Raw genomic sequence first — 115,343 nt, forward strand, 5'->3', positions numbered from 1 at the left:
ACTCACCAACCTGCAATCCCTTGACCTCCGCCGAAATCAACTGAGCAGTCTGCCACCGGAAATAGTCCAACTCACCAACCTGCAATCCCTCGACCTCAACAACAATCAACTAAGCAGTCTGCCACCGGAAATAGTCCAACTCACCAACCTGCAATCCCTTGACCTCCGCCGAAATCAACTGAGCAGTCTGCCACCGGAAATAGTCCAACTCACCAACTTGCAATCCCTCAACCTCGACAGTAATCAACTGAGCAGTCTGCCACCGGAAATTGGCCAACTCACCAACCTGCAATCCCTCGACCTCTTCAACAATCAACTGAGCAATCTGCCACCGGAAATTGGAAAACTCACCAACCTACAATCCCTCAACCTCTTCAACAATCAACTGAGCAATCTGCCACTGGAAATTGGAAAACTCACCAACCTACAATCCCTCAACCTCAGCTTCAATCAACTGAGCAATCTGCCACTGGAAATTGGAAAACTCACCAACCTACAATCCCTCAACTTCTTCAACAATCAACTGAGCAGTCTGCCACTGGAAATTAGGCAACTGCCAAACCTGAGAAAACTGGATCTTCGTAGAAATCCAGTCCCCATACCACCAGAGATTTTGGGGCCGAAGGATTTATATGAAGAACCTGGCGATGTAAATGAAATTCTCGATTTCTATTTTAGGGTGCAAGATCCAAACGAAACAGAACCCTTCTATGAAGCAAAATTCTTGATTGTTGGCGAAGGAGGAGCCGGTAAAAGCTCTTTAGCCAAGAAAATCAAAGACGAAACCTATAAACTCCAGCCAGAAGAGAAATCAACCCAAGGCATTGAGGTGATCCGGTGGCACTTTACACAGCCCAATGACAAAGATTTTCGCGTCAACATCTGGGATTTTGGCGGTCAGGAAATCTACCACCAAACCCATCAGTTTTTCCTCAGCAAGCGTTCTCTCTATGCTTTAGTTGCCGACACTCGCAAAGAAAACACTGGTTTCTACTGGTGGCTGAAGGTTGTCGAACTCTTGAGCGACAAAAGTCCAGTTCTCATCATCAAAAACGAAAAACAAGACCGTCAGTGCGAAGTCGATGGGGGGCAATTACGAGGAGAATTTGACAACTTGAAGGAAATTCTGGCAACCAATTTAGATACTAATCGCGGTTTGCCAGAGATTAAAAAGGCTATTCAATTTTGCATCAGTAATCTTGACCATGTTGGTACACCTCTACCAAAACTCTGGGTAAGGGTCAGAACAGCGCTAGAGAATGATTCCCGAAATTACATCAGCTTTGAAGAATACCGTACCCTTTGCCAACATAATGAATTAATAGACCGTCAAGATATGCTGCGCTTAAGCAACTATCTCCATGACCTTGGCGTTTGCCTGCATTTTCAAGACGATTTTGCACTTAGACACTACGTCATCCTCAAACCCGAATGGGCAACTACTGCCGTATACAATGTTTTGGACAATGACAATGTTAAGAAAAAGTTGGGTTGTTTTACCAAGGACGACCTCGAAGATATTTGGAAAAGCGGCGAATATGCAGATATGCGCGATGAACTCCTGCAATTAATGATGCGGTTCAAGCTTTGCTACCAAATTCCCGATCGCCGTGACATTTATATTGCGCCGCAATTGCTTTCCATTGAAAAAGCTGATTATACCTGGGATGATCGCAACAATCTGATCCTGCGCTACACCTATACATTCATGCCCAAAGGCATCCTTACCCGTTTTATTGTCGAGACGCACCCTTGGATTGAAGAGCAAAAACTCGTTTGGAAAAACGGTGTTGTTCTTAACAAAGACCAAACTCGTGCTGAAATCATTGAAAACTACAATCAACGGGAAATTAAAATCCGTGTAGCCGGAAACCGCAAAAAAGAATTGATGGCTATCATCACCCATGAACTCGAAAAAATTCACAACTCTTATGAACGTTTGCAATATCAAACCCTAGTTCCTTGTAACTGCGAAACTTGTAAAAATCTGCCCACACCTTATTCCTATTCTTTAGACAAACTCAATAAGCGCTTGAACGATCGCCGTTACCAAATTGAGTGCGAAAACAGCTATGAAATGGTAGATGTCCGTAGGTTAATTGATGATGTCATGTTTCAAGGCATTAAAGCAGATGCGGAATTTAATTCCAAAGTTGCACAGTTGCAAAGCGAACTGGAGCAAGAGAGAAATGAATCGTTGACTATCAATAGTCAGGAAATTTTCATCTCTTATGCTTGGGGTGGAAAAAGTGAGAAATTTGTCAATAAACTGGATGAAACTTTCCAGGCAAAAGGAATCAAAATCATCCGCGATAAACGCGATTTGGGCTACAAAGAACTGATTCAAGCCTTCATGGAACGGATTGGACGTGGTAAATGTGTGATCGCAGTTATTAGTGACAAGTATTTAAAGTCTCCCAATTGCATGTTTGAGCTACTGCAAATTGCTAAAAATGGTGAATTTTCTGATCATATTTTCCCGATTGTGTTAGCGGATACCCAAATTTATGACCCTATTGCAAGACTTAAATATATTAATCATTGGGAGAAACAAATTCAAGAACTTGACGAAGCGATGAAAGGGGTTTCCGGAGCTAATTTACAGGGTATTCGTGAAAAAATTGACCAATACACCGAGATTCGCAACAGTATCGCAGAACTGACTAAACGGCTAGCAGATATGAACGCCCTCACCCCTAAGATTCACAGCAAATCAGACTTTGACAAATTGCTGAATGCGATCGCACACCGTTTAGATGAGTAAAACTAGACTATTAGTGACGCTTTGAGATAGAGCAATGTCTCCGACAGGCTATGCCTACGCCCTTTTAACTCGACAATTTGTGTTCTGAGGTGCAACTTCGAGGATAAAAGGTGCAACTGCAAGGATAAAAGGCTCAACTTCGAGGATAAAAGGTACAACTGCGAGGATAAAAGGCTCAACTTCGAGGATAAAAGGTACAACTGCGAGGATAAAAGGCTCAACTGCGAGGATAAAAGGTGCAACTTCGAGGCTCAAAGGCGCAACTTCGAGGCTTAAAGGTCAAGCGATCACCTTTTTAACTCGACAATTGCTATTTAAAGGTGCAAGTTTCGAGTTCAGAGGTGGAATGGTGAGGCTTTGAGGTGGAAGGAACAATCAGATGATTGGTTAATATCGTTTACCTGTCTGTCTTCTTCTAGCAGTGCAACTGGTTTATTAGCAGCTTCATGGCAATTATAAGGAGACCACACATGATAAGTCACTCCTGGCTGTAACGACAATGCTTCTTCTTCAGTCGCTAGTTCTTAAACTAAAAACTGCATGACCTTGAGTTTATCTGCACAAGATAGCTTGTGCAAGGTTGGGAATAAATCTGCTGCACTCATATCAAGTTGAAGATAACGACTAAATACTTTTTATATTTTCACAACTACAGACTTCATTAGAGGCATTGCGATACTGTCGCTGTTTTAAAATATAACTACAAAAGTTTTTGCTCGATTTCTTCAAGCTGCCGATCTAATCTATTTTGTTCTGTTTGGGCTTCCTGAATTTGCACTTCTAGTTTCCACTTTGTAGATACATCGGTTTCAATGGCGTATGCTTGGCGCAGCCGACCTAATTTTGTGCTAGCTAAGTCATACTGTTGTTGCAGTGAATCTCGTTCTTGCTCGAATCGGCGACGCTGGCGCTCAGTTAAACCCCCACTCGTTGCAGCAGGGTTGGAAGTTGCAGGTGTAGTAGTTGTAGAAGCAGTTGGGGAAGAAGATTTTGATTTAGCAATGTCTTCAACTACTCTGCGAATCCCTTGAGCGACATTTAAAAAAGCCTCATCTTGGTCTTGCCAAGTTGTGATCGGTTTGGCATTTTTGGGGAGTGCTTGCAGTTTACTAAAAGGTGCATCATTCCAGTCCGTCGGCTTCAGAATAATCGGAATTACACGAGCTTCCCGCGTTTCGTGTCGCTCCATAGCCCGTGTCATTTCTTTGTCGTAGCAGTAATCTGAAGCTAGAAAGTTAGCACTTACGAGCAGCAGAATGATATCTGCAACTTCCAGATTTTCATCGATCGCATTTGCCCATTCACTACCAGCAGTGATTTCGCGATCGTGCCAAGCTTCAATAACTCCCTGACGTTTCATCATGCTAAGATGAGTTGCCAATTCGTCACGTAACACTTCATCTTTGTGGGAATAGGAAAAAAATACTTTAACCGCATTAGACATATTCTTAAATTTACTTGATTAAATAGCTGTATTAGAGTAGATAAGTTAGTTTTACCAAAATACAAGCCAAAATAGAGAATATTTATTTAACGTGAGTTTGACAGATTATATAGTGTCCGTCTAATCTGCCTAATAAAAAGACCTCTCCCTGGTTTTACTACGCAAAACCTGTCCCTCTCCGATACGGAAGGGGACAGTTTTGAATAAAACTTCAAAGCTGGGAGAGGTTTGATAACTAATTACTTGATTTGCGGATGAGCATCTTGTCCATCCCAACAGACTAAGGTAGGTGTAGCTATGCTTTTAGTCTGGTAAGCATTTTTGACACCAATCCAGTTACTAGCAATTGGCATTCGCCAACCGGTTCCAAAAGCGCGATCGGTAATTTTTAAGCCGGGGGGTGCTTGTCGCCGTTTAAATTCAGCCCGCGCTACCATTTGGATTACTCTGTCTACAATCACCGCATCGTGACCGGCTGCAACAATTTGCGCTGCTGATTGGTGATTGTGAATCAGGCGTTGCAAAATATCGTCCAAAATTTCGTAGGGCGGTAGAGAGTCTTGATCCACTTGGCCTGGTTTGAGTTCGGCGCTGGGTGCTTTAGTCAAAACGTTTTGCGGGATGATTTCATTATTGCGATTTAACCAATGGCAAAGTGAATACACACGAGTTTTAGGAACATCTGCAATTACTGCTAACCCGCCGTTCATATCGCCGTAGAGAGTACAGTAACCAACTGCCATTTCTGACTTGTTACCGGTAGATAAAAGCAGATAGCCAAATTTATTAGCGATCGCCATTAATAAATTACCGCGAATCCGAGATTGGATATTCTCTTCAGCCAGTCCAAACTCAGTACCTGCAAACAAATCACCTAAAGTTTGATCGAAGCCTTGCATTAACTCGCCAATTGGTAAAAGATTAGTTTTAATCCCCAAATTTTCAGCTAATGCCAAAGCATCACTGATGGAATGCTCCGAACTGTAAGGGGAAGGCATTAGAACACCAAGGACATTTTCTTTACCAAGTGCAGCAGTTGCGATCGCAGCTACTATTGCAGAATCAATCCCGCCACTTAAACCCAAAACTACTTTAGCAAAGCGACACTTGCGGGCATAATCTCGCACTCCCAAAACCAAAGCTTGCCAAATTTCTTCATCTTCCGACTCATAGACAGGTGTTACAGAACCTAATTGAAAATCCCGTTGTGCCTCGTCAAATTCAACTATCATTAAATCGGTGTCAAAGCCACGAGCACGACACATAATTTCACCTTGACGACTCAAGGCAAAACTACGTCCATCAAAAATTAGGTCATCATTTCCACCAACCTGATTAGCATAAATCATCGGTTGTTGAAAACGTACTGCACTATGTCTGAGTATTGTTTCACGAAACTGCTGCTTGCCGACAGTGTAGGGAGAAGCAGACAAATTTACAACCAAATCTACACCCAAAATTGCTAAGTCAGCAATTGGATTTACTGCATAACTACGTTTGCCCCAAAATTCCTCATCGTTCCATAAGTCTTCACAAATAGTTACGCCAATATCTATATTATCTAAAGTGAAATAATTAGCTTGCAAGCCTGGTTCAAAATAGCGACGTTCATCAAATACATCGTAATTAGGCAAAAGTCGCTTGTGAAAAATTTGCTTGACTTCGCCATTTTCTAACAAAGCGATGCTGTTAAATAAACTTTTACCTCCACTAATAGATGCGTTGAGGTTCTGTTCAACAGTTCCTACCAACACAGCTAAATTTGGTGGTAAATCCTGGGCCAAATTTTGTAAAGTAATGCCCATCGCTTCCACAAAACTTGGATTTAGTAATAAATCCCTTGGTGGATAGCCACACAAAGAAAGTTCTGGTGTCAACAACAAACGCGCACCGCTAGATGCTGCTCGTTGTGCCGCTTCCAGTATTTTTTGGGCATTTAAAAGCAAATCACCGATAGTAGGATTAATTTGAGCGATCGCAATTTTCATTGTATTTAGTCATTAGTCATTGGTCATTGGTCAAGAGTCAAAATAAGTTACTCAGGACTTTGAACTCTGCAAAGTGATTAGCTAAATAAACACCAAAGGTTTATCTTTTAAGGGAGCAAAAGCTTCAGCGTCAAACTTATATAAACTAGCCGGACGGCCAGCACCCCGTGATACTTTAATTCCGGTATCGGATAAAAAACCTAACTTGAGTAGACGCGCCCGAAAATTAGAATAATCGGAAAAGTTATCACCTAAAACTGTGGCGTATAACTGATATAAATCATTCAACGTAAACATTTCTGGCAAAACTTCAAAAGCCACCGGGCTATACTCTAATTTATTACGCAACCGCCGATGCCCATAAGCCAGAATTTCATTATGGTCAAAAGCTAATTGTGGCACTTCCTTTACTGGATACCAAGCTATGCCAGTCATGCGATCGGCTATCAATTCGGCTTCCTCAAATCGCACTAGGGCAAAGTAACTAACTGATAGATAACGCACACCATAACTATCAGTTGCTTCCCGTGGATCGCGATTCGGCCCACCAAATGTATACAGTTGTTCTAAGTAGAGATTGTTGACCTTAATTTTCTCTGCCATAATGCGATAGGCGGCATCTTCTAAAGACTCTCCTGGACGAACTAAAGTACCAGGAAGACTCCAATGATTTAAAAATGGTTCTTGCTGTCGCATTACTAGTAGAACTAACAGCCGATTTTGTGCAGTATCTACAGAAAAAATTACATTATCAACACCAACCTTGAAATCGGCCAAAGGTTGTTGGTTTAGCGGAGTTGGTATCTTTTTTTGGGAACGTCCTGGCATTCGTACAAATGCTCTCGATTAATATAGGCAACTACAGGGGCTGTGAGGGCTTCAGAATCTCCATGTTCGCGGTACGCTGTTGAGGAAACATCTAGACCGGTCAGACTAGCGATCGCAATCTTCCCTCCCAGCTTTTGCACTACCTCTGAACTAGATTCATCTATTGCATATCCGGGTCGCGGTACAATCAGTAGCTGCACTTCCTGTAACAAATCTTCAATGCGATACCAGCGTGGTAGCTGACTCAGTAAATCTGAACCAATAATCAATGTCAATTCAGCGTCGTCACCCCAAGTAAGCTTCGCTTTTTCCACTGTTTCCAATGTTCTGAAGCTGCTTAATTCTTGTTCCAAAGCAATATTGTGCCGTGGCGCGTCTATATCCGCAATCAACAGTCGCAACATTGCTGCCCGATGTTCTAAGGGCGTTTGATGGGACTTAAATGGATTATCCGCTGCCCAAACCGCTACCCAATCATAACGCTCAGACAACCAACTCAGAATTTTTTGATGTCCAGCAGTTGGTGGATCGGCACTAGTACCAAACAAAGCAACTCTCATAGTAATTCGTAATTCGTAGTTCGTAATTCGTAATTAAGACAGACTGAAAGAGTACTTTTACTTATGTGTTCTCTGTGCCTCTGCGGTTCGTTTTTTAGTTTCCTCCGTCAACACCCGTAACCCCTCAGAAATCTCCACTTCTATAGCTACAGGACGATCCAAACGCCGTGTTTCCTGTGGCAAACTAGTAACTGAGGCGGCGGTACGCTGACGAATTGTTGCCAACGACTCTAACGGCTGCACCCGTTCACCTTCTTGCACTACTAACTGCAACAAAGGTTCTTCCTCCAGAAGACTTTCACCTAAGAGTCCTAACCTGTCTGCTTTTACCTTACCTCCCGTAAATGAGCGAAAAATCTGCTTGCGCCCTGGATAAGTAACCTTACCACTTGATTGCTTCATCACTGGGATACCATCAATGTCTACAAGTTTATAGACTCCATTTACAGGCGAACCTGTAACTAATCGTGTTCCCAGTCCGTAACCATCAATTTCGGCCCCAGCAGCTTTTAATCTGGCAATTTCCCACTCATCCAAGTCACCACTGGCAAAAATTGGCACACCGGGAAGGAGCGATCGCACCTGTTTTGATAAAGTAACTAAATCTCCTGAGTCCAATCTCACTCCTGTTAATTGCATTTCCCCGGAATTTACTTTTTCGGCCAAGCGCTGGGCAGCAGCAACGGTATCGTAAGTATCAATCAGCAATGGCGCACCCGGAAAATATCGATGAAATGCACTGAAAGCTTGTTCTTCAGTGCCTTCTATTGCTGATAGTGCCATCACTAAGGCGTGTGCCATAGTACCACTTGGCTTTTGTCCCAGTTGTAGCGCTGCTAACACATTGGAAGTGGAATCTAAACCACCCGCCAACGCCGCCCGTGCTGCCCACAAAGACCCTTGGGGACTAAATGCCCGTCTTGTGCCAAATTCTAAAAGTGTTGCTGATTCCCCCGCTACATCCCGCAACCGTGCTGCTTTTGTGGCAATCAAAGTCTGGTAATTAATAGTATTTAGGAGATATGTTTCCACTAATTGCGCTTGCCACAGGGGTGCTTCCACCCGCAACAGTGGCTGATTGGCAAAAACAGCCGTCCCTTCTGGTACTGCCCAAACATCACCCGTAAACTTTCCCTCAGCTAAAAGTGACCAAAAGCGATCGCCTGCGTAAGTAAAAATTCCCGTTGCCTGTAATGCTGCAATTTGGGCAGAACTAAAGCGGATTTTGGCTAAATATTCCAATGCCTGCGTTAGCCCCATTGCAATTAAATAACCAAAACCCTCTGGCAATCGCCTGACAGACAATTCAAAGCTTGCCCGTCGTTGTTCTATACCTTCGCCTGTGTAACAAGCTGCCATTGTTAACTGGTAAAGGTCGGTCAGTAAGCTGTAATCATCAGTAGAGAGGTTTAGTTCCTGGTTCTGCTGACTTTGTTGTTTATATACATAGTCCAAATCTGGCAAAGTTGTCATGCAAGAGTTTCCTTACAAGATGCTTCTGTTATTTATGGTAATATTTACCATAAATATTGTCAACTCCCGGCAAGTATATTTCAGAGATTGCCGTAGAACGGTAGATTTATAGGCAAATTAATACTAGCTTCATAAAATACTTAATATTTTTTAATAGTAATAGCTTGCAATAATGTTAATCAAATAAGGCAGCTAATGAAAAGAAACAATATCCTGTCAGAGAAAGTTTGTTTTGCTTCGCTCTTTTCCCAACAGGGGTTAGAGAAACAACTATGTTACGATTAGAATCAAAGGGAAAAGTTTGATTTTCTGACAAGCTAAAGTATTGCGAAGTTATCTGAATAAACATTGCATATATTCTCAATATATTGAGAATTGGAGCCAGTTTTGAATATCAGCATTAGAGTATAGGTAGCACAATTAAAGCGACTCGAAAAAAGGAGTCCAATATTATGGCTATTTACCAAATCATTGCTAACATAACCCAGTATATTTCTGAAGCTGCAATGCGTATTTTTGGCCCTACAGATGATGCTTATCCTACTATTGGGGTACAACCTTTTACAGGTGAGCCTTATGATAAACGTACAGCCGATACTTGGTAAATCCTAATACAGGAGTCAAAATTTAGAATTTTGGCTCCTAACGAATAGAGATATTGCAAAAATCATAGTTGCAATTAATATAAACTACATGGTAAAAGACCGCTCAACCGTAAAGATTTTTTGTACAGTAAGACGTGACGTTAAACGTCACGCCTTTTTATTTAGACTTTTTTCCCATCGGCTGCTAAGAGTTCCAGAATGACTCCATTTGTCCAGCCGAAGCCAACTTCGTTAGAACTATATCCAAAGCAGATTTCGTCGGAAACGTTGGCAGAACAACGCTCAACATCATATTTCTCAACTAGGGTATTGTGACGGCCGAATTCTTTAATTACCATAGCTAGGAATTTGTTGGCAATGCGATCGCCTTCTGTATGAAACCCATAGCGGTGAAGTCCTTGAACGGCAATTAATGTCAGTGGTGCCCAACCAAAGGGAGCATCCCACTGGTTTCCGGTGACACGAGTACTGGTAAAAATTCCGCCTGGGGCTTCAAACAAAGAGAGATTTTCCACGACGCGCTGGGCTTGGGCTTGAGAAGCAATTCCCAGCCATAGGGGATAGAACGTGGTGGCAAATTCGTAGCGACGGCGTTCTCCACTCTGGAAGTGATAATCCAGATAGAGTCCCTGTTCTTCATCCCAGAGACACTTATCGATACGATCGCGGCGGATATCTGCACGATCGCGCCATTGTTTTTGCAGTTCTGAGTTCCCAAAAATATTGTGGATTTGCCCCAAGTCTTGTTCTACCTGATACAGCAAACTGTTGAGGCACACAGGTGCATAGTGGAGGATATCAGCACTGAAGGGGCCAAATCGGTTGGTGATATCAAAACCGGACTCGCGCATGGTGCGATCGCCCTTGTAAAATAGGTGCGTCAGTTCGTCTTTTTCCCGGTTGTAGTAAAGACTAACGTCATAATCCTCAACCTCAAAAGTTTTGTAGTACTCCTTGACGCGATCATAATGGCTTCTTCCCTCCTCATCGCGCTCAGAGAACAAAACTTCTGGCGCAGGACCTTCCCCAAAAGCATAAAATCGGGATAAGCCTGTTGCCGGATTCAGGTGAGGCGGTACTACCCAGTAATAATAAAACTGTTCTAGGATCGGTATGGTTGACTTTAACCACTCTTCATCCTGGGTGTGCTGGAATAATGCCAAAACCATCATGCTGAGGACAGGGGGTTGCGATCGCGACAGCATATAAGTCCGGTTGGAATTGAGGATAGTGCCGTAATGCTGCACCTGGTACAACAACTGATCAACTTGGTTTTGCGCTAGCTCCCATTCTTCATCGCGCAAAAGTCCCAGTAATATAAAGTAGCTATCCCAGCCGTACATTTCGTTAAAGCGCCCACCAGGTACAATATAAGGGCCTGGTAGGTATAGTAACCCATGCTCTTTAATCGCTTCCGCTTCTGTTGGCAAAGTGCGAATTTGCAGACGTTGCATATCCTTGGCAGATAGCGATCGCTCTAACACACTTTGAATGTTGGGACAATCTTCTGAGGGTGAAATGTAGACTATCCAAGGAGTCTCGGTTTTGTGATCTAGCTTGGTATCCTTGGCAGATTGTAATAAGTGTTCGTGCGATCGCGTTAAGGTTTTCCACGTTTTTTTGATATGGGCCCGCACGGTGTCTATCTGCGCGGTGGTAAGTGCTGGGGGAGTGGTCATAATTCAGAATTATTTTTGAAACGCAAAGGAACGCAAAGGGAATCGCAGAGGTACGCAGAGGTTTTATGGGGTTCTCTCTGCGTAGGACAATTTATGTTTTTACTCGGCACTACTAACTAATAGAGCAACTGGAAAATGGGCGAGGGCAGATCCGATGGATAATGTTTCTGTCGCCTGTAAAGGTTGCTGAGTAAGGACGTTTTTCCAGGTGGGGGAAGTTCCGGGGGGTAATTCCAGGTGTGTATCTTGCCAAACTGACAAGCCGTTGGGGTTTTCTCCTGGCTGGATGAGGCTTGTTAAAAAGCGTGGTGCGATCGCGATCGCTGTTTGATTCCCTTCCCGCCGCGCAAAGGCGATTATATGATTGGCGTAGGTTCCTTGAACTTCTAAGGGGAGATAGTCGCCGTCTTGGAATAATGAAACATAGTTTGTTCTGGCTTGGAGTAATTGAGCCGTTAAAAACAGTTTGATTCTGCCGTCAGTTTTATCACTCAGCAACTCTTGAATCAAACCCAGAATGTCGGTTTTCACCTGTTCGCGGATGGCGCTTAAGTAGGTACGTCGCTGTTCAAAATCCACCGGGCGGCGGTTGTCTGGATCGACTAGGCTTAGTTCCCAAAGTTCTGTTCCCTGGTATAAATCGGGTACGCCGGGGGCGGTAATTTTTAGTAAAGTTTGGGAAAGGGAATTGAAGATACCATACTCTGCAATTCGCTGTTGAAAGGGACGAAAGGTTTCTAGAAATTCCCCGGAGAGGGAAGGATCGAGTACTTTCTCAATAAAGGATGTACAAGCTTCTTCATACTCGCTATCAGGTCGCAACCATGCTGTATGCACTTTCGCTTCTCGAATTGCTTTAATTATATAGTCCTTCACCCGTTCCACGAAGGATGCATGTTCATGTTGCGCAAAGGGAAACGCCCCTACCAGGGTTTGATAGAGAAAATACTCGTCGTTGCGATCGGGGATAGCGAACCCGTGGCGATGGCTACGATGTCCTCGATTAATGGCACTCCAGGTATTTACCTGCTGATCCCATTCATCGGGTATTTCTGAGAGGACATTCAATCTGGCCCGCACATCTTCGCCGCGTTTGGTATCGTGGGTAGCTGTGGTGTTCATTGTATGAGGCCAGGTTACTTGGTGCTGTTTGTTAAAGGCATGGAATTTGGTTAAATCAATCCCAAAATGACCGGGATTACCACCAACTTCATTTAGCGACAGTAAGCGATTGTAAACATATAATGTGGTGTCTTCTACGCCTTTTGCCATTAGCGGGCCGCTGTATTGCTGCATTCGCAAGACAAAATATATCCACTGTTCGCGTTCTGTTTGAGTCAAAGAATTATCAAACTCTAGCAGCATTAACTTTTCAATAAAGGTCAGTTCGTGCTGCAACAGAGGCGCTTGTTCTTTGGCTTGGTCAATTACTTCTTGAATGGTAGCGCGATCGCTATCTCCAATTCCATCGGGTGTAATATAGGTGCGGTAAATCGGGAACTGTGTTAAAACTTCGGCGATCGCTCTTTTTAATCCATTCAGTGTAAAATCATTACCATAGCGATATTTGCTGGAAATATTCTTTAATAAAAGAGCCAGATTGTCAATATCACCTGCAAGATTTTTTTCCAGAATCAGGTGTTTTTTATCCTTCACTACCGATGCATAATCTACTCTTGAGCTAATAAAGTTATGGTAAATTTTATCGAAGGATGATTCATTTTCTGTTTGGCAAAATACGCCATTTACATAATTTAAAAAGTCATATCCAGACGTACCTTCTATTTTCCAGTTTTCCGGCAACTCTTCGGTGAGTTCTAAAATCTTTTCGACCGTGATATAAACATCTCCTGTCTTTTCTCGCAGTCTTTCGAGATACTGGATTGGATTATAAAGTCCATCTATATGGTCAATGCGTAAACCTGTAAATTTGCCTTCTTCAACTAGCTTTTGAATTAGGCTGTGGGTATTATTAAAAACCCGCACTTCTTCAACTTTAACGGAAATCAGTTCATTGACAGTAAAGAAACGGCGGTAGTTCATTTCCTCCGCCCCAACTTTCCAGAAGGCGAGACGGTAAAACTGGTCATTCAGTAATTCATCTAGGAGATTAAAGCTTTCTGAATTACCGGGTTCTCCGTTGAAAATTTGGATATTTTCGTCAATGAATTCGCGGATAGCATCGTTTGTGGTGTAGAGTTCCCAAACCAATCCTTTAATAAATGCAATTTGGTCTTGTCGTTGTTTTCCTGCAACTTCTGAGGGCACACTTTTGAGAATGTAGAGAATCCCCAATAGCTTAATAAAATCGGGATGATTGCGCCCCAGTGTGCGGGTGAGTTTACCTAGATTATGGGTGATAAATTTTGTGTAAGATTCTAACCGCAGTGGCAGTTTTAAGCTGTAATAGTTGACAGTTAAACCGTTTTGTTCATATTGCAGTTGAATGTGTCCGTTTTCTAGGGATGCACCATAGAAATCTCCCAGCAACGGCGCGAGAATTCGTTGTTCGCGATCGCCAAAGGGAGCATTCCAAGAAAGGTCGAAGTAGTCGGTATAGCTGGAATCGGGGCCGTGTTCCAATACGTCCATCAAGTAATCGTTTTCGCTGCTATAGGCCATATGGTTGGGCACAATATCTTGTAACCAGCCCATACCAAGGGATTGAACTTCAGCAGCTAATGCATCAAAGGATTCATTAGTTCCCAGTTCTGGGTTAAGTTGAGTGGCATCTACTATATCGTAGCCGTGCGTACTCCCGGATCTTGCTTTGAAAATGGGGGAAGCATATAAATCGGAAATACCTAAATCTGCTAGATAAGCTGCGATCGCTTTAGCGTTGTCAAAGCCAAACTGAGGTGTAAACTGAATTCGATAAGTTGCGGTAGGAATTCGCATATTTTTTTAGTAGGGAGTGGGTACAGACGCGATTAATCGCGTCTTTGGGGAGAGACGCGATTAATCGCGTCTGTACAAAGTGGAGAGTTTGAGGCTTTTAGCTCGAACGTTGAGGCTTTTAGCATGAACGTTTAGCCTTTTTGCTCGAACGTTGAAGTTATAAGGCTGAAATTTTCAGTTCTAACTCTCCCCCTCATCCTTTTTCATAGAGTACTAAACTAGTAGGTTGCAATTTCACTTCTTGGCCCACAGACAAATGTTCAGCAGCTTCAGAACCATGCCCAAACCATGAGGTATCAGCAGAGTCCAACAATTTATTAGCATTTTGCTCAAACGGCAGAGTCACTGTCAGTGGAGACGAATTGAAATTCATCACAAATATTAGTTCATTTGATTCGCACCAACGACGCACGATGACCAGCTGCTTCTCTTCATCGCTAGTGGCTTGGATGAAATTGCGGTCTTGATTCAAAAGTGCTGGATGCGTCTTGCGTAAATTAATTAACTGACGATACCAATTCCATAAAACCTTGTGGTTACCGTCATTGCGTAATTGCCAATTCAGTTTAGAACGCAGGAAAGTTTCTGCCGATTCGGGATCTGGGGGATCATCTGCATAGTGAAATGCTTCAAATTCTTGTTTGCGTCCGGCTCGAACTGCTTGAATTAAATCTGGATCGGAGTGACTGACAAAGTAAATGAAGGGTGCAGTTTCGCCGTATTCTTCTCCCATGAACAACAGAGGTAAATTGGGCGACAGCAGTACAGCCCCAGCAGCTAACTTTAATCCCTCAAAAGAGATCCTCTGGCTGAGGCGTTCTCCTTTCATTTGATTGCCGATTTGATCGTGATTCTGAATGCAGACTGCAAACTGTGATAAAGGGCGATCGCGGCAAGATACGCCATGAAATCGCTTACGGTGTGGAGCATATTTCCAATCGTAGACAAAAGTATCTTCATAAGCTTTTGCCAACTGAGCGCATTGCCCAAAATCTTGATAATATCCTTGGCGATCGCCTGTCAATAGTGCGTGCAATGAATGGTGAAAATCATCACTCCACTGGGCATCAAGACCATATCCACCCAATTCTACCGGACGAATTATTTGCGGATTATTCTGGTCACTTTCGGCAATTAGATGGCGTTTCCATTTTTGCCCTTGTTGTGAAAAATGATGAACTGCTTCCGCTAGTTCCCAGAGAAAATGCTTCGCCCCTAAATCGTAAATTGCTTGAATAGCATCCAGCCGCAATGCATCTATGTGAAACTCGCGCAACCAGTAAAGCGCATTTTCGATAAAATAATTTCGCACACCCTGACTATAGGCATCGTCGAAATTCAGCGCTTCGCCCCAAGGTGTTTTATAGGTTTTTGTAAAGTAGGGCGCGAACTGACTCATATAGTTGCCTTCAGGCCCAAAGTGGTTATACACCACATCCAGCACTACGGCAATTCCGTGTTGGTGACAAGCATTTACCAGTTGCTTCAGATCGGCTGGGCTACCATAGGAATTTTGGACAGCATAAGGGTAAACGCCGTCATAACCCCAGTTGCGATATGCAAGAGTTGCTTCAATATGAGTGTCTCCCGGAAACTGGGAGATGGGCATAATTTCAATGGCATTAATTCCCAGTTCTTTTAAATCTGGTAAGCGGGGAATGATGGCGGTGAAAGTTCCTTCAGGCGTGAATGTCCCAACATGGAGTTCGTAGAAAATCATCGACTCCACAGGAATACCAGTCCACCCTTCATCAGTCCACTCAAAATGTTGGTCGACAATTTGAGACGGCCCATGCACCCCTTCAGGTTGATACTGCGATGCTGGATCGGCAAAGGTGTCTTGCCCATTTAAGACATACCGATAAAGCGTACCGGGATACACATCGTTGACTTTCGTGTGCCAGTATCCCTCAGACTGAGGCTTGAGCGGAATTAACTGCTGTTCTGGCGTCAAAATTTTTACTGTGACGCTATCTAATAGCGGAGACCAAACTGTAAATTCACACTCTCCGTTACCCAAGTAGTTAGCACCAATTCTCACGCAGTATCCTCCCATCAGATCATGTGTTGTGCCGAATTATGGCGCGATGGCGTACCCGCCCTAGGCGATCGCAAATGCCATTGATTGCAAAATGTTTACAAACACGCCAGATAGCATAATGGTTGGTCTAGGAGAGTTTTTGCTAGTACCTGGAGGCGGATTTTTGACCAGAACAAATTCTGTCTAATGACAAATTAGGAGGCTGGAGGCTGGAGTTTTGAAACCCACGCAGGTGGGTAAAGCCTCGTGTAGCTGCGGTTTCTAACGACCTATTTAACTTAAGTTGATTTGCAGCCACCATCCACACAGTATGCCGATTGATATGTATTAGAACGCTTACCAAAGAGTGCATAGCGATTATCGCGGATTTGTTCGTAAAAGCGATCGCCTGCCCATTTCATCCCCGGTAAGGCTCGATAAGCGTCTACAAATATATTTCCTACTGGCAATAACCGCCCAATCTCTTCAGCAGCGTTACTACCTTGCCAACGTCTCTGAGGTTCATTACCATCAATTAAAATTACCCCCTGTTCACAGTCTTGGGCTGTAATTCCCCACTGTAAAAGTGTTTGCTCATCTTGCATCGGACTGTAGCGAAACAGCTTTCCTTGGTCTAAGGTTTCTAGCAACTGCACCAGGGTAACGCAGAGATTACAATTCCCATCGTATATTACGTAGTAATTCATAAAAATAACGGCTCTTTAGCAATTGACTTGTCGAATGTGTCTAAACACAGCTTTGGTATTCTAGCTTAGAAAAAAGCCGCAAATTAGCAATCATTACTTCAACTACTTACTTTCCGATACCGTGGCGATCGTCAAATATGCATAATGTCGTCGAGTTTAAGTTGTAAATTTGGCAAGATATCAGAAGATAGGTCTTGTTTTGACTTGACGTAGGCTTATTGTAGCGAAGGCATTATCAAGCAAAATTACCACGAGGTGACAACGAATTGCGATCGCTCTTACCTCACCCAACCAGTGCGAAGTAAAAAAAACTGCATTGAAGTTGCAGGTCGATGCATTAGCAATGCAAGTCATCGCATTAGCAATGCAAGTCACCGCATTTACAATGCAAGTCATCGCATTCACAATGCAAGTCATCGCATTCACAATGCAAGTCATCGCATTCACAATGCAAGTCGTCGCATTCACAATGCAGGTCGATGCATTAACATTGCAGGGCGATGCGTTAAGTCAAACATCGCTCCCAGTTTCCAGTTATCATGCCTTTGGGATGGTATTTGCTTAGTTTTTTCATTAATGAGAAAATATTCATGAGATACAAACTCTTGGGCAAAAGCGGGTTAAGAGTCTCTGAACTCTCCTTGGGAACCATGACCTTTGGTGAAGATTGGGGTTGGGGTGCATCTGCTGACGAAAGTCGTAAAATCTTTGATACTTATGTAGAAGCAGGGGGAAATTTCATTGACACCGCCAACGGTTATACCGATGGTAGCAGTGAAAAAATTGTTGGTGAGTTGATCGCTAAAGAACGGGAACGCTTTGTAGTTGCAACAAAATATTCTTTTCCCTTGCAGATGAATGAGAAGAAAGGCGATCCTAACGCCAGTGGAAACCATCGCAAGAACTTAATCCAGTCTTTAGAAGGTAGCCTAAAACGGCTGAATACCGATTACATTGATTTATTCTGGTTGCACGCTTGGGATTTCACAACACCTATTGAAGAAGTCTTGCGATCGCTTGATGATGTAGTCCGTCAAGGTAAAGTACTTTACATCGGTATTTCTGATGCCCCTGCTTGGATCATTTCCCAAGCAAATACCATCGCCCAATTCCAAGGATGGACACAGTTTGTCGCCCTGCAAATTGAATATAGTTTAATTCAGCGAACACCAGAACGCGACTTGCTACCGATGGCAAAAGCCTTTGATTTGGCAGTAACACCGTGGTCGCCTTTAGGTGGTGGTGTGCTGACAGGCAAGTATAATCAGCCTCCTCAAGAGGGTAGCGAACAGGGGCGATTAGCAAATGCAGCGTTAGGAACTATTTCAGAACGGAATTTAGCGATCGCTCAAGTTGTCAGTGAAGTTGCAGCAGAAATTGGACACACACCATCACAGATAGCATTAGCTTGGTTACGCGCTCAAAGTGGTGTGATTATTCCGATTATTGGGGCACGTAAATTAACGCAATTTCAAGATAACTTAGCTTCTTTAGATGTCGTACTTTCGCCAGAACATTTGCAACGTTTAAATGACGTGAGTCAAATTGAACTGGGTTTTCCCCATGACTTTTTGCAGAATGATGTAATTCGCGATCGCCTTTTCGGTGGCACATTCAATACCATAGAAAACCATCGCATTTAACTAATAGTCATAAACAGTAACACATTCAGCCTTTAATACAATCCATCGTCAGAGAGTTTCGCACCGGAAAACAATTCTGTAGAGTTAAGTTTAAAAGGCATTAACAACGTAGAATCATGAGTGACAATAGCATTTCATCACGTTTGTACCCTACGCGTATTGACATTCCCGCCGAAGCCCGAGTGCAAATCGTGGTAATTCTCAACCAAACCTTGGCAGCTACTTTGGATCTGAAAACTCAGGCAAAGCAAGCGCACTGGAATGTTAAAGGAACTGACTTCTACCAGCTACACGAATTATTTGATGAACTGGCTGGTGAATTGGAAGAGTATGTCGATATGGTAGCTGAACGCGTCACAGCTTTAGGCGGATACGCTTTCGGAACAGCCCGCGCCGCAGCTAGTAATTCAATTTTGCCAGAATATCCCTTAGATATTTTGGATGGTAAAGACCATGTGACAGCCTTAGCAGATCGTTTTGCACTCTATGCTAAACATATCCGGGAAGCGATTGCTAAAACTGATGAATTAGGGGATGCTGATACCGCTGACCTTTACACCGAAATTTCCCGCACCATTGACAAACGACTCTGGTTCTTAGAAGCTCATCTGCAAGTAGCAGAAATTAAGGCAGAGAATGGCAAAGCAGGTACTACTAAAACTCAAAAGATCCCTGCTGGTGTCAAATAAGCACTTCTGATAAAAGTAGCTTTCGTAAATCTAATAGTATCTTTTTGGTAAGTACGTCACTTTTAAGTGCGTACTTTTCATTTATATGTATATACTTTACCATTGAAATAGTTCAAAACTAGTTCGCAAAATTCAACAATATATTTGACAAGTCATAAATCAAGATTAATTTTTCATCTTGAAGAAGTTATTAGGTTACCGAAAAAGTATGCTAATTCCATTCTGATTCCTAACTCTTGTACAGACGTGATTAATTGCGTCTCTACGGCATTAACAACGAGGTAAATCTATGTCTCAAAATACAATTAGCCATCTAATTCATGATAGAAACGCCCGCGGTCACGCTAAAATGGGCTGGCTCGATAGTTATCACACATTTTCCTTCGGTAGTTTTTACGATCCCAACCGCATGGGATTTCGCTCTCTGCGGGTAATTAACGACGATCGCATCGCCCCTGGTGCTGGATTCCCTACCCATGGTCATCGTGACATGGAAATCCTTACCTATGTCTTAGAAGGTGCTGTAGAGCATAAAGACAGCTTGGGTACAGGCTCAGTGATTCGCCCTGGTGATGCACAGATTATGAGTGCTGGTACTGGGATTAGCCACAGCGAATTCAATCCCTCACCAACCGAGCCACTGCACTTGCTACAAATCTGGATTCTTCCCGATCAAGAAGGGTTGACACCAAGATATGAACAAAAAGCTTTTCCTCTAGAAGAAAAGCGTGGCAAACTCCGCTTAATTGCTGCTAAAGATGGGCGCGATGGAGCCGTGACAATTCACCAAGATGTTGATTTATACACATCTGTTTTAGAGGAAGGTGATGTTGTTAATTATCAAGTCAAACCTGGTCGCTATGCCTGGTTACAAATAGCGCAAGGCATAGTTAACTTGAATGGCCAAGAACTCAGAGCAGGCGATGGCGTGCAAATCAACGGCGAAGAACAGCTAGAAATTAGCACCAATATCGGCGGCGAAATCTTGCTTTTCGATTTGGGTTAATATCTCAATTTATCTGCTAAAAGGCTCAATTAGACGAGCCTTTTATTCAGAATGTAGCATTTTCTTATTCATCAGCTGGAGATATAAATCTCTGGCTGATAGCGTAAGTCTAACTAAGTTTATTGCAAATTTTTTTAACTAAGAATTTCAGTCATGAAATTTTTCGTTTGCAGTTGAGATACCAAAATAAGGTATTACTACTTGTAGTATCACCACTAGACCACTGCGGTAGTTAGAGACGAATGGTTTTTGGGAATTCTAAGAAAAAGAAAAAGTGAAGTTTGTGTTCATAATAGATTCCAACACACTTTGTTCTATTTTCCTGCCTATTAGTTTCTTCTCCAGAGGTGATTGTGGTTACGACATCAACAGAGCAAACACTAAAACTTCCTGTTCAGTTAATTTGGATAATATGGCTAATTTGCTTATTGCCATCGGCGTTAAATCTGTTGGGAGTTAGTTTTGCTTCTAGTCTGTCACCCCGGAATTTAGAGGTTGTTTGTAATCCTGCTAGTTTGGGATTTATTGAAGAAGTTATTTACCAAAGATTGCAAGGAAGCTTCGTCCATACAATTTTAGAATGGAGTGCTGTCTGTACTGCCATATTTACTATTATTTTGGCTTTTGCTCACTTTTATATAAAAAGCGATATTATTACACCAATCATTGGTGTAACTTTGTTGTGTGCTGGACTAATAGATGCGTTCCACACCCTAGCTGCCGATAGGTTAATTGAAACCGTTGCTGATAACAGTAAGCTCATCCCTTTTACTTGGGCACTTTGTCGACTTTGCAATGCCTTAGTGACAATAATCGGTGTCAGCATTTTTCTGTTCAGTAAACCTAAAAGGTGGCAAGGCAGTTTAAAGTTTATAGTTGCAGTGACTTTGGGCTTTGGGTTAGTTTGTTACGGCATAATTGCTGTTTGCGCCACTAGTCACACCTTACCACAAACAATCTTTCCCAACTCAATTATTACTCGACCTTGGGATATCATACCCTTGATCCTTTTCTTGGTAGCTGGAATTCTAATTTATCCCCGCTTTTGGCGCAAGTATCCTAGTTTATTCTCTCACGCTCTAATTATTAGTACTATTCCTAATGTCGCTACCCAATTCCACATGGTTTTTGGTTCAACGGCTCTGTTCGATAATCATTTTAATATTGCTCACTTTTTGAAAATTGTTGCCTACTTAGTGCCCTTGGCTGGACTAATTTTGGATTACATCTACGCTCATCGTCAACTGCTAATAGCTCTCAAACAAGCACAACTTTATACCGAAGCTCGTGAGAATGCTCAACTTGCTCAACATACACTCTCACAACTGCAACAAACCCAAGCACAAATTATTCAAACAGCAAAAATGTCCAGCATGGGGCAACTGGTAGCAGGAGTAGCACACGAAATTAACAATCCTGTCAATTTCATCTATGGCAACCTTAACCATATAGATGAATATACCCAAAACTTACTGCAATTAGTGATGGCTTATCAACAGCATTATCCCCATCCACCCCCATCACTTCAACAACGACTTAACTCTATAGAACTCGACTTTCTTGTACAAGACCTTGGCAATATTCTTCAATCGATGCAAGTTGGTACAAAACGCATCCGGGATATTATTGTATCACTGCGAAATTTCTCTCGCTTGGATGAAGCTTCTTTTAAGGAAGCGGATATTCATTCTGGTATCGATAATACCTTGATAATTTTGCATCACCGCCTTCAGACAACAGCAGATGCTACTGGAATTAAAGTTATCAAAGAATATGGTCAATTGCCTTTGGTGCAGTGTTATGCTCGAGAACTGAATCAGGTTTTTATGAATATCCTAACGAATGCTATAGATGTTTTAGAAGAGTCGGTCGAAAAAACTAACCGACAACATAAAATACCCAGTATTTGGATTCAAACTCAGCTAACCTCAGACAATCTAGTGTCTATCTCAATTGCCGATAATGGCGGGGGTATTCCCGAAGAAATTCGCTTGAAGTTGTTTGACCCATTTTTTACCACCAAACCTGTAGGCAAAGGGACAGGACTAGGATTATTTATTAGTTATCAAATTGTTGTAGAAAAACACGGTGGCAATATTTGGTATAATTCGACATCAGATGGTGGAACAAAGTTTGTGATTGAGATTCCAATACAGCCTGGAAAGGATGTAGTTAAAAGTGCTGGTTACCGTTAAACACTCTGCTGATTTTGGAGAATTTGCGATCGCAGTCTTACCCAGAATAGCAAGCTAATCTTAGTACCTCGCCGCTACTCTGAAAATAAATTTTTATCTGGAAATTAGTTTTCAAGTTAGCTATTTTACAGTTACTGCTTGCACTTTGTCTACACTAAAATTGGACTGAAGTACTCAAAGAGCAACCTGATGTCCAAAAAGCCCGATTCGCAGTTCCAAAATCTCTTTACTTCACCCAAATCAACAAACTGGGACGAAAGATTAGCCCAAATAGCCTATCGCTTTAACCGTGAGTATCAAGGTGAAACCTTTGAACTACCAACAGAAGTACAAGCGATGCCGATATTCCGTGAGTGGATTGGAGGTAGTTTCTCAGGGAGAATTGCTTCCCCTTTTTGGGAAATTGCAAAACCTCAAAAGAACCAGCACTGTATAGATATTGGCTGTGGTATCAGCTTTTTAATTTATCCTTGGCGGGATTGGCAAGCATTTTTTCATGGGCAAGAAATCAGTAATGTGGCACGCGATACCCTTAATTCCCGTGGCCCGCAGTTAAATTCAAAACTGTTCAAAGGTGTTGAGTTGGGAGCAGCTCATCAGTTAAGCTACTCATCAGAACAGTTTGACCTTGCGATCGCAACAGGATTTAGCTGCTATTTTCCACTCGAATATTGGGATGCTGTACTGGCAGAAGTCAAGCGGGTGTTAAAACCAGGTGGACATTTTGTGTTTGACGTTCTCAACCCAGAACAGCCTTTAGCAGAAGATTGGGCAGTTCTGGAAACCTATTTGGCGGCTGAGGTGTTTTTAGAGCCTTTGACTAAGTGGGAAAAAACTATTAAAGCGGCTGGTGGTAAAGTAGTAACGCAGAAATCAGGGGAATTATTCGAGTTGTATAAGGTGCGGTTGTGAACTACCCCAGCCTATAGATGGACGTAGACCCAATTCATCGGGAATAACCTTCCAGGACTCTGTAGTTCTATTGGTCTGACATACTCCCCATTGGCAGAAGTCCTGGTTCCCATGACCCAAATCTTTTTCTTGCAACATATACCTAATCATTGATGTTGGTGGCAATGAATGCCCTTATCCCTATGGTAATTGCAGTTACTAAACCGCTCATTTGTGGAAGTCCTTATATTTCATGCTTGGGCATTGGCATGGGTCATTTACAAAGGATGCATAACCAATGACTAATAACTAGGTAGAAAGCCTTGGTTTATACTTTAGTCAAACTAATCGATAGAAACAAATGCTTTTGTTTGTCAAAATGATAAATGAAAGTGATTAAAGTTTTACACCAAGTTGTAGGGATACCATAAATGGCAGGAATGACGCTTGAGCAGCTAAAAATCTTTCTAGCTGTGGCGCAGCACTTACACTTTACTCGCGCAGCAGAGGAGCTTTATATTACCCAACCTGCCGTTAGTGCAGCAATCCACAACTTAGAGCAAGAATACGGAGTGAAACTATTCCATCGGATTGGTCGCCATATTGAGATTGCTGAGGCTGGTAAATTACTGCAAGTGGAAGCACGGAAAATTCTCGATCAAGTTTCCTTGACTGAAAGGGGATTGCGGGAATTGAACAATCTACAACGGGGTGAATTGAAATTAGGGTCAAGTCTGACAATTGCTAACTACTGGCTACCAAGCAAAATTAGTGAGTTTAAGAGCCAATATCCCGGTATCCAGATTAACTGTAGCCTTGCCAATACAGAAGAGATTTGTGTTGGAACGGCGACAGGACAGTTTGATTTGGGTTTGGTGGAAGGAGATGTAAAGCCAGCGCTTCAGAATACTCTAGAGTTCGAAATAGTGGGGAGCGATCGCTTGCAAATTGTGGTAGGTCAAAAACACCCTTGGTTTGAATGGGGAGAAATTGACTTAACCCAATTAACTCAAACCCTTTGGGTGATGCGAGAACCAGGTTCTGGAACCCAGCAAAGGTTTGAGGAAGCCCTACAAAATTGGGGAATCAATCTCAGTGAATTGGATGTAATTTTAGTGTTCAACAGTGGAGAGATGACAAAAGCAGCGATCGAAGATGGTGTCGGTGCTATTGGAATTTCTGAGTTGATGGTAAAAAAAGAAATACAGTTGGGAACTCTGCGGGCAATTCGAGTGATTGATAACAGAGAGGGTAATGGTGCGATGCCTACGGCGGGCTACGCCTATGCAGAAATAGTTCGACCTTTTTTCAAACTCAAACATCGTCAGCGTTTTCAAACTGCTCTTTCCAAAGTCTTTGAACAAATGTTGATATCATCTATGTAAATTAGCTGACATCAACATGTATCAAAATCAGTTATTTAAAGCAATACCTTGTCCTTTAGGACATGCTACGCGAACACCAATTTAACCAGAAATCGTCAAGGAGTAAGTCGTACAGAATTCATGCTGAATTCTGTACGACTTACGGTTGAATCGAAAAACGCTGTAATATAAAATCCGCTTGCAGGGAAATTACTCAGTCTCTAATCCCCTTCACACCTTTCGCATATTTTGACTGATGGGGTCAAAACCTCTAGAAAACCGCGTGCTTTCATCGTAGTAAGCGCCAGTCAGATTCGCTCCATACAACTTGGCATAGTTTAGTTTTGCTCCCCGGAGATTTGCTTCATTCAGTTTGACACCGCTCAAATTAGCTCTGGTCAAGTTCGCTTTGGCTAAATTCGCTCTACTCAAATCTGCTCCCCAGAGTTTAGCTTTAGCTAGGTTCGCTCCACTCAAGTCAGATCCCCATAAATTGATTCCAGGCAAATAGGCACCAATCAGCTTGTCCCTACTCAAGTTAACGGCTGGAAAATATCTTTCTCCTGCGGCAAAACGCCGTTTTAATTCCTCAGCATTCATGCGTCGCGTTCACCTTCCTTAGCAATACAGAAGTTATTTGTTCCCATTCCTGACTTAGTTCTCCTGAAAATTCTGGCTGACCACTGCGACGATACCAGAAATGGGCATTGTTCAAATCGCCTTCTTTGCGGTGCAGGTAAGCATGAACCCAGGCACTATCAGCATCGCTGGCATTTTGAACTATTTCATGAGCTTTGCTCCAATCATCTTTCTTGTCATACCACATTGCTTGCAGACTTTTTGGCAGTGTCTGAGGACATGGGCGCTGTTTTTCGATTAATCGCAAGAATTCCTCTGTATTCACGATCGCCACCCAACAAGAATCAAACTTCTATCTTTAAGATACTCCTCAGTTTAAGGTTAAGGGGAAGATGAGAGGGACAAGAGGACAAGAAAGAATTATTGAACAAGATTTATTTGTTGTCTTTCTTGTCTCTTCCCAATACCTTTTACATCTACTTGACTGGAATAATTTCAAACTCGAAAGTACTGATTAAACGGTCATCAATATAGACCTCTATTTCATGCTTACCAACCGGATCGCCAGGAGTGATCGTCCAAAAATTCTCAATCACACCCTCTGGAGCCGATTGTGTGCGCCGCGTCACAGATGTCATCCCATCTGCTGACATAGAGAAGTCTTCACCCTTATCTGTACCCCAAGTTTCTGGAGGTTTTGGTAAACGCAAGACTTCGCGCCATTTCACTTCACCTTGGTAGTCTTTGAGTTGAATCCGCCATCCGTAGGCGTTTCCTTGCTGAAGTGGCACTCTTTTGGTCTGGAAAATGGTAACGTTACCTCTAGAATCAACTCTCTTCAGCCCGAACTCGATGTTACTAACAGTAATCTGTTTTTTCTTCGTTGGCGCAGGAGATGCAGGAGATGATATAGCATTTTCTACCAAAACAGAAGTAGCGTTGATTGGCTCAGAACCTATGACCCCAGATATTAGCCAAGAAGAAGCTAGCACAGCAGTAGTAGCCCAAATTCTCATTAGTATAATTTTCCTGTCAGACTTTTGGTACTTATTCAAGTAATCTGACATGTTTTCCGGGCCAAGGTTACCGATGTTCCCTCTCCCCTAATCGGCGGCTTTGGACTCGGACTTGCGTAGGCTAGCAAAAACCGCAGGCATCGCTCCACAAATTGTATAAAGTTATGGGGGATAAATCACCGTAAAAAGTATACTTAGGTCTTGGCTCAACCTTTCAAATTCAGCTTCCCCTCAAACTTTGACCCATCTTGATGAGATAAAAGTTTTTCACTAGTGTGATAACTTCTTCGCCATTTTTCGAGATGGTCTATAGATATTGATTTAGATGTGACATTCACACCATTTCCTCGCCAAGCAACTTCTGGATCTGTTGTGAAAACCCCGCACTCTAATTGATCTAGCCTCATATTCCAATATTCACTAAATCGACCTTTTAAAGTAATAACTTGCTCAAATACTTTGTTTCTGTGTTTATTTCTTCTTTTTCTTTCTGTAGCTCCCGTTGCTTCTGTATCAATAAACTTAGTTTCAATTAAATACAGACTACCTTTAAAAGTCAGGTAGACAAAATCACACTTACCTAAATCTGTATAATCTGAAATTGGAGATTTTTCAAATAACAGCAATTCAGCACACGACGGAAACAAGTCTTTAATATTCAGAAATAAATAAGCTTGCAATAGAAGTTCCTTATCATAAGGAAACAAAATTACTCCTTCAAAAAATTTTTGAATGTCCTCGTGAGTTTGGGGTTGAATTTTTTTACAATATGAAACAAATTTCTGTAGCTCGTTTACGCTCATCAAGTTCTAACTCCTTCCCCCGGTCGCAGCCTTAAGGCTATTAGCATAAAAAGATACCATTACCTTGAGGAAATTATCATCCGCATAAGTAACTAAAAAAACGTTTAAAATCCTGAATACTTAAGGCGATTTACTGTTGACAGTTCAGCAGAACTAATTTTTAAGCTGCTTTTCAGTATTAATGGACTTTTCACTTCTGGTATCAGCTACCAGTCAGCAATTTTATATGAGCAGGAAAACTGGCATTTTGCAAAGCTTGAACGGTTATTCTAGAATCTTGTACGCAAAATTGCCAACCCAAGCGAACAAGTTTACGAGAATTTTCAGTTTGTATAATTCCGATCACTGGCATTTTTGCCTTTTCTTTGTCTCCTGATTGTTCTTGCAAAATTGTTTTCAAGCGATGCAGTTCTTCGATATTACCTGCTTGCTGCGGATTTAACTCCACCATTACCATTTGTACTGTTTCCACTGGTTCTGCATCTTCAAGAATAAATTGAGTTTGCTCGTCGCGTCGATCTACTTTTCCCCAAATAATCAATCTGGTGTCAACTTGGAGTAGGGAACTAATGCGTTCATAGGTTTTGGGAAAGACTACAGCTTCTGATTGTGTAGTTAGGTCTTCTATTTGCAAAATTGCCATCTGATCACCTTTTTTAGTAACCACTTTTTTGACATTATTCAACATGACAACTGCACAAAGCCTTGTTTCTTCCCTTTGCTCTGCCAGTTGCGAAAGGTTAATCGGGGTCAAAAGCGGTACTATTTGCCGTAAGGATTTCAGTGGATGATCTGATACATAAAAGCCTAATAATTCTTTCTCCATCTGCAACTTTTTCTGTGGGGGCAAATCCATCACAGGTTTAGATTTAGGAGCAGTTTCAAAGGCATTATTTGCTCTTTTATTCTGAGTAGAAGAAAATCCGTCGCCTAATAAATCCAAGAGATTCCCTTGACCACTAGCTCTGTCTTTAGCGCGAGATTGTGCCCAATCATACACTAATTCTAAGTCGTTAATTAACTGTTGACGGTTGGGTTCAATTTTGTCAAAGGCTCCACAGTAAATCAGCGATTCCAGAGTCCGGCGGTTAACAGCACGTAAATCCACGCGATCGCAAAAATCAGCGAGTGATTTAAACTCTCCTGTCTCATTTCTCGCCTCCAAAATACAGGCGATCGCATTCTGTCCCACATTACGCACTGCCGAAAATCCAAAAAGAATCTTTCCCGCTGTCGGCGTAAAATCAACACCAGAACGATTAATATCTGGTGGATCTATGGAAATACCCATATTTGTACAGTTAGTAATATATCTCTGTACTTTATCGGTATCTCCACTGTTAGCCGTTAACAGCGCCGCCATATATTCCAATGGGTAATTAGCTTTTAAATATGCTGTTTGATAAGTTACATAACCATAGGCAGTTGAATGGGATTTATTGAAGCAATTGGCAGCTATTAAGCCATTGTTGATCGCAAAATTGTGGTCACGCTCAACCCCAATGTCATAGACATTTTGTTTACCTAAAGATTTACGTGTGGCTATTTTTATCATCCTACCCTACCCCCGAAAAAATTTTTGCAAAATTAATTAATTGATAAAATGATGAAAATTGTAGATATAGTAATACCTGATAATACAAAATTATATCACTAGAAAACACTGCTATCCTCCTACACAAAAGTAACGAAAGTATATCAAAAGCTTGGTAAACTAATAGATAGACAGTTAATAGCCTTATAATTGCTGTTTTCAAAGCTGATTAAACATATTCCAATACATATTAATCCGTTTATTGAATAGCACTGAGTGCCAAGTTTCTCGGCTTAGAGGAGAATCTCATAACTAAAGTTAGGGAATTGAATAAGCAACTTGGTTATTATATTCCACGACTAAAGTCACTTCTTCCAGACCAAATTACCGAGCAATTAGTACTATGTGCAACCTTAAGACTCAGCACTGATCACTCATTGCTTTAGACTGTTTCGGTCAGATGTCTGGAAAGTGGGGAAGAAAAGTTTTCCTTTTTACCCTGCCTCTCTGCCTCTTTCCAATGCCCAATGCGTCAGTTACTATCGTTGAAAAGCAACTCAGTATAAGAGGGTGTGAGTAGGTGAAAGTGGCGTTGATCGTAATTTTAGCAGTGGTTTTGGGATTGTTTGTGGTAGTTGAGATCGGACTGCGATCGCTCTTTGGCTTTGGTAATCCCCTAATTTACATTGGTGATGAGCAGATTGGTTATTTATTGGCTCCTAACCAGCGTACCCGTCGTTTTGGTAATCGCATTGAAATTAATGAGTATTCTATGCGAGGTAGTCCGATCAAAAAGACGGTTGCGCCTTCTGGGCTGCGAGTTTTACTGTTAGGGGATTCTATTGCTAATGGTGGCTGGTGGACAGATCAGACTAATACAATATCCACAATGATGATGCATTCTCTAGCATCATCCACTAATAGTAATTATCAAGAAGTAGAAGTGCTGAATGCTTCAGCTAACTCTTGGGGGCCAAGAAACGAGTTAGCTTATTTACAAAAGTTTAGCAATTTCAACGCGCAAGCAGTAGTGTTATTAATTAATACCGATGATTTGTTTGCTACCCCTCCCACCTCTTTGCCAGTAGGACGCGATCGCAACTATCCTGATAGTAAACCTCCCCTAGCATTGGTGGAAGTGTGGCAACGTTATATCGTCAAGCAAAAGCCAATTGCCGAAATGAAAGCAGTGCAAAATGAAGCAGGCGATCGCGTGGGGTTTAATCTGGAGGCGATCGGTAAAATTCAAGCCCTAACTCGCCAAAGCAACAGCCAATTTCTACTAGTCATGACTCCCTTATTACGAGAAATTGGTGAACCAGGCCCCCGCGATTACGAAATTACAGCACGTCACCGCTTGAACGATTTTACCAGAGCAAAGCAAATCAACTATATAGACTTTTTACCGATATTCAATTCAACTACCAACCCACAAGGTATGTATCACGACCACATTCACCTCAACTTACAAGGTAATAAATTTGTCAGTGAAGTTATGGTGCGATCGCTTTTAGAAATATTGAGGGAGGTACCACTTCCTCAGAGCTACTAAATTCGTCAACTCTAACCCAAAAAAAGGTTCTTAGTAAGCGATTTTTTGCTCAACTTCAAGGATCAGAGCCACTAAACTTTCTCTCAAGGTGAGAAGACCACATTAACTTACTACGAACTTTCACAACCCCTCAAAAATAATGACCTGAACCACTAATTCTTAATTATTCTTAACTGAACAGTGTAGGTTTATGCCTCAAGCGATTGAATGATACTCAGTAGCTGCTCAGGCGTATATAGTTTAGGGAACTCCAAAAAATAAATTATCCTAATTTCTGGACTCAATACGACTGTTCCTCTCCCCTGCTCCCTGCTCCCCTGCCCTTAATGCGATGGGATATTTTTTTAGTTGGAAGTCCCTTAGTTATGTAGGCGTCAGCACCCTGCTTCTTTACCCACAAGCGGTGAATTGCCTGATTTTTACTACTACAAATTACAATAGTTACTTTTTCATTAATCAGATTTGTTTTGATGAAGCGATACAATTCAATCCACTCATTCCCAACATCACTACATCAGTAACAATAGCATCCGACTTTTCTTCTAATATTATTTCTAAATCTTCTTTCGCACTAGTCGCCTTAATGACATTAATGACTCACCAATTTAAACTCACTCAGACAATTTTAAATAACTAGAATGGTAACGAGCCAGGTAATACTGAACCTAAAACATCCAACAAACATATTGGGTTTTGTGGAGCTATTTTCTATATTACGGAATTAAACAATATGTTGAAAGATGACTTTTAGTAAATCTCCTTGTGTAAAAGGTTTAGTTAAATAGCCTGAAGCTCTGACCATTTTAGCTTTAGCCCTATCTAAAAATCCTACTTTTTCTGACACCATAATCACAGGTGTATTTTTAAAATGTGAGTGTTTACGCAGCAAAGAGCAAAGTTCATACCCGTCTAAATTAGGCATCGAAATATCCAACAAAATTATGTCGGGTTTTGTGCAGACAATCTGCATTAAAGCTTTTAAAGAATCGGTGACTCCGACAACAGAAAAGGTTTGATCATCTAAATAACTTTTAATAGTATTCAATACGGTAGGACTGTCATCAATACAAAAGATTGTGTAGATTTTTTTGTTAACGGGCGGTTGGATGATTCGCTGACCCTTATCCCTATGTTCATTAGTATTATAGGCTGGTGGTTTATAGGTGTTTGTTCTAGACGATTTGGATGTAGTTTTGGTTTGAGCTTGCGGCTGATTTATTTGGAACAATTGTGAGGGGTGCGATTGGGAAGTTGGCGATGTCTGATGAGAGTCTTCTCTTTCAGAGACGCTAACGCGAACGCCAACGCTGCGAGGCGTTTGACATCGTTCAACTAGTAAGCGGAGATTTAAATAACAAAACTTTGGCATGTCATCCAGAAAGCTTTCAGGAATAAATTCATAACTCCCCTCTTCTAAGTTCAGAAATGACTCAAGAACTTCTAGCGCCAATTGCTCTATCAGTATCGCCGCTTGAGAGGGACTGATATATTTCTGATTGACTAACCAGCAAATAGCCAAATAATCTGGGTTCGGTATTGCTTGATTTTCAATACCAGTCTCAAATATCGCCCGCAACTGTTCGTGAATTCCGCGAGGGAGAGTAGAAATTTGCTGACTCAAGCGTTGCAAATTCCTGTAAAGTGGCTCAAACATTTTCTCTGAGTAGCAGGCATAAATTAGTTTACCCTCGTCCATATATATTGACCAAGAGCCTGACGTGCTAAACACTTGCAAACAACCAGTAACCGACTTACCAGTGATTTTTTTTAACAGAGATAAAGGCTGGAGCTTTTGGAAAAATCTGTATCTACTAATCGGAAGTGTCTTCATTGGGATGGCTCTGGAATAAAATTAACATTTGCAGGCAAAATTAGTGAATTACCTTTTCGGAATTCACCGCGACTTTGTTGGGAGCACTGTCAAATAAATATAGCGGTCACATTTAAGTTAGTACAGAGATTCCACACCCCCCAACTCCTAATTCACCAATCTCTGTTAAGCTATAAAGCACAAATTACAACTAAACCAATCCATATTATTGCCCAATAGCAAAATGGCCCGACTGGTTGCCAGGATATAGTATTTCAAAAATTAGATTGGTTTTCTGTATCTTTCGCTAATCTAGCCAATCTAACAGTAACTCAAGTGCAACACACAGACCATTGGCTCTCGCCCATCAGTCACAAAAGCATCATTGGTATCCGTATTTAGCAGATTGAAATTGTAGATACTTTAGTTCTCTTGCAAAAGTTATTTTGCCTCTGATGCTAAAATCTGGAGCGACCAAAATCTACTGTAACGTAGATCTAAATAATTCTCCATCAAGGCTTTTAGCCATTCAGTTTGCGCTGACAAACTATGTTTTTGTAGGCGTAACGAAAGTCGCCGGGCACTTTTGCTAGAAGTTTATTCTTGAGGGGAACTTCTTCAAGAAAGAAGTATTATTAAAAACTAAGTATTCTAGAAGTTTTAGGTATACTTAGATTTGTGATTGTAGAGCAACTCTTAGTGTTGGGATTGGGCAAAATTATCACTTGCACAACAAGAATGGTAACCTCCGACCAAGGATGAGTTAGCTGGCTGGTAATTGCCGCCATGATGGTATGTGGTGAGATGCACAGGCAACCAAATCAGCAGAAGGAAGTCTCTTCATAAATACTGAACTGGAAATGGGTTCCAATATTGTGTGGGGCTAAATAGTCACCCGGCACAATTTGGAGTGACAAATTCAAGAACTTGCAGCGAAATTCTTGATTGGTAGTATATACCTGCGAAATAGCTCTTTTCAGCTAGATGGTAGATAACAAGTAAGTAACCACTAAAATTCAGATTACTATAATTTTCAAAAAAAGTTCGCAAAAATATATAAACTTCATGATAAATCAGTAAAGTAAAGATGAAAACTAATTAATATTATCTTTCAGTATTTATTTGATCGAATATCCGGAAAGGCTGAAAATGTACCGTAAAAGATAATTGTGTCTATTGATTGAATTACACTTATAAATGAGTGAATCATTTTATGGTAGCAATTTGCTCGAAAAATCTTAAATTTTAAAAGTTACAAATAATACAAAATTGTCCCCAATCGCATTCATTAACGCATTAAGTTATATTTAGCAAAAAGACGCAAATAATTTCTTTGCGTCTTTGGCGTGAGATTTAGAAGTGGACATTCTCACCGTTATACCTCGCCATGTACTTAAACTTGCTCCCGCCAGCACCAGCTTAAAAGTGTACCGCCAGCTACCAGCTTAACTACTTCCAATACCCAATAACTACCGTGTAGTAAGTTCATTGTCGATGGAATAGCAGTAGCAGCTTCAAATAGGTTGAGTTGAACACCTATCGCGCACATCTGCGGGGTTAAAAAATAGGTGTCAAGCATAGCTATAGTTAGCAGCAACACAGATAAAACAATACTGCCAATACGCCAATGATATCGGGTTTTGCTCAAAGCTAGTGCCCCAGTCAGGACTACAGCAGCAGATAATAATTCCATCCGATTGAAGTTCCAAAAAATCGTATAGCCTGCTGTCGTGAAACCAGCTTGGCTCATCATGCCAGAAAGATAGAGACTAGGCATAATTACCCAGTCTAAAACTAGACTAGCACTGAGCCAAAACCCCAAAGTCAATATGATAGCGGTTTGCCAAATTGGTCGTTTGAATTCAAGGCTAGAAATAGCAGTCATAAAATAATTGCGTGTGTTGTATATTTCTTAGTTTGTAACTTCACTAGCAGTTTGACAACAAATATCAACTAACCTTTACAAAGCGATTCCCTCTTCAATTCTTAATTCAATCTCAATATTTTTTAAATTTAGTTGAGAAATATGAAGATATTTTAAAAAGTAATTTAAATAGATTTTGCCTGTTAGAAATACTCAATTTTTTTATCGCAAGTCACTGGACAAACAATATCGGGTGTTAAAGCTGACACTTAAGTAATTGCGATAATCACACCAAATACACCTTTCTTAAGTAAATCAGAAGATTTGAGTGAATACTAATTACTAGTAAAAGATAATATGGAGTGGCGCTCAGTTGAGTAGCAGTAACAACTGAAATCTGATCCTACAACCCCGTTCAAAAGGCAGGTAAAATTTAACTGATCCCACGGCTTGAAGCCTTGGGATTTTGAGTCATTAGTCATTGGCACTAATGACTAAATCGGTGGGCGACTATCCCGGACACCTCTTGAAAGTATGGGATTCCCAACGATTTTTGTTGAATTCCCCTCATGATCCCATGTGCAGAGATGGACTATTTGATACAGATAAACATGACTTTCGAGCACTCCGGCAACAGTCTCAATCAATGCAGATATTCTTTTGATATGTCTAGAGAGCTATTTCAGCCCTGGATAACGGAACTTAAATGTGGTTCAGCTTATCTAGATTGTTATGCAGACTGAGATGGCAAAGTTCATTAAAACTTCAATAAGATCAAAACACAAAGAACTTGAATATTTTTTGATTATATGAAATAATCTTAACTTGTTGATTTAATTTCATTAACCTTAGCTTAATTTTAGACCCTTACAAATCAAGGATTTCACATTTGACAAGCTAATCAAGCGAGCGTTTAAGTAAAAAAAATACTCTTAGCTGCCTAAAGATTACTGAAGTATATTTGGTGAATATCTGGGCTGATGGGTAAACTTATTCCTATCAGTCAAGCACCGCATATGTCCATAAAGAGTAATCTTACGCAGGCAGGAAAATCATACTTTCACAGCAGATATTCAAGTTTAAAACAAGAATACTTAAATATCTGAAAATATCTGCGGTAAGTGGTCTAGATAATCAAGGTGGAAACTCATGACAAACTTAGTTTTTCAAAAATCAAACTATTTTCATCAATTGAAAGTTTTTTTATTAACATTTTTGGCAACAATTATTCCATTTTCTATACTGGTAATAGCTTTCAAATTAAAAACTAAACTACCTGCCGACTATTTGACGAGAGATCCATCTGCCATAATGAGTGTGCCTTTTTACTTGGGGTTTTTCTCAAATATTGGTATATTGTTTTGGTGTTCTTGTGCAAGCATATGTCTCTTTAGTTATGCACTACTCAGAAAAGATATCAGAGCTAAAGAATATTCCTCATTCTTTTTGTTTTCTGGACTCTTGACATCTTTGTTACTATTAGATGACTTTTTCTTAATTCATGAAAGTGTATTTCCTGATTATTTACATATTAATGAAAGTATCGTTTACGCAAGCTATGTTGCACTTGGGTTACTGTTTTTTATAAAGTTTAAAACTATTCTGAAGAAAACTGAATTGATGATTTTGTTATTTTCTCTAATATTTTTTGGATTATCAATTATTTGCGATAAAATATTTCCTAGTATACCTATTGCCGTAGAAGATACATTTAAACTAGTAGGAATTACTACTTGGTTTACATATTTCACAAGGATATGCCTAAAACGGATAAACAAGCTTCTAAGTTTGTCAGTTTTGGAGAAACAGTCTTTATCACGCTGAATATTAGACATTTAAAGAAGCAAAATGTCCAGAATAATTTATTGAAAATTCATAATTATGTAACATAAAGGGGATTTCAACCTACCTCAAACAAGACTGCTTGTTAGTTGTGGGAGAATCAAACCTTTTTTAATTAATAATTAATAATTAGCTTGAATTTAATTACTGGACGTTTATTTTTCTTGAAATGTCCATACTCCTTCATCCCAATCTGAATCTGTTGGGGGTGATTGTAACCAATGCTGACAACGTAGGAGATGCAACATAGCAGCTTTGTCTTGGTTGTCTGCTGCCAAAACTTTGGCAAACTCAGCTCTAGCAAAGGAAAACTGACGATTGAGGTAATACTCGCGCCCTTTGTGATAGTGCTCAATCACTTGCAATTTTTCGCTTTCAATAGGATTGGAACGCAAACCCAGTAATTCATATATCGCTACTGGCTCATTTCTGCCTTTGACACGAATGTAATCTAGCTCCCTAGCCCAAATATGATCTTGGCATGGTTTAAAAGTGTTATGGCTAATAATAATATCGCAACCATACTGTTTACTGACACTTTCTAATCGAGAGCCAAGATTAACACCATCGCCAATAGCAGTAAATTCCATCCGTTTACTAGAGCCAATATTCCCACTAATCACGGTATCGGAGTTAATACCAATGCCAATCTTGATTCTGGGCTTATCATCTGCGTAGCGACGTTGATTAAATTCGTGCAGACGAACGCGCATTTCTAAAGATGTTTGCACTGCCATCCAAGCGTGTTCTTCCAAAGGTAGGGGAGAACCAAACACAGCCATGATGGCATCGCCGATATATTTGTCAAGGGTGCCTTTATGTTTAAAGACTGCCTCCACCATTGATTCAAAATATTCATTGAGCATACTTACCACTTCTTCTGCTTCCAAGTTTTCTGTCAAAGTGGTGTAGCCGCGAATATCGGAAAATAAAATCGAAACTTCTTTGCGATCGCCTCCTAGTTTAGCATCATCCAATTTCAGCAATTCTTCGGCTAATTCCTGGGTCATGTAACGGTACATCGTACTCTTGAGCCGCTTTTCATCACTGATATCTTCCATCACCACCAGCGCCCCACGGACTTGCTCTTGGTCGCTAGCATCAGCAATTGTGTTAATGGATAAATTAATACTGTGCTGTTCTGTACCAGTAGTTAGGAGGGTGCGATCTGGGTAATATTGCTGGCGGCCTTTTAAGTCGGCTGCATGTAAAGCATCCTGATACCACTTACTAAAGTCACCTTCTTTGATACCGATCGCATCAGTAACTAATTTACCTTCTAAACGGTCTTCTGGCTCCAGTCCTAGCAAACGCTTGGCACTTTCATTAGCGGCGATAATTAACCCGGCTTTATCAGTGGAAACCACTCCATTGGAAAGACTACGCAGAATGTCCCGTTGCATTTGTTCTTGTTGCTTGACTGTGGCAAACAACTGGGCATTTTGCAGTGCTACTCCCGCTTGAATATTAAAAGCTTCCATGAACTCTTCATCGTTGCGGTCAAAGCTAGCTTGGAAGCAGTCGGGAGCTTTGGGCCAATCAGCTGGATTATAAGGTGGAAAATCCCCGGATTTCTTTTTATTTACGAGTTGGGTAACGCCAATCAGTTGTTGATCGGCGTTAAACACTGGCATACAAAGCAAGCTACAGGTGCGATACCCATTTTGCTGGTCTAATCGTTGGGCTGTCTCTGAGTCAGGATCGTAGTATAAATCAAAGGCAATATTCAGTTTCTTACCAGAAACCGCCACTAGACCAGCAAAACCTTTACCTACGGGGACTCGCAACTCCTTGGTTGAACCATCATCCTGGGTGATTTTCGTCCATAATTCATGGCGATCGCGGTCTATTAACCATAGTGTACTGCGATCAGCATTCATCAGTTCCTTGGCTTCATCCATCACCCGCTTGAGGGTGTCTTCTAAGTCGAGACTGCTTTGAGAGAGGGACTTGATCGCCTTCATCAGCGCCGCCACTGCTCTTTGTTTTTGGGTGGCTACATAAAAAGAGCGCGAGGATTCTAAAATTAGGCGAATCGAAGGGGCAAATTCTTGAAATAATTGTTCGTCAGCACAGATAAAACCTTTGGTATCAATGCGCTCTGCAAGCGGAGCATCGGGATTATTCCCAGATTTTAATTTATTCAGTAATTGCACTACTGCAACTAATTGCCCATGTTCATTTAACAACGGCAAAGCCAGCATAGTGTAGGTGCGATAGCCAGTTCTTTTTTCTTGTTCTTGGGCAAAATGCGATCGCGGGTCACTATAAAAATCAAAGGGAATATTAATAACTTGCTTGAAGGTGGCAACTTCCCCAGCAATGCCTTTATCGGCGGGGATGCGAATTTCTAAAGAGCGATCGCCCTCACCCTCAGCCAGAATTGACCAGAGTTCTTGTTTTTCTTCATCCAATAAAAATATTGTCGTCCGGTCTGCCCCCAGCAATTCCCCGGTTTTCAAGGTAATCGAATGCAACATTTCTTGCAGAAGAGTTTCAAACCCCTGAGAATCCAGCATTGATAGGGTTTGATGGACAATCTGTAATTTTTGCTCGACATCCTTAACGACCTGTTTAAAAGTATCTTGAGTCAGGGGAGCAAGAAACGTAGAAAAAGTTCCTTGTCTTGTGGCAAGAGCACCCACAGGAGCAGAATTTGCTTGTAATTCGCGGTTTTCTTGGTTGTGAACACCAATAATCAAATCGGCGGTCTCCCCACAACTTCCTTGATACACTGACATAACCGGTATTTTATATAGCAGGATGAGATTTTAGATTTAACAATGAAATTAAATTTATGTAAGTGGTGCTAAAAGCAACATATTTATCCATAGTTTAATCGCTTGTTTAGCTAGCGTCATCCTGTGGAGGAAGGTGGAAGTCAATTACCTATGACCAAAGTGCAAATACAGTCATACTCCGAACGCTCGCGGACTCGCTACCGCTGCGCTATCTTTTTAAGCTCATCCCACCCTTAAAAGGAGATGTCACGTTGGCTGATGAAGGTTGACGGTTGATAGTCAACAGTTAACGGCGGCAGGGCGGCTATCCCGGACACCCCAAAAAGCAAGTGGGCTTACCGCCGCCTTGGTAATAAGTCTAATAACGCGATCGCCTTTATCAATTCCTCTGGATCTACAGGCTTGGAAATATGCTGTTGAAATCCGACGGCGATCGCTTGCTGATAATCCATCTCGCCAGCATAGGCAGTTAAGGCGATCGCTGGAATTGTCCCGCCTTGCTCTGGTTCCAAACTCCTCACCTGTCGCATCAGCATGTAACCATCCATTTCTGGCATTCCGATATCGCTGATGATCAAATTTGGCTGGGATTGACTCAGTGCAGTTAAAGCTTCGATGGCTGAGGCTACAGCAGTTACAGTGGCGCCATATTGCTCCAACATGAAAGGCAAAAACTCTCGCATATCTGCGTCATCATCCACCACGAGAATCTCTAAGCCAGACAAGGGTGAAGGCTGATCTTCCACAAATGAGGAATTATCTTTTGCATCTTTGATTCCTTTGCTTTCATCCTGTAAGCATGGAAGTTTGACAGTGAAAGTTGCTCCTTGATTTTCGCCCAGGCTTTCTGCTTGAACAGCCCCCCCGTGAAGTTCTACAAGATGCCGGACGATCGCTAATCCTAAACCTAAACCGCCAAATTTTCGAGTTGTGGCACCATCTGCTTGACGGAAATAATCAAAGACATAGGGTAAGAACTCAGGTGCAATCCCTTTTCCTGTATCAGTTACACGAATTTGTACCTGTGAGCCAACTTGCTCTAATTTAATTTTTACCAGTCCTCCGGTAGGAGTAAATTTAATGGCATTGGAAAGGATATTCCAAAAGACTTGTTGCAATCGATTGGTATCACCTAGAACTTGCCCGACACCAGATTCAAGAATTGTCTGAATCTGGATAGACTTAGCCTCCGCCGATAAACGCACTGTCTCCATTGCAGATCGAATAGTTAATGCTAAATCAACAGAACCGAAGTTGAGGTTAAGTTTACCCTGAAGGATGCGGGAGACATCAAGCAAATCTTCAATCAATTGGGTTTGTAACTTGGCATTGCGCTCAATGGTTTCGAGGGCGCGATCGCTTGTTGCTTGATCAAGCTTGCGGGTTCGCATCAGTTTTGTCCAACCCAGAATTGGGTTAAGCGGTGTTCTCAGTTCATGGGACAGCACGGCTAGAAATTCATCTTTGATGCGGTTTGCTGATTCAGCAGCGCTTCGTGCCCTTCGTTCGGCTTCGTAGAGATGGGCACGAGCGATCGCTTGGGCGCATTGTTGAGCAAGAGCCAAAATAAAGGCTTGATCTTCCTCACTCAGTTGTTGAGGCTGGGCAAATCCCAAAGTTATACCTCCAACTGCCCAACCTTCTACCATCAACGGAATAGAAATCCAGGCATTAAAATCATATTGGGCGTAAATTTCTGCTAAATGCGGGTAACGAGCTACGCGATTTTCTGTTGGTTCAGCCCAAACAGGTTGCCCAGTCCGCACAGCTTCTGCTAAAGGAGAGGGTGAATTGATGGCAAAATTACGCCAAGTATCGACCAAATATTGGTTATAGCCAACCGCATGCACAATTTCCAGTTCAGTTTTACTTTCATTCACTAAGGCAACGAGGGCAGAATTGGCTCCCAAGGCAGCCATGCTCTGCTCTACAATCACTTCAGATACTTGGGCTGGTGTCAGCAATTCTGAAAGGGCAGCAGTGATGGATTGGAGACGGGCAATCCGCTCTAATGCTTGTTCTGCTGTTCTTTGTGCTTGCTGCGCTTCTTGGTAAAGGCGGGCATTATCGATGGCGATCGCAGCTCGATGGGCAACATCTTCCGCTAATGACAAGTCAGCCGTGCTGTAACGACGTTCTGATTCAGCAGTAATAAATGAAATGGCACCAAAAATCCGTTCGCGTGCCTTTAAGGGCAAAATCATACAGGATTTTAAACCAAGTTCACGCACAATCCTGAGATGTTCTGCGTCTAAGATGCCTTTTACTAAAGCTGCATCTGGAATTTCAGTTACTATTTCAGCATACCCTGTACGCAGCACTTTAGGCACACCTTGAGGTTCATCCAACTTTCTAGGATAACGCTGATGAAGTTCCCAACCGAGTTTAACTTTCTCTGGATCTCGGTGGGCAACTGCTACCCGATTAATTGATTGGTTATCTTGCAGCAGATCAACGCTGCACCAATCGGCGAAGTAAGGCACAACTAGGTTAGCCACAGTTGCTAGCGTGCTTTCGTAATCTAGAGAAGAGGCTAGTGTTGCGCTGACTTGAGCTAAAAACGCTGCTCGTTGCTGATCGGCTTCTGCTTCCAGACGGGCGGTTTGCTCTTGAATCAGTTGGATACGTTCGACTTCAGATTGTTTGCGATCTGTAATATCAAGCACAACACCACTCATGTGTGTAGCTTTACCTGCTTCGTTAAAAAAGGCTTTTCCTCGACAGGCTGCATAGTGGATACTGCCGTCATCTAGAATAATTCGATATTCTAAGTCATGCTCCACGCCTTCGTTAATCGCTCGACTCAACGATTGAGCCAGCAATCCTCGATCATCTGGATGTAGACGAGCTAAAATTGCTTCGGATGTGCCAGCAAAAGTTTCAGGTGTTAACCCAAATAGTTGATAAATTTGCTCATCCCAGTCAAAGCGATCGTTGGCAATATCCCAACTCCAAACACCGATTTGAGCAGATTTTAACGCCAGGTTGAGTTGTGCTTGGCTGTTTTCTAGACCTTGATAAAGACGAGCATTTTCTAGGGAAATGGCAATTTGAACTGTTAATATTTTCAGTACGGAAAGTTTTTCCTGTGTAAAGGCGCTGGAGATAAGATTGTTTTCTAAATATAAAATACCCAGTAATTTCGATTGACGGGCGATCGGCAAACAAAGTACAGATTTAGGTTGCTTTTGAATTACATACTCGTCTTTTGAAAACAGATTTTGCTCAGTGGCATTTTGCAAAATCACTGTTTCTTGAGTTCGCTGAACATAATTCAGGATTGATTGAGGAATAACTTGTGAAATTTCGCCCTTTAATACAGGTCGAGAAACATTGAGCTTTTCTGCTTGGGGATTAACCTTAGCTTCTACTTCGATCACCAGATTTTGCTCGTTTTCAAGCAACAAATAACCGATTTCTGCTCCTGCTTGCTCGATGACAATTTGCATTAATGTCTTTAACAATCGCGAAAGAACAATTTCACTAGATATGGTTTGAGAGGCTTTAACTACTGATAAAAAGTCTAAATGCTCACCTGTAGTGATAAACGTTCCGTTAGAGACAAGCTGTTGTTGTGGCAATAACTGAGGATAGGATTCTTGGAGGTGCTTGACTTTAGCAGATGCCTCCCAGCGTATATAGGCGTTTTTAGCTTCTTGCAAGTAGGTTTTGGCAATTAATTCAAACTTCCGCTCCGAATAAAACTTAGCGCCTAGCTCATTAGCCAAAGCTTCATATTGTACAAATCCCTGCTCACGGGCTGAAGCGATCGATTGCTCATACAAGCGCATTGCTTCCAAGTCCCTACCTTCAATTCGAGCTATTTCAGCAGCGACCAATTGAGACTTGTGTAAAAAGTTAGCATGACAGTGACTTGCCCAGTATTGCAATTGCTGCTGATGGGATTCTAGGGTTTGCAAAAACTGTTCTTGTTCTTGAAAAGAGACTGTTGAATAAAGAGTTGTTAGAGTCAGCGAGTAATATAAAATATAATCTGTTTCAATTGGTAGTGCTAATGTTTTAACTGGAAATATTGATAATTTTAAAGCGTATTTTAGTGCTTCTGTATATTGTCCGTAGGTAAAAAAGATAATTAATTTGATAATATTATAAAAAATAATTCCACTGACAAAGCCTGCATCGGTAATTACAGATAATGCGCGTGATTCATCAAATTCATCATTATTTAGAGTCAGGTTTTGGTGAGTGAGTCCGCGCAGATTCATCAGTAGCATCTGCTGTAGTCTGATTGTCTGATAAACAGCCTCATGTTTAGACTGGCGGGCAAAGGCAGTATATTTTTCTAGAGATTTGTATGTCTCTGCAAGTGGAGAACCTAACTGGATAATTTGCCATGAGCCTTGATAGCCGTTGTAATTCGCCATCGTGACATCACCTGCTTCTACACAGCCGATAAATCCCTGCTCTAAAAAGGGAATATCAGTAGCAATATGGTTACGCCAAACGTTGATATGACTTCCATGAATATGCAGAACAACTCCTCTAAGTTTCAAGTCATGCAACTTTTCATTCAATTGAATTGTCATCTCAGAAAATGCGTAGCCTGTGGGAATATCATGGAAGATGGAAACTAACAACATAGCGTACATGCTGTAAGCAAAACAGGAGTCTTCCGTATTACCAAACTTGAGTGAATAGTTAACTGCTTTAAGTACGACTAAAGGAAAGAGATGAGGTCTACCGAGATAAGTAGGCGGGCCTAAAGTAGTCAACAGACTAATCACTGTTTTAATATTGGAGTCTTGGATTACTAAAGCATTAATTAAATCGGATATTTGTCTATTACCTAGATTGGTTAATACCTGGTTTTTTTCAATTGCGATCGCAGCTTGCACTTGCTCATGTGTATCAGGGAATGTCACCCCAAAAAGTTTTAAAGCTTCTAATCCTAGTGTCAGCGCTTCTTCATATCTACCTGCAACTTGGTAGAGCCTGATTTGCAGCATATAAATATTAGATTTATCCACATGAGAAGCAGCTTTATTAAATAGTATTTCAAATAATTGTTCTGCTTGTTCTAAATTTCCTGTTAAAAATTCACACTCAGCTAGTTCTCTGAATAAAATAAATGTTTGTTCATATTGTTCAGTCCAGTTATTCTCAGTTAAAAGATTCATAGCTACGCTCAAAAATCTTTTAGCCGGAGTATAGGCTGTAGATGCTTTTGCCTTCTTACCAGCGATTAAATTCAATCGTACCAATTCATCTTTTTCTGTCTTTTCAACAATTAGATCCACAGCGAGATTGAGTTGATTGACTAAATCAAAAATTTGCTCGTTAACTTGTTCATGACTAGCATTCTTCAGCAAAAGCTGCCCAATCTTCAGGTGAACAGCCGACTTTGATTCATCGGCAATTAATGCATAAGCAGCTTGTTGAACTCGGTCATGGTAGAAACGATAGCTTTTCTGGGTAGTTTCATCTGACTCAATGGAGATAATTAATCCTCTTAAAATTGCATCAACAAGTGCATTTGCCGTTTCTTCAATAGATTGTTCACCAACAATTGCTAAAACTTCTAAATCAAAGCGATTACCAATACAGGAGGATAACTTCAGCACCTGTTGAGTTGCTAATGGCAGTTTTTGCATCTGCACAATCATCAAACTGACAATATTATCTGTAATACCTTGGGCTTCAATCTGAGCTAGATCCCATTGCCAAACACGATGTTGGCGATCAAAATTCAGCAGATTCTCTTGATGCAGTGTTTTCAGAAACTCATTGACAAAAAAAGGATTACCGTCAGTTTTTTGGATAATCAATTGAGCAAGAGTTTCTACTTGTTCTCCTGAACTATGCAAGGTATCAGCAATCAACTGATTTACATAAACAATATTCAAGGGAGTAACAAGAATATCGGTGGTTCTTGCTCCATATAGGCAAACCTTCTCCATCATCAAACTAAAGGGATGCACAACATCTACTTCATTATCTCGATAGGCCAAAATAAAGCAGAGATATTGGATACTAGACCCAGTAATGACAGTTTGAATTAAATTCAAAGTAGCACTATCTGCCCACTGCATATCATCTAAAAATACAGTGAGTGGATGCTCTTTTTGAGCAAAGACACTGATAAAATTCTCAAACACCAAATTGAATCTATTTTGAGATTCAGCAGGCCCCAACTCTGGTATAGGAGGTTGTTCTCCAACAATTAATTCAACTTCTGGAATTACATCTGTGATTAATCTACCATTATTCCCTAATGCTGTTTGTATTCGCTTTTTCCAAGAAGTAAGTTGATCTTCAGGCTGCGTTAAAATTTGTCTAACAAGTGTTTTAAAAGCTTGAACAATAGTGGAATAAGGAATATCTCGTTTGTACTGATCAAACTTACCACAGATAAAAACGCCGCGTTCTCTTACAATGGGCTTGTGAATCTCCTTCACTAGAGAAGATTTACCAACACCAGCATAGCCAGAGACGAACACAAGTTCTGGTTTACCTTGGTGAACAACTCGCTCAAATGCTTGTAAAAGCTTTGCAATCTCTTGTTCTCGCCCATACAGTTTTTGGGGAATTTGAAAGCGCTCTGAGATATCTTGCTCACCCAAAACAAAGGATTGGATTTCTCCAGTTGTCTCCAATTGCTTTAAGCACCGTTCCAGATCAAATTGCAAACCTAAAGCGCTCTGATACCTCTGTTCTGCAACCTTTGACAGCAATTTTATGATGATGTCACAAAGCATTTGAGGAATATCAGAGTTTAGCTTTTTCGGGGATGGCGGAGATTTGGCGATATGGCAATGTACCCACTCTAAGGGGTCTTTGCCTTGAAATGGTAGCTGACCTGTGAGCATCTCATAAAAGGTGACTCCCAGCGAATACAAATCGCTGCGATGGTCAATTCCTCGATTCATCCGCCCGCTTTGCTCAGGTGACAAATAAGGTAAACTGCCTTCAATGCGACTGGAACTGCTAATTATTTGTTGCTCATATGGAATGAAGGCAGCAATTCCAAAATCGGCGATTTTGACCTGACTGGTTTCGAGGTTAACTAAGATATTTTGCGGCTTAATATCCTTGTGAACAATATGATGAGTGTGAATTTGTGCAAGTTTGCTGGTGATTTCAATAGCAATTTTTAGGAACGAAACAGGTTCTTGAAATTGGTCTAGCAGCTGGTCGAGCGATCGCGCCTCAAAATCCTCCATAATTAAATAAGGAATTCCCTGGTGCATCTCTAAGGCGTAGGCTTTGACTGCGGCTGTGGTATTTAACCTTTGAGCGATCGCATACTCATGTTTGAGTTGTTCAGTATTATTGGGTGTACACTGTTCTGGACGTAGGCTTTTGATAATTACCGGACACTGATCTTTAACTTTGATTCCACGGTATATGACTGCTTTTACCCCTGCTTTTAACAAAGTGACAATTTTAAATCCGGGTAATGCAATCATCATGCCAAATACTCCAGCAGTGTTTCTTTAGGGATAATCCGAGATTAATTGTATTTTAGATACATTTCCTTGGGCAGATGAAATTTAGATGATATCAGTTTTGAATAATCACTTATGCTGACTCACAAACCAAAAATAAGCTAAAATTCAAGCAGAGTAAGCATTTCCCGCTCAAAAACTCCCATGCTTGATAACCTGCAAACCCAAATTTACCAACTAGAACAATTTGCCAACAGCCTAGTTTCTAACCAACTGACACACCTTAGCATGGTGAGTGTTGGTATCATCTTTGCCGCTGGCTTGCTCACCAGTCTTACACCCTGTATGCTTTCTATGCTGCCAATTACCATTGGTTACATCGGCGGTTATGAAGCCAAAAGCCGCCTACAAGCAGCTGCCCAATCAACCTGGTTTGCTTTAGGATTAGCTACTACATTGGCAGGGTTGGGCATCATAGCAGGTTTAGTGGGAAAAGTCTATGGTCAAGTGGGAATTGGTTTGCCGATTATCGTCAGCATTATTGCCATTCTCATGGGGCTGAACTTATTAGAAGCACTGCCTCTGCAATTTCCATCTTTGGGCGAAACGAATTGGATTTCGCAAGATTTACCAGCAGGATTGCGTTCTTATTTGCTGGGGCTGACTTTCGGCTTAGTGGCATCCCCTTGTAGCACTCCTGTTTTAGCGAGTTTGTTGGGTTGGATTGCCAATACACAAGACTTAATTTTAGGTGCTGTTTTGCTACTTTCTTACACAGCCGGTTATGTAGCACCGTTGATTTTGGCAGGTACTTTCACAGCTTCAATTAAAAAGTTACTAGAATTGCGTCGCTGGTCTGGTTGGATTAACCCAGTTAGCGGTGCACTATTGGTAGGATTCGGTGTATTTTCCTTGATTTCTCGGATTCCCCTTGGCAGTTTTTAATATCAATACCTTTGTTAGATTTTACACATAATGACTTTAGAAGATTCAGCGTCCAAAGAATTAAAATGGTGGGCACTACCTGGGAAGTTCTTACGCCAAGAGCTTTTGCCTATACTGACCAACTTACGACTAGCGATCGCACTATTGCTATTGATTGCAATCTTTAGCTCTACTGGTACTGTAATCGAACAAGGTCAATCACCCGCATTTTACCAAGCCAATTATCCAGAACATCCAGCTTTATTTGGTTTCCTAACTTGGAAGGTAATTCAGGTAGTTGGGTTAGACCACGTATATCGTACTTGGTGGTTTCTGGCATTACTCATTTTATTTGGCACTAGCTTAACTGCTTGTTCTTTTACCCGTCAGTTGCCAGCCTTAAAAGCTGCCCAGCGCTGGAAATATTACGAAGAACCACGGCAATTTCAAAAGTTAGCTTTGAGTGCAGAACTAGATACTGGTTCTCTAGATTCCTTAAACCAAATATTACAGAAACACCGCTATAAAATTTTTCAAGATCAAGAAAAAGAAAATCTCCTCTATGCCCGGAAGGGAATAGTTGGACGCATCGGCCCAATTATCGTTCATATTGGCATCGTCGCTATTCTGCTAGGGGGAATTTGGGGGGCGATGACTGGGTTTCTGGCTCAGGAAATGGTTGCTAGTGGCGATACATTTAAAGTGACAAATATCGTCGATGCTGGCCCTTTAGCAGCAGCCCAAGTCCCGAAAGATTGGTCTGTGCGTGTCAATCGTTTTTGGATTGACTACACTCCATCTGGCGGCATTGATCAATTTTATTCGGATATGTCTGTCTTAGATAATCAGGGAAAGGAAGTTGACCATAAGAAAATTTTTGTCAACGAGCCTTTGCGCTATCATGGCGTAACTTTCTATCAAACGGATTGGGGAATTGCAGGTGTTCGCGTTCAATTTAACAACAGCCCCATTTTTCAGCTACCGATGGCGCAATTGAACACCAACGGGAACGGGCGCATTTGGGGAACCTGGGTTCCGACCAAACCGGATTTGAGTGAGGGTGTCTCCCTGTTAGCCAAAGACTTGCAAGGGATGGTGTTAATTTATGATCCCACAGGCAAACTCGTTGATACTGTCCGCGCGGGAATGTCTACCCAAGTCAATGGTGTGAAGCTGAAAATTCTGGATGTTATTGGTAGCACTGGCTTACAAATTAAAGCCGATCCAGGTATACCAATTGTTTATTCAGGGTTTGGCTTGCTAATGCTGGGTGTGGTGATGAGTTACTTCTCCCATTCGCAAATATGGGCATTGCAAAAAGGCGATCGCTTGTATATTGGTGGCAAAACTAATCGCGCCCAAGTTGCTTTTGAACAAGAGGTTTTAGATATTTTAGATCGGCTGAGTTCACAGCCAAAAGGTGAGGAGAAAGAGGCGGCGATTGAAGTTTAAACGCATAGGTAGGCAAAGTAATCCTCTGCGTTTAAAATGTCTCCTACTTTTGGTGACGTACTTCAACAACGGTATGTACATTACCGCGAGGCGTGAAATCTGCTTTCACCGTGACTTCTAACGGATCACAAGCAGCCACAAAATCATCCAAAATTTGATTGGCAGATTCTTCGTGGGAAATGTAGCGATCGCGGTAACTGTTAATGTAAAGCTTAAGTGCCTTCAATTCCACTACCCGTTCATCAGGCACATAGGTAACGTAAATTGTCGCAAAGTCAGGATAACCAGAAAACGGACATTTACAAGTAAATTCCGGCAAAGTAATGTTAATGTCATATCGCCTTCCCACACGCGGATTTGGAAAGGTAATTAGTTTACCCTCCGCAATATCGCGTTCGCCATATTTCATTTCTTGGCTTGTCTGGGATAGATTTTCAGATATTTTGTCAGTTGTCATTTGTTATTTGTCATTAGTTATTTTATTTATTTTTACGTCCTTTTAGTAATTTTGTAGCTTCTTAACTCCTAACTCCCTAGAGGCGCGATTAATCGCGTCTCTACGCACTCAATACTCTTCCTTTTCCCAGTCTGGACAATTCTCATCTTCACAACCGTGGGGATGCATGGCACAAACTAACAAATTACCACTATAAACTTGACCGTGGTAGTGAGTACAACCGATACAGGCAGGATTTTTTTCGGCTGTGGGTTCAACTGAATAAGGAAAACCAGGATCTACATCTGCTACAATGTCTTCCAGTTCCCAGTAAGCTTCCAACATTGGTTCAGCTAAATCCTGTAAATACTGATCAACTTCAGTGACAATATTAGGAACTTGCTCGGTAATTTCTTCTGTTAGCTCAAAAAAAGCGTCTACCATTTCACTCATTCCCAGGAAGAAACGCTCTACTTCATCAGCCACTGTCTCAACGATTTCCACTAAATCTTTTTGCCACTGTTCCATAAACTTGACACCTTTGCAGGCTATAAACAGGACGCTTTGTGTTATCTGGCTCGAAGCACTCAAGTACACACTAGGCAATGTATCTTATCAAGTTTCTATCTGAAGTGCCATGTCAAAGTGCCACTTATGACTGATATTTCTATCAAAGAATGCTTTTTATTGATCGCGCTGCAATCGTTTTAACTCATCTTGCAGGTTTAGCACTTCTTGGCGTAATTTATCCACGTTCTCATCAGCTGATCCCTCTTTCACCGTTGGTTCTTCATCTTCCTCTAAAATTTCAATGCGGCGAGGTTCAGAATGGGGTGTTTTCTCAGAGGTTTCACCAGATGCTTGGGGCTGTTGGGCTTGCTTCATCATATCTTCAACGAAGCGGCGGGCTTCTTCAGTGTTCATTTCACCCTTTGCCACCATTTCATCTGCCAGTTTTTGGACTTGCGATCGCACTTCCGCTAATTTTCCCCCTGCTTTCTCACCCGCGTAAGAAGCTAATCCAACACCGAGGTAAAAAGCTTTTTGAACAATATCTCCAAAACCAGGCATTGTTGCTGAACGCTCCTAAAAATAGGGCGACCCGGAGACTACGCCTACCACAAGCCTCCCGTGTTGCTGCTACCTTCCGGTTCTGACAAGATTTGGGTGTTGCAGTCGCATAGATCCAGGTCTTCTAAAAGCATAGCATTAAAATTCAGTAAGTGTGTGTTATTCCATAACAATTCGCCATTCATAAAGCTGATAGTTGACGCAGCCGTTTTGCACCAATGGGTCATCAGCTACAATTGCTTCTGCTTCAGCCTTTGAGGCTGCCTCAAACAGCAACATCCCTCCTCTTTGCTCCGCCCAATAGCCTGTTCGTGCTTTGTGTCCTTTAGCAATCAAGTCCTGAATGTAGGCTTTGTGGGCAGGTACATATTGGTCAAAGGTCGGTTTATCGACTTTGCCTTCTTCAATCTTTACAAACCACGGCATTTGCTTCTTAACTCCAGCTACAACAGACATATTGCTTTAGTCATTGCTATTTTTGAGTAGCATTTAAGTAGCAATATACACGAGCTACAGCTATTTACTGAAGATTTAACTAAAACAGCAGAAGCGATACATCTGTGACTGTTAGACCTCTAGATGCGATCGCAGTTCAGAAGTTAGGATTCAAAAAAAATAATTAATATAGATAGATGAGCCGTTTTTTTGTCGCCCTTTTACCACCGCAAGACATTCAAGATTACGCCAACCAGATTAAGCAGTACTTTGCTGATCGCTATGCTAGTGGCGGGGCGCTAAAGTCTCCGCCTCATATTACCCTGCAACCGCCCTTTGAATGGGCAGATGCTAACTTGCCACAGCTAGAAGCATCCTTGAAGGAGTTTGCTAGTGGACAACTGCCAGTAGCAATTACACTCAAGGGGTTTGATGCCTTTGCACCTCGTGTCATATACATTAATGTAGACAGAAGTCAAGAACTTTTGACTTTGCAAGCTGATTTAATGGTTCATACAGAAAGCAACTTGGGAATTGTTGACAAGGTTTCTAAAACCCGCCCTTTTGCGCCCCATATGACGGTTGCTTTTCGGGATTTATCAAAGCAGAACTTTAGAACTGCTTGGCCAGAATTTGAAAAGCGTCAGTTGCATTTTGAGTTTACTGCCGACAAATTAACGCTACTACTTCACGACGGTAAGCGCTGGAATATTAAATCGGAGTTTGGTTTGTTTGCTTCTTATTGAAATGAGTTTAGAGACAGTTTGTGGCAAAATGCGATCGCAGTTCCTTTTTGCATGACTAATTTTCTCTGGCACCGATTATAATCTAGGGCTTAACTCTCAGTGAGTTTTAACCGCAACAGGAAGCATTATTGTAAACTCTGTTCCTTGTCCTACAACAGAATCTACCTTGAGCGTTCCCCCATGTCGCTCAACAAATTGTTGTTGAGCGATCGCTAATCCTAAACAAACCTGTTCCTTGACCCACGGGCTTGGTGGTGAATAAGTAATCAAATACCCGTTGCTTAGGGAACTCCAAAAAATAAATTATCCTAATTTCTGGACTCAACACGACTGTTCCTCCCCCCTGCTCCCTGCTCCCCGCTCCCCTGCCTCTTCTGACAACCGTGTGTCCCTAACGCATAGTATCATCATCAATAGTTTTGGTAAGCGATCGCGATCGCCTACCAAGACTTAAAACCATCTTTCTTTTTACCAGTCTATAGTCACCTACGTCTAATACTATTTCACTTTAATGATGATACAAATACGCTGGTAAGGGCATGGCAATGCCATGCCCTTACGAGAAATCTATATGTATCAGGATTTTTGTGAATTGGTATAACCTCTCAAAGAGTTGCACCTTGGTGTCACACATTGCTTAACTTTTGGAGTGCCTTGCAAACAAGACATGTTAGATTTATTTATTTCTACTTACTTAATTTTTGTAAAACAAGATACATTAAATGGTAGTTTAGTCGCAAAGGAATCAAAAAGTATGGCCGTTAGTAGTCCTGAAGTCATCCGTCATATATTGATTGGGCTGGGATATTTAGCTCCTGAGATTGATCCTAAGCCGGATCTGACTAAATTTGCTCCCTGGAAGCGGAATAACAACTCCTTGACAGATGATCCTACTGAAGAAGCGATTAAAAAGTTTCAGAAACAGTATTCACAAAAACTTGTGGTAAATGGCAACGCTGATGCCGAGACTCGAACCGTAATGGAAGATACAGTCAAAGGGCTTCAGAATAGATTGAAGTTTCACGGTTTCGCAACCAATGCCGAAATTCCTCCAAACAAGCCTTTTTATGGGCCAGCCACTTATACAGCAGTCAAGAAATTTCAGAAATCTCAGGGTTTAACTGAAAATGGCATTGCCACTATTGAACAGCGTCAAATTCTACAGCAACCTACTCTAACAAATAAGCCCCAACCGCAGCCCCAGACACAACTCAGACTGATAGATTTATGCTTCCAATTTAAAAAGAATCCTCAAAATCCTTCTTACATCGCAGCCCTAAATAACTTACAACAAAATTTACCCAAGGACGTTTTACACAAAGTTACTAACAAATGGAGGGGTACAAATGATCAAAATCCTGAGATTGTCAAGCTGACGAATGTCTTCACTTACTATGATGACAACAATCAAAACCATCGTGATGCACTAACTCACTTACAAAGTCAGATCACCCCAGCCATCTATAAAGAATTTATTAGTCTCTGGAATAAGAAATAACAAGAAGCTTTTATTTATTCAGAGTAATAAAACAGCGTTAACGTGCGCCTCCAACGGAGGCGCACGTTATCTTAAAAAAGGTGGCAGACCATCACGCCCTTGGTCAGAAAAGACCGCAATGACTGATGAATAACTCAAACTGTTCACGCCTAAACGTAGTGAGACAGCATTTATTTTCCTTAAACAGTCGATAATGTAAATAAATGTAATAAAATCTTCAGGCAGGACAGAAGTATCTATGCGTGTAATTTTGATGACCGGTAAAGGCGGCGTGGGCAAAACTTCCGTTGCTGCTGCAACTGGACTCCGTTGTGCGGAAATAGGCTATCAGACATTGGTTTTAAGTACAGATCCCGCTCATTCTCTGGCAGATAGTTTTGACATAGAAATGGGACATGTACCCCGAAAAATTCGTCCAAATCTTTGGGGTGCTGAACTGGATGCGCTGCAAGAACTAGAAGGAAACTGGGGTGCTGTAAAACGTTATATTACCCAAGTTTTACAGGCAAGGGGTTTAGACGGCGTACAGGCGGAAGAATTGGCAATTTTACCAGGCATGGATGAGATTTTTGGCTTGGTAAGGATGAAACGCCATTACGATGAAGGTGAGTTTGATGTTTTAATTATCGACTCAGCCCCTACTGGCACTGCACTGCGCTTACTGAGTTTACCTGAAGTCGGTGGCTGGTATATGCGCCGTTTTTACAAACCATTTCAAAACATCTCGGTAGCACTTCGGCCCCTGGTTGAACCTTTTTTTAGACCAATTGCTGGTTTTTCGCTACCAGATAAAGAGGTGATGGATGCACCTTATGAGTTTTATGAACAAATTGAAGCCCTGGAAAAAGTATTAACAGATAATACTCAAACTTCAGTGCGTCTGGTCACTAATCCCGAAAAGATGGTGATTAAAGAGTCTCTTCGTGCCCATGCTTATCTGAGTTTGTATAATGTTGCAACAGATTTAGTCGTGGCTAATCGGATTATTCCAAGTGAAGTTCAAGACCCATTTTTCCAACGTTGGAAGGAAAGTCAGGAGCAATATCGCCAGGAAATCCATGATAATTTCCACCCTTTACCTGTGAAAGAAGTTCCACTTTTTTCTGAGGAAATGTGCGGATTGGCTTCATTAGAACGCCTGAAGGAAACTCTCTATAAAGATGAAGATCCAACTCAGGTTTATTACAAAGAAACGACTATGAGAGTCGTGCAAGAGGAAAACCAATACAGCTTAGAAATTTATTTGCCTGGGATTCCTAAAAACCAAGTTCAACTGAGCAAGAATGGGGATGAATTAAACATTACCATTGGCAACCACCGTCGAAACTTAGTTTTGCCACAAGCCTTAGCAGCACTACAACCAGGGGGGGCAAAGATGGAAGATGACTATCTGAAAATACGCTTTGCCGACAACATAAGAGTTTAATTTTATTGATCGTTATTCTGTCAATGAAAATTTAAAACTTAAAAGCAAGAATTTTCTCTTGTAAATGATCAGACGCTATTAAAATTGCGTCTTTCTTTGTGATTTTTTTAGTGTATTTTTATAAAAGGTAAATAAATATTTTTATTAATGATTTGCCAGTAGTTTTACGGAAGACAAATATATTAAATAAATTTCAAAATGGCTTTAGCTTTAATTATGTCAGTTTGCTAATTATTAATTTATTTTCTTATCAGCAATGATCTCCAACCCTGAACAAGATTTGCCTTTATGTCGTCATGAAGAAAGTTTACTACGCCGCATTACAAACCGTATCCGACGAAGCTTAGAGTTGGAAGAAATTATCACAGTGACAACGGCAGAGGTGCGATCGCTACTAAAAACTGACCGAGTGATGATTTATAAATTTCATGGCGATGGTAGTGGTCAGGTCATTGCTGAGTCAATTTACGAAAATCGGTTGCCATCACTACTGGGGTTGAATTTCCCGGCTGAGGATATTCCACTCAGCGCCCGTGATCTATTTATCAAATCACGGGTGCATTCTGTTGTGAATGTTGATACTCAAAAGATTGGTCAAATTCATCTGCGTGACTTGGATAATGGAGAAACTATATCAGAGGAGATCCGTTACCGCACTGTAGACTCCTGCCATATTGAATATTTGACGGCAATGGGAGTAAAGTCTTCTGTGGTAGCGCCTATTATCTATCAAGATCAACTTTGGGGGCTGTTGGTATCTCATAATTCTGAACCACATTTGATTTCAGAATATGAACTAGAAGCAGTACAGATGGTAGTGGATCAGCTGTCAGTAGCGATCGCTCAAAGTACCCTGCTGACTCAAGTCCGCAAAACAGCCGAACGGCAAGGTATCATTAACCGCATTGCTACCCTACTACATGCACTGCCAACAATTGTATTACAACCAGCCCTAGAAGCGGCTGTTGCTGCCTTTAATGGTGTTGGTGGCAGGCTTTGCATTAGAAATGAAGCTTTTGATTTTCAAAATGGCAACGTCACCAGCTTAACAGAATGCTTAATACCAGGAAATACTTGTATCAAGCTTTATATCTGTGGACAGCAACCTGTGATGCCAGAACAAACTATATATCCGCTAATAGAGCAGTACAGTGTCTGGCACGAACACTATAAGTCTAGTAACTACGACGTTTGGGCGATTTTAGATATATATAACACTCCCGGCTTGCGAAGTTTGCAAGTTGCTTTTGAACCAACTAAAATTCGCAGCATGTTAATGATCCCACTTTTATATCGTCAGCAGTTGCTAGGCTACTTAAGCATTTTCCGCAACGAAGTAGATACAGAAACCTTATGGGCGGGGCAGTATGACAGCGATCAAAGGCAATTATACCCCCGGCGATCGTTTGAAGTTTGGCGCGAATCTAAAAAAGCACAAGCTCAAAAATGGACAGATGAAGAGATTGAACTGGCTAGAGACCTCGGTAAACACTTTGCTTCAGCAGTTCAGCAGTATGAACTATACCAACAAGTACAAGTCTTCAATGAAAATTTAGAAAAACAAGTTAAAAGACGCACAGTTGAGTTACAACGGACATCTGAACAAGAACAGGCTGTGTTTAAAGTGATTGCCGAGATTCGGGAATCTCTTGATACAGATACCATTTTTCAAACCACTACTAAAGAAGTTTGTCAATTAATTAAAGCCGATCGCGTTTCTGTTTATCGTTTCGATTCTAGTTGGGGTGGTGAATTTGTCGGCGATTTCGAGGCTGCTAGTCCATACTGGTCGAATGAGTCCGAACTAGGTATCAATACAATTTGGAATGATACCTATTTACAAGACACACAGGGAGGACGCTACCGTAACAATGAAACATTTGCAGTCGATGACATCTACAAGATGGGTTTTGCTAAGTGTCATATCGACAATCTAGAGCAGTTTCAAATTCACGCTTTTGTGCTTGCTCCGATCTTTGTTGGGCAAAAACTTTGGGGTTTGCTGGCAACTTATCAACACACTGGCCCCAGACAATGGAAAGCCTCTGAAGTTAATTTTCTCAGTCAGATTGCTGCCCAAATGGGGGTAGCACTCCAGCAAGCTGAATTACTCGCTCAGACACGACAACAGACGTTAAATTTGCAACAAGCAGCAGAACAACAACGGGTATTGTTTGAAGTTGTTGCGAAAGTTAGGGAATCTCTTGATTTAGATGCGATTTTTCAGACAACCACCCAAGAAATCTGTAAATCACTACAAGCAGATCGAGTTGCAGTTTATCGGTTTCAGGCTGATTGGAGTGGTGAATATATCGCTGAGTTTGTGGGTGATGGTTGGGTAAAGTTAGTAAATAATAATATCAATACAGTTTGGCAAGATAGTTATTTGCAGGAAACCCAAGGTGGGCGATATCGTCACAATGAAACCTTTGCAGTTAATGACATCTATCAAGCCGGTCACTCTGATTGCCACGTTGCGGCTCTGGAGCAATTACAAGCAAAGGCGTATGCGATCGCACCTATATTTATCGGGCAACAGCTATGGGGCTTATTAGCAGCTTACCAGAACTCTGCACCCCGCCAGTGGGAAGCCTCGGAAATTAAGTTTATCACTCAAATTGCCAATCAGCTTGGGGTTGCACTTCAACAAGCCCAATTGCATCATCAAACCAAAGAGCAAACAGAAAAGCTGACTCAAGCTTTGCATGATTTACAGCAAACTCAAACCCAACTGATCCAAACTGAGAAAATGTCCTCACTAGGTCAATTGGTAGCTGGTATTGCTCACGAAATTAATAACCCGGTGAACTTCATTTATGGCAACATCAATCATGTCAACAATTACGCCCAAGATTTACTCAGTATACTAGACCTCTATTTGCAAGACTCCCCTAACCCCAACCCTGAGATTCGCGATCGCGCTTTCGAGATAGACTTAGAATTTCTCATGGAAGATTTGCCCAAAACTTTATCTTCCATGAAAGTTGGAATTGATCGTATCCGTCAGATTGTCTTGGGTTTACGCAATTTCTCGCGCCTTGACGAGGCAGAGAAAAAGCCAGTTGATATTCACGAGGGCATTGATAGCACGTTGCTAATTTTGCAGCATCGCTTGAAAGCAAAACCGGAAAGTCCAGCGATTAAATTAGTCAAAGAATACAGTGACCTTCCATTAGTAGAGTGCTATGCCGGGCCACTAAATCAGGTATTTATGAATGTTTTAAGCAATGCGATCGATGCTTTAGAAGATTACAGGGAATCTGAATCAAAACCTCATAGCAGTCAAATTACCATTCATACTGCTGTTGGAGAGCTTGAAGGTAATATCAAGAGCGTAGTAATTCGCATTGCGGACAATGGCTCAGGAATACCGGAGGCTTTGAAGGCAAGAATCTGTGACCCATTTTTCACTACTAAGCCAGTAGGGAAAGGCACTGGCTTGGGGTTATCAATTAGTTATCAGATTGTCGTAGATAAACACGGTGGTGTATTTAAATGTGATTCTCAACCGGGATTAGGTACAGAATTTTGGATTGAAATTCCCGTTAGACAAATCACCAAATCATAGAAAGAAATTCGCGTCAGTTTTACCCCACCCTAACCCTCCCCTTGAAAAGGGGAGGGAACTAGATTCCTGTTTCCCACCTTTCCAAGGGGGGATTAAGGGGGTTGGGGGATCTAATATCTTTATCAACAAACGCTTTAACGTTAAGTTGACACAAATGCACACATGTAATCCCCTACAGATCGCCAACTACAATTATTTTTAACTTCTCAGTTGCACCGGCATAGCTAAATAGGTCATTTTCAAACCACCCAACGGCGTAAAAATCACCGGAGTTAGGCTTTGATTTAAATGCATTTGAATTTCGGAAGATGGTAACTCTTTCAAGCCTTCCATCAAGTATTTAATATTAAAGGCAATTTCTATGTTTTCTCCAGAAATTTGCGCCGGCATTGACTCTCTACCACTTCCTACATCCTGAGCTTCGCAAGATAAAGTAATTTCTTGGGCTTCACTGTCAATACTGAGCTTGACAATATTGTTTTTTTGATCTGCTAGCACAGCAATCCGTTCCAAAGTGCTGACGAATTGTCGCCGTTCAATTGTGACTTGTCGCTCAAATTGGCGGGGGATTAATTGTCGATAAGCAGGATATTGTCCTTCTAATGTGCGACTAGTCAAGCGTTGATTTTGCCATGCAAACACAACTTGACCTTGATCGAAATATAAAGCGACAGGTTCATCTGATGAGGCGCTATGAGCTAGCATTCGTTGGAGTTCGCGTAATGCTCTAGCTGGTACTGTTACTTCTAGTTGGGTAGTTCCACCTAGAGGGCGCTCGTTGCTGGTTTCTACCACTGCGAGGCGATGTCCGTCGGTAGCTGCAAATTCTAGGGTATCTTGTTTAACTGTTAAATGCACTCCCGTGAGTACTTGCTTGGTTTCATCACCACTTGTAGCAAATAATGAACCTCGTAATCCCTCAATTAATGCGGCGGTGGTGAGATGGATTACTTCGGTATTTTCAATTACAGGTAGTTCGGGAAATTCTTCAGGGCCCATTGCTCGGACTTGGTAATGTCCACTCTTGGGTGTGAGTGTAACTATTAAACCTTCTCCACCGGGTGTTGCACCTGTCAAGGCTGATTCATCGTCTAGAGTGATTTCGCCTTCTGGAAGACGAGAGGTGATATCTACAAGTAACTTAGCAGGAAGTGCGATCGCACCACTTTGCCATACCTCTGCGTTAAAGCTGGTGCGGATTCCCAAACTGAGATCAAAGGCTGTTAAGCTTACTTGGTTAGTTTCAGCATCCGCTTGCAGCAGCACATTGGCAAGTACTGGATGAGTTGGTCGTGAAGGGACTGCACGACTAACGAGTGAGAGGTTTGTACTGAGATCGCTTTGGGAGCAAACTAATTTCATAAGTCAGATGCAGCTGGTGAAAGATATCCTAACATTCTTATTGTTTATAGGCGATCGCTATTTGTTTGATTAGTGCGTAGGCGGTCTAATAAATTACCTACTGAGAGCAAATGCTGGGGAATTCCTCCCATGCGCTCTAGAATGCTTTGCTCACCGTGAGATGTGGGATTTTTCTGATCCTGTCTATCTTTTATGAATAGCAAGAAGTTGAGCACTTCTTCCACTAAAGAATCTGAAACCTGCTCAATTTCCTGAATAAGTTGCTCTCTGGCTGTCATAAATTATCTGTCTCAATACCAACAAAACTTCATTTATCACGTTAACAAGTGTTCAGGGGCTATTTCATCTCAGACAACAAGCAAAAGCGATGGCTTCTACTGTTCAAACTGTAAAAGTTTAAACCTTTGCAACAAATGCTCTTCCATGTATAAGAAAGGCTTAAGTATTTCTTACAAATATATAAGCCGTTGCAGCAAATGCTTAATACTTTGCAACAAATACTCTTCCATGTATAAGAAAGGCTTAAGTATTTCTTGCAAATGTATAAGCCGTTGCAACAATTGTTTAATACTTTGCAACAAATGCTCTTCCATGTATAAGAAACGCTTAAATCATTGCAGCAATTGTTGTAATGAACTTATAAAAGCATTTGCTACTTGAGGCTTAAAACAGTCTCAGTGAAATTAACTAAATTTTTGAAGATCGGATATTTACGACAAGCTACGCCTAAGCAACTGATTTTGCTATATTTTCCGATGCCAATCAAGCATTTTTTGTATAAAACAGTACTATCAACCTAGTGGCAGAGATGCATTATGGCACGTCGTAAAAGAAATTCAAACGTTTTAGAACGAGCCGATCGCCGAATTGAAAGTTTACAATCTATCAGCGTAGAACTTGACTTTGGCCAAGGACTGACTATAGAAGCTTATAATATGACAATTAACGATCTCCGGTCTAAGCTTGCTGCTTACAATACTGCGTTATCTACAATTGACAAACTCACTGATGATGTGAAGAATGCAGAACAGGTTGTAATAGCAATGTCAGAAAAAATGTTATTAGGAGTTGCCAGTCGTTACGGTAAAATCAGCCAGGAATACGAGATGGCGGGTGGTGCGCGACGAGGTAATACTAAGAAGAAGCGAAGCGTATTAGGCAATGCCAAAGTCACTAATCCTTTAGCAACCGATTCTGTTCAGCCTTCTTCTGTAAATGGATCTATGAATGGAGTGTCGGGTGCGATCGTAAGTTAGTACAACATATCGCAAGGTGTAAGGGCACGGCATGCCGTGCCCCTACGGATATACCTCATTAACAGAAAATCAAGATTTTTAACCCGCGTAGGCGGGTTTTGTATTTCGACTCCGCTCAACACAAGTCTGTGTAGCCACGACTTCCAGTCGCCCAGTGTAGTACGCAAACATACTATAATTTGTGAAAAGCGTAATTTATCCTACTCCTAAAGACGCAAGAGGTATCGTTGGTGTCGCTCAAAGTATTCATTTCCTACTCTCACGCCGACGAATCCCTAAAGAATGAACTAGTTAACCATCTCACTACGTCGATACGACAATGTATAATTTCAACCTGGGACGCTCGTGAGATACCACCTGGAGGAGAATGGGATCGGCAGATTAAGGAGAATTTGAACACAGCCGATATCATTTTATTGCTGGTAAGTTCAGACTTTATACGTTCTGAATACTGCTGGAGTATTGAAGTTACCAAAGCAGTAGAACGGCACGAAGCTAAAGAGGCTTGCGTCATTCCAATTATTCTGCGAAGCGTTGATTGGGAGAACGCGCCATTTGCTCAACTACAAGCTCTACCTCAAAATACCCTACCTGTGAGGTCTTGGAATAATCAAGACGATGCATTCAAAAATGTAGCTCAGGGAATTAGGTTTGCTGCTAATAAACTAATTGAGGAGCGTCAGCAACAACAGTTAAAGATAGAAGCCGCCATAGCTCAGTATCGCCAGAGGGCTGAATATTTTACATCTGATGGCAAGATTTCTCCTCTGGAATTGGACATGTTGAACGATTTACAGAAAAACTTAGGATTAACAGATTCAGAAGCCAGTACAATCCGAAAGAAAGCATTAGACTCTTACAGGATATATAGGGAAAAGATAGAGATATACAGGTTATCCTTGATAAATTTTATAAATGAACAAGGATATCCATTAGATGGAAACGCTGAACGTGAATTAAAGGAATTCCAACAACACTATAAGCTTAAGCATGAAGATATAGTTCGCTTAAGGGAAACAGAGCTTTTTACAGCTCTAGAAATAGTCGCAATTCCTGGTGGGAAATTCTTGATGGGTTCCCTAGAGAATGAGCCAGGAAGACTAGATAGGGAAAGTCCACAGCACCTTGTTACCATTCAACCCTTTTTCATGGGCAAATATCCAGTTACACAAAGCCAATGGGCTGTTGTAGCTGCGCTAAAAGAGGTAAATAATCCTTTAAATCCCGACCCCTCACGCTTCAAAGGCGCTAATCGACCTGTTGAGCGTGTTTCTTGGTATGATGCAATTGAATTTTGTGCCAGATTATCTAAGAAGACAGGGAAAACCTATCGCTTGCCTAGTGAGGCAGAGTGGGAATATGCCTGTCGTGCGGGAACTACTACCCCATTTTATTTTAGTGAGACAATTACGACAGACTTAGCAAATTATGACGGTAACTATACCTATAGTGCTGGAACAAAGGGTGAATATCGTCAGCAAACAACAGATGTCGGTAAATTCCCACCAAACTCCTTTGCTTTATTTGATATGCATGGTAATATATGGGAATGGTGTCAGGATGCTTGGCACGAAAATTATAACGGAGCGCCAACAGATGGCAGCGCTTGGATAAGTGAGAATGATGAGCGGCTACTGCGTGGTGGTTCGTGGAGCGGCTTTCCGAGGTTCTGCCGCTCGGCCAATCGCTACTGGCGTGCGCGCGGCGGTAGGTACGACTACGTGGGTTTTCGGGTTGTGGTTGCGGCTCCCTTTGGGACTTAGTATCCTTTTACACTCTTGCTCTTTTGCCCTGTTCGCTTTTTTCTTTTCCCTTCTTGATTTCTCTCGCGCTCTGCGCGATCAAATTTTTTTAGCTAAATTTTGAATGAGTGATTTACCGATAATACAGAAAACTTACTCGATACAGCACCCGTAATTTATTTTGTAGAACGCAATCCGCAGTTTGTGGATTTAGTCAATCCAATTTTTGATCGGTTAGAAGTTGACATTACAGCAGTAGTATCTGCAATCACGCGATGTGCAACTTATTCTTGGAACCCCTCTCCAAACCTCTCCCCGAAACGGAGAGAGGCTTTGATTCTTGCTCCCCTTCCCTTGTAGGGAAGGGGTTGGGGGTTAGGTTTGAGATAAAGTTGCACACGGCGTTGCAATCATAGCTAGTAGTAGCGCGGCAAACTTAATTTGTTCGGTTGAGTAATCATAGAATAGTTTTATTTGCGACTTTCTCGGTTTTTTGAACCCAATGTTTAAAGGTTGACGTGCTAGTAGATTGGGTTGAGGAACGTAGCAAGATCCCCCAGAGTAACCCAACATTTTCATATCAATCCTCAATTTCATACCAATTTCATTTTGAGATGAAAGACTGGGTATAAGGTGCAGAAAAATCCCCCAAAACAAAGCTAGCTTTGTTTACCAAAAATTACGATCGCAATTTCTTTGCACCCATACTTCAGGATTTCTGATAGCGATGCCCAACTCTCTGCGTTTCCAACCAATTCTAACCATGCGTTGTGTTTCTGGTACACTTGTCAGCTTACTATTATTGGCAAGCCCAGTAGCAGTTTTAGCCCACGCCGGACACGGAGATGAATTTCACCAAGAAAGTGAAACCACCCCAGCAACTAGCTCTATTCAAGTTGACGCTGAAACTGCCAAACGCCTGGGAATTAAAGTTGAGCCAGTAAAAAGCCAGCGTTTAGCTGTGGGTATAAAAACCACAGGACAGATTGAAACTTTACCCAGTAAACAAGTTGAAGTAACAACACCAATTGCAGGCGCAAAGGTCGTTGAGTTATTAGTGGAACCTGGTGCATTAGTTAAACAAGGTCAACCCGTGGCTATACTATCTAGTCCCGATTTGGTAGAACTACGGGTTAACTCCCAGGAAAAACTGGCTCAAGGACAGGCTGATTTGCAACAAGCCTTAGCTGATTTAAAGTTAGCGCAACAAAACCGCGATCGCTATCAACAAATTACCACAGCAGAGATTGCCCAAGCCCAAAGTCAAGTAGCATTTTCCCAAGAGAAGTATGATAAAGATCAACAATTAGTTGCTGAAGGTGCTTTACCACGGCGTAATGCTCTCGAATCTCAAACTCAACTAGCGCAAGCTAAAGCCGACCTCGCCAAAGCCAATAGCCGCCGAGAAGTTATTGAAGCTGAAAATCAACTTAAACGCGCTCAGGCATCTGTTGACGTAGCAAAATCCCGGATCACTCTCAGTAACAGCACTTATGAAACTCGGCTGCAACAACTAGGAATCCGTGGCAATGCTAAAGGATTGGTGACGGTAACATCTCCCATTTTTGGGAAGGTTGCAGATAGAGAAGTTACTCTTGGTCAAACCTTTGAGGATGCAGGTGGTAAGTTAATGACGATTGTCAATGACAATCAGGTTTTTGCCACAGCGAATATATATGAAAAAGATTTAGACAAAGTTAAAGCAGGACAACAAGTTAGGGTTAAAGTTGCTTCTGTCCCGAATCGTACTTTTACAGGACGAATTGCGGTAATTAATTCTGTAGTAACAGGCGAGACGCAGGTTGTACCTGTAAAAGCCGAAATCAATAACCCTGGTGGCGTACTCAAACCAGGAATGTTTGCAGACTTGGAAGTTTTGACAAACCAAAGCTCCTCAGCTATCTTGGCGATTAAGAGCGCGGCTGTGGTAGAAGCTAATAATAAAAAAGTTGTCTACATCCAAAATGGCAATGCTTATCAACCTGTTGAAGTTACCTTAGGCCAAACCTCTGGAGATATGGTTGAGGTAAAAACTGGTTTATTCGAGGGTGATTTGATAGTTACCCAGCGAGCGCCGCAACTTTACGCTCAATCTCTGCGCGGTGATACCAAGAAAAAAGCAGACGAACACACGGAAACTCTTGTACAAACAGCAGAGACTAAAACGCCTAGCTTGCCAGTACCCTGGTGGATTGCAGCCGGGGGAGGATCAGCACTAGCTACTGTAGCTTTTATGGCAGGTACTTTCTGGGCTGGTCGTCATGGCAAATATCAATATCAATTAGCCACAGAAAGCTACCTTACAGAAGAACCTTTAAACAGTGCCGTACCAGAATTCAATGATAACCATCGGGTGACAAGTAAAGATTCAGAGATTGAAAAATAACAATGCTGAGTGCCATTATTAAGTGGGCGATCGCTCGCCGTTGGTTAGTCATTCTAGGGACAATTATCCTTACTATTTGGATATTTCGGACGATTATCCAAATGCCTTTGGATGTTTTTCCTAGCTTTGCACCACCCCAAGTTGAAATTCAAACTGAAGCACCAGGACTCGCCCCCGAAGAATTAGAATCTTTAGTAACTTTACCCATTGAAAGTGCGATTAATGGTACTCCGGGAGTGACAGCAGTCCGCTCATCTTCAGCAGCAGGAATCTCTGTTGTTAAAGTCATTTTTAACTGGGATACTGATATTTATCAAGCTCGTCAGTTAGTAACAGAGCGATTGCAACAGAGCTTTAGTAAGCTACCGTCAGGGGTGGAAACTCCCCAAATTTCCCCTACAAGCTCTCCCATTGGGACTGTATTACAATATGCCTTTACCTCCCAAAGCACTCTTTTGATGGAAGTGCGGCGCATTGTTGATTGGCAAGTAACAAATCGTCTTTTAGCTGTGCCTGGAGTTAGTCAGGTAATAGCATACGGTGGCGATGTTCGCCAATATCAAGTATTAGTTGATCCAGAAAAATTAAAAGCCTTTAATGTCACTTTAGAAGAGGTAGAACAAGCTGCATCTGCTGCCAACGTCAATGCACCTGGTGGCTATTTAATTACACCTGATCGAGAAAAGCTAATTCGTGGAATTGGGCGGATTGAATCTATTGAAGAATTACAGCAATCAGTGATTACTGCCCGCAATGGTACACCTGTCAATCTCTCAGATATTGCTGATGTGCAAATTGGTGCGGCGATCAAACGGGGTGATGGTAGTTTTAACACTCAAAAGGCAATTGTTGTGATGATTAACAAACAGCCTCAAGCCGATACTCCTACTGTCACTCATCTTATAGAAAATGCGATGTTAGAGATTCAAGGAGGATTGCCCAAAGATATCAAAGTTACACCAACCTTTCGTCAAGAAAACTATATTGATTCTTCTATTGAAAATGTTAGAGAGGCTTTAATTGAAGGTAGTATTATTGTTGCTTTAATTCTGATTCCCTTCTTAATGAATTGGCGCAACTTAGCTATTTGTCTAACTGCCTTACCTTTATCTTTATTACTAGGAGTACTATTACTAAATTGGTTAGGGCAAGGTTTAAATACCATGACTTTGGGAGGGTTAGCCGTGGCCATTGGTTCAGCCGTTGATGATGCAATTGTTGATGCTGAAAATGTCTACCGTAATCTGCGAGAAAATAAATATTCTCCCAACCCCCGCCCGGTTTTAGATGTTGTATTTGATGGTTGTCAAGAGGTACGCGATTCGGTATTTGGAGCTACCATCATTACTATAGTTGTCTTCTCCCCAGTTTTTGCTTTAGCAGGTGTAGAAGGTAGCATTTTTATCCCGATGGGATTAGGCTATATGGCAGCAGTTATCGCTTCGAGTATCACAGCATTAACGGTGACTCCGGCTTTATGTGCAATTTTACTGCCTTATGGTCGCTTGCCAGAAACAGAACCTTGGGTAGCGAGATTTTTTAAACGGCTTTATTATCCTTTATTAACATTTTCTTTAAAGCGTGCGGAAATTGTTTTAAGTTTAGCGATCGCTAGTTTGATAGCTGCAACTATAATTTTCCCCTCCTTTGGCAGAATATTTTTACCAGAGTTTCAGGAGCAAACTTTAGTAAATACCCTAACTCTTTATCCGGGGGTTTCACTGGAAGCTACGAATGCAGCTGGTGAAGCACTTCAGCACGCACTCAAGGGAGACTCTAGATTTCCTTATGTGCAGTTGCGTTCTGGACGTGCGCCAGGAGACGGGGATGCAGCAGGGGTGAATTTAGGACACTTGGATATCGAGTTAAGCGATGCAGCGATGAAAGATCGGGAGGGGACAATTGAGAAGTTAAGGGAAGAATTTGCTAAGTTACCGGGGGTAGCACCAAATATTGGTGGTTTTATCTCCCACCGCATGGATGAGGTATTGTCTGGAGTCAGGAGTGCGATCGCTGTCAAAATCTTTGGGCCAGATTTAGAACAACTCCACAGCATTGGACAGCAAGTTAATGATGTCATGAAAACCGTTAATGGGATTGTAGATTTACAACTAGAACCCCAAATACCGATTGAACAAATACAAATAAAATTCAACCGACCTGCTGCTTCCCGGTATGGTTTGACAATAGGTAAACTTTCGGAAATTATTGAAACTGCTCTGAATGGACGAGTAGTATCTCAAATCTTAGAAAAACAACAAACTTTCGATTTAGCTGTGTGGTTAAAGCCAGATGCACGGAAAAATTTGGATACAATTCGCAATTTATTAATTGATACTCCTAGCGGTCAAAAAATTCCTTTATCACAGGTTGCCAATATTGAAAATGGTACTGGGCCTAATACTATAAATAGAGAGAATGTATCCCGATTAATTGTTGTTTCTGCTAACGCTAATGGTAGAGATTTACGCTCAATCGTCAATGAAATTAGAGACAAAGTTAATCAACAATTACATCCACCTTCTGGTTACTATATCCAGTATGCGGGACAATTTGAAGCAGAAGAAAGAGCAACCCAGAATATTTTCATATCGAGTGCGATCGCCTTTGTTGCAATTACAGTCATCATGTACATTTCTGTCAAATCTATCCCTTCTACTGCCATGATTATGATTAATTTACCTTTGGCTTTAGTAGGAGGAGTATTTTCAGTAGCTTTGACTGGCGGCGTTATTTCTATTGCCTCCTTGGTTGGCTTTATCACTCTATTTGGAGTTGCTACCCGCAACGGTTTGTTACTTGTGGATAATTACAACACCAAATTTGCTGAGGGTTTACCACTTAAAGATGTTCTGATTAAAGGGTCAATGGAACGTTTGAATGCCATTTTAATGACAGCTTTTACCTCTGCTTTGGGATTAGCACCTTTAGTAATTGAAAGTGGGCCAGGAAAGGAAATCTTACAACCACTTTCAATAGTAGTGTTAGGTGGGTTGTTTACTTCTACGGCATTAACCTTAGTAGTTCTCCCCGCACTGTATATAAAGTTTGGCAGGTTTTTGCTCCCTCAGCATACTAAAGCAATCTTATATGATTTGTGAAAATGAAAAGTTAAGATACCCGACTTCTTCAAGAACTGGAATATTTTACTTTTTCAATAAAAATTATCGGACTCCCAAAACTGCTAAAAGCATTGTGCCAAATTACCAATCAATTTCAAACAAGGCATAAATTAATGAAAAAGCTAAAATCTAGTTTCATTATTATCGGAAGTGTAGGTCTGCTTTTCTTAGGAGCTTGTAGTAACACTAATCAAAAAGTTAATACAGAAAATAGCTCAGTTTCTTCTACCTCAAGCGCCAAAGCTCCATCAGTTATACCTTCACCTGCGGCTAAAAAAACAAATAGTCCACATGGTGAATCTAAAGGTGGCCAAGTTGTAGAGACAGGAACTTATCACTTGGAGTTCTTAGCAGAGAAAGAAACCAATACAACTCACATGGATTTATATTTGCAAACAGGTGACAATCACGAAGCAGTACCTAATGCAAAGGTAATCGCTCAAGTCCAGCTACCGGATGGGAAACAAAAGTCAATTCCTTTAACCTATGACGTTAGTGGTAAACACTACACAGCAATGCTATCCGAAAATACATCTGGTCAGTATCAGGTGAAAATTACTGCGGATATTAAAGGTGAAAAAGTAGACGGTCGTTTTAATTTTAATCGGTAACTGTTAGCTCGACTGACTGAATTACGAATTAGTCTGACAAGTGAAATTTATGCGAGTGCTACTAGTAGAAGATGAAACAGATTTAGGTGATGCCATTAAGCGAACTCTTACCCAACACAAGTATTTAGTCGATTGGGTACTAAATGGTACAGATGCATGGGCATATTTAGAAAATAGCTGGACACAATATACACTAGCTATTTTCGATTGGATGCTACCAGGAATATCAGGATTAGAATTGTGCAAACGGCTACGCTCCCATAAAAATTCTCTACCTGTGTTAATGCTGACAGCCAAAGACAGCATGGAAGATAAAGTGGCTGGGCTAGATGCTGGCGCAGATGACTATTTAGTAAAGCCATTTGGCATGGCAGAATTATTAGCAAGATTGCGAGCATTGCAGAGGCGATCGCCCCAATTTCAGCCCCAAGAATTAACTGTTGGCAATCTAACTTTAGATTACGGCAATAATTTAGTTGTTGGTCAGAATGCTGCGGGAAATAAACACGAAATTACTCTAACAAATAAAGAATTCCAGTTACTAGAATATTTTATGAAGCACCCAAACCAAATTGTTACTACAGAACAAATTCGCAATCAGCTTTGGGAAGTAAGTGCAGAACCAGTTAGTAATGTCGTAGCTGCTCAAATGCGGTTGCTGCGTCGCAAACTAGCTAATAGTGGTTGCGAAAATATAATTGAAACTTTGCATGGGATGGGATATCGTCTGAATCTGACTTTTAATACTCTCCGTTCTCAAGAGCATAATTCGTAGCTGTAATTTACAGCTTGATTTATAATTTCGGAGTTTCAACCTAGCGCTAACACCAAAATACTTTCCAATTCGCTATTTCCAAACTGGATGATGGTGTCAAAATTTTCTCGTATAGTTGTCACAATTTTGGATGTTGGGCTATTGCCAATACGGAGATAGATAAATTTTGGTGGATGGCCATAGAGAAGACTACGTTGATGGAAATCAGAATATTTAGAAACAATCACAAAATCATTAGCTTTAGCATATTCCCAAATGACTAAATCATCGGTATTGGTAAGTGCTAATGCTTTAACATGAGAGGAATTGGGGTACAAATCCAAAATTTGGGGAATAATCCGATCAGAAAGGTTTTCGTCCAAAAGCAGTTTCACAGGGATGCTACAAATAATTTTTTCTCACGATCAGCAGCAAAGGCAAGACAGGCTTTTATATCTTCGGATGTGAGTTCTGAAAAATCCTCTAGAATTTCTTCTTCGGTCATACCACTTGCAAGATATTCTAAAATGTCATACACGGTAATCCTCATTCCCCGAATACAGGGTTTGCCACTACGTTTGCCAGGTTCGATTGTTACAATGTTGTCGTAGTTCATGGTATCAGTGAAATTTTATATTTAGGGGAGACATCTGAAAACAAGGTGTTGCCAACAACAAGATATTGACCCAAGCTAATCAAATCTATATAGAATCATTAGTATCATAAGTTTATAAATTTTGTTCGCTATCAGCGAATTATTTTTAAATAATTGCTATTTTTATGAATCAAAATAAACTATTTCAGCAAACCCGCCTGCGTTTAGCGCTGTGGTATGCGCTTGTCATGGCTTTGATTTTAAGCCTGTGCGGATTCGGCATCTACAGAGCAATTTCCCATGCCCATTGGATGACATTAGACCGAGAACTGGAATCTGTCGCTGGAACCTTACACGATACTATTGAACTGAAACTACAGCAACCTGGTCAATTGGAACCAGTAATACAGCAACTTTTACCTAATATTTGTGTGGTTGGCACTAGCTGCATTCAAGAGCAATTAAGTTCTAAACGCCATATTTTAAGCGCAATTAATCAAGGTAATTATTATGTCCGTTTTTTCGATAATTCAGGACGCTTAATTGCGATCGCAGGAACTTATCCAGAAGGATTTCCTATAGTCTTTAATAAAGAACTTTGGCAAACTCTTAAAGATAGCAAAGGCAACTTTTATCATCAAATTTCCTTTGTGCTACACACCCAAGAAAATCTCGATTGGGGTTACATCCAAGTAGGGCGAAGTCTCGCGGAATTTAATAGTTATCTCACTGCGGTAAAACTCACTTTAGCAGTGGGATTACCAATTGTAATGGGTTTGGTTGGTTTTGCTAGTTGGTGGTTAGCAGGATTGGCAATGCAGCCGATTTATCGCTCATATAAACAAGTCCAACAATTTACAGCAGATGCCGCACACGAATTACGAACACCTCTAGCAGCAACACAAGCGACAGTAGAATCCGCTCTGATGATGCCTCAATTAGATGAAACAGAAGCGCGAGACATTCTACAAACCCTACACCGTCAGAATCAGCGACTCACAACTATAGTTACAGATTTACTGCTGCTAACTCGCCTGGATCGTCAATCTGTGCCAATGCAACGTGACATTTGTTGCTTGGATGATATTGTTAATGACTTAATAGAGGAATTTGCAGCATTAGCGATCGCAGCCGATATTACACTAACATCTTCAACCCGGGTTTCAAATCCTCTAAATATTGTCGGCAATGAAGATCAGCTTTATCGCTTGTTTTCTAATTTAATTGTCAACGCAATTCAATACACCCCATCAGGAGGAAAGGTAACGGTTACCGTAGACCGCAGTGATCATTATGCCGTGATTCAGGTACAAGATACAGGCATTGGTATTCCCCAGCCAGAGCTAACGCGAATTTTTGACCGCTTCTATCGAGTGAATAGCGATCGCTCCCGTAGCACTGGCGGTTCTGGATTAGGATTAGCGATCGCACAAGCAATTGTTTTGGCACACCACGGCAGTATAGATGTGCAAAGTGAATTCGGCAAAGGTAGCACTTTTACTATTAAGTTACAAAGAAAGCCAGGAGGCAGGAAACACGATAGCGCAGCGTCTCGTAGAGAGCGTCGGCAGGAGGCAAAAATTATTCACAGAAACTACTTTACATCTGTGGAAAACTTGTGGAAAAACATGCGAGTTTTTCCACAAGGTAATTATACTTAATTAAGTTTTACCAGCAAAATATCAAGTTTTCCACAGATTTTTCCACAATCTAAGTTAAATTTAATCAATTTTTATACGTTACTTAATATTCTCGACTACTTATTCAGCCGTCAAGGCTAATGATCAGAGTGCTGGTTGTGGAAAACTTAAAATAAATCTTCACGATGGTTTTTGGGAGCGGCTAGTCATATTGATGCGATCGCTCAGTTGGCGTAGAGTTTGTGCTAAAGTGCGATCGCTTTCTTGAAGTTGAGTAATTTTATCGCAACTATAGATTACCGTTGTATGGTCTTTACCACCAAATTCCTCGCCAATTCTCGGCAAACTCAGAGATGTGTGTTGGCGCATGAGATACATTCCTATTTGACGCGCCCAGCTAATCTCTCTACGTCGTGAGTTACCTTTGAGATCGTCTATTAAAATATCAAAATTATCTGCCACAACCTTTAAAATTGCTTCTGGGGTAGCTGTCATTTTTTCGTTAGGCGGTTCTAAAACTGGTGTGATATTTTCCACCGTCATCGGTAAGCCCCAAATGGAAATATAAGCCACCGCCCGAATTAAAGCTCCTTCTAATTCTCTAATATTAGAAGTGTAGTTAGAAGCAATATACTCAATCACGTCGCGGGGAAGCCGAATATTTTCATCCTCAGCTTTTTTCTGCAAAATAGCCATTCTAGTTTCTAAATCCGGCTTTTGGATATCTGCGATTAACCCCATAGAGAACCGAGAACAAAGCCGCTCTTGTAAGCTAGGAATCTGGTTAGGAGGACGGTCGGAAGCAATGACAACTTGTTTGCCAGCTTCATGTAAAGTATTAAAAGTATAAAAAAATTCTTCTTGGGTGTATTCCTTCCCTTCAAGAAACTGAATATCATCAACTAATAAAACATCAGCGGCTCGGTAATGCTCTCGAAAACTTTGCATACTATCCTTACGAATCGCTGTAATTAAATCATTAGTAAACTGCTCAGTCGAAACATAAAATATTTTACAATTAGGCGAAATTTCCCAGCGATAGTGACCAATAGCTTGCATGAGATGAGTTTTACCCAAACCTACGCCACCGCATAAAAATAAAGGATTAAACTCTTTACCTGGAGATTCTGCAACTGCCAAAGAAGCAGCATGAGCCATCCGATTGTTAGCACCAACTACAAACCGGGAAAAGACATATTTAGAGTTTAAATCAGTAGTTTTATGATTGTGATTAGGAACAGCTTCCGAAATACTGCTAGGATTTGGTGATTCCCAAGAAACCTCTCGCTCACTAAAATGAGAAACTTCATCACCTTGAGCAACAGTAATGTAAATTCCTACGGGATGACCGAGAATATCTTGTACTACATGAGCAATGGTATTGATGTAATACTTCTGTAACCAATTACGAGCAAATGGGTTAGGAGTACGAATAACCAAGCAATTATTTTCTAATCGCTCTGCACTAGCAGTTTTGATCCAAGTTTCAAAGGTGGGTCGGGATAGTTCAAGCTGTAGGCGCTCTAGTACCTGACTCCACAGATTTTCTATGGGAATTTCCATTATCCACAACCTTTGCTGCTAATCGTCACAATAGAAGAGAAAGCACCAATTTAGCATCCAGACACGCTAGACCTAGAATAAGCTTTTAACTTGTAATCATTTTGGGACATACCCAGTAGGCAAGATCCTAACATCCACTGTCTGATACGGAGAAGCAACGACACATGAAGACAACAAACCATCACTTAGCGCCCAAAAAGATTGAAAAAGAGGCAAGGGAGCAGGGAGCAGGGAGCAAGGGGGATGGGGCCATTTCCTCAAGCGAAGTGCCCCTCTTCGGAAGGGGTTTACGCCATAGGTTGTCCATGCTCTCATATGGGTTAGCAGTGGTGTTATTGGGGAGCTGCTCTCTTTTACCTGCTAAGACCTTTGAGACTCGGCAAAACGAGACTCAAACCCAAACGACAACAGAACCTAATCCGGTAATTGTTCCCCCGCCGATTTTTTCTTCGTCTGGAGATCCTAATTTTGTGGTGAAGGTAGTGCAACAGGTGGGGCCTGCGGTAGTTCGCATTGATTCTTCCCGAACAATCACTTCTCGCATACCCAACGAATTTAATGATCCATCATTTCGGCGGTTTTTTGGAGGTGCAGTACCACAGCCTAGAGAACGAGTAGAGCGGGGTAGTGGCTCTGGATTTATCATTACTTCCTCAGGCCAAATTTTGACCAATTCTCATGTGGTAGATGGTGCTGATAGAGTGACTGTCACACTCAAAGATGGCCGAACTTTTGACGGTAAAGTTTTGGGTGAAGATCCGGTAACTGATGTGGCTGTGATCGAAATCGATGCTAATAATCTGCCAACCCTAGCAGTGGGTAATTCCGATGCTTTGCAACCAGGAGAAGCAGTAATTGCCATTGGCAACCCTTTAGGCTTGAATAATACCGTAACATCTGGGATTATTAGTGCTACAGGTCGTTCTGGTAGCGATATCGGTGCTAGTGACAAGCGGGTTGATTACATCCAAACTGATGCTGCGATTAACCCTGGTAATTCCGGTGGCCCATTGCTAAATGTTCGTGGCCAAGTAATTGCGATGAACACAGCTATTATTCGAGGTGCTCAAGGTTTGGGATTTGCTATCCCCATTAATACTGTGCAAAGAATTTCCCAGCAATTAATTGCTACAGGCAAGGTGGATCATCCTTATTTGGGCGTTCAGATGGTGACACTAACACCAGATATCAAAGAGAGAATAAAAAGTAGAGCAGGCGATCGCTTAAATCTTACAGCAGAAAAGGGAGTTTTGCTGGTTGAGATTGTGCCGCGATCGCCTGCATCTGTGGCTGGACTACGAGTTGGTGATGTGATTAAAAGCATTAATAACCAGCCTGTTACTAAAATTGAAGAAGTACAAAGGCTAGTAGAAAAGAGCAAAATCGGTACCAATCTACCAATAGAAGTGGAACGCAATGGGCAAACTGTCCAAATAGGAGTTCAACCTGCTCCTTTGCCTGTAAGACGTGAAGGATGATGTTAGGAGGCAGGAGGCAGGAGGCTGGAGTTATAAAAAAAAATTTCCCTAATGCCCAATACTTCTCTACGAGAGGCTACGCCCTAAGCGTAGCTATGCCGCAGGCTTTACGGCAAAGCTCAGTACAAGTGCCCAATGCCCCACTAACCATTGCTTAAAGGAGTTTTATCATGACTGAGTTAGCGCCAATAATTCAATTAGGCAATCCAACATTACGCCAAAAAGCTGCTTGGGTTGAGAATATTCAAGATGAGCATATCCAAAAATTAATTAAAGACTTAATTGCCACTGTTGCCAAAGCTAACGGTGTGGGAATTGCTGCGCCTCAAGTAGCACAATCCTATCGTTTATTTATTGTGGCTTCCCGTCCTAATGCCAGGTATCCCAACGCCCCAGAAATGGAACCTACTGCCATGATTAATCCCAAAATCATTGCTCATTCAACTGAAGTTGTCAAAGATTGGGAAGGTTGTTTAAGTGTTCCAGGAATTAGGGGGTTAGTTCCTCGGTATAAAGCTATTGAAGTGGAATACACTGACTATCAAGGCAAGTTACAAAAGCAAGAATTAACCGATTTTATCGCTCGGATTTTTCAACACGAGTATGATCATCTCAACGGTATCGTATTTGTAGATCGCCTAGAAAGCACTCTTGATATGATTACTGAGCAGGAATATCAACAACGAGTCGTTAACAAATAGATGTGAGTGGAGAGTGGTGTACACCAATATTGAATCATTTTTAAGCTCATCCCACCCCTAAAAGGGGATAGGATAACACGTGCATACTGATGACGGTTGACGGTTAACAGTCATCAGTCAACAGTTAATAGTTAACAGTTAACGGCGGGGCGGCTATCCCGGACACCCCACAAAGCAAGTGGGCTTCCCGCCGCCTTAGTGAGAAGCTTACGCAAAAATCACCAAAAAGCTTAATTTATTAAATCGCCTTTTCTGCGAGAGGCTTCCGCCAAAGCGAAGCGTCTCGTAGAGAAGAGAAGAATCGTAGAGCGTGCGTAAGTCCTATTAATTTCGAATTACGAATTACGAATTACGAATTACGAATTATTTAAGCGTGTGCTTCACAAACTTGTTCGTCCCGCCACAATTGATATAGCCGCGTTGCTGGCATCGTCATATATAAAACATCACCCGCACTGAGGTTAGTTTCTAATAAATCCCAGCCGTGAAGGGTTTGGTGGTTTGTTTCTACATACAAAGGTACACAGTCAGCTGACATCGCTACATCTTTCACCCACTGGCCACAAAAGACATGTGAAGGTGTAATCACAGTTGCAAAAGCCACCCAAAGACTATCTGCTGTGATGCCATTGCCAAGAATGCGTCCCCCTAGTGCAGCGGCGGCAAAAGCTGGGGCTGCTAGTTCAGCCGGACTCAGTACGGCCTCGAAGCCAAATAGCTGTTGGGCTATGCCAGCAAAATCGGGATCGGCATAATGAACAATCACCGGAATGCTGGGTGTCAAACCTTTGGCTTTAAGAGCAATTTCCAGATTGGTAGCATCATTGCTAGTAACAGCAAGCACTGCGGCGGCACAGTCTATATTGCTGGCTTTGAGTATTGTGCGGAAGCTGGCATCTCCCTGAATAACAGGAATACCTAGTTCGCGGGCGGTATTAATATATTTGTTGTTGGAGTCGGGTTCAACTACTACAACTTCATGTCCGCTGGCGTGGAGTTGCTGGACAATTCTCACCCCAATACCACTCAATCCACAAACAATGTAGTGATATCGCTGGGGAATTCGGGCTGCATCCCAAAATTGCTTAAAGCGGCTTCCTAAGACAAAATCGGTGAGCATTGCATACCAAATACCAATTACCACTGCTCCAACCAGCATCATCACAACAGTAAATAACTTAATAGTGTTAGGAGCATTTTCTACTACTTTGTCATTACCACCGGCTCCCGTAATCATCCCTACAGAAAAATATAGAGCATCGACAGGAGATAAACTCAACTCTGCCGACATGTAGGTTAGTGTAGCAATCAGAATAACTGCCAAGAGTACAATAGCGCCCACCACTACCGATCGCCCATGTTGCTGAAACTGCTTAAGATTAGTCATAACTTTCAGCAGTTTTTTTATCAATGATCTCCGGGGAGAACGGATGCGGGGTTGGGTGCCAATAATTAAGCGATCGCCTACTTTTATCTCTTGTCCAGATATTACACCTGACACCAAATCCATCTCACCTTCTGCTGGCAAGTAATAAATTAACATCCGCGATCGGTCTTCCCACAATTCACTCAGCTTTAGACCCCTCCAGAAGTGGTTTTCATCAATGAATTCTTCGTGAATTGGCCAAGTTTGCTGAAATAATTTGATTTGTCCGATCGCTCGGTTTCCCAGTGCTGCAAAGGTGAATACGGGTGCTGCTAATCCCACAACACTCATACTCAAATGGTCTGGCAAACTTTGATCTAGGCGCTCCCCCAAATTTGTATTATAAAAACGGTTGATAATCCGAATCTGGGGATTCAGCACCCGCGCTTGCATCATAATAGACAAATTCAGAGCATCTTTAGATCCAGCGATGACTAAAGTGTGTGCCTGTTGAATTCCTGCTGCTGTTAGGGTAGAAGCTGCTTGTAAATCGCCAACAATCACATCTCCTGCTGTTTCGCCAGGGATAGATTGGTGATGAATGCCAACAACGAAGGCTCCCTGGTGTCTCAGCAAACGAAAGGTTTTATATCCGGTACGTCCTAAGCCACAAACAATAATTCGAGGTTTCATGAAACGGCAGCATCTTTTACAGGTAGGGCTGCATTTCTAGTTATTTATCAATATTGTTGCCCACTTTCCGGGAATATAACTGTAGCTGACAACACGATTGCTTTAAATAATGCGAAAAATTGATGCACCCCTTAGCCTAATCACTTACAAAAGTGTAGTGGCTTCCCGCCCTTATGTCAGATGGGCGATCGCTGACTAACTCCTTACTAACTCCTTAAATAGGAGAGTTTTTCTAGGCAGGGCTTCAACAGCTAATAAAAACAGCCAATAAAATAATATAGAAAAATATGGCAATTTTTGTAGGTTGTGATACGCTATCTGCTTGAGGAGTGTGGAGGAACCGAAAATGGCAAAGCTGCGCGTGGGGTTACTGTTTGGCGGTCGTTCGGGAGAACATGAAGTTTCGATCAAATCAGCACGGGCGATCGCTAAAGCCTTGAGTGCAGAGCAAAATGCTAGTAAGTACGAAATACTGCCTTTTTACATCCAAAAAGATGGACGCTGGCTAGCCGGAGAAGCACCCCAAAAGGTTTTAGAAACTGGCACTCCGCTACTGGAATCTGAACAATCAACTTCCCAAGGAAATCTGACATCCAACCCTCAAGCCAAAATCCTCAGCAAGTGGCAATCTCCTTCTCAAGTTGCCCAAGTGGATGTTTGGTTTCCCATTCTCCACGGCCCCAACGGTGAAGACGGAACAATCCAAGGGTTACTCACTTTGATGCAAGTTCCCTTTGTCGGTTCTGGGGTGTTAGGTTCGGCAGTGGGGATGGATAAAATCGCCATGAAAATGGCCTTTGAGCAAGCGGGACTAGCACAGGTAAAATACAAGGCGATAACTAGAGCGCAGGTTTGGTCTAATCCTTGCGTATTTCCGAAATTGTGTGATGAAATTGAGGCAGCATTAGGTTATCCCGCTTTTGTTAAGCCTGCTAATTTGGGTTCATCAGTGGGTATTGCCAAAGTGCGATCGCGCCAAGAATTAGAAGCCGCCTTAGATAATGCTGCCAGTTATGATCGAAGACTGGTTGTGGAAGCCGGTGTCGTAGCCAGGGAAGTTGAGTGTGCTGTTTTAGGAAACGATCAACCTCAAGCCTCTGTCATTGGAGAGATTACTTATGACAGCGATTTTTATGATTATGAAACTAAATATACTGAGGGTCGCGCAGATTTACTGATCCCAGCACCGCTTCCAGATGCGATCGCCCGTCAAATTCAGGACATGGCTTTACAAGCTTTTGCAGCGGTTGACGCTGCGGGGTTAGCAAGGGTAGATTTTTTCTACGTGGAAGCAACAAAAGAAGTTTTGATTAATGAAATAAATACGTTGCCAGGCTTTACTGCGACTAGTATGTATCCCCAACTCTGGGCCCATAGTGGAGTCTCCTTTCCAGAATTAGTTGATCGGTTAATTCAACTTGCTCTTGAAAGGTATTCTCCTAGCTAACGGAGAAAACAAGCGAACTGATTTTTAAATTTTTACAGTAAAAAGTCACAATAAATACAGAATTTTGGCAAAAGTTAGCCAGATTTGGTAGCCTATATTTTACAAAAAAGCTACTTAAATCTGAACTTTTGTTACGGATACCTGATGCTTAACTCCTCCAGTACAATTTATTGACTAGAGGGGTACAAATCTGAAAGTAATCATGGAAAAAAGTCAGAGTGTACAGCGCGAGCGAACCCAACTAAGAGGGGCTACTCCAGAGCTGACAAACAGGAAATCGAGATTAAAACAAAGCTCGAACGTTCTGATATATCTGGTTGCACATCATCCTTGGCTATTGTTAACTGGGTGTTTAGCCATGTTTTTAGGAGGTGGTGCCTTTGCCCTGTACAGCTTAGGTAATGCTGGACAGGTAACACAAGAAGAACCAGAAAAAATCCCAGTTATAGTTGAAGAACCAATCAATGCGCCTTCTGAGAATAGTAATCCTACACCTTTATGGATGGTGGCTGCGATCGTCCTCAGCTGTGGTAGTGGTTCCTTGCTCATTTTCCGAATGCTCAACCGGACAACCCAACCGCAAAAAGTCCAAAAACAGATTAACCGTCATCAGGCACGCTTGGCACAGAACCATTACCAAAGATTGGAGCCACGCCTTCCCAAGAACCAGCCAATCTTTGTGCCACAGCCACAACTGATGCCTATGATGCAGATGCGACCTAAAACAAAACATTTGGTGACGGTTCTGCCAGCAGAACACAAGCACCACTTGGATATGCGCACAGACTCTTTGGCAGACTTGATGGATCTTCGTAAAGATAGTTCATTGTCTGCAATTTTACGCCAGTATTAAAGTTCCTGTAAAGCAAAAACCTTTCAAAATAATATTTTTTGCGAATTAAGGCACGGTTATACCGTGCCTTTACTAGTATCTAGAGGATATATAGCTGTTCTCACTTCGGTGCAACCCCACCCCGTATTTGCTGAGGCAAACACTCCCTTCTCTTTGCTAAGGAGAAGGGTTGCGGTGAACGCGCTTAAAAAATGATCTTGCCGAAAAAAAAAGCAGCAGTCTGTCCAGTTAAACTGATAAGGTTGAAAATAGCAGATCAAGCAGTGAATAACATAGTGCGGTTAGTTTTGACAGCAATATTGCTGGTGCTAGTGACAGCTTGTGGCAGTATTGGACTGCTACCGACTAGCGAGTTAGTGCAAAAAGCGATCGCACTTGGGCTAGAGCAAACTCAACAAAAACTTAGCCAACAGTTGGATCTAGATTTTCAAGGATTTGAAATCAAGCGGCTATCAATTACCCAAGAACAACCTCTAACGATTGAAAATTTACCAGCTTTCCGCGTTCGGGGAACCTACGACTTGATTGTAAAACTACCAAAACGGCGCTTGACGCAACCAAAAAAACCTTTTGACGTTTACCTGCAAATTCAGCAAGAAGGCAAAACCTGGCGATTGCTGCTTCCAGAAAAAGGTAGTAAAGAGACTCAATCAATTTGGCGTAGCTATCTCATCGAATAACTGGAATGTGCAACTAGAAAAACCATCACAATCTATTTATGCTGATACTTTCGCTAAAAGGATAGCAAAGATACTCAACCTAATTGGCGTAGCTATTTCATCGAAAAACTGGTGTGTGCAAATAGAAAAACCATCACAATGATTCCCGTATAACTGCTGGGCTATAATCATGATCGAGGTGATAGTTTCACCGGAGACAGGGCAAAATGTATATCAACTTTTTCATCAGTTCCATTATTGGAATTGTGGTTTCGGTGCTGGTGGCTTTTGGCTTACTGCAATGGTTGCATATCCCTGCTGGTAACTTTCTTGATTGGGTGATTGGTGGTGCAAGTTTTTGGTGGCTGTTGGTAATTGTTACAGTACCGTGGAATGTGCATTTTCAAGCGAAAGAAGTCTTAGCAGAAGCAGCACAATCAACTGAGAAAGGCATTCCAGTTGATGAGAAACAAGTAAAATATGTGACAGTGTTGGCAAAGCGATCGCTATGGGTTGCCATTGCTTTACACTTATTCTCAGCCGTTGGTCTTTATACTCTTGCTGCCACTGGTATTAGTACGGTTGGATATATAAGTTCTGGTGCTGCTTTGTTATTAACAATTCTGCGTCCAGCAATTCGGGCGTATGAGTATTTATATACACGGTTAGCGATGATTCGCCAAGAATGGAAGTATCCGCGCGAAGATATTTTTGAACTGCGCGATCGCTTCTCTATATTGGAACAAAAAATCCAGTTATTGGAGGAGCAACTCAACCCAGAACAATCTTATTCATTACCCGCAACTCAACAACGCTTTGCCGAAGAGACTCGTAAAGATTTAGCCCGGATTGCGGCTAACTTAGAAGAACTACGGGCGACAAATCAAACTGAACATGAGCGTTTGGGGAGAGAGGCCAGAAATGCGATCGCGCAACTTTCTAGTGATGGACAATTTCTCGATCATGTCCGCGAAATCATTCGATTTTTTAAGACAGCTTAATTATTGCTTTCATGGTTATAGCAGTTCTCGTTTACATGAAGTAAGTTTTTCAACTTCACCTCCAACCCCTCTCCTTGGTAAGGAGAGGGGAATTTTTGCGCCAGCAAATACGGGGGTAAGGTTTCGACTGTATATGTTATAACTTTGTACGGTTAATGTTTGGTGAAGCTCACATAACTTCAGGAGTACTTACGGTGAATCAGATACAACTGACTTTAACTATTGGTTACTTATTAATGACATGCTATTTTTTAAGCAATTGGTTAATATTTTCTCTACGTCATCCTGCTTCCAGTCCAGAAGATAAATTTTTATCGGTTGTGATATTTTTGGTAACAACTATCTTCTGGCCTCTAATGATTCCAATATCTTGTTTAGAAATGGTTCAAAAAAGGCAAATAGACTTTAGTAAAATGATTCCTATTCTCTTAGCAATATTTGTATTTAGTATTTCATATTATTTAACCGAATAATTAATAATTCCTCCTCACAAATTGCATCGATATAAAGAGAAGCCGGAAGATTGACTTGTTAACTTCCGGCTTCGTTATACACAACTACCTTTACTTGTTAGGCAGTCTATTTATTGAATTTGGAATTGATTAACGGCGTCTGCTGCCAAAACCAGTTGAGCGGCGAGGTGCTGTACTACGCCCACTACCAAAACCACTACCAGAGTTGCGTCTAGGTGAAGTAGCTCTGCCAGAGGGCCGCAACGTACTACCACCAAAACCAGAACCAGAAGGACGATTATTACCTGTAGTACTACGCGGTGTATTGCGTACAGTTGAATTTCCAGGATATGACCTTCTAATTGTTCCTGTATTGCGGAACGCAGTGCGATTTCTCACGGCTGCGGGTTGCGCGTTGTACCGAGTTTGGTAGCTTTGAACTGCTTGGCCATAGCTTCCGCCATATCCACCAAAGCCAGTTAATCCTTGTCCTGATTGATAGACAGGGGGTACATAATACTGGGGTCTAAACAACATACTACCAATTGCCTGACCGGCCAAGCTACCAGCCACAGACCCAGCAAAGGGTGCCCAGAAGCTATTTTCTCGACGGACTACAACTGTCTCTTGTTGTCCTGTTTGAGGATTGGTTTTATTCTCGGTAACGTTGTGGACGTACTCAATTTTAAAGTCTTCCGTTAGATATAAAACTGGTTGTCCTTTATCTACCTTTAGATATGTCTTTTTACCCTGCTTAATTTCATCATCAGTTAACCGTGCCATTTGCAAATTTTCGGTTGCAAAGGTTGGGGGCTTATTGTTAAGTAAAAACAGGTTATACTCACCAGTTGCATCGTCGTATGTAGCTTGTTGTATTTGATACTCTCCGTCACTCAACTTTGTGTTAGTGGAGGTTTGGCTAACGTTCTTAGCCGGAGGGGTAGTTTCGTTTCCCCCACCGCAAGCAACAGTTGTCATACACAAACTCAGAGCTAAAAAAACGGCTGTAAATTTACGTACTATGGTCATGATCATTGGATTATTGTCCTATCTCTGAGCTTAACAATTTCTCGATGTGAGTAGTAAGTACGGACTACCCAACAGATTACAAAGGAATCAATTCTGGGTAATATTGCAATAGTTGATCGCTAGTGAGTTCATCGCCTAACTGTGCTGGCGAGAAATGTACTTGGATTGCCTTCAATCTATGTTTATAATGCAAATTTATCAATGCTTTCAATCCTTCCTTGAGTGCCTGAACGTTAGAAAGATCAGTTTCTAACTCTGGTACTTCTCCTTCATAAGCTACTGTAAGCATCACAATGACGTTGCGGGTTACAGGTATAGATAAAGGTTCATTCAATCCAGAGTCAGAACTGTAATCTGGTTCACTCAGATATCTTTGGGCAGAGTCAGTAAATAATTCATTCACGTAATCTCCTGCCTCGCCTTCATCAAAAAATACATCGCCTTCGTTGGCAGCAGACAACCAATATTCATCATATTGCAATAAGGTTTGGCTAATTTCTACCAATCCTTCTCCCAAAACTTCTAAGTCGCCATCGGCATCGATCGCATCCCGTCCAGCACTATTTAATACTCCCAAAATTGGTGCTACCTCACCTCCCCCTAAGTGCAGAAATAGGCGAAAGACTACATAGCGAGTTCGACCGATCATTTTATTAAAGGTATCGCGCATTCTTTCCTCCAAATTTTATTTTTTCATTAGTTATGAGTTTAATAACTAATGACTAATATAGTGAAATCCCTTGACAAATTCCATAACCATATTTAACGAAGGTAATATATCATATTTTGTTGATTCAGTGGCTATATCATCATAAATTAAAGCATTGAGTGCAGAACGATTAATAAATCTTTTCCCAAAGTTGGGATGGTCATAAATAATCAAAGTGTGGGCGCTGGAATTCGTTAAAACTATTTGGGTTGGGGATTTGCAAAAATTTAACTTTGCGGCTACTTCGATATTTTTTTTCATCTGTTTAATTGTTGTAGCCTGACTCATGGCTTGATCTAGAAGAATATTTAATTGTTTCAGCATCTGGGGCGATTTTAAATCTTGGTTTGTAACAATTTCACCGTTAATAATTTCCATCAAACTGGAAATATTCTTTTGGGTAGATGCTGCATCTAGAAAGGGAAGAATCACAATGTAAGCAGTAGGAAATAATGCTTCGTCGCTATCTACATGAAATGTGAAAACAGTTCGACGACGACTAATTTCGATGCTTGGAGGTTGTTTTAGTCCCCGGTATTCCTGAGCAATTTGGTAGTAAGCGCCAGCGATCGCAAAATTAGCTTCGTGTTCTATGGGTGCATCAACAATAATTCGGATTGTTGGCGGTGTTTCGTTAAAAAAGTCTCGTGAGTCTTCCGAATGAAACTTTTGGATAATGGAGCGATCGCCTGCGGGGCTAAGATCAACCCATTCACAAATCATGCCTTCAGTTTTTAAACCAAACCTGGAGGTGGCATAAAGCTTTGCTCCTGTTAATGTTGCTCCTGTTAAGTCAGCACCAATCCATTCCGCCCTTATTAATTTTGCCTGAGTTAAATCGGCGTGGATGAAAATTGTATTTGTTAAATTGGCATTGCTTAAATCTGCGCCAATTAAAGTAGCTCCGCTCAATTTTGCACCGCTCAAATCTGCCCACCGGAGATTTGCGCCGCTCAAATCTGCCCATCGGAGGTTCGCCCCGCTCAAATCTGCTCCGCTCAAGTTAGCATGACTGAGATTCGCTTGTCTGAGTTCGGCATCTCGTAAATTTGCGCCGCTAATGTCAGAACGACTAAGATCACTAGCATTTAAGTTAGCCATCTCTAAGTTTGCTCCTGTCAAGAAAGCGCCTCTTAAGACAGCTTCACTCAAGTTCGCGTGACGGAGATTCGCTTGGCGGAGTGTCGCCTCTCGCAAATCGGCACTGGTGAGGTCAGCCTCCGACAAGTCGGCGCGACTGAGGTCAGCGCGAATTAACTCGGCACGGATCAATGTGGCTCCTCTAAGTTGAGCGCGACCCAGATCCGCTCGAATCAAATTAGCGACGTTGAGGCTGGCGTTGTTTAGGATGGCGCTACATAGATTCGCCCCACTCAATCTTGCTACATTCAGCTTGGCATTGCTCAAGTTAGCTTCACTCAGATTCGCGCCACTTAGGTTGACTATACTCAAATTAGCATCGCTAAGATTCACGCCAGTGAGTTTGGCCCCACTCAGGTTAGCTTCCGCGAGGTCAACACCACTAAAGTTTAAGACTCCTGCTGCGTATTGTTCCAGTAATTCCTCTACAGTCATTGATGCTACCCCTTGGATGCCAACTTTAATAGTTGGTAAAGTCATAAAAAACGGAATGTCAAAATCAAAAATGAATATTGGGATTTTAGGACTGGGACTGATAGGCGGATCTTTGGGTTTTGATTTGCGATCGCAAGGACATCATATCTTAGGAGTCAGTCGCCGTGAATCCACCTGTCAAAAGGCAGTTGCTCTCGGCAGTGTTGATGAAGCATCCGTTGATCTGAGTCTATTGACAGCCGCAGAGGTTGTATTTATTTGTACACCTCTAGCGCTTATTGTGCCCCAATTTGAACAGTTGATCGCTCATTTATCTACCACTACCGTCGTAACTGATGTGGGTTCGGCGAAAGCACAGATAGTCAAGGCGATTTCTCCCCTGTGGGATAATTTTATCGGCGGTCACCCAATGGCGGGAAGGACAGACAGTGGAATAGAAGCTGCACAGCGACATTTATTTGTTGATAAGCCTTATGTACTAACACCGATAGCGACAACACCAACTAGTGCAATTACGGTTGTGGAAGAAATTGTGCGATCGCTTGGGGCTAATATCTACCATTGTCAACCTGAGCAACATGACCGCGCTGTTAGTTGGATTTCCCATTTACCTGTAATGGTCAGTTCCTCCTTGATTGCTGCTTGTTTGAGTGAAACTGACCCCGATGTGTTGGAATTAGCCCAAAAGTTAGCTAGTTCAGGTTTTCGGGATACCAGCCGTGTAGGTGGTGGAAATTCAGAATTGGGTGTGATGATGGCGCGGTATAATCGTCAAGCATTGCTGCGATCGCTGCAACAGTATCGCCAAAATCTCGATGAGTTGACTAACTTAATTGAGCAAGAAAATTGGGCAGTTTTAGAGCAAAAGTTGAAATCAACTGGTAAGGCACGACCTAATTTTGTTGATTAGTTTAAGGGTGCGTTATGTTATTGATAACGCACCCGTTTCAACATTTTGTGAGTTAATTGTTTATTGGTTGTGAATGCTTTTTGAGGTAGTTAATCAAGCCGCGTAGCTGCTTTCTTCGCAAATCAATAAATATAGCCATTTAATAATTGTAACAGCAAAATCTTTACAAAATGCTACTCGCCAGTTTTATCGTCACCAAACTGATGTACTATACAGATAAATTTACAAAAATAAACAATGATAGAACGCCCAATCAAGAAATCGGAACGTCAGTCCCAAGCAAGCACTGACAACAACTCCGAAAATACGGATTCTATAGCTCCTATTGAATCCAACCCCAAAAGCTCCAAACCGAGCCGTAATCGCTCGTCTGGCACTGGGAAAAAAGCATCCTATGGAGATGAAAACAGACAGCAGGGGAATCCTGCCCTAGCGCGTGGACCAAAACCCGTTAAACCTCCAGTAAAAGTCCAAACAGAAGAACTTGAAACCGAATCGGAAACTACCTCTGAGGAGTCTCAAGACTAACATTAATGCTGCGTGTGATGTGGGAGGCTATAAGCGTATGAAGACTGGAATCTCTGGCTTTGAAAACAGTTATCATGCCCCACATCACCATTGAGTTATTCTTATGTTTAATGCTTTTACATTAAACTTTAGGTGCATAAAATCAATCAATCTCATTAACTAGCCATTGCCACTCAGTGACTACAGTGTTGGATATGTTGAGAATTAGTTGCTGTCCACCAGAGAGTGGCACATAGAGTTTGAGTGCTTCAGTTTTTGGTAATTTCGGTAAGATATCAGTTAGGTTATATTCGCCCACATTAGAGACGGGTGTAGCTAAAGCGTATGCATCCGATGCATTCAGTAATCTTCCTGCTGCTGTCTCAATCAATAATGGTTGGTGGTGAGCAATTTCAACAATATTAGGAAAAGCAACCAAGCGCAATCGTAAGTCTTTTACTGCACTAGTGTAATTCTGTTTGAACAGCAGTACTTGCCAAGCATATCCTTTTTCATCTTTGATGGATACTTGTGAGTGGTAGCGTAAGACACCCGGAGAGTCATGGTGTTGACGTAGCAGTGCTTGTGCTGATTGCACACTCCATCCACATCCAGTTAATACTAGAAACACTACTAGGGCACAACACCAGAAATATTGTTGAAATTTTCGCTTCATGTGACACATTTTACAGCAAAATTCAGGAACAGAGCCAAAGATGCTCCGCCAAGATGCCCTATTGGTCAACTACGCCCTAGCATCTCTCCTGCTTACAGCTATACTGCCATCATTGCTGATTTTACTTGCCAGTTAAATACATTGAGTATTATTTTATCCAGCTTACTATAATGGCACTTTTGTATGTAGGCGGCGAGTTAGTGCAAATTAAATGGGGACTCCTATTAGCTTTATCTAGAATGTTTCAAGGTCTTTTATTCTTTTTTCTTTTGGCAGCAGAGATATTAATTTACAACAGAGTACGAGTGATGTAATAGGGAAGTGGGGGGATGAGGGAGTAAATAATAGGGGCTAAATTCTTCCCAATGCCTAATGACTAATATTTAAGGAGATTTAATGTGTCTAATCTTAAATTATCACAGTTATTAAAGGTAGTAGTTATTACATTGCTTGCTGGTGTAGGTAGTGGGGGTCTCAGTCTGCTTGTAGGCACAACTAAACTTGACCATCTGTTCGAAATTCAAAAGCCAAAAGCCGAGAGTGCTAAAACGAGTTTAGGTAGGGAAATGAGTGCAGATGCAGAGTCTATCACCCCAGCTAAAGACCAGATGAATGAAGTACCAAAGCCTTTTCAGGGAACAATCATTTATCAGGTGAAACTAAAAGCAAATGAGAAAGTCATCGCCTTGACCTTTGATGATGGCCCTGACCCCAAAAATACGGTACAGATTTTAGAAATTTTGAAGAAAAATAATATTAAAGCGACATTCTTTATGCTTGGGCAAATGGTAAAGTCTTTTCCCCAAGTTGCCAAGCAAGTGGCTGCTGATGGTCATGTAATTGGGAATCATACATGGCATCATTGGTATCGTCACATGGACGCAGCTACTGCGGCTAATGAAATAAATCACACAGCAGACATCATCTACAAGACTACAGGAGTGAAAACTACTTTGTTTCGTCCTCCTGGCGGCTTTTTGAATAATGGATTAGCCAACTACGCCAAAAATCAGAATTACGCTGTCATGATGTGGTCAGAAGAGTCAGGAGACGCTAAACGTCCTTCGCCTCAAGTGCCAACATTGGTCAAAAATGTGCTAAACAACGCCAAACCAGGGGCAATTGTCCTGATGCATGATGGTGGTGGCAATCGTTCTCGGACTGTCCAAGCTTTACCACAAATTATCAATGCTTTGAAGGCGCAAGGTTATAGATTTGTGACAATTATCCAACTACTGGAAATCCAAGCCCAAGAAAAAAACTTGGTAACGGCAGCATCACCTGTCGTCACAAATCATGAACATCCAAATCATCAGCTTAATCATCAGTGATATGCTACGGGCAGCTACACCTCAAATTTTGGCGACACTAGGTAAATTAGTGACTACCCTTTTGTCCTACTCATTAGGAGTTTTGAATTTGGAGTAATCAGTATCAACTGTACCTACTTGCTTGCGAAAAGAATAAATTTTTAATTTTTAATTTTTAATTGTTCATGATGCAGCCTCCATTTTTTCAACCAATTACGCAACGTCCCGGATTAAAATTGCCGAATAATGCCAGAGTTGCTGTGTGGGTGGTGATGAATGTAGAACATTTCAGTTTTGGCACACTAGGAACAGCAATTCAACCTCATTTAAATAGTTATCCAGAAATTGCTAACTATGGTTGGCGAGACTATGGTAATCGTGTTGGTATTTGGCGTTTATTTGAACTATTTGCCGAGTTAGAAATTCCGGTAACAGCCGCAGTTAACGGCGAAATTTGTACATTTTACCCCGAAATTATGGCAGCCATACATAAATATGGCTGGGAAGTAATGGCACATGGCATTAATAATTCTACTGGTCATAGTGGCATGGTTCGGGAAACAGAAATAGATCTAATTGATAGAACTCTAATTTTGCTACGTCAAGCTACTGGAAAAACACCTAAAGGCTGGTTAACTCCAGGATTTTCGATTACCGAATCAACTTTTGAATTATTGTATTCAGCCGGAATTGTTTACACCGCTGACTGGGCAAACGATGACCAACCTTATTGGTATCCATTACCCAATGGTCGTTTATTGGCTATTCCTTATACGATAGAAGCAAATGATATTAGCTTATGTTTGAGTAACCGATTTTCTGGTGTAGAATTTGCCCAAGCAATAACAGACCAATTTGACCAACTCTGGCAAGATGGAGAATCCCAAGGACGAGTAATGGCAATTGGCTTGCATCCATTTATTGTTGGTCAACCACTACGGTTAAAATATTTGAAACAATGTTTACTACATATTAAAAATAAACCTGATACTTGGCTAGCTACAGGCGAAGGTATTTACAATTGGAGAAATCAATCACAATAAAATCATTCCTCTCTCTGCATCCTCTACGGTAGCCTGCGGCAAGCCACTACGTGTCTACGTTAAAACTATGACTATTTCACAAAACCAAATTCTAAAAATCCCTGTAATCGAAGCCGACACAGAAAACATCAAACCCTATGGACATCTATTAGGCGATGAAGTCAGCAAACCTGGATTAGGAATTCCCTTTTATCAAGAAAGAGTAATAGAAGGCGAAAATATTGACTTTAGCTATCGGGGAACAGCAACCTTCAGAACAGCAAAAATTATGCCAGGATATCCACCGATAATCTGGCTAGAACGCCATATGCACATGACCCAAATGTTTATCGGTTTGGGACAATCACCATTTATTATGGTGTTAGCATCGCCTAATCACGATAATGGCGAAACCTTGCCAGACTTAAATCAAGTGAAAGCATTGCGGTTCTCCCCTGGCTACGGATTATTGCTACATATTGGCACCTGGCATGATTTTCCCATAGCTTGCGATCGCTCCGTCATCATTCTCACGGCAAATTCTGATGAAGTCGTCACTGCCTTAAATCAAATGCAGACACCAGACGAGATGAATCAAGGCGATGTTTATAAGATTTCCCTACCCAAAAGATTAGGCTATACAATTCAGCTAGATATTTAATACAATCCTGAAAAACCTCTGCGTTTCCCTCAACGTTCCTCTGCGTTTAAATAAAAGATGGATTTGCCAAACGTCGAAACTTATTTAAATCCTGAAAATATTCAAACTATCACCAATTGGGATGAAAGTTGTGCTTGGTTAGCTGGTGGAACGTGGCTATTTTCCGAACCACAACCATATCTAAAAGTATTGGTAGATATTCAGCGTTTAGGATGGTCAGAAATTGAGGTTGAAGAAAATTATTTAGCTATTGGTGCGACTTGTCCATTAATTAAATTATTAGAATATCCCTGGTTAACAGAATGGACAGCAGTCGAGGGATTAAAAAGTGCGATTGCTGGACTAGCAGCATCATTAAAAATAATTAATGTAGCAACAGTGGGAGGTAATATTTGTCTTGCTTTATCAGTGGGAACCTTAGCACCATTAATGGTGGCTTTGAGTGCAACTTATGAAATTTACAATATTAAAGGAGAGTCGCATCAAGTTGCCGCAAAAGATTTTCAACTTGGTTTTAAATCCACAATTTTGCAACCAGGAGAAATATTAAGGCGGGTTTTGATTCCACTATCCCATTTAAAATGGAAAACTGATTATCAACGCTTTGGAATTACAGCAACTGACCCAGCTTTAGCAATTGTGGTAAGCACTAGCAATTATCAACAAGTGCGCTGTGTTATTGGTGCTAGTGTTGCTGCACCCCAACTGCTAGAATTTGACGATGTAGAGATGAAAGATTTCGCGTTTTTACAGAAGGTAAATTTTATTGAAGATGCCAAGGCGAGTGCAATTTATCGCCGAGAATTAACGGCAATTTTAATCAAGCGATCGCTATCAGCTTTATTATGCCAGAAAACTTAAAATTTGAAGTTAATAATCAATCTTATACACAAACTTGTCACCCTGGAACTAGCCTTTTAAGTTTATTACGTCAATTAGGCTGCTTTAGTGTTCATCGTGTTTGCGATTCTGGCGATTGTGGTGCTTGTACAGTTTGGGTAAATAATACACCTATCCATAGTTGCATTTATCCGGCAATGCGAATTAAAAATCAATCGGTAACTACTATTGAAGGACTTTCCCAGGATGGTAAACTTGCGCCGATGCAGCAAGCATTTCTGGAAGCACAGGGTTTTCAATGTGGTTTTTGCACTCCTGGAATGATTATGAGTGCAATAAAATTGCCGGAATTATCAGAAGATGAATTGCGTTTAGCTTTAAAAGGAAATCTCTGTCGCTGTACTGGATACCAAGCGATTATTGACAGTATTCGACTTTCTCAAAACTCCTCACTCCCTACTCAAAACTCCCCACTCCCCACTCCCCACTCAGTAGGAGAAAGCATTCCCAAACAGGATGGTGCAGCAATTGTCAGCGGAAAAGCGTCCTATACAGGAGATATTTCACCATCTGAATTATTACATCTTAAAGTACTGCGATCGCCTCATCCCCACGCCCGTATCTGCAAAATTGACACCCAAGAAGCCAAAGCACTCCCCGGCGTTGTTGCGATTTTCACCCACGAAGATGTACCCAGAATACCTTATACCACCGCCGGACACGCCGAACCAGTTCCCGATCCGTTAGATCATTACCTATTAGATAATAAAGTAAGATTTGTAGGCGATCGCATTGCTGCTGTAGTTGCAGAATCAGCAACTATTGCCGAACAAGCTTGTCAACTAATTACCGTCGATTACGAAATACTACCATATATTATCGACCCCATGCAAGCAATGAATGATAGCGGCGTTGTAATTCATGATGAACCAGAATCATCACAAATTACTGATAGGAACCGCAACATTGCTGGACAAATTTTTCTTGAATCTGGTGATTTAGAAAAGGGCTTTTCCGAATCAGATTTAATTGTCGAAAACACTTACAAATTACCAGCAGTACAACACGTTCACCTAGAACCCCATATTACTATTAGTTGGCTAGAATCAGATGGTACTCTAGTTGTGCGTACCAGTACCCAAGTTCCATTTCACTGTCAGCGGTTACTCTCACAAATTTTCAACTTTCCTCAAGATAAAATCCGTGTTTATAAAGCCCAACTTGGCGGTGGATTTGGTAACAAACAAGAAATTTTATCAGAAGACCTCTGTGTTTTAGCAACCCTCCGCACAGGTAAACCTGTACAGTGGGAATTTACCAGAAAAGAGGAATTTACTGCTACAAATAGCCGCCATGCTATGACAATCAAAATTAAAAGTGGTGTCAAAGCAGATGGTACACTTGTTGCCCAAGATATGGAAATAGTTGGTAACACAGGTGCTTATGGGAATCATGGACAGACAGTAGTATTTTTATCAGGTTACATCCCTCTAGGTTTGTATCGTTGCCCAAATAAAAGATTGCGGGGTTTTGCAGTCTATACAAATACAATGCCAGCAGGTGCATTTCGCGGTTATGGTGCAACTCAAGGCACTTTTGCAATGGAAAGTCAAATCGATGAAATTGCTCACAAGCTCAATATTGACCCTATAGAAATGCGTTTGAAAAATCTGATTCGTCCGGGAGATGTAATTAATTTAGGGAAGTCTGAAGACCATTTTAACTTAATTGGTAGTTACGGCGTTCTTGAATGCTGTAAAAAAGTTACGCAGTCACTTGGTTACGTTCCTGGTACACCACCAAGCGTAGAAGGTTCTCACCGCCGTGGTGTGGGATTTGCCGTTTCTATGCAAGGTAGTGGATTATCTAAAATCCACATTGCCAAAGTTAAAATATCACTTTTAGCTAATGGTAAATATGAATTAAGAACTGGTTCCGTAGATGTTGGGACTGGTTCAGATACTACCTTACGGCAAATAGCAGCAGAAGTTTTAGGTGTGAGTGTTGCGGATATTAATATTATCTCTGGAGATACCCAACAAACACCTTTTGATGCTGGTTCTTATGCTTCTGCAACAGTTTATATTTCTGGACAAGCAGTCAAATTAGCATCTGAAAAATTACGGGGAAGATTAGAAAACGAACCGCTAAGGTGCGGAGAACGCAGAGAAGAAATAAGTGAAGAGGTAACTTATGCAGCAGATGAATCAACTTTAACTTTTGCTGTTCAAGGTGTGGAAGTAGAAGTTGATATAGAAACAGGTAAAATTCAAGTTTTACGATGTGTGCAAGCAATTGATTTAGGTAAAGCAATTAATCCGCGAATTTGTCACGGACAAGCAATCGGTGGAATAGCAATGGGAATTGGCTATGCTTTAAGTGAAGAACTATTATTTGATGAACAAGGATGTATTTTAAACTCAACATTGCGAGAATATCGCATCCCCACAGCGGCAGATATGCCACCAATAGAAGTAATTTTAATAGAACAAGCCGACCCCCACGGCCCATTTGGTGCTAAAGGTGTCGGGGAAATTACCACCAATTGTACAGCGCCAGCTATTGCAAATGCGATTCACGCTGCGCTTGCGATCGCTTCGCATAACGCTAACGCCACAGGTTGTAGACTATACCAACTCCCCATGACACCCGAAAGAGTTTGGCGACAACTAAATAACTCTTCACCTTAAACTCTTTTCTTCCTCTGTGTACTCTGCGCCTCTGCGGTTTGTTCTCATCATGCTTAACTTCTATCAACAACTAGCAAAAACTTTAAAAAAAAGTGCTGTAGTTTTAGCCACCGTCACCAGTATCAAAGGTTCCACACCCAGAGAAGTAGGTGCGAAAATGTTCATTAGCGCCGATGGTAAAACAGTGGGAACAATTGGCGGTGGCGCTGGGGAAGCAAAAGTTTATCAGCAAGCTTTGCAAGTACTAAAAACAGGTAAAAAACAATTTGTAGAAATTGATTTATCTGGTGCACTACAACGAGAAACTCAAGGCGTTTGTGGTGGCACAATGCAGGTATTATTAGAGTTATGGTCAGGTAGTGAAAGCTTAAACTTAGTTAATCAAATTCTAGATAGTTTAACATCTGGGCAATCTGGAACAATTATTACGCCCTTTAATATAGATGAAAAACCTTACCTACTCCTAGAAATAGAAGTAATTGCATCTTTACACACCACAGCATTAATTGAACCTTTACTACCACCACCAACATTATTGATTATTGGTGCAGGACATATTGCCGTTTTCCTCGCGCAGGTTGCCCATATAGCAGGTTTTCAAGTTATTGTACAAGATGATCGCTCAGACTTTGCCACAAAAGAAAGATTTCCTGAAGCCTCGCGGGTGCTAGCACAACCTATCACCTCAATTCAAGAAATATTAAATAAAAATACTAATTTATATGTCGCTTTAGTTACCAGAGGTTATCTACAAGACTTAGCAGTTTTACGTCTGCTATGCAAGTATAAAGTAAAATATATTGGCATGGTTGGCAGCAATAAACGAGTCAGCACTGTGTACAAAATGCTGCAAAATGAAGGTTACGAGCCGGAATTTTTAGATCAAATATATGCACCAATTGGTTTAGATATTGGTGCTTTAACGCCAGAGGAAATCGCTGTTAGTATCTGTGCTGAGTTAATTAAAGTTCGTCGTGGTGGTACTGGAACTTCTTTATCTGAAAAAAATTTAAGTCTCGATAATTAGTTATGATTCCTACAGTCATTGCACCTTAATCCTTAATCCTCTCCACGCTTGCAGCTCGGCAAAAGTTTCTATCTTACCATAAAAAAATTTTGCGCCTAATAATAGTTGGTAAACATCTCCTACTTTAGTTGCTGATTATCGCTTACAAATTCGCCTGATAGTTTACTTACCCTAAAAAGTATATTAGTAATTGAACAGCTAGAGACCGATAAACTATTAACTCCGATACAAAAAAAGTCGTGTTGCATAATTAATGGATGAACTGTTCATATTGTACATCCATATAATAACCGTAATAGGATCGTTATTTTTACTAATAGATTATCCTGCTTATGCCAATTAATAATAGTCGTCTTGTAACCTATAGTCCTGCTTATACAATTGTTCCTACTTACGAGTGTTTTAATCGCTGTAGTTACTGCAATTTTCGCAATGAACCGGGTAAAAGTGCCTGGATGAGTCTCTCAGATGCAGAAAGTATTTTAAAACCACTTCAAAGCGAAAAAGTCTGTGAAATCCTTATCCTTAGCGGGGAAGTGCATCCCCAATCGCCAAAACGTCAAGCGTGGTTTCAACGGATTTATGATTTGTGTGAGTTAGCGCTTGCAATGGGTTTTTTACCACACACCAATGCAGGACCATTGAGTTTTAAAGAGATGGAAAAGCTCAAGTGTGTGAATGTTTCGATGGGGCTGATGTTAGAACAGTTAACACTAACATTATTAAATACTGTGCATCGGCACGCACCGAGTAAATTACCAGAAGTTCGTTTACAACAATTGCAATGGGCGGGAGAGTTGCAGATTCCTTTTACAACTGGGTTACTGTTAGGAATTGGAGAAACCGCTGATGATTGGTGGGAAACTTTAGAAGCTATATCTGACTTTCACCAACGTTATCATCACATTCAAGAAGTCATCCTGCAACCTCATAGTCCTGGACATCAGCAAACTTTTGATGCACCACCTTTTGATCCCCATCAATTGCCAGAAGTAATTTTTAGGGCACGTCAAATTTTACCACCAGATATTACTATTCAAATTCCCCCGAATTTAGTTAAGGATGAGCGATGGTTACTTGCTTGTATTGAAGCTGGTGCGCGAGATTTAGGTGGAATTGGGCCAAAAGATGAAGTGAATCCTGATTATCCCCATGTTCAGGAACAGGCTTTGAGAGAAATTTTACAGCCTGCTGGGTGGGAATTGGTGCCGCGATCGCCAATTTATCCGCAATTTGATAGCTGGTTGTCGGGAGAATTACAAACAGCGGTGAAGCGATCACGGAATACTATGTTATTGGTTTAACATGGCTCGCCGAGGTGCAGACAAACACCACCAAAATAGCGTCAAATCAATAGCCGCCGTGAACTAATTCACAATGCATCCCTCAAAGGAGAGAGATAGGAGCCTAAACCCTGTTGTAAAATAGACATATAAGGATTCGGGGGGCCATTTAACTGGTCATAAACGCCTATAGAGACTATTTTTGGAAATCTCCAAGGTTTGAAGTCCAGCCAGCTGAAGCAACTACAGCGGCTGTATCACCAGCGTATACCAGGCGATCGCATCACCACGCCTGAGTTTTCCCAGCGTCTGGCAGCAATTAGCACAGAAGTCAATCAGCCTGTGTGCGCCTACATCAACCGTCGCGGACAAGTGATTCGCGTCGGGGTAGGCACACCGCGTCAAACGCAAATACCACCGATGGAATTACCCCGTTACGGTGCAGAACGACTCAGTGGTATTCGTTGTATTGCCACCCATCTGAAGCCAGAACCGCCCAACGAAGCGGCGCTCACGGCTATGGCACTACAACGCTTAGATGCCCTTGTTGTCCTAAATATTACCGGAACGGGATTTACACGGCGGGGAGGCGGTGCAACTGGGTATGTCAAAGAAGCTTATCTAGCTCATCTGACACCCCAAGACTCTCGCACCCTGATTCCTAGTCCTGCTGCTGTCAAAGTAGAAGAAAGCCAATTCGGCTTCGCTCACTCTAAACAAATCCAAACCCCAAGTTGGAATATATCGCCACCTCTGAGCTTGGATGATCTAGCAGACCAGGATTTAATAGACTTGGTAGAAAATCTGGAAGCAGAATTCCAGCGCGAATTTGTCGCCCAGGAAGTAGATGCTGACCACGATCGTGTGCTAATTGTGGGGCTGATGACCAGTGAGATAACTCCCCTACAATTCCAAGACACCCTAGCAGAATTGGCACGTTTAGTTGATACTGCTGGGGGAGATGTATTACAGACAATACAACAAAAGCGATCGCGCATTCATCCCCAGACGGTAGTTGGCGAAGGTAAGGTGCAAGAAATTGCCCTAACTGCCCAAACACTAGGAGTTAATCTCGTCGTCTTTGACCGCGATCTCTCCCCCTCCCAAGTTCGCAACTTAGAAATGCAAATTGGTATCCGCGTAGTTGACCGCACCGAAGTAATTTTGGATATCTTTGCCCAACGCGCTCAATCTCGTGCCGGTAAGTTGCAAGTAGAATTAGCACAGCTAGAATACATGCAACCGCGACTAGCTGGTAGAGGTCGCACCATGTCCCGCTTGGGTGGTGGTATTGGGACTCGTGGTCCTGGTGAAACCAAACTAGAAACTGAACGCCGTGCCATTGGGCAGCGCATTTCTCGACTGCAAAAAGAAGTGAACCAGTTGCAGTCCCATCGTTCGCGGTTACGGCAGCGACGACAGCATAGAGAAGTTCCCTCAGTGGCTTTGGTTGGATATACCAACGCTGGTAAGTCCACTTTGCTGAATGCTCTTACCAATGCAGAAGTTTATACAGCCGACCAGTTATTTGCCACTCTCGATCCTACCACCCGCCGCCTAGTGATTCCTTATGGCGAAACAAATGAACATCAAGAAATTCTCATTACAGATACGGTAGGGTTCATACACGAACTGCCTGCATCGTTAATGGATGCCTTCCGCGCCACCTTGGAGGAAGTCACAGAAGCCGATGCCCTACTACATTTGGTGGATTTGTCTCATCCGGCTTGGTTGCGTCATATTCGCTCAGTCAGAGAAATCCTGGCACAAATGCCAATAACTCCCGGGCCGGCGCTGGTTGTTTTTAACAAGATTGATCAAGCTGATAGTGAGACACTAGCTTTAGCTAGAGAAGAATTCCCCCTAGCGGTGTTTATTTCTGCAAGTCAGCGCTTGGGATTAGAAACCCTACGTCAGCGCCTTGCCAAGCTAATTGAATATGCCGTTGATTCCCGGTAAACACTGAATTCCAATCTATTTTTAGTTTTCATCAAACTCAGTATTAATACTGAGTTTTTTGTTATATAAAGCCAAAAATAAAGTCTTTTTGAACTAGGACTGGTATTATAGACAACTTCTAATTGAATCTCTAGAGTAGTAAAAGAGCGTCAATGGGTGCATCTGATTTTACATGCATAGCAAACAGCAAATTCCCATCATTAGCAACTGAATTTTACCATTCTGTTTTCAAAAGATTGATTAACATGAAACATCTATTTTCCACCGCAGCAATACCTTCTTTCTTAGCTGCTACTGCCGTTGTGATATCGTCTTCTGCTTTTGCTCCTGCTAATGCCGCTTCGATGAATTTCACTATCAATGACTTCACAGGTGCGGATACTCAGGTGAAGTTTACCTTAGATGACGCAATAGCAGGGTCTGGCAAAGTTCAGTTTAAAGTAGATTATTTATCCACTGGCAGCAACACAATTGCTGATATACGAGGTGTTTTCTTCAACATTTTTGATGACTCACTTCTCAGTGGCCTCCAAGTAGTAGGCACAGATGTAACAGCTAGCAAATTTGGCCCTGCTGGAACAATTAACTCTGTTGGTAGCGGTAGTAATAATCTGAACGGTGGTGGCGGCTCCTTTGATGCTGGGGTAGAAATTGGCCAAGAAGGTATAGGTCAAGGAAAAGGCGACATTCAATCTACCATCTTTACCTTATCTCATAGTTCCCAAGCTTTAACGTTGGCTCAGTTTTCTCAGCAAAACTTTGGAGTGCGCCTAATGAGTGTCGGTTCTGGAAACAATCGTAACGGAAGCAGTAAACTCAAAGGACAAGCCCCTTACTACACACCCCCACCACCACCACCTAAAAAGGTGCCTGAGCCTACTACAGTAGTTGCCCTTGGTCTATTTGCTGTGGGTGCACTGAGAGTAGCAAAGAAAAAGCCTTTAGTGTCAGCTTCAATAACAGTCGCCTAGAAGCTCTTAAGGGAGACACCAGATCCACCCCCTTATAGAATATACAGTTAGGTCACCATATTCTTAATTCGCATCATGTGTGTCTCCCTTATTACTATAAAATTTGCTTATTAACTACGCATTTAAACATCATATTACTGATTTATGTAAATCCAGTTAGCCACTTTTGAAGATCAAGTCAAAACGGGATAGAGCAGCTATGGTCAGTGGCAAAGTTCTAAAATTAAGAAGTATTAAATCAATTTGAGGACTTTATGGCTGCAAAAGTAGAAATCTACACTTGGAGAACTTGCCCGTTTTGTATCCGTGCCAAAAGTTTGCTGAAGAACAAGGGCGTTGAATTTATCGAATACAGTATTGATGGAGATGAGGCAGCCAGAAATAAAATGGCTCAAAGAGCAAATGGACGGCGCTCTTTACCGCAAATTTTCATCAATGATGATCATGTTGGTGGTTGTGATGATATCCACGCTTTAGATAGTCAAGGCAAGCTGGATGAGCTACTAACTTCTAGCAATAGCGTGTAGGTTGCGATCGCTAGCGACAAGCCGCTGCAAATTACACGGCAGTCGCTACAACTTTAGAAGAGAGAGTACGAACTTTTTTATCACAAAAGTGATATCTATCCACAAGACTTTACCCTCCAGGTTCCACTCAACAGTACATATATACGTCAATTGGTGAGAGCATCAAGAGATAATGGTTGAATAACCATTTAATTTCTTGGTGATTGAGGTACAAAGGGTGAAACTGGCTTTTATCATTGATCCCATCCATCTGCTTGACCCATGTCATGATACCAGTGTTGCCCTAATTGAAGCAGCGCAAATCCTGGGACACGAAGTTTGGGTGACTCAGGCAAATCTGCTGAGTGTGGTGGAGGGCAAAGCTTGGGCTTTCCTACAGCGAGTTGAAGTTGTACCAGTACAGTTGGTGGAGGGACGCTGGGTAGCAGCGAATCCTTGGTATAAGTTGAGCGATTCCTGCTTAACTTCTTTAGAAACAATGGATGCCGTATTTATGCGGACAGATCCACCTGTCAATGATTCCTACCTCTATGCCACTTACATTCTGGATTACATTGATCAAAATAAAACCCTACTGATTAATAGTCCTAGCGGCATCCGAGGGGCAAATGAAAAAATGTATGCCCTCCAGTTTACCAAAGCGATTCCAGAAACGATTGTCAGTGCTGATAAGCAGTTTATCCGGCAATTTGTCGAAGCAAAGGAGGCAGCAGTTCTCAAACCTCTGGGTAACAAAGCTGGGGAAGGAATTTTATTTTTGCAATCAGGCGATCGCAATTTTAATTCCATTGTCGAACTCAGTACCCTCCAAGGTCGAGTGCCAGTAATGGTACAAACCTATTTACCAGAGGCAAAAGAAGGAGATAAGCGAATTATCCTGCTCAATGGCGAACCAATTGGTGCACTCAATCGCCTTTCTAGCGGAACTGATTTTCGCAATAATATGGCAACTGGTGGTACAGTCGCTCAAACCGAAATTACCCAGAGAGAGTATGAAATCTGTACCGAAATAGCCGATCGCTTACGCCAAGACGGCTTAATTTTTGTGGGCATTGATGTTATTGGTGGCTACCTAACTGAAGTTAACGTCACTAGTCCTACCGGAATTCGTGAGATTGATCGCCTAGATGGTGCTCACCTTGGTCATCAGGTTATTCAATGGATTGAACAGGCAGTAAAAATCAAAAAATAAATGCAAATTATTTTTTGCTTCGTGTCCTATTCTCCAGGAAACAGACTTCCTTCGACGCTGGCGTGGGCGTGTTCCCACGCAACTTTCTTTAAGTAAATGTACTTATGTAGATCGAATATGAGTTTAATGGATCGCGGGGGTAGATGTAGCGATATCTACAACGAGCTATGTCTACGCATCTCTAGTTGGGCAGGTCTTCCGGTTTCTTTGTTCCAAAAGCATAGATGGACATGTGAGCCAGCAGACTCCTGCCCAAGTTCATTCTATAAGTAGCATTAACGAGAAGTAGCGTTAACGATTTTCTTTACCAATTGGCAAAATTAGAAATGGCAACGGATTGGTTACCCCTGCCTTTGGTAAAACCCTGAAACTAGCAGATTTTATACAGCACTCAGCCTAACCTGAGACTGCTAATTTAATCTAAAAATCATCACATCCAAAATCTTTTAATTCCTTGGTGTACGTCGGTTTCTCAGAAAATCAGGTATATCCAATCCAGGTTTTTCTTTTGGTTCTGGAATTGGAGTTGGAGTTGGAGTTGAACTTGGAGTTGAGGTTGGAGGATTAACTGCGGGTTGCTGTGTTGTTGGTCGTTTCGAGGTGTTAGGTGCTACTCGAACGTTAGCTACGCTTTGTTGTACCGCAGCTTGCACTTCACCTGTAAAGCCGGTGGCGATTACAGTAATTCTCACCTCACCCTGGAGTCTGTCATCAATTACAGCCCCAAAAATAATATTGGCGTTGGGATCAACTACTTCATAGATTGCTTCTGCGGCTGCATTCACTTCATGCAAAGTGAGGTCAGTACCACCTGTAATATTAAAGACAACCCCTCTGGCACCTTCAATAGAACATTCTAGTAACGGCGAAGAAATAGCTGCGATCGCAGCTTCTCTAGCTCTAGATTTTCCAGAGCTAACGCCAATTCCCATTAATGCCGATCCCGCATCTGCCATCACCGCTCGGACATCAGCAAAGTCAACGTTTACCAAACCGGGGATCGTGATGATATCAGAAATACCTTGCACCCCTTGACGCAGAACATCATCTGCATAACGAAAAGCTTCTTGCACAGGTGTTTGTTCGGGGATCACTTCCAGCAATTTGTTGTTGGGGATAATGATCAGTGTATCTACTCTACTTTTTAGCCCTTCAATACCTTGTTCAGCTTGGCTGGTGCGGCGACGTCCCTCAAAGACAAATGGACGTGTGACTACACCAACAGTGAGAGCACCCATTTCTTTTGCTACTTCTGCCACAATTGGGGCTGCACCTGTCCCAGTACCACCACCCATACCAGCAGTGATAAATACTAGGTCAGCACCCTCCAAAGCTGTAGCAATTTCGTCTCGTGATTCCTCAGCTGCCTTTTGACCAATGGCAGGATTACCACCTGCTCCTAAACCCCGTGTTAGCTTCTGTCCAATTTGTAATCTACTGGGAGCGCCTGCCAGAGTTAAAGCTTGAGCATCAGTGTTAATTGACCAAAACTCTACCCCAGAGACATCAGACTCGATCATGCGGTTAACAGCATTGCCACCACCACCACCGACACCAATCACTTTGATGTTGGCTACTCGACCAGGAACAATCTCGCCAATTCGGCTATTTTCCGCAGAAATCTTCTTATTATCGTGATTTTGTCCGAAGTTCAACCCGGAGTTATTAAAGGGATTGGTCGAGTTAACTGCCAGAGAAAACCCTGGCTGTCCCGTAGATTGGGAATTTTTATAAGAAAGTCCTTGGTTATTATCAAGTGTCATTGGATTTGTGAAAGGGTAGATAAACGACTTTTTCAGGTGTTATTCACCTAAGAGTCAACTATAGTTTGACACTGCCACAATACTATGGCACTGTTCTTTCTTGTTTCCACTACTGCCAAGCCTAACAGAATTGACAGTGCGAAAATTTGCTATGGGATAAGCTTTTAACGCAGCCGATCGCACAGCCAATTCTAGAGAAGTATACCTACATTTATCTAAAAGTGACCTGTATAACTTCAACCAGACATTAATCTCTTCATTATTCTCAGCAGAGGACATAACTTGTAAAGACACATTACAGCGCATCTTATCTGCCTCAATAATATTGTTAATAGGTTTCACCATTGGAAATAATTGCAACTTTAGACACAAAATTTACTTTATACTTACTTATCGTTAAGGTTGAAATAAGTAAGAATTTACTTGTCAGACTATACCTGATTAATTTGTTGTTTGGGGGGTCTTAATGGACACTTTGTTGGAGCAATAGTCTATCTTACGAGAACCCTCACTAGTGTGGTCAACAAATCAAGATTTTCCTAGAGGTTTCGTAACCTAATAGTAATGACGGCAGAGAATAGTCCAAACTGATTGCCCAAAAACAACGTTTACTCAACTTTTTGAGGTATTTTAAGTTACTTATTTAAGCTTCGGTAACCTGTCTTTGAAAGTGTCCTCAACAGACCAAAGTTAGAGTGTTTTTGTCCTTTGGGCTTGGATGACGGTGTAAACTGTTTTTATTAGTATCCTCTGCTCATGGGTCAAATCTTAATAAAAAACTCAAGCATTTTTCTCTTTTGGGCACTAGGTTCAGTCGAAGAATGTTTAGACAGAAGGCGTTTTGCACGCCATAGACCATCATTAGATTGTCCGACATCTTGCACCCTATCATTAGATATTAGGGTCATAATTTAGAGTGTTTTACTCACAATTTAGATTTTATGATTGATCTTCTCATTTTAATTAGAAGTTAATGCCGATTTTCGGGCAGTTTGCTGGAAAACTGAAAATCATAAATTTATTTATCAGCATAAAGCTTCTTAATTTACTAGGAGCGCTCAATACATTAAAAACGCTAGATATTTTTAGGGATTTTGGGAGTTAATCTTTGGTCTTTTTGGTTCATTTGTACTAATGGAAATTCGGGATTTTTCAGATCAATATACTCTATTTGACCGAAATTGAGTTTTGTTGCTAAATGGCGCATTTGGGCGAGTAGCTTAATTTGTTCAGGCAACTGGGGGCCTAGAACGCCGAGATGTACATTTCCTAGTTCTGTTTTCAAAATTATATTCGCTGGATTTTGGCAATCAATTTCCATGACTTTTACGGGACTTTGGCTGACAGCTTTATGAAGTTGAGTCCAGTCGGGGCAGTATTGTTTTGGCAATCCAATTACTCTGAGATTGGGTAATTTTTTAGTAGGATTCAGTGATGTGTATTTTTCTAAAGGCATCCAGGCCCCACTTACATCTAGTAAGCCAATTGTGACTTTTTTGTTGCCAGTGGTCTGATTTTGCCCACTTGCTGTTTGAGTCACCGCTACAGGGACTCGTTCTTGGATTTCGATGTTTAATCCAGGAGGAAAAAGACGGCGTCTCACGATCGCTTGAGCAATAGTTGGTTGTTTTTTCAAGGAGTTAGCGATCGCTGTCGGTTCAATCCGCCACAAAGATTGCGGGTAAGATAGCACCAAAAGTGATTGAGTTGTCTCATCCGACAGTAATTGATTGCCTGATTTCATCACTACTTGTTTGGGAGTTTTTAGGATCCACACTGGTTGGACTGCCACCCACAGCAATCCACCCGCGAAACCAGTAATGGCAAAAGTTCGCCAAATAGCCTGAATAATTCTCATCTGTCGCTGCCGACGTAATTTCTTACGACGCTGGGCTAGATCCGTGCGGGAAACTGATATTATGCCAGCCATTCAAACCCCTTTCTGGTTACAGTCGAAATTCCTTGACCAAACTCAGCAATTTTAACTCAGCACTCTTTATGCGCTTGTATCATTATTAATCTCAGTAAACACTGTCGGCATCTGTTAGCCGTTGTCCTCAAGACTTTTTTTATTTTTAGTAACAATTTACAGAAACTACACAAGGAATGTGGCGCTATTCATCCTTCCTATTAAAGTTTACGGTGTCCATTTTTAACTGACTGTTGTCTTTTTGACAAGCGATCATCCACTATTTTTTGACTAAATATTACAAAATATTAATTTAGATATTTCTGATTTTGTTTTCTTGACAAATTGAATGTGAAATGATAAACAAGTATTCCTAAATCTCTGTGTACCTTGCTATAATTCATACCAGTCCGACCTCATCAGTTATACAAATAGAGATCATGCAATCTAGTAGCTTTTTTTACCGATTAACTCAGCCATAAAGGTTTGTGCTAGGTCAAACAAAAGCTAGAGATTGTCAAAATCTCAATAGCAGGTGTAAAAAGGACAGATATGCTTAAGGTTATTAGGGTCAACTAAATCTCTACCATACTACTGACAGTGATCTGTAATCAGTGCTGTCTTTTGCAAGAAACTACCAACTTGCGAATTAATTGTGTGCTTACATCCCGGCTAGAGATTTTTTGTATAAAAAATACGAATTAACTGCATCTACATACACATCTACATACACCTCTACATACATGAAAACGACATTAAATTTGTCACGTTTTTATAAAGCATGTAACCCAAGCTACACGCTTAATATAAGTAACGTGCTAGATCGCCAATATTACATAGATTTTGCTGATGTCCGCGGTTGCAAGATTGTCGAAGAATTGCAGCGGACTATCTGCCGAATTTCTCCTGATGAGCCAACCTGCCAGTTATTTACAGGTCATATTGGCTGCGGTAAGTCAACGGAATTGCAGCGCCTCAAGACAGAACTAGAATTGGCAGGATTTCATGTGGTTTATTTTGAGTCCAGTCAAGATTTAGATATGGCAGATATTGATGTCAGCGATATTTTGCTGAGTGTAGCCCGTCAAGTCAGTGCTAGTTTAGAAGGCATTAGCATCAAACTCAAACCTGGTTACTTTACCAATTTGTTTAAAGAAGTAGGCGATTTTTTGCAAAGTCCGATAGAGCTTTCTGGACAAGCAGAGTTGTCCTTGGGTATTGCCAAAATTACCGCTAAAACCAAAGATAGCACCCAGTTACGTAATCAACTAAGGCAATATTTGGAACCACGTACGAATAGTATTTTGCAAGCGATTAACGAAGAAATTTTAGAAAAGGCTATTGAACAGCTAAAGCTGCGGGGTCAAAAAGGACTAGTAGTGATTGTAGATAATTTAGATCGAGTGGATATGCGTCCCTTAGCATCCGGGCGATCGCAACCAGAATATCTTTTCATCGACCGAGGTGAACAGTTACGCCGACTTAAATGCCACCTAGTTTACACCATTCCCCTGACGTTAATTTTCTCCAATGAGTATGAGACACTGAAAAATCGTCTGGGAGGAGGGATTGCGCCAAAAGTACTGCCGATGGTATTGGTGCGGCAAAGAGATGGCAGTGACTACGAACCAGGGATGTCATTAGTGCGCCAGTTAGTCTTAGCAAGAGCTTTTCCAGAAGTTCCTTTAAATGGAAGGCTTTTATTAATTACAGAATTATTCGATCACTCCCAAACCTTGGATCGTCTATGTCGCGTTAGTGGCGGTCACATTCGTAATTTATTGGGTTTACTTTATAGCTGCCTGCAACGACAAGATCCACCTTTTTCTAGGGATTGCTTAGAAGCCGTGATTAAGGACTACCGCGACGATCTGCTATTAGCTATTGATGAATCCCAGTGGGAATTATTGTTTGAAGTAGTGCAGCAGCAGAGAGTTAAAGGTGAGTCTGACTACCAGAGTTTACTAAGAAGCATGTATCTGTTTGAATATCGTGATCCTCTGGGGCGCTGGTTCGGCATCAGTCCAGCCTTAGCAGAAACAGAAAAAGTCCTTGTTTGGCAACAAAACAAGTAACAGTGCTGGGTGAGTCCATTGTCATTAGTCCTTTGTCCTTTGCCATTGGACTAATAACTAATGCCCAATGCCCGATGCCCAATACCCAATACCCCATGCCCAATGCCCAATAACCAATGACTAATGACAAGCAGCTACATATATACACCAAAGAAAATCAGCATACTTTGCAAAGACTGATTAGAGCGATCGCGCTTTCCGAAGGTCAATTTGCCCTGATTTTAGTTCGGTGTAACTATGGGCAATTACGTGAGCAAATGTTAGAAAATATTCGCTCCATTACCAAAGATATCTATATCAGAGAAATTGTTCTCAATCCATCAACTACTTCCTTACACAGCACCATAGTCTCAGAACTATCTTTAGATAATCCTGCTGTCCTTACAGACTCTTTGCCATCTGCTGTTATGGTTTTCGGTATTGAGTCAGCTATCGACGTTGAAAACTTACTTACAGGCATCAACCAAGCGCGAGATATCTATGCCACGACTTTTCCATTTCCAGTGGTATTGTGGCTACAAGATGAAGTGGCATCATTGCTGTCAAGATTAGCGCCTGATTTTAAAAGTTGGGCTGCAACCACTATTAAATTTGAAATGGCAAAAGCAGATTTAATTGCTTTGATCCACCAAGAGGCAGAATCTCTATTTGCCAAAGTATTAGAAGCAGGTGCTGAAACATTTTTATCTAACGCCTCTTTAGATTTAGATCCTAAGTCCCAACACCGTCATGAAATAGAATCAGCCCGTAATGATTTAGTACGCCTCTATGGCTTTCAATTAACACCAGGATTAGAAGCTAGTTTAGAATTTGTGTTGGGGCGAGATAAATACGCCAACGATCAAATTAATGGTGCTTTAGCCAATTATCAAAGAAGCCTAGCATTGTGGCAGCAGGAAATGAGGAGACTAGCAGAGTGGGAGAATAATTCTTCTTTCCCCCTTTCATGTCCTCACCCTACCCCTCCCTCGTCTCTACTCAAGCAAGCAATAGTATTATTCCATCTGGGGCTGTGTTATCACCGAATGGCAGACTTATACCAGAATAGTAATAGTAGCTATTGTGAACATGCTCTCTTGTGGTTTAAACAATGCTTGGAAGTATTGGAAGAAGTACAAAGAGAAGACTTAGTTGCTAAATTTATTTTACCTGCTTGTGAAATGCTACAACGTTTACAAGCCTGGGATGACTTAAAAAAATTAGCTCAAAAATCATTACTTCTGCATAACACCTACGGAAGTTCAGCACAAGTTGCTCAAAATTATGGCTTTTTGGCAAATGTGGCAGCTTCGGAGTCGAATTGGGTACTGGCTCATGAATTAGCAAATACAGCACTTTCTATCTCCGAAGAAGCAACGGAAGTTTCTCTGCGAGACGCTTTGCGAACACGACGACAAGAAAGTTGGTATCTTCTCTTGCTCGCACGTACACAGCGGCATCTAGGTGAGTCTGAAGAAGCTATCAATAACCTGGAATGGGCGAGGGTAGTTTGTGAGCTACAACATCAGCCATCACTTTATTTAGAGATTTTAGAAGAACTGCGATCGCTTTACTTTTTTGAGCGTCATGACTATATAGAAGCCTTTAAGCTCAAGCAAGAAAAAATCCAAATAGAACATCAGTATGGCTTTCGTGCTTTTATCGGGGCAAGTCAATTGCAGCCGCAACGCTCTAGAATTAACCCAGCATTGGAACCTCAAAAAATACCGTTTGTTCCTGAGGGTGTTGCCCAAGAAATATCTGCTTCTGGACGGCAGCAAGATGTCAATCGTTTGATTGAAAGAATTACTCGTGCTGACTACAAACTCACAGTAATTTATGGACCATCTGGTGTGGGTAAAAGTTCAATTATCAAAGCTGGTTTAGTACCAGCGCTGAAGGAAAAAGTTATTGGTGAACGTATTCCTATACCTATTGTTTTGTCTGTTTACACTGATTGGCTCACAGTTTTAGTAAGCAATCTAAACCAAGTGCTAGCATACACAGGAATATCGGTTAATCCTGACTCTACACCCACTATACTGCTAGAAAAAATTCGGTTAGCAACCGAGCGGAATTATACAATAATTATCATATTAGACCAGTTTGAAGAATTTTTCTTTATTAGCAATATTCCCACGCAAAGAATAGAATTTTACCAATTTTTTAGTCAATGTTTAAATATTTCATATGTCAAAATTATTCTGTCATTAAGAGAAGATTATTTACATCATTTACTAGAATTTGAACGTTTGAGCCAAAAAAATAGTATTGGGCAATATGATTTAGGCGTAATTAATAAAAATATTCTCGATAAGGACATTCGCTACTACCTAGGAAAATTCTCTAGCCAGGATGCTAAAGCCATAATTCATAGTCTTACTCAACGTTCACATTATGAACTGAGTGATGAATTAATTAACCGATTAGTCCAGGATTTGACAGGAGAACTAGATGAAGTACATCCAATTGAATTACAAATAGTTGGCGCTCAACTACAAATAGAAAACATTACCACACTCGGACAATACAAGCTTTGCGGTGGCTCGGCAAAATTGGTGGAACGCTGGCTTGGGGAGGTTATTAAAGACTGTGGTAAGGAAAACAAAGAGTTAACTTGGAAACTATTATTTGAGTTAACTGATGAAAAAGGCACACGACCGTTAAAAACTAAAGCTGATTTAGCGACTGCATTAGTTAATAATCATGATATAGATACAATATCAAGCTTTGACACAGTTGGAGAACTAATTTTAGAAATATTGGTGGGTTCAGGTTTGGTGTTGCGAGTCAGAGAAGAATTAGGCGATCGCTACCAGCTAGTTCACGATTATTTAGTTGAACCAATTCGCCAAAAGAACAATTATGGTATGCTCGCCGAATTAGAAAAAATCAAACTTGAAAAAACTAAAGCTGAAGTTGCCCAACAGCTGAGTCAAAAGCAACTCAATTTGATATTGCAACGGCGCCTGCGGGAAGCACGGATAGCAGGCGCAGTGCTGGCAATCATGGGAGGAACAATAGCAGCATTATGGTGGCAAGCCGACTTGCAAAAAGGAGCAGCAATTCGCCAAACCCTACGAGCTGAACGCAGTGAAACCAATTTGAAAATTAGTGCAATCACTGCTGCTAGCGAAGCTTTGTTTGCGTCTAATAAAGAGTTTGATGCTCTATTAGAAAGTTTACGCGCTTGGAGAGGACTTAAACAGGCAGAGGTCGTGCAACCAGATACTCGAATGCGGGTGGTGACAGCCCTACAACAGGCAGTTTATGGAGTAACGGAGGTTAACCGTCTGGAAGGGCACGCTGATGTTGTCTGGGGAGTAGCTTTCAGCCCAGATGGTCAATTGCTAGCGTCAGGTAGCCGAGATCAAACAGTGAAAATTTGGCGTCCTGACGGTACCTTACTCCAAACCCTCAAGGGTCACACTGATGCTGTCACCTGTGTAAGTTTCAGCCCGGATGGTCAAACCCTAGCATCTGCCAGCCTCGACAAAACAGTGCAAATCTGGCACAAAAACCCGGTTACAGGTGAATTTGGGTCTAAGCCATATAAAACCCTGAAAGGGCATAAAGATTGGGTTTATAGCGTTAATTTCAGTCCTGATGGCGAGTTGTTAGCTACTGCCAGTAAGGATACAACCCTAAAACTCTGGCGCAAAGACGGTAGCATAGTAAAAATACTGAGGGGACACCGAGGGTGGGTTAACTGGGTAAACTTCAGTCCTGATGGGCAATTCATCGCCTCGGCCAGCGACGACAAAACAGTGAAAATCTGGCGACAGGACGGTAGCCTCGTTAAAACTTTGCAGGGTCATCAGCAGGGTGTGGTTATAGCTGTTTTTAGCCCGGACGGTAAATTTTTGGCATCAACAGGTCGAGACAAGACAGTAAAACTTTGGCGACAAGAAAGTAACAGGACTAAAGATGGTTTTGACTTTCGTCTTTACAAAAGTTTACGACAGCATAGCAGTACAGTTTGGAGTTTGAGCTTTAGTTCCGATAGTAAAAAGTTAGCTTCCGCAGGTGAAGACAATACCATAAACCTCTGGAGTATCACTGGTACTTTACTCAAAACCTTCAAAGGACACAGCGATACTGTTGTCAGCATCGCTTTCAGTCCAAATAACAAATTGCTGGCTTCAGGAAGTTTCGACAAAAGCGTGAAACTATGGAGTTTAGATGCCCCAACACCGTCTATTCTTCAAGGACATCAGAAGCGAGTTTTGAGCGTTGCTTGGAGTCCTGACGGTCAGATGCTAGCTTCTGGTAGTAGCGATCGCACTGTCAAACTTTGGCAACGAGACACCAGTAGTGGCGAAGTCAAAACCCGACTTTACAAAACTTTAGTAGGGCACACAAATAAAGTTCCTAGTGTCAGTTTCGACCCCAAAGGTGAAATGCTGGCCTCAGGAAGTTATGACAAGACTGTGAAACTTTGGCGGCTTGAAGGTACTTTAATCAAGACTCTCCGCGGGCATAGCGATAGTGTGATGAGCGTGAATTTCAGCCCAAATGGTCAGTTTTTGGTAACAGCTAGCAAAGATAAAACGGTGAAGCTCTGGAACCGTGAAGGCAAGTTAATCAAAACTTTAGTGGGGCATCAGGGCTGGGTGAATAGCGTAAATTTTAGTCCTGATAGTCAGGTTATAGCCTCTGCCAGTGATGACCAAACTGTGAAACTGTGGAGTCGGGATGGTACTTTGCTCAAAACTTTTTCGCCCCATGACAGTTGGGTGTTAGGTGTCAGCTTTAGTCCCACTGACGAGTTACTGGCTTCTGCTAGCTGGGATAATACTGTGAAACTGTGGCGACAGGATGGTACGTTGTTAAAAACCTTGTTAAAGGGGTACAGCGATAGCGTCAATGCTGTAACTTTCAGTCCCAATGGTGAATTGCTCGCTGCCGCCAGTTGGGACAGTACAGTGAAACTCTGGAGCCGTGAAGGCAAATTAATTAAAAGTCTCAATGGGCATCGCGCTGCGGTATTAAGTGTCAGTTTTAGCCCAGATGGTCAAACACTAGCATCAGCTAGTGATGACAACACGATCATTCTATGGAATTTACATCTTGATGATCTGCTTGTTCGTGGTTGCGACTGGGTGGGTGATTACCTCAAGCACAACCGCAATCTTGAAAAGCGCGATCGCATTCTTTGTGATGGTATAATTAGCGCAAAACCTTTTTAATTACGAATTACGAATTAGCTTGAAGCCTCAATGGGCAACCGCTCTTGGTTTAGCGGTTGATGAGGCGATCATTGTTAATTCAGAGCTAGAAAATAATTTTTGACATGATCAACTAAAGGAGCGATCGCTCTCCAAAACTTCATGATTATTTTCTGCGGGAGCTTCTTGTGGCAAATTCGCTAAAAAGGCTTGTAGTCTCATACGCTCAATATAAGGCCAGCCTCCCTCAGACTCAATATCTTTCAGCAATGAGTAGAGTTGCCGACGGTTAACAGGCAAACTCTCTTGAAAAACCCCATCCCGGATCTCTCGGTGTAAATGCTCTAATTGCCGCAGCAAAGCCAAAAGAGTTACAGTATCACCTTCACAGCCCTGAACTGCATCATACACCACAGTTGCGATCGCTTGCAGTTTACAGGAAAACTCCCCTGATTCCAGATTTTTGTTATCGCTCATGCCATCCTTTCCGTATAAATGAGGTCAACTCAAATTTACCGGAGATTTTTAATTTTCCCTAGTTTGCCAATAGCTACTCTAGACAAGGAGTAAAGAAAATGAACCTTCTGTAAGCTTCTAGATGGATTTTTTCTGAAATCCTCGTGTCTTACATCCCTCACTTGCCTGAGTAAGGGGTGAAAATAACTAGATTTGTATCTTTATCAAAGGCAATTGCGATCGCTCTTAAAAGAGCGTAGTAACCTTTAGCATAGCCTCCACGGCAGCTAGATGTGATCAGGACGAGACTTTGTTGGATTTTGAGTACTTTGATTTTGAGTTAAAAAAAATCGTATGATCTGGCTGATTTCCCAATCAAACAATGGGCTGTATGTAGTGGCGTAACATACATAATACAAAAAGACTTGGGCGATGCCGCTTTTGCCTGTGGCAAAAGTAAAGTGCGAAGTAGACACCTCTCTTTGCGCTCTTTGAGGCAAGTACTTATGCCGCTCTGTGTGGGGCTTACTCATCCACGCGCCCAACTCTAAACAAATGCCACCAACAGTAAAACTGCTGGTTTTTTGCTCTCCTAGTTACACACATCCAAAATGGATGCAGTGTACTACTTAGTCTGGGGTTTCTTACACCCCAAGCTCAAAAGAGTGAAACGTTTAAGTACGTTTAGCAGAGAAAAGTTTGAGCGGCGACTTCCAACCTATACGCCCGGACACTTGTTTCAACTCTTGCAATCAGAGCAACACACTGTCCGATCGGGGATGGCTTCTCGTCAGAGATCAAAGCTTCGATGCAGTTTTACAACTTAGATATTAATTTTTGAGATTGAGGTTGACCATGAGGTATCGCGCTTTAATTGTTGCATTCTTGGCTTTGTGCCTGGGGCTTATAACTGCTTGTAGTGATGCTCCTGCTACTAGTAGTAGAGATGTACTCACCTACGATCAAATTCGCGGGACTGGCTTGGCTAACAAATGCCCCCAACTAGCAGAAACAAGCCGTGGCTCCATTGCCATTGATTCTAGCCAGTCCTATGCCATCAAAGAACTTTGCTTAGAACCAACTAGCTTTTTCATCAAAGAAGAACCTGCTAATAAACGGCAAGAAGCAGAATTTGTTGCTGGTAAATTGTTGACCAGATACACTTCCACTATTGACCAGGTGCAAGGCAACCTAAAAATCAACCCAGATAATAGCTTGACCTTTGTGGAAACTGATGGTCTTGACTTTCAAGCCATCACTGTGCAACTTCCTGGTGGTGAGCGAGTACCTTTCCTCTTCACCATCAAAAACTTGGTTGCTCAAACCCAACCCAATTTGACCAGTATTAACACCTCCACGGACTTTGAAGGCACCTTCAAGGTTCCTTCCTATCGTGGTGCTGCCTTCTTAGATCCTAAGGGTCGTGGTGTCGTCAGTGGCTACGATAATGCCGTGGCTCTCCCCGCCCAAGCGGATGATGAAGAACTTACCCGCACTAACGTCAAGCGTGCTGAAAATCTTAATGGCAAGATTTCTCTGCAAATCGCGAAAGTAGATAGCTCTAGTGGTGAAATTGCTGGTACTTTTGAGAGCGAACAGCCATCTGATACAGATTTAGGTGCTGGCGAACCTAAAGAAGTTAAGATTCGCGGTCTATTCTTTGCACGGGTTGAACCGACTCGTGGCTAAACTCTCTTAGGTAACTGACTGGCATTCAGAACTACAATTCTGTAAACATCAGGTTTCATAACAAAAGTTAACTTCAGGGCTGTTTCATTCCTATAAAAGCATTATTAGAGACGAAAAGAGACAAAGGTTCAAGGGTAGACAAGAGAAAAATTCTTCCTTCCCTTCTACCCAACTTTTCAAGAGGCTTTGAAAGGATGAAACAGCCCTGCCTTTTTTTCAGGAGCTAGATAGGTTTTTTTTAAAGAGGGGAAAGGTTTAAATTCACACCTTAACTTTTTCCCTTTTATTAAAAGACTAAGGATTTAAATACAACAAAGGGCATCTCGCCCTTTTTTTGTTGACTTGCGTAAATATACGCAGTATTTTCTAAATATTATTAGTAATTTTTAATTGTTGAATGAATTTTGGTTGAATTTACACGTATTTTTACTGTAAACAAAACTTTTGCTTATCCAACAAAATTCCGACTACTGTTATTTTGTTTATATAAATTAGCTTCACCATTAATTAATTAAAATTAAGTACAATCTCGGTTTGATATTTAGTAACTAATTTTATATTTTATTTCTATGTAGTTATAAAAACAGCTACAGATCATACCAAAGAGCAATAACAAACTAAATACCAATTTTGCCCCTTTAAACTTTGCTCGATTTTCAAGCAACTCTATGAAATTTTTTCTAGAAAAATGTTGTTATCTACCATAGAGTTTGCAAGGACATATAGCATGATATTGTCTTTGATATCGTGCGATCGCAGCTGAGTTTAAAAGTGAGTAATTGATTGTTGATTTACTCAATAAACACGGTGCTATGCCTACCACAGTCACCAATGAACTAAAACATGAAATTTGGCAGTTGTTGCGAGAATATCAGCAATCTCGGTCAGAAAATGTTCGCAATAAGCTGGTAAAACTCAATTTTGGACTTGTGAGAAAAGAAGCTCACTACTGGACAAATCAATGTCATGAAACCTACGATGATTTGCTCCAGGTTGGATGTTTGGGTTTAATTAGAGCGATTGAAAAATTTGAAATTTCTAAGGGACATGCCTTTAGTTCCTATGCTCTTCCCTATATTCGGGGTGAAATTCAACACTATCTCCGAGATAAAGGTGTCACCGTGCGAATTCCTCGGAAGTGGTTAGCACTGCAACAGCAAGCAATAGGAGTTTCACGTTCTTGGCGTGAAAAGCATAATCGTCAACCAACAGACTCCGAATTAGCAACAGCACTGGAAATTTCTCCAAATGAATGGCAAGAAATTAAATTAGCATGGGTAAATCGCGCTCCCTTGAGTCTCGATGTGCCAATCCAAGATGGAGAAGAAGGCTCTACCTGTTTGGGAGAATTGGTTCCAGATCCTCACTATCGCAGCTTTCAACTAGCACAAGAAGACCAACTTCGCTTGCAACAAGCATTGGTTCAACTCGAACAACGCACCCGCGATGTATTGGAATGTGTGTTTTTGCAAGATTTGACACAAAAACAAGTTGCAGAACATCTGGGAATCAGTGTCGTAACGGTTTCCCGTAGAGTCAAGAAAGGCCTGGATTTGATGAAACAGCTTATGGGTGTAACAGAAGATTGACGCCCAATAAACCGAATACGCAGTTATGCTGGGCTATAAGTGCTAAAAATAACCCTTGAAATGTAAAAAATTAGGTTATAAAGGGAACAGACTTTGCCTTTGATACAAATTTCAGGCATGTTGATTTCCACTTTTCAATTTTCTAATGGCTTTTGAGAACAGCTCATGGGCAGAAATTCAAAAATTACAATTGCAGCTATTTTAACCTTAGCGATCGCTGGATGTGCTTCTGAAGATACACAACAAGCCATCAATCCTGCGCCGATTCCTAAAATAGTAGTAAAGTCGCCACCAGCGACTCAATCCTTTAAGAATCCAGTGATACCTGCCAAACAGGTTTCACCAGTTACTCCTGCATCTGCTAACTTGATTCAATCAACTAATGCTACAGAGCGGGCACGGTTTGTTCTGGTATCAAAAGACCGGGCTGACCCGTTTGCACAAATTTTTGGGCAGACAGTTCCGGGAATGCCTAAAACATCGGGAAGACCTGTTCCCGTGTTGCCTAAGTTACCTACTGCATCGCTAGCAGTCCGAAAACTTCCAACAGGCAGCATAGCTTTAAATCAAAAGAAAAATAACATTGCTTCTGTACCAAAAAAAGTCAATCCTACTTTGACTTCAGTCTTGCCTAGGGTTTTGCCTCAAGTTGTCCCCAACCCGACTTTAGTATCTGTATTGCCACCACC

At 41.6% G+C, this 115,343-nt stretch carries 88 protein-coding genes and 1 other RNA gene (1 of these 89 only partly in view); 49 read left to right on the forward strand and 40 right to left on the reverse strand.

What is annotated here, in order from left to right; translation table 11 throughout:
* A partial coding sequence (locus ACEYW6_RS05145) for a COR domain-containing protein (protein WP_412978885.1) occupies positions 1 to 2,764 on the forward strand: 2,764 nt, incomplete at its 5' end.
* A 54-nt stretch (positions 2,765 to 2,818) separates the two neighbouring features.
* Here ACEYW6_RS05145 and ACEYW6_RS05150 read toward each other — a convergent pair.
* The 7 genes from ACEYW6_RS05150 to ACEYW6_RS05180 form a co-directional block, all read right to left on the reverse strand.
* Positions 2,819 to 3,019, reverse strand: a complete 201-nt coding sequence (locus tag ACEYW6_RS05150) for a hypothetical protein (protein WP_412978886.1) — start codon at positions 3,017 to 3,019, stop codon at positions 2,819 to 2,821.
* A gap of 80 nt (positions 3,020 to 3,099) precedes the next feature.
* Positions 3,100 to 3,264 carry a hypothetical protein gene (locus ACEYW6_RS05155; protein WP_412978887.1) on the reverse strand — a complete coding sequence of 55 codons (165 nt, stop codon included), beginning with the start codon at positions 3,262 to 3,264 and terminating at the stop codon, positions 3,100 to 3,102.
* A 200-nt stretch (positions 3,265 to 3,464) separates the two neighbouring features.
* Positions 3,465 to 4,208, reverse strand: coding sequence for a toll/interleukin-1 receptor domain-containing protein (locus ACEYW6_RS05160; RefSeq protein ID WP_412978888.1), 744 nt, complete (start codon positions 4,206 to 4,208; stop codon positions 3,465 to 3,467).
* 239 nt (positions 4,209 to 4,447) lie between these two features.
* A complete protein-coding gene (locus tag ACEYW6_RS05165) occupies positions 4,448 to 6,196 on the reverse strand; it encodes an NAD+ synthase (RefSeq protein ID WP_412978889.1) in 1,749 nt (582 codons plus the stop codon).
* Between the two features lie 81 nt (positions 6,197 to 6,277).
* Positions 6,278 to 7,024 (reverse strand): NUDIX hydrolase, encoded by a 747-nt coding sequence (locus tag ACEYW6_RS05170; protein ID WP_412978890.1) that lies wholly within the window; start codon positions 7,022 to 7,024, stop codon positions 6,278 to 6,280.
* Positions 6,985 to 7,584, reverse strand: a complete 600-nt coding sequence (locus tag ACEYW6_RS05175) for a nicotinate-nucleotide adenylyltransferase (RefSeq protein WP_412978891.1) — start codon at positions 7,582 to 7,584, stop codon at positions 6,985 to 6,987. The genes ACEYW6_RS05170 and ACEYW6_RS05175 overlap by 40 nt, the downstream gene beginning before the upstream one ends.
* A gap of 57 nt (positions 7,585 to 7,641) precedes the next feature.
* Positions 7,642 to 9,057, reverse strand: a complete 1,416-nt coding sequence (locus ACEYW6_RS05180) for a nicotinate phosphoribosyltransferase (protein ID WP_412978892.1) — start codon at positions 9,055 to 9,057, stop codon at positions 7,642 to 7,644.
* A gap of 452 nt (positions 9,058 to 9,509) precedes the next feature.
* On the opposite strand from ACEYW6_RS05180, the gene ACEYW6_RS05185 reads away from it, so the two are divergent.
* Complete coding sequence (locus tag ACEYW6_RS05185; RefSeq protein WP_190895963.1) at positions 9,510 to 9,662, forward strand: hypothetical protein; 153 nt, start codon at positions 9,510 to 9,512, stop codon at positions 9,660 to 9,662.
* 161 nt (positions 9,663 to 9,823) lie between these two features.
* Here the strand turns inward: ACEYW6_RS05185 and ACEYW6_RS05190 are convergent, their stop codons facing one another.
* From ACEYW6_RS05190 to ACEYW6_RS05205, 4 genes are all read right to left on the reverse strand, one after another.
* Positions 9,824 to 11,341, reverse strand: a complete 1,518-nt coding sequence (locus ACEYW6_RS05190) for a trehalase family glycosidase (protein WP_412978893.1) — start codon at positions 11,339 to 11,341, stop codon at positions 9,824 to 9,826.
* A 99-nt stretch (positions 11,342 to 11,440) separates the two neighbouring features.
* Positions 11,441 to 14,239, reverse strand: coding sequence for a malto-oligosyltrehalose synthase (gene treY, locus ACEYW6_RS05195; protein ID WP_412978894.1), 2,799 nt, complete (start codon positions 14,237 to 14,239; stop codon positions 11,441 to 11,443).
* Between the two features lie 193 nt (positions 14,240 to 14,432).
* A complete protein-coding gene (gene treZ, locus ACEYW6_RS05200; protein WP_412978895.1) occupies positions 14,433 to 16,280 on the reverse strand; it encodes a malto-oligosyltrehalose trehalohydrolase in 1,848 nt (615 codons plus the stop codon).
* Positions 16,281 to 16,558: 278 nt separating this feature from the next.
* The gene (locus ACEYW6_RS05205) at positions 16,559 to 16,966 is read right to left on the reverse strand and encodes a thiol-disulfide oxidoreductase DCC family protein (RefSeq protein ID WP_412978896.1); all 408 of its coding nucleotides are present in this window, start codon (positions 16,964 to 16,966) and stop codon (positions 16,559 to 16,561) included.
* A gap of 316 nt (positions 16,967 to 17,282) precedes the next feature.
* On the opposite strand from ACEYW6_RS05205, the gene ACEYW6_RS05210 reads away from it, so the two are divergent.
* The 7 genes from ACEYW6_RS05210 (at position 17,283) to ACEYW6_RS05240 (ending at position 24,775) form a co-directional block, all read left to right on the forward strand.
* Positions 17,283 to 17,531, forward strand: coding sequence for a hypothetical protein (locus tag ACEYW6_RS05210; RefSeq protein ID WP_412978897.1), 249 nt, complete (start codon positions 17,283 to 17,285; stop codon positions 17,529 to 17,531).
* Between the two features lie 25 nt (positions 17,532 to 17,556).
* A complete protein-coding gene (locus ACEYW6_RS05215; RefSeq protein ID WP_412978898.1) occupies positions 17,557 to 18,609 on the forward strand; it encodes an aldo/keto reductase in 1,053 nt (350 codons plus the stop codon).
* 116 nt (positions 18,610 to 18,725) lie between these two features.
* A complete protein-coding gene (gene dps, locus ACEYW6_RS05220; RefSeq protein ID WP_412978899.1) occupies positions 18,726 to 19,298 on the forward strand; it encodes a DNA starvation/stationary phase protection protein Dps in 573 nt (190 codons plus the stop codon).
* 289 nt (positions 19,299 to 19,587) lie between these two features.
* The gene (locus tag ACEYW6_RS05225; RefSeq protein WP_412978900.1) at positions 19,588 to 20,304 is read left to right on the forward strand and encodes a pirin family protein; all 717 of its coding nucleotides are present in this window, start codon (positions 19,588 to 19,590) and stop codon (positions 20,302 to 20,304) included.
* A gap of 353 nt (positions 20,305 to 20,657) precedes the next feature.
* On the forward strand, positions 20,658 to 22,499 hold the full coding sequence (locus tag ACEYW6_RS05230; protein WP_412978901.1) for an ATP-binding protein: 1,842 nt from the start codon (positions 20,658 to 20,660) through the stop codon (positions 22,497 to 22,499).
* A gap of 189 nt (positions 22,500 to 22,688) precedes the next feature.
* Positions 22,689 to 23,411 (forward strand): class I SAM-dependent methyltransferase, encoded by a 723-nt coding sequence (locus ACEYW6_RS05235; protein ID WP_412978902.1) that lies wholly within the window; start codon positions 22,689 to 22,691, stop codon positions 23,409 to 23,411.
* Positions 23,412 to 23,821: 410 nt separating this feature from the next.
* Entirely contained in the window at positions 23,822 to 24,775 is a 954-nt protein-coding gene (locus ACEYW6_RS05240) for a LysR substrate-binding domain-containing protein (protein WP_412978903.1), read from the forward strand.
* A gap of 210 nt (positions 24,776 to 24,985) precedes the next feature.
* On the opposite strand, the gene ACEYW6_RS05245 is transcribed toward ACEYW6_RS05240, so the two are convergent.
* The 5 genes from ACEYW6_RS05245 to ACEYW6_RS05265 form a co-directional block, all read right to left on the reverse strand.
* On the reverse strand, positions 24,986 to 25,354 hold the full coding sequence (locus ACEYW6_RS05245; protein WP_190895986.1) for a pentapeptide repeat-containing protein: 369 nt from the start codon (positions 25,352 to 25,354) through the stop codon (positions 24,986 to 24,988).
* Positions 25,344 to 25,658: a hypothetical protein gene (locus tag ACEYW6_RS05250; protein ID WP_412979032.1), complete on the reverse strand. Its 315-nt coding sequence runs from the start codon at positions 25,656 to 25,658 to the stop codon at positions 25,344 to 25,346. The genes ACEYW6_RS05245 and ACEYW6_RS05250 overlap by 11 nt, the downstream gene beginning before the upstream one ends.
* A 151-nt stretch (positions 25,659 to 25,809) precedes the next feature.
* Positions 25,810 to 26,349, reverse strand: a complete 540-nt coding sequence (locus ACEYW6_RS05255; RefSeq protein WP_412978904.1) for a hypothetical protein — start codon at positions 26,347 to 26,349, stop codon at positions 25,810 to 25,812.
* Positions 26,350 to 26,555: 206 nt separating this feature from the next.
* Positions 26,556 to 27,152 (reverse strand): hypothetical protein, encoded by a 597-nt coding sequence (locus ACEYW6_RS05260; protein WP_190895990.1) that lies wholly within the window; start codon positions 27,150 to 27,152, stop codon positions 26,556 to 26,558.
* A 202-nt stretch (positions 27,153 to 27,354) separates the two neighbouring features.
* Positions 27,355 to 28,707 (reverse strand): OB-fold nucleic acid binding domain-containing protein, encoded by a 1,353-nt coding sequence (locus ACEYW6_RS05265; protein WP_196512953.1) that lies wholly within the window; start codon positions 28,705 to 28,707, stop codon positions 27,355 to 27,357.
* A gap of 559 nt (positions 28,708 to 29,266) precedes the next feature.
* On the opposite strand from ACEYW6_RS05265, the gene ACEYW6_RS05270 reads away from it, so the two are divergent.
* Positions 29,267 to 30,238 carry an SGNH/GDSL hydrolase family protein gene (locus tag ACEYW6_RS05270; RefSeq protein ID WP_412978905.1) on the forward strand — a complete coding sequence of 324 codons (972 nt, stop codon included), beginning with the start codon at positions 29,267 to 29,269 and terminating at the stop codon, positions 30,236 to 30,238.
* 721 nt (positions 30,239 to 30,959) lie between these two features.
* Here the strand turns inward: ACEYW6_RS05270 and ACEYW6_RS05275 are convergent.
* The gene (locus tag ACEYW6_RS05275; protein ID WP_412978906.1) at positions 30,960 to 32,069 is read right to left on the reverse strand and encodes a response regulator; all 1,110 of its coding nucleotides are present in this window, start codon (positions 32,067 to 32,069) and stop codon (positions 30,960 to 30,962) included.
* Positions 32,070 to 33,441: 1,372 nt separating this feature from the next.
* The gene (locus ACEYW6_RS05280) at positions 33,442 to 33,933 is read right to left on the reverse strand and encodes a hypothetical protein (protein ID WP_190896008.1); all 492 of its coding nucleotides are present in this window, start codon (positions 33,931 to 33,933) and stop codon (positions 33,442 to 33,444) included.
* A 1,128-nt stretch (positions 33,934 to 35,061) separates the two neighbouring features.
* Here ACEYW6_RS05280 and ACEYW6_RS05285 point away from each other — a divergent pair.
* The gene (locus ACEYW6_RS05285) at positions 35,062 to 35,736 is read left to right on the forward strand and encodes a hypothetical protein (protein ID WP_412978907.1); all 675 of its coding nucleotides are present in this window, start codon (positions 35,062 to 35,064) and stop codon (positions 35,734 to 35,736) included.
* 173 nt (positions 35,737 to 35,909) lie between these two features.
* Here ACEYW6_RS05285 and ACEYW6_RS05290 read toward each other — a convergent pair whose 3' ends face one another.
* Both ACEYW6_RS05290 and ACEYW6_RS05295 read right to left on the reverse strand, forming a co-directional pair.
* The gene (locus ACEYW6_RS05290) at positions 35,910 to 38,495 is read right to left on the reverse strand and encodes a GAF domain-containing protein (protein WP_412978908.1); all 2,586 of its coding nucleotides are present in this window, start codon (positions 38,493 to 38,495) and stop codon (positions 35,910 to 35,912) included.
* Positions 38,496 to 38,830: 335 nt separating this feature from the next.
* Positions 38,831 to 45,925 (reverse strand): AAA family ATPase, encoded by a 7,095-nt coding sequence (locus ACEYW6_RS05295; protein ID WP_412978909.1) that lies wholly within the window; start codon positions 45,923 to 45,925, stop codon positions 38,831 to 38,833.
* 180 nt (positions 45,926 to 46,105) lie between these two features.
* Here ACEYW6_RS05295 and ACEYW6_RS05300 point away from each other — a divergent pair, with 180 nt between their 5' ends.
* Entirely contained in the window at positions 46,106 to 46,846 is a 741-nt protein-coding gene (locus tag ACEYW6_RS05300) for a cytochrome c biogenesis protein CcdA (protein ID WP_196512959.1), read from the forward strand.
* Between the two features lie 30 nt (positions 46,847 to 46,876).
* Positions 46,877 to 48,277: a cytochrome c biogenesis protein gene (locus tag ACEYW6_RS05305; protein WP_190896024.1), complete on the forward strand. Its 1,401-nt coding sequence runs from the start codon at positions 46,877 to 46,879 to the stop codon at positions 48,275 to 48,277.
* 43 nt (positions 48,278 to 48,320) lie between these two features.
* Here the strand turns inward: ACEYW6_RS05305 and queF are convergent, their stop codons facing one another.
* The 5 genes from queF to ACEYW6_RS05330 all read right to left on the reverse strand — a co-directional run bounded on the left by queF (position 48,321) and on the right by ACEYW6_RS05330 (position 50,210).
* Complete coding sequence (queF, locus tag ACEYW6_RS05310; RefSeq protein ID WP_190896026.1) at positions 48,321 to 48,734, reverse strand: preQ(1) synthase; 414 nt, start codon at positions 48,732 to 48,734, stop codon at positions 48,321 to 48,323.
* A gap of 108 nt (positions 48,735 to 48,842) precedes the next feature.
* A complete protein-coding gene (locus ACEYW6_RS05315; protein ID WP_196512962.1) occupies positions 48,843 to 49,241 on the reverse strand; it encodes a hypothetical protein in 399 nt (132 codons plus the stop codon).
* Between the two features lie 156 nt (positions 49,242 to 49,397).
* Positions 49,398 to 49,784, reverse strand: a complete 387-nt coding sequence (locus ACEYW6_RS05320) for a phasin family protein (RefSeq protein WP_190896030.1) — start codon at positions 49,782 to 49,784, stop codon at positions 49,398 to 49,400.
* 25 nt (positions 49,785 to 49,809) lie between these two features.
* Positions 49,810 to 49,906, reverse strand: an RNA gene (gene ffs, locus ACEYW6_RS05325) — signal recognition particle sRNA small type.
* A gap of 37 nt (positions 49,907 to 49,943) precedes the next feature.
* Positions 49,944 to 50,210 carry a YciI family protein gene (locus ACEYW6_RS05330; protein ID WP_190896032.1) on the reverse strand — a complete coding sequence of 89 codons (267 nt, stop codon included), beginning with the start codon at positions 50,208 to 50,210 and terminating at the stop codon, positions 49,944 to 49,946.
* A gap of 206 nt (positions 50,211 to 50,416) precedes the next feature.
* On the opposite strand from ACEYW6_RS05330, the gene ACEYW6_RS05335 reads away from it, so the two are divergent.
* Positions 50,417 to 50,965 carry a 2'-5' RNA ligase family protein gene (locus tag ACEYW6_RS05335; protein ID WP_412978910.1) on the forward strand — a complete coding sequence of 183 codons (549 nt, stop codon included), beginning with the start codon at positions 50,417 to 50,419 and terminating at the stop codon, positions 50,963 to 50,965.
* 96 nt (positions 50,966 to 51,061) lie between these two features.
* On the opposite strand, the gene ACEYW6_RS05340 is transcribed toward ACEYW6_RS05335, so the two are convergent.
* Complete coding sequence (locus tag ACEYW6_RS05340) at positions 51,062 to 51,235, reverse strand: ATP-binding protein (RefSeq protein ID WP_412978911.1); 174 nt, start codon at positions 51,233 to 51,235, stop codon at positions 51,062 to 51,064.
* Between the two features lie 397 nt (positions 51,236 to 51,632).
* On the opposite strand from ACEYW6_RS05340, the gene ACEYW6_RS05345 reads away from it, so the two are divergent.
* The 3 genes from ACEYW6_RS05345 to ACEYW6_RS05355 all read left to right on the forward strand — a co-directional run bounded on the left by ACEYW6_RS05345 (position 51,633) and on the right by ACEYW6_RS05355 (position 57,457).
* Complete coding sequence (locus ACEYW6_RS05345; protein ID WP_206758379.1) at positions 51,633 to 52,463, forward strand: peptidoglycan-binding protein; 831 nt, start codon at positions 51,633 to 51,635, stop codon at positions 52,461 to 52,463.
* A gap of 238 nt (positions 52,464 to 52,701) precedes the next feature.
* Positions 52,702 to 53,889 carry a TRC40/GET3/ArsA family transport-energizing ATPase gene (locus tag ACEYW6_RS05350; protein WP_412978912.1) on the forward strand — a complete coding sequence of 396 codons (1,188 nt, stop codon included), beginning with the start codon at positions 52,702 to 52,704 and terminating at the stop codon, positions 53,887 to 53,889.
* A 256-nt stretch (positions 53,890 to 54,145) separates the two neighbouring features.
* Positions 54,146 to 57,457, forward strand: coding sequence for a GAF domain-containing protein (locus ACEYW6_RS05355; RefSeq protein ID WP_412978913.1), 3,312 nt, complete (start codon positions 54,146 to 54,148; stop codon positions 57,455 to 57,457).
* 198 nt (positions 57,458 to 57,655) lie between these two features.
* On the opposite strand, the gene dnaN is transcribed toward ACEYW6_RS05355, so the two are convergent.
* Both dnaN and ACEYW6_RS05365 read right to left on the reverse strand, forming a co-directional pair.
* Positions 57,656 to 58,819, reverse strand: coding sequence for a DNA polymerase III subunit beta (gene dnaN / locus ACEYW6_RS05360; RefSeq protein ID WP_412978914.1), 1,164 nt, complete (start codon positions 58,817 to 58,819; stop codon positions 57,656 to 57,658).
* Positions 58,820 to 58,863: 44 nt separating this feature from the next.
* On the reverse strand, positions 58,864 to 59,097 hold the full coding sequence (locus ACEYW6_RS05365) for a hypothetical protein (protein WP_412978915.1): 234 nt from the start codon (positions 59,095 to 59,097) through the stop codon (positions 58,864 to 58,866).
* Positions 59,098 to 59,634: 537 nt separating this feature from the next.
* Here ACEYW6_RS05365 and ACEYW6_RS05370 point away from each other — a divergent pair.
* The 6 genes from ACEYW6_RS05370 (at position 59,635) to rppA (ending at position 68,711) form a co-directional block, all read left to right on the forward strand.
* Complete coding sequence (locus ACEYW6_RS05370) at positions 59,635 to 60,075, forward strand: hypothetical protein (protein WP_412978916.1); 441 nt, start codon at positions 59,635 to 59,637, stop codon at positions 60,073 to 60,075.
* A 230-nt stretch (positions 60,076 to 60,305) separates the two neighbouring features.
* Positions 60,306 to 61,838, forward strand: a complete 1,533-nt coding sequence (locus ACEYW6_RS05375) for an SUMF1/EgtB/PvdO family nonheme iron enzyme (protein ID WP_412978917.1) — start codon at positions 60,306 to 60,308, stop codon at positions 61,836 to 61,838.
* Positions 61,839 to 62,544: 706 nt separating this feature from the next.
* Positions 62,545 to 64,203 (forward strand): efflux RND transporter periplasmic adaptor subunit, encoded by a 1,659-nt coding sequence (locus ACEYW6_RS05380; protein ID WP_412978918.1) that lies wholly within the window; start codon positions 62,545 to 62,547, stop codon positions 64,201 to 64,203.
* Between the two features lie 2 nt (positions 64,204 to 64,205).
* A complete protein-coding gene (locus tag ACEYW6_RS05385; RefSeq protein ID WP_412978919.1) occupies positions 64,206 to 67,304 on the forward strand; it encodes an efflux RND transporter permease subunit in 3,099 nt (1,032 codons plus the stop codon).
* Positions 67,305 to 67,438: 134 nt separating this feature from the next.
* The gene (locus tag ACEYW6_RS05390) at positions 67,439 to 67,936 is read left to right on the forward strand and encodes a hypothetical protein (protein WP_412978920.1); all 498 of its coding nucleotides are present in this window, start codon (positions 67,439 to 67,441) and stop codon (positions 67,934 to 67,936) included.
* A 49-nt stretch (positions 67,937 to 67,985) separates the two neighbouring features.
* Positions 67,986 to 68,711, forward strand: coding sequence for a two-component system response regulator RppA (gene rppA, locus ACEYW6_RS05395; protein ID WP_412978921.1), 726 nt, complete (start codon positions 67,986 to 67,988; stop codon positions 68,709 to 68,711).
* 35 nt (positions 68,712 to 68,746) lie between these two features.
* On the opposite strand, the gene ACEYW6_RS05400 is transcribed toward rppA, so the two are convergent.
* The gene (locus tag ACEYW6_RS05400; protein WP_412978922.1) at positions 68,747 to 69,085 is read right to left on the reverse strand and encodes a DUF5615 family PIN-like protein; all 339 of its coding nucleotides are present in this window, start codon (positions 69,083 to 69,085) and stop codon (positions 68,747 to 68,749) included.
* Entirely contained in the window at positions 69,082 to 69,306 is a 225-nt protein-coding gene (locus ACEYW6_RS05405) for a DUF433 domain-containing protein (protein WP_190913566.1), read from the reverse strand. Before ACEYW6_RS05405 ends, ACEYW6_RS05400 begins: the two co-directional genes overlap by 4 nt.
* A 164-nt stretch (positions 69,307 to 69,470) precedes the next feature.
* Here ACEYW6_RS05405 and rppB point away from each other — a divergent pair, with 164 nt between their 5' ends.
* Entirely contained in the window at positions 69,471 to 70,946 is a 1,476-nt protein-coding gene (gene rppB / locus ACEYW6_RS05410; RefSeq protein ID WP_412978923.1) for a two-component system sensor histidine kinase RppB, read from the forward strand.
* A gap of 159 nt (positions 70,947 to 71,105) precedes the next feature.
* Here the strand turns inward: rppB and dnaA are convergent, their stop codons facing one another.
* Positions 71,106 to 72,488 (reverse strand): chromosomal replication initiator protein DnaA, encoded by a 1,383-nt coding sequence (gene dnaA / locus ACEYW6_RS05415; protein WP_412978924.1) that lies wholly within the window; start codon positions 72,486 to 72,488, stop codon positions 71,106 to 71,108.
* A gap of 305 nt (positions 72,489 to 72,793) precedes the next feature.
* Between dnaA and ACEYW6_RS05420 the strand changes: the two genes are divergently transcribed.
* Positions 72,794 to 73,966, forward strand: a complete 1,173-nt coding sequence (locus ACEYW6_RS05420) for an HhoA/HhoB/HtrA family serine endopeptidase (protein ID WP_412979033.1) — start codon at positions 72,794 to 72,796, stop codon at positions 73,964 to 73,966.
* Positions 73,967 to 74,136: 170 nt separating this feature from the next.
* Positions 74,137 to 74,667 (forward strand): peptide deformylase, encoded by a 531-nt coding sequence (def, locus tag ACEYW6_RS05425; protein WP_412978925.1) that lies wholly within the window; start codon positions 74,137 to 74,139, stop codon positions 74,665 to 74,667.
* A gap of 367 nt (positions 74,668 to 75,034) precedes the next feature.
* On the opposite strand, the gene ACEYW6_RS05430 is transcribed toward def, so the two are convergent.
* The gene (locus ACEYW6_RS05430) at positions 75,035 to 76,726 is read right to left on the reverse strand and encodes an NAD-binding protein (protein WP_412978926.1); all 1,692 of its coding nucleotides are present in this window, start codon (positions 76,724 to 76,726) and stop codon (positions 75,035 to 75,037) included.
* Positions 76,727 to 77,072: 346 nt separating this feature from the next.
* On the opposite strand from ACEYW6_RS05430, the gene ACEYW6_RS05435 reads away from it, so the two are divergent.
* The 4 genes from ACEYW6_RS05435 to ACEYW6_RS05450 all read left to right on the forward strand — a co-directional run bounded on the left by ACEYW6_RS05435 (position 77,073) and on the right by ACEYW6_RS05450 (position 80,686).
* The gene (locus ACEYW6_RS05435; RefSeq protein ID WP_412978927.1) at positions 77,073 to 78,173 is read left to right on the forward strand and encodes a D-alanine--D-alanine ligase family protein; all 1,101 of its coding nucleotides are present in this window, start codon (positions 77,073 to 77,075) and stop codon (positions 78,171 to 78,173) included.
* Between the two features lie 202 nt (positions 78,174 to 78,375).
* A complete protein-coding gene (locus tag ACEYW6_RS05440) occupies positions 78,376 to 79,026 on the forward strand; it encodes a hypothetical protein (protein ID WP_242059277.1) in 651 nt (216 codons plus the stop codon).
* A 272-nt stretch (positions 79,027 to 79,298) separates the two neighbouring features.
* On the forward strand, positions 79,299 to 79,706 hold the full coding sequence (locus tag ACEYW6_RS05445) for a hypothetical protein (RefSeq protein ID WP_412979034.1): 408 nt from the start codon (positions 79,299 to 79,301) through the stop codon (positions 79,704 to 79,706).
* Between the two features lie 206 nt (positions 79,707 to 79,912).
* Positions 79,913 to 80,686, forward strand: coding sequence for a hypothetical protein (locus ACEYW6_RS05450; RefSeq protein ID WP_412978928.1), 774 nt, complete (start codon positions 79,913 to 79,915; stop codon positions 80,684 to 80,686).
* Positions 80,687 to 81,288: 602 nt separating this feature from the next.
* Here ACEYW6_RS05450 and ACEYW6_RS05455 read toward each other — a convergent pair.
* The 3 genes from ACEYW6_RS05455 to ACEYW6_RS05465 form a co-directional block, all read right to left on the reverse strand.
* Positions 81,289 to 82,173 (reverse strand): hypothetical protein, encoded by an 885-nt coding sequence (locus tag ACEYW6_RS05455; RefSeq protein WP_412978929.1) that lies wholly within the window; start codon positions 82,171 to 82,173, stop codon positions 81,289 to 81,291.
* A 70-nt stretch (positions 82,174 to 82,243) separates the two neighbouring features.
* On the reverse strand, positions 82,244 to 82,837 hold the full coding sequence (locus ACEYW6_RS05460) for a DUF1517 domain-containing protein (RefSeq protein ID WP_190901703.1): 594 nt from the start codon (positions 82,835 to 82,837) through the stop codon (positions 82,244 to 82,246).
* Positions 82,838 to 82,882: 45 nt separating this feature from the next.
* The gene (locus ACEYW6_RS05465) at positions 82,883 to 84,451 is read right to left on the reverse strand and encodes a pentapeptide repeat-containing protein (protein WP_412979035.1); all 1,569 of its coding nucleotides are present in this window, start codon (positions 84,449 to 84,451) and stop codon (positions 82,883 to 82,885) included.
* 70 nt (positions 84,452 to 84,521) lie between these two features.
* Here ACEYW6_RS05465 and ACEYW6_RS05470 point away from each other — a divergent pair, with 70 nt between their 5' ends.
* Both ACEYW6_RS05470 and ACEYW6_RS05475 read left to right on the forward strand, forming a co-directional pair.
* Positions 84,522 to 85,361 carry a prephenate/arogenate dehydrogenase gene (locus ACEYW6_RS05470; protein WP_412979036.1) on the forward strand — a complete coding sequence of 280 codons (840 nt, stop codon included), beginning with the start codon at positions 84,522 to 84,524 and terminating at the stop codon, positions 85,359 to 85,361.
* 237 nt (positions 85,362 to 85,598) lie between these two features.
* A complete protein-coding gene (locus ACEYW6_RS05475; RefSeq protein ID WP_412978930.1) occupies positions 85,599 to 85,889 on the forward strand; it encodes a hypothetical protein in 291 nt (96 codons plus the stop codon).
* Between the two features lie 142 nt (positions 85,890 to 86,031).
* On the opposite strand, the gene ACEYW6_RS05480 is transcribed toward ACEYW6_RS05475, so the two are convergent.
* Positions 86,032 to 86,544, reverse strand: coding sequence for a DUF3122 domain-containing protein (locus ACEYW6_RS05480; RefSeq protein ID WP_242059499.1), 513 nt, complete (start codon positions 86,542 to 86,544; stop codon positions 86,032 to 86,034).
* Between the two features lie 398 nt (positions 86,545 to 86,942).
* Here ACEYW6_RS05480 and ACEYW6_RS05485 point away from each other — a divergent pair, with 398 nt between their 5' ends.
* The 11 genes from ACEYW6_RS05485 to gshB all read left to right on the forward strand — a co-directional run bounded on the left by ACEYW6_RS05485 (position 86,943) and on the right by gshB (position 100,026).
* Positions 86,943 to 87,875 carry a polysaccharide deacetylase family protein gene (locus ACEYW6_RS05485; protein WP_412978931.1) on the forward strand — a complete coding sequence of 311 codons (933 nt, stop codon included), beginning with the start codon at positions 86,943 to 86,945 and terminating at the stop codon, positions 87,873 to 87,875.
* Positions 87,876 to 88,042: 167 nt separating this feature from the next.
* Positions 88,043 to 88,897, forward strand: coding sequence for a polysaccharide deacetylase family protein (locus ACEYW6_RS05490; protein ID WP_412979037.1), 855 nt, complete (start codon positions 88,043 to 88,045; stop codon positions 88,895 to 88,897).
* A gap of 67 nt (positions 88,898 to 88,964) precedes the next feature.
* On the forward strand, positions 88,965 to 89,537 hold the full coding sequence (locus ACEYW6_RS05495; RefSeq protein ID WP_190893989.1) for an ureidoglycolate lyase: 573 nt from the start codon (positions 88,965 to 88,967) through the stop codon (positions 89,535 to 89,537).
* Between the two features lie 57 nt (positions 89,538 to 89,594).
* Positions 89,595 to 90,398: an FAD binding domain-containing protein gene (locus ACEYW6_RS05500; protein WP_412978932.1), complete on the forward strand. Its 804-nt coding sequence runs from the start codon at positions 89,595 to 89,597 to the stop codon at positions 90,396 to 90,398.
* Positions 90,383 to 93,067, forward strand: coding sequence for a molybdopterin-dependent oxidoreductase (locus ACEYW6_RS05505; protein WP_412978933.1), 2,685 nt, complete (start codon positions 90,383 to 90,385; stop codon positions 93,065 to 93,067). Before ACEYW6_RS05500 ends, ACEYW6_RS05505 begins: the two co-directional genes overlap by 16 nt.
* Positions 93,068 to 93,116: 49 nt before the next feature.
* Entirely contained in the window at positions 93,117 to 94,094 is a 978-nt protein-coding gene (locus tag ACEYW6_RS05510; protein ID WP_412978934.1) for an XdhC family protein, read from the forward strand.
* Between the two features lie 332 nt (positions 94,095 to 94,426).
* On the forward strand, positions 94,427 to 95,398 hold the full coding sequence (gene cofG / locus ACEYW6_RS05515) for a 7,8-didemethyl-8-hydroxy-5-deazariboflavin synthase subunit CofG (RefSeq protein WP_412978935.1): 972 nt from the start codon (positions 94,427 to 94,429) through the stop codon (positions 95,396 to 95,398).
* A 168-nt stretch (positions 95,399 to 95,566) separates the two neighbouring features.
* Positions 95,567 to 97,336, forward strand: a complete 1,770-nt coding sequence (gene hflX / locus ACEYW6_RS05520) for a GTPase HflX (protein WP_412979038.1) — start codon at positions 95,567 to 95,569, stop codon at positions 97,334 to 97,336.
* A gap of 245 nt (positions 97,337 to 97,581) precedes the next feature.
* Entirely contained in the window at positions 97,582 to 98,307 is a 726-nt protein-coding gene (locus ACEYW6_RS05525) for a PEP-CTERM sorting domain-containing protein (RefSeq protein WP_412978936.1), read from the forward strand.
* Between the two features lie 254 nt (positions 98,308 to 98,561).
* A complete protein-coding gene (gene grxC, locus ACEYW6_RS05530; protein ID WP_196512997.1) occupies positions 98,562 to 98,834 on the forward strand; it encodes a glutaredoxin 3 in 273 nt (90 codons plus the stop codon).
* Between the two features lie 217 nt (positions 98,835 to 99,051).
* Entirely contained in the window at positions 99,052 to 100,026 is a 975-nt protein-coding gene (gene gshB, locus ACEYW6_RS05535) for a glutathione synthase (protein ID WP_412978937.1), read from the forward strand.
* A gap of 446 nt (positions 100,027 to 100,472) precedes the next feature.
* Here the strand turns inward: gshB and ftsZ are convergent, their stop codons facing one another.
* The 3 genes from ftsZ to ACEYW6_RS05550 all read right to left on the reverse strand — a co-directional run bounded on the left by ftsZ (position 100,473) and on the right by ACEYW6_RS05550 (position 103,719).
* Positions 100,473 to 101,789, reverse strand: a complete 1,317-nt coding sequence (ftsZ, locus tag ACEYW6_RS05540) for a cell division protein FtsZ (protein ID WP_412978938.1) — start codon at positions 101,787 to 101,789, stop codon at positions 100,473 to 100,475.
* Positions 101,790 to 101,843: 54 nt separating this feature from the next.
* Complete coding sequence (locus tag ACEYW6_RS05545) at positions 101,844 to 102,134, reverse strand: hypothetical protein (protein WP_242059106.1); 291 nt, start codon at positions 102,132 to 102,134, stop codon at positions 101,844 to 101,846.
* Between the two features lie 730 nt (positions 102,135 to 102,864).
* Positions 102,865 to 103,719, reverse strand: coding sequence for a cell division protein FtsQ/DivIB (locus ACEYW6_RS05550; protein ID WP_190893998.1), 855 nt, complete (start codon positions 103,717 to 103,719; stop codon positions 102,865 to 102,867).
* A 722-nt stretch (positions 103,720 to 104,441) separates the two neighbouring features.
* Here ACEYW6_RS05550 and ACEYW6_RS05555 point away from each other — a divergent pair.
* From ACEYW6_RS05555 to ACEYW6_RS05565, 3 genes are read left to right on the forward strand one after another with little or no spacing between them, the layout of a single operon-like run.
* Positions 104,442 to 105,773 carry a P-loop NTPase fold protein gene (locus ACEYW6_RS05555; RefSeq protein ID WP_190893999.1) on the forward strand — a complete coding sequence of 444 codons (1,332 nt, stop codon included), beginning with the start codon at positions 104,442 to 104,444 and terminating at the stop codon, positions 105,771 to 105,773.
* The gene (locus ACEYW6_RS05560) at positions 105,755 to 105,886 is read left to right on the forward strand and encodes a hypothetical protein (protein ID WP_277926741.1); all 132 of its coding nucleotides are present in this window, start codon (positions 105,755 to 105,757) and stop codon (positions 105,884 to 105,886) included. The genes ACEYW6_RS05555 and ACEYW6_RS05560 overlap by 19 nt, the downstream gene beginning before the upstream one ends.
* 3 nt (positions 105,887 to 105,889) lie before the next feature.
* Entirely contained in the window at positions 105,890 to 110,941 is a 5,052-nt protein-coding gene (locus ACEYW6_RS05565) for a hypothetical protein (protein ID WP_412978939.1), read from the forward strand.
* Positions 110,942 to 111,049: 108 nt separating this feature from the next.
* Here ACEYW6_RS05565 and ACEYW6_RS05570 read toward each other — a convergent pair whose 3' ends face one another.
* The gene (locus ACEYW6_RS05570) at positions 111,050 to 111,397 is read right to left on the reverse strand and encodes a hypothetical protein (RefSeq protein WP_196513003.1); all 348 of its coding nucleotides are present in this window, start codon (positions 111,395 to 111,397) and stop codon (positions 111,050 to 111,052) included.
* An 834-nt stretch (positions 111,398 to 112,231) separates the two neighbouring features.
* On the opposite strand from ACEYW6_RS05570, the gene ACEYW6_RS05575 reads away from it, so the two are divergent.
* From ACEYW6_RS05575 to ACEYW6_RS05585, 3 genes are all read left to right on the forward strand, one after another.
* Complete coding sequence (locus tag ACEYW6_RS05575) at positions 112,232 to 113,065, forward strand: photosystem II manganese-stabilizing polypeptide (RefSeq protein WP_190894002.1); 834 nt, start codon at positions 112,232 to 112,234, stop codon at positions 113,063 to 113,065.
* An 812-nt stretch (positions 113,066 to 113,877) separates the two neighbouring features.
* The gene (locus ACEYW6_RS05580) at positions 113,878 to 114,654 is read left to right on the forward strand and encodes an RNA polymerase sigma factor SigF (protein ID WP_190894003.1); all 777 of its coding nucleotides are present in this window, start codon (positions 113,878 to 113,880) and stop codon (positions 114,652 to 114,654) included.
* A gap of 165 nt (positions 114,655 to 114,819) precedes the next feature.
* On the forward strand, positions 114,820 to 115,343 hold the 5' portion of the coding sequence (locus ACEYW6_RS05585; protein ID WP_412978940.1) for a hypothetical protein. Its footprint extends 328 nt past the window's final position; 524 of the gene's 852 nt are visible here — the first part of the coding sequence; the start codon lies at positions 114,820 to 114,822; the stop codon falls past the right edge of the window.

Origin of the sequence: Nostoc sp. UIC 10607, assembly GCF_047228265.1 — a bacterium.
In the GTDB taxonomy this organism is placed as follows: Bacteria; Cyanobacteriota; Cyanobacteriia; order Cyanobacteriales; family Nostocaceae; genus Nostoc; species Nostoc foliaceum_A.

Excerpts from the sequence above, each read along its gene's own strand:
- ACEYW6_RS05160 (WP_412978888.1), bottom strand. The coding sequence starts at position 4,208 with ATGTCTAATGCGGTTAAAGTATTTTTTTCCTATTCCCACAAAGATGAA.
- ACEYW6_RS05165 (WP_412978889.1), bottom strand. The coding sequence starts at position 6,196 with ATGAAAATTGCGATCGCTCAAATTAATCCTACTATCGGTGATTTGCTT.
- ACEYW6_RS05170 (WP_412978890.1), bottom strand. The coding sequence starts at position 7,024 with ATGCCAGGACGTTCCCAAAAAAAGATACCAACTCCGCTAAACCAACAA.
- ACEYW6_RS05175 (WP_412978891.1), bottom strand. The coding sequence starts at position 7,584 with ATGAGAGTTGCTTTGTTTGGTACTAGTGCCGATCCACCAACTGCTGGA.
- ACEYW6_RS05180 (WP_412978892.1), bottom strand. The coding sequence starts at position 9,057 with ATGACAACTTTGCCAGATTTGGACTATGTATATAAACAACAAAGTCAG.
- ACEYW6_RS05185 (WP_190895963.1), top strand. The coding sequence starts at position 9,510 with ATGGCTATTTACCAAATCATTGCTAACATAACCCAGTATATTTCTGAA.
- ACEYW6_RS05190 (WP_412978893.1), bottom strand. The coding sequence starts at position 11,341 with ATGACCACTCCCCCAGCACTTACCACCGCGCAGATAGACACCGTGCGG.
- treY (WP_412978894.1), bottom strand. The coding sequence starts at position 14,239 with ATGCGAATTCCTACCGCAACTTATCGAATTCAGTTTACACCTCAGTTT.
- ACEYW6_RS05205 (WP_412978896.1), bottom strand. The coding sequence starts at position 16,966 with ATGAATTACTACGTAATATACGATGGGAATTGTAATCTCTGCGTTACC.
- ACEYW6_RS05215 (WP_412978898.1), top strand. The coding sequence starts at position 17,557 with ATGAGATACAAACTCTTGGGCAAAAGCGGGTTAAGAGTCTCTGAACTC.
- dps (WP_412978899.1), top strand. The coding sequence starts at position 18,726 with ATGAGTGACAATAGCATTTCATCACGTTTGTACCCTACGCGTATTGAC.
- ACEYW6_RS05225 (WP_412978900.1), top strand. The coding sequence starts at position 19,588 with ATGTCTCAAAATACAATTAGCCATCTAATTCATGATAGAAACGCCCGC.
- ACEYW6_RS05235 (WP_412978902.1), top strand. The coding sequence starts at position 22,689 with ATGTCCAAAAAGCCCGATTCGCAGTTCCAAAATCTCTTTACTTCACCC.
- ACEYW6_RS05240 (WP_412978903.1), top strand. The coding sequence starts at position 23,822 with ATGGCAGGAATGACGCTTGAGCAGCTAAAAATCTTTCTAGCTGTGGCG.
- ACEYW6_RS05245 (WP_190895986.1), bottom strand. The coding sequence starts at position 25,354 with ATGAATGCTGAGGAATTAAAACGGCGTTTTGCCGCAGGAGAAAGATAT.
- ACEYW6_RS05255 (WP_412978904.1), bottom strand. The coding sequence starts at position 26,349 with ATGAGAATTTGGGCTACTACTGCTGTGCTAGCTTCTTCTTGGCTAATA.
- ACEYW6_RS05260 (WP_190895990.1), bottom strand. The coding sequence starts at position 27,152 with ATGAGCGTAAACGAGCTACAGAAATTTGTTTCATATTGTAAAAAAATT.
- ACEYW6_RS05265 (WP_196512953.1), bottom strand. The coding sequence starts at position 28,707 with ATGATAAAAATAGCCACACGTAAATCTTTAGGTAAACAAAATGTCTAT.
- ACEYW6_RS05275 (WP_412978906.1), bottom strand. The coding sequence starts at position 32,069 with ATGAAGACACTTCCGATTAGTAGATACAGATTTTTCCAAAAGCTCCAG.
- ACEYW6_RS05280 (WP_190896008.1), bottom strand. The coding sequence starts at position 33,933 with ATGACTGCTATTTCTAGCCTTGAATTCAAACGACCAATTTGGCAAACC.
- ACEYW6_RS05285 (WP_412978907.1), top strand. The coding sequence starts at position 35,062 with ATGACAAACTTAGTTTTTCAAAAATCAAACTATTTTCATCAATTGAAA.
- ACEYW6_RS05290 (WP_412978908.1), bottom strand. The coding sequence starts at position 38,495 with ATGTCAGTGTATCAAGGAAGTTGTGGGGAGACCGCCGATTTGATTATT.
- ACEYW6_RS05295 (WP_412978909.1), bottom strand. The coding sequence starts at position 45,925 with ATGATGATTGCATTACCCGGATTTAAAATTGTCACTTTGTTAAAAGCA.
- ACEYW6_RS05300 (WP_196512959.1), top strand. The coding sequence starts at position 46,106 with ATGCTTGATAACCTGCAAACCCAAATTTACCAACTAGAACAATTTGCC.
- ACEYW6_RS05305 (WP_190896024.1), top strand. The coding sequence starts at position 46,877 with ATGACTTTAGAAGATTCAGCGTCCAAAGAATTAAAATGGTGGGCACTA.
- queF (WP_190896026.1), bottom strand. The coding sequence starts at position 48,734 with ATGACAACTGACAAAATATCTGAAAATCTATCCCAGACAAGCCAAGAA.
- ACEYW6_RS05315 (WP_196512962.1), bottom strand. The coding sequence starts at position 49,241 with ATGGAACAGTGGCAAAAAGATTTAGTGGAAATCGTTGAGACAGTGGCT.
- ACEYW6_RS05320 (WP_190896030.1), bottom strand. The coding sequence starts at position 49,784 with ATGCCTGGTTTTGGAGATATTGTTCAAAAAGCTTTTTACCTCGGTGTT.
- ACEYW6_RS05330 (WP_190896032.1), bottom strand. The coding sequence starts at position 50,210 with ATGCCGTGGTTTGTAAAGATTGAAGAAGGCAAAGTCGATAAACCGACC.
- ACEYW6_RS05335 (WP_412978910.1), top strand. The coding sequence starts at position 50,417 with ATGAGCCGTTTTTTTGTCGCCCTTTTACCACCGCAAGACATTCAAGAT.
- ACEYW6_RS05345 (WP_206758379.1), top strand. The coding sequence starts at position 51,633 with ATGTTAGATTTATTTATTTCTACTTACTTAATTTTTGTAAAACAAGAT.
- ACEYW6_RS05350 (WP_412978912.1), top strand. The coding sequence starts at position 52,702 with ATGCGTGTAATTTTGATGACCGGTAAAGGCGGCGTGGGCAAAACTTCC.
- ACEYW6_RS05355 (WP_412978913.1), top strand. The coding sequence starts at position 54,146 with ATGATCTCCAACCCTGAACAAGATTTGCCTTTATGTCGTCATGAAGAA.
- dnaN (WP_412978914.1), bottom strand. The coding sequence starts at position 58,819 with ATGAAATTAGTTTGCTCCCAAAGCGATCTCAGTACAAACCTCTCACTC.
- ACEYW6_RS05365 (WP_412978915.1), bottom strand. The coding sequence starts at position 59,097 with ATGACAGCCAGAGAGCAACTTATTCAGGAAATTGAGCAGGTTTCAGAT.
- ACEYW6_RS05370 (WP_412978916.1), top strand. The coding sequence starts at position 59,635 with ATGGCACGTCGTAAAAGAAATTCAAACGTTTTAGAACGAGCCGATCGC.
- ACEYW6_RS05380 (WP_412978918.1), top strand. The coding sequence starts at position 62,545 with ATGCCCAACTCTCTGCGTTTCCAACCAATTCTAACCATGCGTTGTGTT.
- ACEYW6_RS05385 (WP_412978919.1), top strand. The coding sequence starts at position 64,206 with ATGCTGAGTGCCATTATTAAGTGGGCGATCGCTCGCCGTTGGTTAGTC.
- ACEYW6_RS05390 (WP_412978920.1), top strand. The coding sequence starts at position 67,439 with ATGAAAAAGCTAAAATCTAGTTTCATTATTATCGGAAGTGTAGGTCTG.
- rppA (WP_412978921.1), top strand. The coding sequence starts at position 67,986 with ATGCGAGTGCTACTAGTAGAAGATGAAACAGATTTAGGTGATGCCATT.
- ACEYW6_RS05405 (WP_190913566.1), bottom strand. The coding sequence starts at position 69,306 with ATGAACTACGACAACATTGTAACAATCGAACCTGGCAAACGTAGTGGC.
- rppB (WP_412978923.1), top strand. The coding sequence starts at position 69,471 with ATGAATCAAAATAAACTATTTCAGCAAACCCGCCTGCGTTTAGCGCTG.
- dnaA (WP_412978924.1), bottom strand. The coding sequence starts at position 72,488 with ATGGAAATTCCCATAGAAAATCTGTGGAGTCAGGTACTAGAGCGCCTA.
- ACEYW6_RS05420 (WP_412979033.1), top strand. The coding sequence starts at position 72,794 with ATGCTCTCATATGGGTTAGCAGTGGTGTTATTGGGGAGCTGCTCTCTT.
- def (WP_412978925.1), top strand. The coding sequence starts at position 74,137 with ATGACTGAGTTAGCGCCAATAATTCAATTAGGCAATCCAACATTACGC.
- ACEYW6_RS05430 (WP_412978926.1), bottom strand. The coding sequence starts at position 76,726 with ATGAAACCTCGAATTATTGTTTGTGGCTTAGGACGTACCGGATATAAA.
- ACEYW6_RS05435 (WP_412978927.1), top strand. The coding sequence starts at position 77,073 with ATGGCAAAGCTGCGCGTGGGGTTACTGTTTGGCGGTCGTTCGGGAGAA.
- ACEYW6_RS05440 (WP_242059277.1), top strand. The coding sequence starts at position 78,376 with ATGGAAAAAAGTCAGAGTGTACAGCGCGAGCGAACCCAACTAAGAGGG.
- ACEYW6_RS05450 (WP_412978928.1), top strand. The coding sequence starts at position 79,913 with ATGTATATCAACTTTTTCATCAGTTCCATTATTGGAATTGTGGTTTCG.
- ACEYW6_RS05455 (WP_412978929.1), bottom strand. The coding sequence starts at position 82,173 with ATGATCATGACCATAGTACGTAAATTTACAGCCGTTTTTTTAGCTCTG.
- ACEYW6_RS05460 (WP_190901703.1), bottom strand. The coding sequence starts at position 82,837 with ATGCGCGATACCTTTAATAAAATGATCGGTCGAACTCGCTATGTAGTC.
- ACEYW6_RS05465 (WP_412979035.1), bottom strand. The coding sequence starts at position 84,451 with ATGACTGTAGAGGAATTACTGGAACAATACGCAGCAGGAGTCTTAAAC.
- ACEYW6_RS05470 (WP_412979036.1), top strand. The coding sequence starts at position 84,522 with ATGAATATTGGGATTTTAGGACTGGGACTGATAGGCGGATCTTTGGGT.
- ACEYW6_RS05475 (WP_412978930.1), top strand. The coding sequence starts at position 85,599 with ATGATAGAACGCCCAATCAAGAAATCGGAACGTCAGTCCCAAGCAAGC.
- ACEYW6_RS05480 (WP_242059499.1), bottom strand. The coding sequence starts at position 86,544 with ATGAAGCGAAAATTTCAACAATATTTCTGGTGTTGTGCCCTAGTAGTG.
- ACEYW6_RS05490 (WP_412979037.1), top strand. The coding sequence starts at position 88,043 with ATGCAGCCTCCATTTTTTCAACCAATTACGCAACGTCCCGGATTAAAA.
- ACEYW6_RS05495 (WP_190893989.1), top strand. The coding sequence starts at position 88,965 with ATGACTATTTCACAAAACCAAATTCTAAAAATCCCTGTAATCGAAGCC.
- ACEYW6_RS05500 (WP_412978932.1), top strand. The coding sequence starts at position 89,595 with ATGGATTTGCCAAACGTCGAAACTTATTTAAATCCTGAAAATATTCAA.
- ACEYW6_RS05505 (WP_412978933.1), top strand. The coding sequence starts at position 90,383 with ATGCCAGAAAACTTAAAATTTGAAGTTAATAATCAATCTTATACACAA.
- ACEYW6_RS05510 (WP_412978934.1), top strand. The coding sequence starts at position 93,117 with ATGCTTAACTTCTATCAACAACTAGCAAAAACTTTAAAAAAAAGTGCT.
- cofG (WP_412978935.1), top strand. The coding sequence starts at position 94,427 with ATGCCAATTAATAATAGTCGTCTTGTAACCTATAGTCCTGCTTATACA.
- ACEYW6_RS05525 (WP_412978936.1), top strand. The coding sequence starts at position 97,582 with ATGAAACATCTATTTTCCACCGCAGCAATACCTTCTTTCTTAGCTGCT.
- grxC (WP_196512997.1), top strand. The coding sequence starts at position 98,562 with ATGGCTGCAAAAGTAGAAATCTACACTTGGAGAACTTGCCCGTTTTGT.
- ftsZ (WP_412978938.1), bottom strand. The coding sequence starts at position 101,789 with ATGACACTTGATAATAACCAAGGACTTTCTTATAAAAATTCCCAATCT.
- ACEYW6_RS05545 (WP_242059106.1), bottom strand. The coding sequence starts at position 102,134 with ATGGTGAAACCTATTAACAATATTATTGAGGCAGATAAGATGCGCTGT.
- ACEYW6_RS05550 (WP_190893998.1), bottom strand. The coding sequence starts at position 103,719 with ATGGCTGGCATAATATCAGTTTCCCGCACGGATCTAGCCCAGCGTCGT.
- ACEYW6_RS05555 (WP_190893999.1), top strand. The coding sequence starts at position 104,442 with ATGAAAACGACATTAAATTTGTCACGTTTTTATAAAGCATGTAACCCA.
- ACEYW6_RS05565 (WP_412978939.1), top strand. The coding sequence starts at position 105,890 with ATGACTAATGACAAGCAGCTACATATATACACCAAAGAAAATCAGCAT.
- ACEYW6_RS05570 (WP_196513003.1), bottom strand. The coding sequence starts at position 111,397 with ATGAGCGATAACAAAAATCTGGAATCAGGGGAGTTTTCCTGTAAACTG.
- ACEYW6_RS05575 (WP_190894002.1), top strand. The coding sequence starts at position 112,232 with ATGAGGTATCGCGCTTTAATTGTTGCATTCTTGGCTTTGTGCCTGGGG.
- ACEYW6_RS05580 (WP_190894003.1), top strand. The coding sequence starts at position 113,878 with ATGCCTACCACAGTCACCAATGAACTAAAACATGAAATTTGGCAGTTG.